Source organism: Amycolatopsis azurea DSM 43854, assembly GCF_001995215.1.
GTDB classification, from domain to species: Bacteria; Actinomycetota; Actinomycetes; order Mycobacteriales; family Pseudonocardiaceae; genus Amycolatopsis; species Amycolatopsis azurea.
Genome location: NZ_MUXN01000007.1, coordinates 57,672 through 173,014 on the forward strand (window position 1 = coordinate 57,672; position 115,343 = coordinate 173,014).

Below are 115,343 nucleotides of genomic sequence, written 5' to 3' on the forward strand. Positions count from 1 at the left end.
CTCGAACAGATCCTCGCGGCCGCCGCCGATGCGGCAGGCACGACGGCGGCCGCGACCCCAGCCCAGCGCGCCGGATGGCTGAACGCGGCGGCGGACGCCCTCGACGCGGCCGCCGACGAGCTGATCGCGCTGGCCAACCAGGAGACGCACCTCCCGATCGCCCCGCGGCTGCAGGGCGAGCTGAAGCGCACGACGTTCCAGCTGCGTCTCTTCGGCGAAGTGCTGGCCGACGGCTCGTTCCTCGGCGCCACCGTCGACCACGCGGACGCCGCGTGGCCGATGGGGCCGCGGCCGGACATCCGCCGGCTGCTCACCCCGATCGGACCGGTGCTGGTGTTCGCCGCCAGCAACTTCCCGTTCGCGTTCAGCGTCGCGGGCGGTGACACCGCGTCGGCGCTGGCGGCCGGCTGTCCGGTCGTGCTCAAGGCGCACTCCGGGCACCCCGAACTGTCCGCCCGCACCGGCGAAATCCTGCGTGAGGCGCTGGTCAAGGCCGGTGCCCCGGAAGGGATCTTCGCGGTCATCTTCGGCCAGCAGAACGGCGTGACCGCGCTGAAGGACCCGCGGATCCAGGCGGCGTCGTTCACCGGCTCGGTGCCGGGCGGGCGCGCGCTGTTCGACATCGCGACCTCGCGGCCGTCGCCGATCCCGTTCTACGGCGAGCTCGGCAGCGTCAACCCCGTCGTCGTCACGCGGTCGGCGATCGACGCGCGCGGCGAGGCGATCGCGAAGGCGTACGCGGGCTCGTTCACCCTCGGTGCCGGGCAGTTCTGCACCAAGCCGGGGCTGCTGTTCCTGCCCGAGGGCCACGGCCTGGAGGACACGCTGCGCGAGGCCGTCGCGGCGATCCCGGCGCAGCCGATGCTGAACGAGCGCATCGCGGCCGGTTTCGCCGACGGACTGGCGAAGCTGAGCGACGTCGAGGGCGTCGAGGTGCTGTCCGCGTCCGGTGGCGCGGAAGGGATCTCGCACGGCGCGACCCTGCTCGCCACCACCGCCAAGGACTTCCTGGCCGACGCCGACACGGTCCGCGAGGAGTGCTTCGGACCGGCGTCGCTGATCGTCACCTACACCGACCAGGCCGAGCTGATCAGCCTGCTCGGTGTGATGGAACCCGGGCTCACCGCCACCATCCAGGGTGAAGAGTCCGATGTGGACTGGATCCGCCCGGTCCTCCCGTCGCTGACCCGCGTCGCCGGCCGTCTGCTGTGGAACGACTGGCCGACCGGCGTCACGGTCACCTGGGCACAGGAACACGGTGGTCCCTACCCGGCGACCACCGCGCCGACCAGCACCTCGGTCGGCACCGCCGCGATCGAGCGGTTCCTGCGTCCGATCGCCTGGCAGGGCTTCCCCGACGCGCTGCTGCCGGAACCGTTGCAGGAGAACAACCCGTGGGACCTGCCCCGCAGGACCGACGGGAAACGCTAGAAGCTCGTGAGTGGTAAGGACGGTTAGAACCGTCCTTACCACTCACGAGCCCCCACACCCGCCGCCGCCCCTATTCGCTGTCTCACGACTCTCTTGGGAGGCTCCGTCATGCCCGGATTCGGTTACGTCGACAGGAGAACGGCTTTGCGGGGAGGCGCGGCGGCGGCCGCTTCGGTGGCGCTCACCACCGCTCTCGCGAACCCCTCGTCAGCCCAGCCCGCATCCTCGGTCCCGGCGGGGATGGCTTCGATCGTCGCCGGCTACCGCGAACTCCAGACCGGGATCGACCGGCCGTCGGCGGAACGCACCGCCGCGCTGGCGAACCTGGACCGGGTGGCGAAGTCGTACCACGACAGCATGACGGTCGGCGGCGGTCCACTGTGGAAGGACCTCCCGCTCGGCCCGGGCAGCGACTTCACGACGTCGATGTACGCCCGGCTCCGCGCGATCACGGTCAACTGGGGCACCCCGGGCGGCGCGCTGGCGGGCGACGCGGGCGTGCTCGGCCGGATCAAGGCGGCGCTGGAACTGTTGTACACCAGCGATCAGTACAGCGAGAAGACCGCCGAGATCGGTAACTGGTACACCTACGAGATCGGCATCCCGCTCTACCTGCTGCACATCCTCGCGACCGTCGCCGACGAGCTGACCCAGGACGAACTCGCCAAGTACCTCAAGCCGGTGCTGAAGTTCTCCGGGAACCCGAACCTCCGCACGAACAACCCGAGCGTCGTCGAGACCGGTGCCAACCGCGCGGACAAGTCGACGATCTCGATCGTCTCCGGCGCGATGCTCGGCGACGCCGAACGGATCAAGCGCGGCGTCGGGGCGTTCACCGACGTCGAAGGCGGGGGAGCGGCGAGTGTCATCGCCAAGCTCCATCGCGCCGCCGGCGACGGCTTCCACACCGACGGCTCCTTCCTCCAGCACGATTCGGTGCCGTATCCCGGGCACTACGGGATCATCCTGCTCACCGCCGTCGCGTCCGCCATCCACGTCACCAAGGGCACGGAGTTCGCACTGCCTGCCGACGTCCGCGACGCGGCGTACGCGCTGGTCTCCGACACGTTCGCGCCCTTCGTGTACGCGGGCGCGCTGATGGAATCGGTCCGCGGCCGGTTCCTTTCCCGGCAAGGGGAATCCGCGCACGACATCGGGCACCAGCTCACCGGCGCCGTCGTGCTGCTGGCGCGGTCGGCGAGCGGGAAACGCAAGGAGGAACTCGGCGGGCTCGCCGCGAAGTGGATCACCGAGGACACTTTCGCGCCGTATCTGAAGATCCCCGACCCCGAGCGGTTCGCGCCGGGCCCCGACCTCGTCGGCGTTCCCGGGATCGAGTTCGCGCAGGAGCTGCTGGCGACCGGGATCCGCCCGGCGCCCACGGTCGCGACGCACCGCGTGTTCGGCCAGCAGGACCGGATGGTGCACATCAGCGAAGGCTGGTCGGCCTCGCTCGGCGTGGCCTCGACGCGGATCTCGCGGTACGAGTCGATCAACTCGATGAACCTGCACGGCTGGCACGTCGGCGACGGTGCGCTGTATCTGTTCCTGCCCAAGGCCAAGGGGCACTTCACCGACGCCTACTGGCCGACGGTCGATCCGCAACTGCTGCCGGGCACGACCACCAAGGGCGGGCCGCTCCCCAAACTCGACTCGGTGCCGCTGACCAGCAAGGACCACTGCGGCGGTGTCCGCTGGGACGCGCGGCACGGCGCGCATGCTCTCGACTTCGTCTCGCAGGACGGCACGCTGACCGCGAAGAAATCCTGGTTCTTCACGCCGTCCGGTGTGGTGTGCCTCGGCGCCGGGATCACCGACTCCTCCGGCGAGCGGATCCGGACCACGATCGAGAACCGCAACCTCGGCGAGAACGGCTCGGGCGCGCTGCTCGCTGACGGTCACCTCGTCGGCGGCTCGGAATCGTTGCGGCGCAAGCGATGGCTGCATCTGGAGCGGGTCGGCGGGTACGTTCTGCTCGACGACGCGGAGGTGGCCGCGCTGCGCGAGGACCGGACGGGGACCTGGCGCGACGTCGACAAAGGCGCCAACACCAAGGGCACCACGGTGCCCTACACCCGGCGCTACCAGAAGCTGGTGATCGAGCACGGGGCCGGACCTTCGGGCGCGAGCTACGCCTACGCCGTCCTGCCCGCCGCGTCGGTGCTGGAGACGATCGCCTCGGCCTGGGCGTGGCGCGTGCGGTCCAACACCGCGACCGTGCAGGCGGTCCGGCTGTGGAACGCGACGCTGCTGGCGAACTTCTTCGCCGCCGGCTCGGTCGACGAGGTGTCGGTGTCCGGACCGGCGTCGGTGGCGTTGGGGCGGACCGGGAACGGCTGGCAGCTGGCCGTTTCGGATCCGACGCAGCGGCAGGACGTCCTGCGGGTGACCGTACGGCGGAAGACCGTCGAGGTGCCGGTGAAGGACACCTTCGGCGCGACTCAGGTGGTCCGCATTTAGAGGACTGAATGCATGGCCGGTAGCGGGCCATTTAGGTCAGTTTCTGGCCTGAATGGCCCCTACGGTCTTCTTCATGACCGACATCGAGCAGTTCCGCATCGACATCCCGCAGTCCGATCTGGACGACCTGACCGACCGGCTGGCCCGCACCCGCTGGCCGTCGGCGCTGCCCGGTGCCGAGTGGAGCCGGGGCGTCCCGGTCGCCTACCTCAAGGACCTCGCCGAGTACTGGCGAGACGGTTACGACTGGCGCGCGTGGGAGAAGCAGCTCAACGAGTTCCCGCAGTACCTCACGGAGATCGACGGCCAGCGCGTGCACTTCCTGCACGTCCGGTCGCCGGAACCGGACGCGATCCCGCTGATCGTGACGCACAGCTGGCCGAACTCGATCGCCGAGTTCCTGAACGTCCTCGGACCGCTCACCGACCCGCGAGCCCACGGCCTCGACCCTTCGCGTGCTTTCCACGTCGTCGCGCCGTCCTTGCCGGGCTTCGGTTTCTCGTCGTTCCCCGAACCGGCCGACGAGCGGCCGTGGGACATCGCGAGGGTGGCGCGGACCTGGGCCGAGCTGATGAGCCGCCTCGGCTACGAACGCTATGGCGCGCACGGGAACGACGCCGGCGCGCTGGTGACGCCGCAGCTGGCGGTCCACGCGCCGGAGCACGTCATCGGCTCGCACATCACGTCCGGGCTCGGTGTCCCGATGGGAGATCCGGCCGACTTCGAGGGGCTCACCGAACAAGACCAGGCCGACCTGGCGGGGCTGATGGAACGCTTCGCGGGCGGCAGCGGCTACGCGCCCTACCTGACGAACAGGCCGCAGACGCTGAGTTTCGGCTTCCTCGATTCGCCGGTCGCGCAGCTGGCCTACCTGGTCGAACGGTTCAAGGAGTTCGACGGCTGGCCCGAAGGCGCGGCGCCCGCCGAGCCGATCGACCGCGACCTGCTGCTCACCAACGCGACGCTGTACTGGCTGACCGGGACCGGCGCCACTTCGCTGTGGCCGTACTACGAGGGCGCGGCGGCGATGCCGATCGACCAGACGGTGGTGCCGACCGGGGTCTCGCACGGCGGACCGTCCGTCCTGCGCCGGATCGCCTCGCGCAAGAACGACATCGTGCGCTGGGCCGCGCACGAGAGCCCCAGCCACATGGTCGCGATGGCCGTGCCGGACGACGTGGTGACCGAGCTCCGGGAATTCTTCGGAGATCTCCGGAAGTGATGTCGAGCGGTGGTCGTCGGCTCCGACCCAGGGACGAAGCTAGAGTCGAAGTAACCCTGTGGAGGACCTGATGACCACCTCGTTCGAGACCGTGACCTCGGCCGACGGCACCCCGCTCGCGTTCGACCGGACCGGGGAGGGCGCGCCGGTGATCCTGGTCGGCGGCGCGTTCAACGACCGGACGACCGTCGCCGGTCTCGCCGCGACGCTGGCCCCGGGCTTCACCGCGTTCGCCTACGACCGGCGCGGGCGGGGCGACAGTGGCGCGGGCGCGGTCTATTCGGTGGAACGCGAGGTCGAGGACCTCGCCGCGCTGATCGACCACGTGGGCGGTTCGGCGGCGGTCTTCGGACACTCGTCGGGTGCCGTGCTGGCGCTGGAGGCGGCCGCGCGAGGCGTCGCCATGACCAGCCTCGCCGTGTACGAGCCGCCGTACGTCGTGGACGACAGCCGTCCCAGGCCCGGCACCGACCTCTTCGACCGGGTCCGGGCACTGATCGCCGACGGCGACCGCGACGGCGCGGCGGAACTCTTCCTGGTCGAGGGGACGAACACTCCGGCCGAGGTCGTCAAGGGGATGCGGGAGGACGCGTTCTGGGCCTGGTTCGCCGGGCTCGCCCACACGCTGCCGTACGACCTCGCCCTGTGCGGTCCCGGCAACGTGCTTCCCGCCGAGAGGCTGGCCAAGATCTCCGTGCCCACGCTGGTGCTGGACGGCGGGGAGAGCGACGCCTGGCTGCGGGCCGGCGCCCGCGCGGTCGCCGGCACGATCCCCGGCGCCCGGTACGTCACCGTCGAGGGGCAGGACCACGGCGTCCTTCACCAGCCGGACACCCTGCGCGGTCCGCTCACCGAGTTCCTCAGGTGACGACCCCCAGCGGTTCGGCGGGCAGGCCCATCGCGGCGTAGAGGTCTCGCGCCGCGCGAGTCTGGCCGATTCCGGCCAGTGCGCGGGCCTCTTGCAGCCGGTAACCGATCCGCCTCGCCGTTTCGAGCGCGAGGCGATGCTGCCGGAGCCCCGCCGCCGTCTCGCCGAGCGCGAGGCAGGCGGTGCCCAGGCTGTTGGCCGCCATGGCCAGCAGCAGCGGATGGTTGAGCCGGGTGAGGATCTCGCACGCGCGTCCGGCCTGCTCCCGTGCCTCGCGGGGCCGGTGGGCGAGCAGCAGGGCGTCGGCGTGGTCGATCCGGCTCCACGCCTCACCGAACAGGTAGCCGAGCTCCTGGGAAGACGTGGTCGAACGTTCGATGGCCTCGAACGCTTCCTCGAACCGGCCGAGCCGCGCGAGCACGAGGCCGAGTTGGGCCGAACTCAGGATCCTGCCGCGGGGAACCGTGCGCAGTTCCACCGATCGCCGGGCGGCGGCCAGCGCGTCGTCCAGCTTGCCGAGGACCTCCTGCGCGTTGCTGAGGTTGGTCCACAGCGTGGCGGTGACCTCGGGGGCGGCCGTCTCGCCCGCGACGGCGAGGCCGTCCCGATAGAACCGGATCGCCTCGGGATAGCGGCCGAGCATGCCGTGCAGCGCACCCGCCCTGGACTGGGCGATCGCCTCGGCCGCGCGGTCGCCGGAGGCGCGGACGACGGCCAAGCGCTCCAGGGCGCAGTCCATTCCCTCGGTGAGCCTCCCGTTTTCCCAGAACGCGAGGGTGAGGCTCGCCAGGCTCAGCTGGATCGCGTGCGAATCGCCGATCCGGCGGGCGGCGGCGATACCGGTGCCCGCCACGGCGAGCAGTTCGTCGAGATGCCCGCTCTCCCGCAGGTGGTCCGCGGTGTCCGCGGCGATCCGCCAGGCGTGGTCGTCGTGACCGGTGTCGAGGGCGTGCCGGGTGACCGCGACCAGGTTGGCCCGTTCCGTTTCGTACCAGCCGGAGTCGCCTCCGTCGCGATAATGATCGAGCAGCCTGCCCACGGCAGGGGCCGCTTCCTCGTCGTGCGCGGCGTTGCGGGCGTGCTCGGCGATCAGGTCGTGGAACGAGTACCGGCCCAGCGCGGGCTGCCTGAGCAGATGGGCGTCGAGCAGGTCCTCCAGCAGGCGTTCGGCCTCGCGCTCACCGATACCGGCCAGCGCGGCCGCCGCGGGCACACCGATGTCGGCACCGGGATTCCGCCCCAGCAAACGGAACATGCGCTGCTGGGCGGCGTCGAGCTCCCGATAGGACAGGGCGAACGCCGCGGCGACGTCGCGCCCGGCGACCTTCAGCTCGGCCAGTCTGTCCTGTTCGGACCCCAGTCGTTCGGCGAGTGTCTCCACTGTCCACTGTGGACGATTCTGCAACCGGGCGGCGGCGATCCGGATCGCCAGCGGGAGATTCCCGCACAACGCGGCCACTCCCGAGTCCGGCCGTCCCGACGCCGCCGCGAACAGGGCGCCCGCCTGTTCGTCCGGCAGGACTTCGAGACTGATCGACGCGGCACCGTCGACGGCGGCCAGCCGTCGCCTGCTCGTGACGACGAGGGCGACCGTGTCCGAACCGGGCAGGAGCGGTCGCAGCTGTTCGGCGCTCGCGGCGTTGTCGAGCACCACGAGCAGGGACCGGCCCGCCGTTCTGGTCCGCCACAGTCCGGCCCGCCGGTCGACGCCGCCGGGGAGCCTGCTCGCCGGGATGTCGAGTTGCCCGAGCAGGGCTTCGAGCGCGTACTCCGGTGGAAGCGGTTCACGGGCCGGGGAATGGCCGTGCAAGTCCACGAACAGTTGCCCGTCGGGGAAGTCGGCGGCGAGCCGGTGTGCGGCGTGGACGGCGAGCGAGGTCTTGCCGACACCGGCCATTCCGTCGAGAGCCACCGGTCTGCCGAGCCGGACGGCGTCGAGGAGGCGGCGGATCTCCTCCTCCCGGCCGGTGAAATCCGGTACGTCGTAAGGAAGGAAGCAGCGGACCTTGCCGTGTTCCGTTTCGTCGCGAAGGATTCGTTCGTAGAGTTCGCGCAGCTTCGGGCCGGGATCGATCCCGAGTTCGTCCACCAGCCTGGTCTGCGCCTGCCGGTAGACGTTCAGCGCGTCGGCCTGCCTGCCCTGCTGGTGCAGTGCGCGCATGAGCAGTCCCGTGAACGGTTCGCGGAACGGGTGCTCGGCGACCAGTGCCGTCAGCTCCGCGACGGAATCCTCTCCGGCGGCGATCTCGTCGTCGAGACAGCGTTCCATAATGGACAGACGGCGCTCGTCGAGTTTGTCCGCCTCGCCGCGTAAGGCCGTACTGTCCACACCGGACAGTGCTGGTCCGTTCCAGCACCCGAGCGCCTCGCGGAACTCGCCGCGCGAAACGTGCTCCTCGAACGAGTGCAGGTCGAAAGTGTCCGGGCGCAGGACGAAACCGGGACCCTCGGCGGTCAGGACGTCGTCGGCCGCCCCCTCGGCGACGAGGGCGCGTTTCAAAGCGGTGGTGAGGTTGCGGATCTGGCGGATGGCCGTGGCGGGCGGATCCTCGTCCCAGACGACGTCCACCAGCCGTGACACCGAGACGACGCGACCGGCGCCGAGCAGCAGCGCGGCCAGGATGCGCTCCTGCCGCGAGCCGGCCAGCTTCAACGGCCGCGCGCCACTCCGGCACTGCACCGGCCCCAGTATCCGGAACTCCATCGCACCCCCTCCCGCGAGGTTAACCGGCCCGGCGCCCGCGCCGATGCGGAAGTGATGCAGCTGTGATGCGCCGTCCGGCGAACCTGCTGGTGGAAGCAGTACGGGAGAGAACGAGGAGAACCCCATGCGCAAGCGGTACTACGCGGCGTTGGCCGGTCTGGTCGTGGCGGCGGCGGGAATCGGCGTGCCGGCCGCGGCGGCCAGCGACCAGCAGGCCGAGAGCGAACGGCAGGCCTGTCAGCGCGCGTTCGACCGCGCCGTCTGGGAGGACATGGACAGCTACAACAAACGCGACGAGGCCCGCTACCGGGCGATCATCCACCGGAACATGGTGACCGTCGGGCGCAAGGGACAACTGTTCATCGGCTACGAGGCCAACGTGGAGCCCGTGGTCGACGTGCAGTTCAAGCTCCCGTACGAGTGGAGCATGCCTTGGACGGTGACCCACACCGTCGTCGAGGACTGCAAGATGGGCTTCGCGATCCTGGACGCCTACTACAAGGCGCCGTCGCAGAACATCGACCGGCACTACACGATCAGCCTGACGCTGGTGCGCGAGCACGGCAAGTGGCAGGTCATCAAGGACACCGTGACCGACGTGCTGCCGTGAGGGGGGTCGTGAGTGGCGATTCGGGTTCTAAAGAGCGATAGGGCAAAGGTGTCCTGTCGGGTGCCAAGTCCGTGAAGGCCTCCTTGAGGGACCCAGAGTCCCTCAAGGAGGCCTTCACGGACCGGCGTTCGGCGGAGTCTCGGAAACGTTGCGAAAGCCACTTTCGCAACCTTCAACGTTGCGAAAGTGGCTTTCGCAACACCCGAGGTCGGCGTGCGGGCGTGCGGGCGAGCGGCTGAGCACGCCACCTTGCCTTACCTCCCAACAACCCGAATCGCCACTCACGAGGGTTTCCGGCCCACTCCCGCGTACGGCAGCGAGTTGATCTCCGGGTCGTTGGACATGTCGCCCGCCCCCTCGGGATTCCACATCGCGCAGCCGACGACGCCGGGCTCGACGACGTCGAAGCCTTCGAAGAACGAGAGCACCTGGTCGTGGGTCCGGGGGATGGGGTCGTTCTGGGTGCTCTTGTACGCCTCGATGGCTTCGTCGAGGCCGCTCGAGTCCGCGTCGGCCGCGACCTGCGAGATGGCCAGGAAGCTGCCGGGCGCGATGCGTTCCCGGTACCGCGCCAGTATCGCGTGCGGATCCCAGGAGTCCGGCACGAAATGCAGCAGCAGCAACATGAACAGCCCGATCGGCTGGTCGAGGTCCAGCAGTTCCCGGGTTTCCGGCGCGTCGAGGATGTCGTTGGCGTCGCGGAGGTCGGCCTGGATCACCGCGCACCGGTCGTTGCCGCGCAGCAGCAGTCTGGCGTGCGCCACCGCGACCGATTCGCGGTCGACGTAGACCACCCGGCACGTCGGGTCGATCTGCTGGACGATCTCGTGGAGGTTCCCGACGGTCGGGATCCCGGAGCCGATGTCGAGGAACTGCCGTACCCCCGCCTCCACCATGTGCAGCGCGGCACGCCGCAGGAAGGCGCGGTTGAGCCGGGCCGCGTCGCGGATACCCGGCATGATCTTCAGGATCTGTTCGCCGAGGTCACGGTCGGCCTGGAAGTTGTGGTCGCCGTTGAGCCAGTAGTCGTAGACCCGGGCGGGATTCGGCACCGTGGTGTCGACCTCGGGAGGTACCCAGCTCAGGTTCGAAGTCACCGTCGTCGCCGCCGTTCGGTTGGGAATCCGTTGGGGCACAGGAGTCTATCCGGTCTCGGTGAACCGGCTGCCATCGTCCGATCGTGTGGATGTGCGGCGGCGGAACCCCCGTCGGCCGCCCGGCGGTCCTAAGGTTGCCGGGTTCAGCGTCCAGGCACGGGAGACGAGCACGATGGCACCACCTCCGGACATCGCTGTCGCACCGGGCCGCTGGCCGCTGCTCGGGCACACCGTGCCGATGCTCCGCGACCCGCTGAAACTGCTGTCGTCACTGCGATCGCACGGCGACGTCGTCCGCCTCGACTTCGGGCCGATGCCGGTCTATCTCGTCACCACCCCGGAACTGGCCTGGCGGCTGCTCGCCGTCGACGCGGGGAAATTCGACAAGGGCATCGTGTTCGACAAGATGCGGCCGCTGTTCGGCGACGGGCTCGCGACCTCCAACGGCGCCTTCAACCAGCGGCAACGGCGGATGATGCTGCCGGCCTTCCAGCGAAGCCGCCTCGCGCTCTACGCCGAGACGACGATGACGAAGGTCGCGGTCGATCTGGCCGATTCGTGGAAACCCGGCGAAGTGGTCGAATTCGACCGGCGGATGCAGGATCTCGCGCTGACCATCTCCGGGCGCACGCTGTTCTCCACCGAACTCGGCGACGAGGCGCTCGCCGAAATCCAGCGGTCGATCCCGATCATGCTGCGGTACGTCATGGTCCGGGCGTTCTCGCCGAAGTTCGTGGAGCGGCTGCCGATCCCGGCGAACCGTGAGTTCGACGCCGCGGCCGCACGGCTCCGGCGGGTCATCGGCGACGCGGTCCTGAGGGCGCGCGAGAAAGGCGGTGACCAGGGCGATCTGCTGTCGATGTTGTTGCTGGCCAAGGACGACGAGACCGGCGAGAAGATGACCGACCGGCAGGTGGAGGACGAGGTCATCACGATCCTCACCACCGGCGCCGAGACCACCGCCGTCGCGCTGGCCTGGTTCTTCCACGAGATAGGGGCGCGGCCGGACATCGAGCGCAGGTTCCACGCCGAGGTCGACGAGGTCCTCGGCGGCGGGCCCGCCCGGTTCGACCACCTGCCCCGCCTAGTCTACACGCACCGGATCATCAACGAGGTCGTCCGCCGGACGCCGCCGGTGATCCTGATGCGCCGGGCGCGGGAGGACGTCGAACTCGGCGGTGTGCGGATCCCCGCCGGTACCGAGGTCGCGGTCAGCCAGCACACGCTGCACCGCGATCCGCGCTGGTTCCCCGAACCCGAACGGTTCGACCCGGACCGCTGGGAGCCGGAGCGCGCCGCCGAGGTGCCGAAGGGCGCGTTCATCCCGTTCGGCGCCGGCGCCCGCCTGTGCCCGGGGCATCAGTTCGCTCCCACGGAGATCGCCTTGGTCGCCGCGACGATCGGCGCGCGGTGGCGACTGGAACCGCTACCAGGGGTGAAGGTCTTTCCCAAGATCAAAGCGACGATGCAGCCGAACCGGTTGCCGATGACCGTGCTGCCCAGAACGCCGGGCTGACGGTGAGCGTTCGGTTACCGGGTGTAGGGTTCGTGCTCCTTCCGAGCGTTCCGATTCCGGAGAGGGTTCTGTGAGAATGCCGCTCAAACTGGCCACCGCGGTGGCCGCCTGCTGCGCGCTCCTCGGTGGTTTCCTGGTCGCCGCTCCGGCCGCGGCCGTCGAGATCCGGTGTTCCGACGTGGATCTGCCGGTCACCGGTCCGCTCGGCGCGCCGGCGACGGTGCACGGCAGGTTCTGCCTGCCCGACGGCCCGGCACCCGCCGCCGTCCAGCTGCTGGTGCACGGCGGCACCTACAACAGCGCCTACTGGGACCTGCCCTACGACCCGGATCGCTATTCGTACCAGCGCGACATGGCCAAGCACGGCTACGCGACCTTCGCGGCGGATCAGCTCGGCTCGGGCGGGAGCAGTAAACCGCTCAGCCTCCCGCTCCTGCTGCCGGTGCTCGCGCGCTCGATGCACGAGGTGGTCGGCCACCTGCGCGCGGGCCGGGTCGGCGGCACCCCGTTCTCCAAGGTCGTCATCGTCGGGCATTCGGTCGGTTCGGGCATCGTCGCGGCCGAGGCGTCGACGTACCAGGACGTGGACGGCGTGATCCTCAGCGGCATGACGCATCTGCCGTCGGTGCCCGCACTGACCCTCGGCGTGCTTTTCGGTCTTCAGCCCGCGTTCATGGATGACCAGCTCGGTTCGCTCGGCAGTGATCCGCTCTATTTCACGACGAAACCGGGGGCGCGCGCCGGGCTGTTCTACGCGACGGAAAATTCCGACCCGCAGGTCATCGCCGCCGACGAGGCGACCAAGGATCAGGTTTCGGTCCCGGGAATGGGGACCGTCGCCGTGTTCGGGATCGTCCTGCCCGCGACGAAAGCGATCCGGGTACCGGTTTTCCAGGCGGTCGGGGAGAAAGACATCCTGTTCTGCGGTTTGTTCGCGCTCCGGGACTGTTCGAACGGCGGGACGCTGCGTCCGGCGGAAGCGCCGTACTACGCGCCCGAGGCCGAGCTTTCCACGTATGTTCTGCCCGGTGCCGGACATTCGCTGGCGCTGCACCGCAACGCGTCGCTGTACCGGGACGCCACACGCGATTGGCTGAGGGACAAGGTCGGTGTTGCAGTACCGTAGGGTTACCACCCGATTGGGTGACCGGTAAACCGTGAGTGCGGCCAGAGAATCGTGGAGGATGTTTCTCCACCGCGGAATACGAAAACGACCCCAGGACCGGCGGACGTGACTGCCCCACTTCCGGACGGCGATGAGTTCTCCGTATCGCCGGACGCCCCGAAGAGAACTTCATCCTCCGCATCCCCGAAGCGGAAGAACGCCGCACCGACCCGGGCAACGCTCGCACGCAAGTGGGCGTACCTGGTCACCGGTACGGCGTATCTTCCGTACACCCATGCCCAGATCGAGGAGCATTTCTCCGCTCTGCTGGACGAGGTCTTCGCGGCGGTGCTGAGTGACGACGCCGAACCCGCGCAGGCCACCGAGGCCGGCGCGCGGCTCGTCGCGCTCAGGTGCGTCGGGCCGGACAGCCTGCGTCGCACGATGGAGGTACTCGGCAAGGGTCTCTTGCACGAACCGGAGTTGCGGAGCGTGAAGTCGCTCCCCGAACGGGTGTTGCAGGTGCTGGGCGCGCTCGCGTCCGGCTACGGCGAGGCCCTGCGCGAGAGCATCCAGACGCAGCAAGAGGATTTGAGCCGCACGCTGGTCACTCTCGAACGCGAGACGCGGCGCGAGCTGGTGCTCACGCAGGCGCGCTTCGAGCAGCTGTTCACCGGCTCGAAGACCGGGGTGGCCGTCACCAGGGTGGACGGCCGCGTCCAGCGGGTGAACCCGGCGTTCGCCGAGATGCTCAACCGGCCCGTCGCCGACCTGATCGGGCTCAACCTCTACGAGCTGGTCCACTCCGAAGACGCCGATGGCCTGCGCGAGGGCCCCCGGAAGCTGCTCGAAGGCGAGACCCATCGGCTCGAGCTGTCGCGAAGACTCGTCACCGCCGACGACGAGGAGGCGACGTGGGCCGGGTTCACCGGCGCCGTCATCCGCGATCCGGCGGGTGAGGCCCAGCAGCTGATCACGCTCGTCGACGGCGACACCGACGTCTCCCTGCTCCAGCGGCAGCTGAGCCGTCAGGCCCTGCACGATCCGCTGACCGGCCTGCCGAACCGGCAGTTCTTCGGCACTCGCCTGGAGCGGGCGCTGCGGCACGCGGACCCGGCCTTCGGCGTCACGGTCTACCACCTGGACCTCGACGGATTTTCCCTGATCGCGGGCGGTCTCGGGCAGAAACAGAGCGACGCCCTGCTGAAGAACGTCGCCGGGAAGCTGCGGGCCGTCGTGGGCGGCGAGGACGCGCTCGTCGCCAGGATAGGCGGTGACGAGTTCGGCATCCTCATCCAGAACACCGCCGCCAGCCCGGACGTCGCCACCGTCATCGGCATGATCAACCAGGAACTCTCCGAACCGGTCTACCTCGAAGGCGGCAGCGGGGTCGCGGTTTCGGCCTGCGTCGGGGTCGTCCACCGGCCGCCCCGCGACATCGCGCCGAACGAACTGCTGCGCGTCTCCGACATGACGCTGCGCCGGGCGCAGTCCAATGGCTACCGGCAGTGGGCGTTGTCCGATTCCGCCCTCGACACCAGGGAGCGGCACGAGTTCGGCCTGGCCGTCTCGATGGCGGGTGCCTGGGAGACCGGCGAGATCGAGGTCCACTTCCGGCCGCTGACGTGGCTCGAGGACAGCAGGCCCGCGGGCATCGAAGCGCGGCTCGCGTGGAACCACCCGCGCCACGGCCGGATCGGTCACGACACCTGCGTCCGCTTCGCCAACGAAACCGGCCTCATCGTGCCGCTCGGCGAATGGCTCATCCGCACGGCGTGCGAGGAATCGGACGACAGACTCCCGATGGTCGTCGGCCTGACACCGCATCAGGCCGCGGATCCCGATCTCGTCGGGTCGGTGCGCCGCGTGCTCACCGCGACCGGGCTCGGGCCGTCGCGCCTGCGGCTGGGCTTCCCCGCCGGCGCCGTGCTCGCCGAACTCGGGGAGACCGTCGACAACCTGCACCTCCTCGCCGAGATCGGGGTGGACGCCGAACTGCAGGACTTCGGCGTGGCCGGTGACGTCGTCTGCCTCGTGGACGTGCCCGTGCGGACGGTCCGGATCGCGCCCCGGCTCGCGGAGCGGCGGACGGAACCCCTGGCGGCACGCGCGCTGCGGAACCTCATCGAGACCGCGGACGCCGCGGGCGCGACGGTGATCGCGGACGGCATCGATTCGACCGGCGACGCCGGCTGGTGGCGGTCGGCCGGTGCCCACATCGGGGCCGGTCGCTACTTCGGTTAGGCCGTTCGCCGTAGCGAGGCGCGCTAAGTTACCCGAGGGTTGACGTGCGCGGGCGGATTGGGCAACATCCCAGATCCCGTACCGCACCTCGGAGGCATGCACATGCAGGTTGGCCCGAGGCGTGGTGGGCGTTCCACCGCGCCCGTCGTCGTCTTGAGCCTGCTGCTGGTGATCGCGCTCGGTGCCTGGTGGGGTGTCGACTACCTCCGCGCCCGGTTGTCGGGCAACGGTTGTGACGCGCTGACGCCGGTCGAGATCACCGCCGCGCCCGACGTCGCCCCGGTGCTCACCCGGCTCGCGGCGACCGTGCCGCAACAGGAATGCTTCAGTGTCAACGTCACCTCGAGCGAGTCAGCCAGAACCGCCGACCTGCTCGGGACCACCACTTCCGGCGGGCCCGACGTCTGGGTCCCCGAGTCGAGCACGATGTTGTCGCAGGCCAGGGACGCCGGTGCGTGGAACCTGTCGGAATCCGGTCAGTCGGTGGCGAATTCCCCGGTGGTGCTGGGACTTCCCGACGAGACCGCACGACGGTTCGGCTGGCCGGGGGAAAACCCCGGCTGGCAAGCGATCCTCGACGGTGCCCCGGTCGGGATGCCGGACCCGGCGCGCGATCCGCTGGGTGTCTCGACGCTGCTCGGCCTGCGGAAGCTGACCGAGAAGGCGCCCGACCCGGCCGCCGCCTTCACCGCCGTCATGCGGAAGCTGAACCCGGCGCCCGGACAGTTCCCGGCCGCCTTCCCGGCGACCGAACAGTCCGTCCTCGCCCGGAACCTCGTGGCGGCGTACTCGGGTGTCCCGGTCCAGGGGTTCGACTATCCGTACGTCGTGCTGCCCAAGGCTTCGGAGGCGTCGAGGGGCGCGGCGGAACGCTTTCTGCGGCTGCTGCTCGATCCGATGGCCGCCGCGACCTTCGCCGACGCGGGATTCCGTGCGCCGAACGGTCACTTCGCCGTCCCGCGGGCGCGGGACAGCCGGACCGATCCGGCGCCGCATCCCCCGGGGCCCCCGCCCGTGGCGGACCGGTACGCCGCCTTGCAGGCCTGGGCGGGGACGAACCTGAGCGCCCGGGTCCAGGTGCTGCTCGACGTCTCCGGTTCGATGGCCGCCGCCGTGCCGGGCACGGGGAAGAGCCGGATGGAACTCACCCTGCAGGCCGCGACGCAGGGCCTCGGGCTGTTCAAACCCACCACCGAACTGGGCTTGTGGCTGTTCTCGACCAAATTGGACGGTGACAAGGACTACCGGGTCCTGCTGCCGATGAAGACGATCGCCGAACAGGTCGCTTCGGGCGGTGTCGAGCAGCTGCAGGCGGTGCGGCCGAAAGCCGGCGGGGCGACCGGGCTCTACGATTCGATCCTCGCCGCGTACCAGAACGCCAGGCAGAACTGGAAACCCGGCCGGATCAACCTGGTCGTCGTCCTCACCGACGGACGCAACGAGGACGGCGACACGATCGGGCTGCCGAGGCTGCTGCAGGAGCTGGGCGAACTCCAGGATCCGCGGAAACCGTTGCCGGTCATCGGGATAGGCATCGGACCTGACATCGACGCGTCCGAACTCCGGCAGGTTTCCGCCGCCACCGGCGGGGAATCGTTCACCACCCCCGATCCGCGGAAGATCTCGGACGTCTTCTACCAGGCGCTGAGCAAGATCATGTGCCAGCCGCCGACCTGCAAGAATTGAGGCAAGCCGTGGTTGTCCGGGGGAAGAGACCTTCGCCGGTCACGATCGCCGCGATCGTCGCCGGCGTGATCCCGTTCGTCCTGCACACCTGGGCGGCGCTGCGCGGCAGTCTCGCGCAAGACGATTTCGTCATCACCTACCACGCCGCGAAGGCGGGGCCGTTCGACTTCGGCTACTTCTTCCAGGACTACCATGGCCATCTCGCGCCGGGCGGATTCCTGCTCGCCGACCTGCTGACCGCGTGGGCCCCGCTGAACTTCGCCGTACTGATGGCGCCGGTACTGCTGATGCAGGCGGTGTCCTCGATGCTGTTGTGGGCGGTGCTGGTGCGCTGTTTCGGGCGCCGCTGGGGGATTCTCGTCCCGTTCACGATGTTCACGACGTCGACCTTGCTGCTCGTCCCGACGTTGTGGTGGGCGTACGCCCTTCAGCTGGCGCCCGTGCTGCTGGCCGCCACCGCCGCCCTGCACGCGCACGTGCGGTATCTCGCCGACGGCGGACGCTGGGCGATCGCCACCGTGGCCTGGACCGTCTTCGGTTTCGCCTTCTACGAGAAGGCGGTCTTCATTCCGCTGCTGGTCGCCGGGATCACCGTGCTGCTCGGAGTTTCCCTGCGCCGCCACCTCGTGCTCATGGGCGTTCTCCTCGCCGTGCTCGCCGGCTATGCCGCCGTTTTCCTGATCCTGACCACGAGTCAGGTCGGGCAAGGCGGCGGTCCGGTCACGGTCGGCACGGTCGCGGACATGACGGGCCGGATGCTCGGCGACACCTTGGTGCCGGGGCTGGCGGGCGGGCCGTGGTCGGGGCCCGGGCCCGGCGCGACGTTCGCCGCATCCCCTGCCGTGGTAAGGATTCTGCTGCTGCTCGCGGCCGTCGCGGTGCTGATCGCCGGTGTCCGCGTGGGCGGGCTCCGGGCTCGGAAGGCGTGGGTGCTGCTGGCCCTGGTGTTCGCGGCGGACGTCGGGCTCTCGGCGGCCACCCGGCTCACCGAGGTCGGTCCCGAACTGGGCGGCGATCCCCGCTACGTCGCCGATCTGACGCTCGTCGCCGCGCTATGCCTCGCTTTCGCCTTCCTGGAACCCAAGCCGTTCGACCGGCCTTCCGATCCCGTGCCGTCCCCGGCGAAACGCCCGCTCGCCCTGGTGCTGAGCCTTGCCCTGATCGCGAGTTCCGCCGTGGGCTTCTCCCGGCTGGCACCGGGACTGCGGTTCGAGCACTCACGGGATTTCCTCGCCAACGCGCGCGCCTCGATCGAACGGGACCCCGATCTCGTGCTGTACGACACGACGGTGCCGAACGACATCCTGCACGGCTGGTTCGGCGAGAACGCCCGTGTCTCCCGGGTGGTGGGTCTGATCCCGGGCTTCCGCTTCGACCAGCCGACCGGCCGGATGTCCCTTTTGGACGATGCGGGCACCGCGAGGACGATCGCCGGCGTGGAATCGATTTCCCGCGGCGTGCCCGGCCCTGTGGCAGGGTGCGGGTACGCCGTCGGCGAGCAGCTGGTCCGGGTTCCGTTGGACACGCCCGTTCTCGGCAGGCACCTGCTTCGGATCGACTACTTCACCTCGGACGGCGGCGAAGGCGTCGTGGATCGTGACGGGGCGCGGGTGCCGGTGTGGTTCCAGCCCGGACTGCACACGATTTACCTGCCGATCGAGGGCCTGTTCGACAAGATCGGATTCCAGTTGTCCGCCAAGGGCGCTCCCGTCTGCGTCGCGAAGGTCGACATCGGCAGGCCGCTGACTCAGTAAGGGTCGTACGGGCTGTCGTGGCCGAAGATCTTCGCCACGGGCGCCAACCGCAGCCGCAGCAGGATCTTGATCCCGACGTTGCGCAGGAACCACGGCAGCTGAGCGAGCACGCGCAGCCTGTCCCTGGCCGACGGCGAAGTGAGCCGGAACCGGGCCATCGACGTCGCGCGGTCGAGATAGGTGTAGCGCCGTCCGAAAAGGACCTTCGCGATCGTGCCCAGGGTGACACCGATCGAGGAAAAGCAGTCGTGGACCAGGATTTCCTTACCGTCGTCCAGGTTCGTGGACCAGCGCAGGTCGTCGGTGTAGGTCCAGTAGTCGTGTTTGCCGTCGATGTAGAGCAACTGAATCGGGCGATCCCAGCGCGGCCGGAGTTTTGTGCTGTACTCGGCTACGAGTTCCACGACGTCTTCGACGCCCGCCGCCCTCAGGTTCGCCTCGAACCGTTGGCGTGTCGGCGATCCGCCGAACAGTCGTCCGTCGACGAACGGGTCGACCGCGACCACCCGCGCGCCGACCGTGCGGGCGGCACTGGCGAGCACGATCGTCGAACGGCCCTGGTGGCTGCCGATTTCGACGATCAGGTCGCCCTTGTCCAGACGGCACGCCGCGTTCCACAGGGCGAGGCCCTGATCCCGCGTCATCCAGCCCTTGACGGGTTCGGCGAGCGACCACGCTTCTTCGAAACCGTCTGTCATAGGCGCATAGTAGCCACGTTTCCGCCTAGTATCTACCGGATGGTAACCCCCGGCGCCCTCGCGAAGAAGCCGAGCACGTGGATCGTGCTGGCGCTGACGGTGCTGTCCTTTTTGCAGCGTCCCGGCCGGACGACCTTCGACACCAAACTCGACCTCGCCGTGGATCCGCTCGCGTTCCTCGGCAGGGCCCTACACCTGTGGAATCCCCAGGCGACGGCGGGGGAGCTGCAGAACCAGGCGTACGGCTACCTGTTCCCGATGGGGCCGTTCTTCGCGGTGTGCCAGGCGGTCGGGATTCCGGTGTGGATCGCGCAGCGACTGTGGTGCGCGGTCCTGCTCTCGGTCGCGTTCGGCGGCGCACTGCTGGTGGCCCGCGCGCTCGAAATGGGGAACGAACGGACTCGGCTGATCGGAGCAGTGGGTTACGCCCTCGCGCCGAGGATGGTCACCGAAATCGGTTCGCTGTCCTCGGAAATGCTGCCCGCCGTCCTGCTGCCGTGGGTGCTGCTTCCGCTGATCCTCGCCGACCGGATCGGCTCGCCACGTCGTGCCGCCGGGCTGTCCGCGCTGGCCGTGCTGTGCATGGGCGGGATCAACGGCGCGATGGTCGTGATGGCGCTCGTGCTGCCCGGGTTGTGGCTGCTGACCCGGAAATGGCGGAGCACGCACGTCGAACTCGTCATCTGGTGGTTCGTGTTCGTCGCGGGCGTGATGCTGTGGTGGATCCTGCCGCTGGTGCTGCTCGGCCAGTACAGCCTGCCGTTCCTGGACTACATCGAATCCGCGACGAACACCACGGCGCCGATGTCGCTGTTCGAGGTGCTGCGCGGCACGAACCAGTGGGTCGCCTACGTCGTCCAGGGCACGCCGTGGTGGCCGTCGGGCTGGGCGCTGATCGACAATCCCGTGCTGATGGCGGCGACCGGGCTGGTGGCCGCGGTCGGGCTGTTCGGCCTCGCGCGCCGTGGCCTGCCGGAGCGGCGGTTCCTGGTGCTCGGCGTCCTGACCGGGTTGACGCTGCTGACCGTCGGCTATGTCGGGACGCTCGACAGCCCGCTGGCGGAACCCGTGCGGCATCTGCTCGACGGCCCGCTCGCACCGCTGCGGAACGTTCACAAGTTCGAGCCGGTGCTGCGGCTGCCCTTGATGCTCGCGTTCGTGCACGGCATCACGAGCGCCGCGCCCGCGGTCAGAAGGAATCTGCGGCCCGCGCTGGGCGCGCTGCTGGTCGTGGCGATGGCCGCGCCGGTGTGGCTGCTGACGTTGCGGCCGGGGCCGGGCTGGGACGAGGTACCCGGATACTGGTACGACGCGATGGGGTACGTCGCCAAGACCGACGCGACGGCGCGGACGCTGCTGCTGCCCGCGACCGGGTTCGGCGAATACGACTGGGGCCGCACGGTGGACGAACCGGCGCAGGCCATCGCGGACAGTCCGTGGGCCGTGCGTAACCAGGTGCCGTTGGGCTCGGAGGGCAACACCCGCCTGATGGACTCGATCGACGCGGCCCTGGCCGACGGCCGAGGTGATCCCGGGCTCGCCGCCCTTCTCGCGCGCTCGGGCTACCGGTTCCTGGTGCTGCGCGGGGACATCGACCGCGCAAAGGTCGGCGCCCCCGATTTCACGACGGTGCGCGCCGGGCTGGCGGGGTCGCCGGGAATCGAGAAATCGGCCCAGTTCGGGCCTTTGGAGATCTTCGAGGTGAAACGGCCGGTCCCGCTGGTCACCGCGACGTCCGCGAAGGACGTCCCGACGGTGAGTGGCGGCCCGGAGAACCTGCTGCCGCTGATGAATTCCGGGCAGCTCGACCCGGGCACGCCGACGGTGCTGACCGGGGACGGCGGTTCGCCGACCGGGCCGAGGCTGGTCACCGACGGGTTGCGCCGCGCGGAACGCAACGTCGGCGGGGTGCGGGACAACCTGAGCCAGACGCTGACCGCCGGGGAGTCGCCGAGACAGCAGCGAGCCGCGCTGGACGTCCTGCCGTTCCCGGGCGAGCAGCACCAGACCGTGGCCGCGTACCGGGGGATCCGTTCGGTGACCGCGTCGACGGCGGCGTCCTTCGCGGACGCTTTCGGCGGTTCGGATCCGAGTCACCAGCCGTTCGCCGCGCTGGACGGCGATCCGCGCACCGCTTGGCATTCCTCGAGTTTCACCGGTCCGATCGGGGAATGGCTCGAAGTCGAACTGGACACCCCGCGGCTGGTGAACACGGTCGATCTCGCGATGGTCGACGACATCCGCGTCGGCTGGCCGCCGACCCGGATCCGGATCACCACGGACAACGGTTCCGTCGACCACCAGGTCGTCCGCGGCGAAGGGGCGCACACCTACCCGGCACCGGCGGGGGTGACCCGCAAGGTGCGGATCACGTTGCTGTCGCTCGTGGTCGGCAGGCAGGACGGGAACGTCGGCATCTCGGAGCTGAAGATCCCGGGCGCCGAACCGCAGCGTGCTCTCGAAGTCCCCGCCGACCTGTCGGCCGGTGCGGCGCCGGGATTCGCGTTCACGCGGGGCCAGCAGCCGAGGTACGCGTGTGTGCCGGACGCCGGGCACGTCCGGTGCGACGCTTCCGCCGCGCGTGACGGTGAAGAACCGGACGGGATCCGGCGGCTGTTCTCGACGACGTCGCAGAGCGCCTACGAGTTCGGCGGAACGGTCCTGCCCGCCGGAGGCGGCCGCGTCCCGGTGACCCTGCCCGGTGTGCGGGTGTCGGCGACTTCGCAACTGGGCGGGGATCCGGCGGCGAGCGCGTTCTCCGCGGTGGACGGGAATCCCGCGACGGCCTGGCAGCCCGACGTCACCGACCTGCGGCCGACGATGACCCTGGACTGGGAGAAACCGCAGACGATCTCCGGGATCCGCGTCGCCACGGATCCGCGCGCGCCCACGCGGTTGGAACTGACCACACCGACGTCGAACCGCTCCGTCGAACTCGACGCTTCCGGCGCGGCGACGTTCGCGCCTTTGGAGACGACGCAGCTGAAGATCGCGTTCGCCGGCCTCGACGACGACCAGCGGACCCGGAACTCGCTGGGGATCGGGAGCCTGTCCCTGACCGGCGCCGAACTTCCCACTCCCGCCACGGAATTCACGCTGCCCTGCGGATCGGGTCCGAGCGTCCGTCTGGAGGGCCTCGCCTACGACACGTCCGTGCGCGGCACCCTCGCCGATTTCACCGCGCACCGGCCGCTGACGTTGTCCGCGTGCCCCGATTCCCAGGGCGGCGTCGATCTGGCGGCGGGTGGACACGAACTGCGCACCGACCGGTCCGAGTCCTTCGTGGTCCAGGACCTGTGGCTCAAACCCGTCGGGCGTTCCGCTTCGCCTGCCGCGCACCGTGCCGTCACCGTGGACTCCTGGGAGGCGACGTCCCGATCGGTCACCGTCGGGGGTGGGGACGAGGCCATCCTCGCCGTCCCGGAGAACGCCAATGCGGGTTGGACCGCTTCGCTGAACGGGACTCCGCTGGTGAAGACGCGCGTCGACGGCTGGCAGCAGGCGTGGATCCTGCCCGCCGGTTCCGGCGGTGCCGTCCAGCTGGAGTTCACCCCGGACTGGAAGTACCGGTCAGGTCTGCTGATCGGCGCCGTCGCGATCCTGGCGGTGCTGATCGGCGTGCTGTGGCCGGTGCGCCGACGGCGGTTGTCCGTCGAGGCGGGCTCCGGTGCCGTGGTCCCCGTCGTCCTCATCGGACTGCTGGCCGTGCTGGGCGGGATGCTGCCGATCGTGCTGCTGATCGCCGTCCTGCTGGCCCGCCAGTTCAGCGAACGCGCGCCGCGATATCTCGCTTTCGGCGGGATGGTGGTGGGGACGCTCGTCGCGGTGGTGGGGCGGCTGCTGGGGCACGGTCAGGAGTGGGCTTATGGTCCGGTGACGCAGGCTTCGCTGCTGCTGGCCGCCGCTGCGATGGTGGCGATGTGTGTGCCTTGGTTCGCGGGGCGGTCACCTGAGCCGGACGTCGGGCCGAGGACGTAGCCGCGCGCTGTCCAACGCCGCTCGGAGTTCGGCCACGACCTTGCCGGGCTCCGAGCGCAAGCGTGACGGCAGCGTCTGGAGGACGACGATCCCGGCCGCGGCATAGCGCGCGTTGCGGGCGAGTGTGTCGCGAAAGCCGACGTCTCCCGCGTGGTAGCCGAGGGAATCGATTTCCCAGGCGAAGGCGAGTTCGTCGCACCAGCCGTCCGGTTTTGCGATGAAGGTGCCGTTCGCGTCGAAGATCCTGACGTTCCAACGGCACTCGGGAAGATCGGACCGTTGCCACAGGTTCCAGGCGTCGGCTTCGGCGACCGAACGGGCGCCACCCAGGATCGGGAGGAGCGCGTCTCGCAAGCTGCTTCCCCGGCGAGCCTCGTCGAGTTCGTCGGCGAGTGCCTGCGGTAGGCAGAAACCTCGTTGGACTGCCTCGGCCATCATCGCCGTGACCATGTCCAAGTCCGGTGTTCTCCGGCATGCGTCGATTACCGCACGGGGGACCGGAGCGGTCGGGACACCGACCCTCTCCCGGGGTTTCGGCAGGCGGCGTGACCGTTCGATGTGGACGAAGGCGCAGTCGGCCACCGAGCGTTCCGCGGGGACCAGAACGTGGACTTCCTCTGTGCCAGGAAGGTTGCGCAGCCCGTATCGCGCCAAGGCTCGCACGCCGGTCAGGATCGAGCCTTCACCGGCATGCAGGAGTCCCGCTTCGATTTTGTGTTCGTCGGTCGGTTCACCGTTCTCGAGCAGCACGACGCCGGGCAGCAGTATCCGCCACGTCCCGCCGGGTCCGCAGCGTCGCGAGATCGTGCTGCGTGCCATGCCGAGGGTTTCGAGTTGCTTCGCCGAGATCACCGGCGAACCGGTGGTGATCAGTGGGTGGCGCGCCCAGTCTCCTCTACGCACCGGAACAGCATGGAGCCGATCACCGACAGAACGCGACGGTCCGGCTTCGTGACCGGACCTTTCGTGGAGGACCGTGTGGATTTTGGAGCGTTGGACGCAACAAAATCCACACGGTCACCGGCGCGACCGAAGCTCCAGCAAAGCGCCGGAGAGGGCGAGAGCACCGGCACAGCAAGCGGCCACGGTCACCACCTGGACGGCCGAAGAGTGCAGCCAAGTGGTCACCAGCACCGTTTCGACGACGACGGTCGCCCACATCAGCACGGTCACTCGCCGGTCGCCCGCGGCGAGGCGCGAGAACAGCAGGATCTGCACCAGCGCGAGCATCGAGCCGGCGAGCGCGAACGGCCAGACGGGCATGGTGCTGGCGGCATAGCCGGGGCCGCCGATGAAGGAGAGCAGCCGTGGCCCGAAGACGAGAGAGACGAGGAGGACGAGGGCGTCCAGGGTGGCGCAGAAGGCGAGGGCGGCGGGCAGGATCCGGCGCCGGTCGTCGCCGTTCGCGAAGCGGGGGAGCACCAGGACACCGACGGCTTGGGGGAGCCAGTAGGCGATTTTCGTGACGATCGCGCCGAGCGCGTATTCGCCCGCCTCGTTCGCGGGGAGGGTGTGGCGGGCCAGGACCAGGTCGAGGTTCACCAGCAGGACGAGCGCCAGCATCGCCTGTGCCGCGTGCAGGACCTCGCCCGCGTGCCGGCCCGCTTTCCGCGGCCGCGGCCGTCCACAGAGGAGCCAGCCGCAGAAGATCACCAGGTACGAGCCGATCGCGGTCCCGGCCAGCGCGCCGGTGGCGTCGCCGCCGATCAGGAGCCCGATCAGCGATCCGCCGACCTTGCCCACGCCTTCGAGCGACATGAGCCCGGCGAGCAGCGCGAAACGGCCGCCGCCTTGCAGCAGGCCGTGGAAGAGGCCGAGCAGGGTCAACGGGCCGAGCGTGACGGCGAGCAGCAGCGCGGGGACCACGGAGCCGAGATGCAGCACGAAGACCAGCACCGGCGCCAGGATCAGGCCGATGGTCGCGACGATGGCGCTCGTCGTGAGCCCGAGCGCGAAGAGCGTCCCGTCGTCCCGCGACTCTTTTGCTGAACGCAGCCGTGCCACCCGCAGCGCGACCACGGTCTGCAGGCCCATCGCGGGCACGACACCGATCACCAGCACCGCCAGCAGCGAACTCAGTTCACCGAACGCGCCCGGCGCGAGCAGCCGGGCGGCGACGATGCTCAGCGCGTAGGCGCCGGCGTTGTTGGCCGCCAGCGCGAGCGAAACGAGGATCGCCGCGACACGCTTGTCGGTCCTGGTCTGCTCGACCTCGACGTCTACGCTCAACGGTGCTCCCATTACCGGCGGGTAATCTCCGCGACCATAACCGCGATCGAGGCGGAAAGGGAAGGGCACTTGGACGCACGGCGTGAACGTCTCGTCCTGGCCGCGGTGTCGGCGGGACTGGCGTTGCTGGTGTTCGTCCCGGTGCTCGGACGTGGTTTCGTCCTGAGCTACGACATGGTGTTCGCCCAGCGTCAGTCCCTTGTCCCGGACGCGCTCGGCCTCGGTTCCGCGCTGCCGCGTTCGGTTCCCGCCGATGCCGTGATCGCGCTCGCGACCGCGGTGGTCCCCGGCGACATCGTCCAGAAAATCGTCTTGTTCGTCTCGCTGTTCGCGGCGGCGTACGGCGCAGCGCGGCTGGTTCCGACGGAGCAACTCGGCACGCGGATCGTCGCCGCCACCGGGTACGCGTGGACGGCCTATTTCGCGGAACGGTTGTTCATCGGGCATTGGCCGCTCTTGCTCACCTACGCCTGCCTGCCGTGGATCGTGCGCGCCGCGCTTTCCCTGCGCGAGAGCGAACCCAGGGCGCTCGCGCGGCTGGTGCTCGCCTGCGCTCCGGCGGTGCTCACCCCGCCCGGCGGCGTCCTGGCCGCGCTCACCGCGATCGTCCTGGCCGGACCCCGGAAACTCGGCCATACCGTCGGTATCGCCGTCGTGCTGAACCTCCCGTGGCTCGTGCCGACACTCCTGCACGACGGCGGCACGCTGTCCGATCCCGCCGGAGTGGCCGCGTTCAGCGCCCGCGCGGAAAGCTGGGGCCCGGCGATCCTGAGCGTGCTCGGACTCGGGGGCATCTGGAACGGTGACGTCGTCCCCGGCAGCCGGGGCGCGCCGATGGCGCCGGTGCTGATCCTCGTCACGATCGCCGTGGCACTGGCCGGACTCCGCTCCCTCGCGAGAAGGTGGGGCGCGCCGCCGGCGAGAGCGTTGCTGGTGCTGGGAGTTCTCGGCGTCGTGCTCGCCGCACTGGCGACGTTGCCGTTCGGGGAGCCCGCGCTGTCCTGGGCGATGGGACACGTTCCCGGCGCGGGGTTGCTGCGGGACGCGCAGAAATGGGTGGCCTGGTGGGCACTTCCCGTCGCGCTCGGGTTCGCGCTCGCGGTCGAGGCGGCCGTCGCGCGGCTGCGGGCCGGGGCCGCGCGCGGGGCGCTCGTCGTGGCCGCCGCGCTCTTTCCCTTGCTCACCATGCCCGACCTCGCCTGGGGCGGCTGGGGAAAGCTCGAAGCGGTGCGCTACCCGGACGACTGGAACGCCGTCCACCGGGTGCTCGCGGAGGACGACCGGCCCGGCGACGTCGTCGCGCTGCCGCTGTCCACGTTCCGCAGATTCGCCTGGAACGACCACCGCACCCAGCTCGACCCGGCACCGAGGGCGTTGCCCGCGACCGTCCTCGTCGACGACACGTTGCGGGTCGGCGGCGAGGTGATCGCCGGTGAGGATTCCAGAATGGACCGTGTCCGCGCCGCGAAGTCGCCCGAAGACCTTTCGGCGGCGGGAATCGGCTGGATCCTGGTCGAACACGGGACGCCGGGCCGGGTCGACCCGCGGTTGCTGACCGGCGCGGTACCGGTGTGGTCCGGTGACTGGCTCACCCTTTACCGCACTCCCGGTGCACCCGTCATGAGCGGAACGCGATCACCGATCCCCGTGCTGCTGGCAAACGGAGTAGCGCTGGTGTCGATCGCCGCCGCACTGTTGTGCCTTAAGTTACCGGTGCGTACATTGAGCCGACGCAGGAATTCCCTGTCGCGGAAGGAGTAGGTCTTGGGCACCCTCATCGGCGCGGCCGCCGCCGTCATCATCGGGCTCGCAACGGCCGCAGGGGGGAGTTACGCGCTGACGAACTCCGCCGATCCGGACGCCGCGCCCCAGGTGCAGGCGAAGATCAAGGAGCAGTTCAACCCGAACTCTGGCCCCGACGACGTCATTTACGGCAACCGCTGAGCCGGTGTCCCAGCTCGCTTCCGACCACGCGAGCCGGGTCGTCGGGCTCTACGGCGACCCCACCGTTTCCTGGAGCATCCTCCTGGAGGCGAGGCTTTCTTCGGTCCTGACACCGGAAAAGGCGCGGATGCGGCTGGCGGTCGCGGTCGAGGAACGGCCGTGGCTCGGGGCCGCTCCCGACGTCGAAGCCGTTCCCGGGAAAGAACTGGCGGCGACCCGCGATCGTTTCGCCGAGGCGGCGTACGAACGCGGCGCGCCGCTGCTCCGGGTCGCCGTCGGCACCGGCGAACCCGTCGTGCTGATCGCCGCGCACCACGGCGCGCTCGACGGTCTCGGCCTGCTCGCCGTCCTGGGACTCGCCCTCGACATCCCGATTTCGTCCGCCGCCAAAGGAATCGGCGCGCGTACGGCGGATCGGTCCTTTCTCGTCTCGGCATTCCACAGGCTCGCTGAAGCGCTTTTCGCGCCACCGGCGAGGATCACCCCGGAACGGGCCGAAACTGGCTCAGGGGACGTGTTCAGCGCCAGGATCCTCCCTCGTTCACGGCTCGGGTCGTCGGCTTTCGCGGCGGCGGCCGCCCGGCTGACCGAGACATGGAATGCCCGGCGCGGCAAGAAAACCGCCCGGGTCGTCGCCGCGGTGGGTGCTTCCTGGCGAGGCGGCGCGGCTCCGGAACCCGAGCACGACAGCGCGTTCTTCCGCCTGCGGCTCGGCCGGAATCCCGCCGTCGCCGAAGTCGGCGCGCTGCTGGCCACGCGGCCGCCGGAACCCGATTTCCCCGCTCGCAGCAGCAGGATCGCCCGGCTGGGTACGCGGCTGCTGGCGGGCAGGCTCGGTTCGACCTACCTGGTTTCCAATCTCGGCGTCGTTTCGGCGGCGGACGCGGTCACCTCGATCGCGTTCTATCCCGCCGCCAGCGGCCGCTCAGGCGTGGCGTTCGGCGCGGCGACCGTCGGGGAGACGAGCACCATCACCGTGCGCGCACGCCGCAAGGACTTCGACGCCACCGCGGCGGCCGGGCTGGCCGACGGGCTCGTCGAAGCCCTCAGGCGTCAGTGTTTGTAGGTGAACCCGCGTCCGCGATCGACGTCGGCAGGGCGCGAGCTGGTCTCTCAGGTCGCGCATGTGGTGAAGGCGCCCTGCCACCGCGATAGCGGGGCCTTCGGCCGGGCGGGTTCACGCGTACGGTCACCTTGCCGGACAAACCTCAGCTTCGCCAACAGGCGTCAGCACCCTGGGATGGGGGATGGCCACCCCGGCCACGTCGCGCACGAGTGATTCGAAGCGGTTCACGCTGTGCTCCCAGTCGAACAGGCCAGCCCAGGTGACGCCGGCGCGGCCCATCTCGCTCCGGCGCGTCCGGTCGGCGAGCAGACCGTCCACCTGCGCGGTGAAATCGGCGAAGTCGTCGGCGAGCAGCCCGGTCTTGCCCTCCACAATGGATTCCGCCACGCCGCCCGCCGCCCGGTAGGCCACCGACGGCACACCGTGCGCGGCGGCTTCCATGATGACGATTCCCCAGCCCTCTTTGACCGACGGGCACAGGTGCAGCCAGGACCGTTCCAGGATCTCGTGTTTCCCGGCCTCGTCGACCCAGCCGTGCAGCCGCACCCGGTCCTCGACGCCGCGGGCGCGGGCGTGTTCGCGCAGGACCTCCTCCCACGGGCCCTGACCGACGATTTCCAGCCGCAGCGTCGGCCAGCGCCGCGTCAGTTCCGCGACGACGTCGATCGCGTGCTCGATCCGCTTGTGCGGCACCAGCCTGCTGACCGCGACCAGCGTCGGCTCGGTCTCGCGGACGGCCTTTCCGCGCGGGGGAGTGTCCAAACCGTTCGGTACCACGGTGATCCGTGATCCTTCGATGCCGAGCCCGGCGAGTTCGCCCTTGGTGATCTCGGAAACCGTGACGTAGCGGCAGTGCCGGAACAGCCACGGCGCCAGCCGGGACTCGATCCACCAGCCGATCCGGCCCAGTGTCTCGCCGAGCGCGCTGATCCACTGTTCCTTGTGGACGTGGTGCACCAGCACGAGGACCGGGCAGCCCGCCACCAGCCTGGCGAAGAACGGCATCCCGTTCTGCACGTCGACCACGAGGTCGGCGTGTGCCTTGCGGATCGCCCGGAGCGCGTGGAGGTAGACGCCGAACTTGTTGCCGCGGCGGCGATAGCGGACGCCGTCGCGCCATTCCCCGGCGTTCGCGCCCGGATAGGCCGCGCACTGGATCTCGACCCGGTAACCGGCCTTGGCGAGTCCTTCGGCCATCCGCTCGACGTACCGCTCGGAGCCGCCGCCCTCCGGATGCCCGGTGTCGCGCCAGTTGACGAGCAGCACACGTGGCCGTTCCATCGTGGTTCTCCCAACCTGTTAGCGACAATGCTAGGTTACCGGTGCGTACACGGTAGAGGAATCATTCCCGGAAAGCGATGGTTCGATGGTCGGTAATCGGTCGGTGGCCCCTGAAACGATCCCTCATCGCGCAGGCTTGCGCCGATCGGTGACGTTGTTCAAGGCTTTTCTCACCGAGCAGACGGATCCTGACGGTTTCTATTCGGTGCTCGCCGAGGACTCGGTCCGGCAGTTGGCGCAGCACACTCCGTTGAACGGCCGAACCATCGTCGACGTCGGCGGCGGGCCCGGCTATTTCTCCGACGCCTTCCGTGCCGCGGGTGCCGCCTACCTGGGCATAGACCCCGACGTCGGGGAATTGACGGCGCGTGGCGAGGCGGGGGAGAACATGGTTCGCGGCAGTGGCACGAAACTGCCGGTGCGCACCGGATCGGTGGACGTCTGCTATTCGTCGAACGTCCTCGAACACGTTTCCGAACCCGAGGTCATGCTGGCCGAGATGTGCCGGGTGACCAAACCCGGCGGTACGATTTTCGCCTCGTTCACCCCGTGGTATTCACCGTGGGGTGGTCACGAGACGGCGCCGTGGCATTTCCTCGGTGGTTCCTACGCCCGGCGGCGTTATCTCGAAAAGAACGGAAAAGAGCCGAAGAACAAATTCGGCGAGAGCCTTTTCGCCTTTTCGGCGGGCGCGGCCATCCGGTGGGGGAAGGCCACGCCGCTCGCCGATCTCCGGGACGTCTACCCGCGCTACCACCCTTCCTGGGCCCAGTGGATCGTGCGTGTCCCCGGCGTCCGGGAAGTGGCGTCGTGGAACCTGGTGATGGTGCTGCGCAAGCGCTGATGTCAGTGCTAGTGCCGGGAGGGGGCGGTGCGGCGCTTCACCAGCAGGAAGACGCCGAGCGCGAGGAAGACCGCGCCGCCGATCCCGAGCACGATCGGCCCGGTGCGGCCGATGAAGTCGAGCTTGCCCTTGTTCTCGTCGACCTGTTTGACCATCGCGTCGACGGTCGCGTCGGTGAACGCCAGCTTGCCGTCGAAGACCACCGTGGGCGTGGGGTTCGCGGCCGACCGGAGTTCCTGGTGCGACTGCTGTTCCTGCTTGACCTGGATCCCGGTCACCGGCTCGATCCAGCTGGTGATGGTGCCCTCGTAGAACTGGCCCGCCTCGACCGAGTCCCCGGTGGCGCCGATGAGCGAACCGGGCACCTTCTTCATCGCGATCTTCGTGGCGGGGATCTCCTGGACGAACTTGTAGACCTCGACGCCCTTGATCTCCTCGACACCCTTGAACCGGGCCTGGACCGCGCGACCGGTGTTGTCGTCGTAGACCTGGTAGTCCTTCTGCTCGGTGTCGAAGGGGAACTTGAAGTTCAAGCCGGGCTGCGGCTTGTACTCCTGGACCTCGTCGGGTTTCTCGTTCTCCTTCTCGGCCTTCTCTTCGAGCTTGGTGACGAAGCTGCTCTTGTCCGAGCACTTCGACTCCTGGTCGCCGCCCGGCGGCACGTAGCCCTCCGCGGTGCGGCGGTCGAAGCAGACCTGGCGCTTGCTCGCGCTGACCACGAGGTCGTCCTTGGTGTCGACGACCGACACGGCCATCAGCCAGACGGCGACGTCCGTGCCCTCCTGCATCTCCGGCGGCGCGAAGTTCGCCACCACGTGGGCGGTCGCCTTCAGCTTGGCGTTGTCACGGATCTCGGTGACGGTCTTGTCGCCGTCCTTCTTCACCGCGAGCACCTTGGCCGCGGTGCCTTCGAGAACCGAGGTCGATTCCTGGTTCAGTGGCACTTTGGCGAGTTCCGGCTTCACGTAGGTCGGCAGCAACACCGCGCCGGCGATGGCGAACACCCCTAGGGCCAAGAAGATCAGGCTCAACGCTCGTCGCAACGGTCCTCCTGGTGAAACCACGGAAACAGCCTCATTACCCATCGGTAATCAGTCGCTGGATACTGGCCCGCGGGCCGGTCAGCGTCAAAGGTGTGACCGACGGTCACAGGCAGGCCGTGCCACCGGAAGGCCGTACCGGAGCCGCCATTCGGCGCAGGCCGCCAAACATGTTTGTTCCCGGGAACAACGTGAGCGGGCCCACTATCGGACGACTTCCGGTGCGTGGAAAGGAACTCTGTGCCGCAGGATGCGAACGATCCCCGCGCGCTCGACATCGGCGCCTACTCGGACTCCATCACCGACGTCGAACTCCGGGACGCGGTCGCGGACGTCGCCGCGTTGCTTTCGTTGCACGGCAACGTGATTCGCGACCTCGACGCCAGGAGATCACGGTGGCGGCCCGGACGGCGGTCGCCGCATCCCGACATCGTCCTGTCCGCGGCCGGACGCCGTCCACAGTGGACGAGGTCCGCGAATCCCGAGGTGACCCTGCCGGTCGCCACGACCGCGCGCGGCCGCACGCTCGCGGTGCGGCTCACCGCGCGGCCCGGTCTCGGGCACACGCTGCTGGACCTCGCGAGGATCATCGACGCCGACATGGCGCCGGATCGGCGGTATTAAGCCCGGTCGTCCGCCAGGCGGACCGCTTCCAGTGCGACGTAGAGTTCCCCGACGTCGACCGGGTCGGACAGGTCGCGCCGGGTCAGTTCCTGTACGCGGCGCAGCCGGTACCGGACCGTGTTCGGGTGCACGATCAGCCGGTCCGCGGCCTCCTTCGCCGAGCCATGCCCGGCGAACCACGCGATCAGCGTGTCGAGCAGGACCTGCCGTTCGGCCTTGGGCAGCACCAGGAGCCCGGTGAGCACCGAGCGCATGACGTCTCGCGACATCTCCGGCGCGCTGGCGACCAGCGTGGTGACCGGTGAGTCGCCGAAGACGGCGACCCCGGCGGCGCCCGTGGCCAGCGAACGGCGGGCGATCCGGGCCCGGTGGACCGCGTCCGATACCTCGAGGAACCCGTTGAACGGCCTGCTCATCCCCACCGCCAGCGGCAGGGTGCCCAGCACGTCGCGCAGCCGCCGGACGTCCTCGACCCGGTCGATCACGACCAGGCCGACCTCGGCGCCCGGCCGCCAGACCGACTTCCAGCGTCGCGCCCGCAGCAGTGCCTCGACACCGGGGAGTTCGTCCGGCTCGACGGCTTCGGTCACGACGGCGACGAACGTGCCCGCCGCCGGGAGGCCGAGTTCCTTCGCGGCGTTCTCGAGCTCCGCCTGGGTGGCGAACCGGCCCTGCAACAGGCCGTCCAGCAGGGCGAGCTTCTCTTGGGAGAGTTCGGCGGCGACCTCGCTGTACGCCGTGGTCAGCGCGTCCGAGTAGAGGTCGATGGTCTTCCATACGTTGGAGTTGATCTCGACCGTGCGCGCCGGGTTGATGAACCCGGGGCCCGCCAGTTCCAGCAGGCGTTCGTAGACGAAGATCCCGCCGATCCGGAACGCGCGGAGCACGGACGGCAGCGGGATGCCCTGTCGGGCCTGCGCCAGCCCGGTCTTGCGGGCCGCGTCGAGCGGGAGCCCGCGCCCTTCGACGAGCGCGGTCAGCGCCCGTTCGAGATTCGCCCGGCAGACCTTGCGCAACTCGTCCGGCGCGGTGCTGTCCACCTGGTGATAGAACTCGTCCTCGTCGCTGAGCAGCCGGGCGAGGCGGTCGCTGAACTCGGGCAGCCGGGTGAGCATCGCCTGCATGAGCACACGCTGCTCCCGGGGTGCGGGAGTAGCGAGAGCGTCGGTGCCCATCCGTCAACTCTAACCCGACGGACCGGCCGCTTTTTATCACGATGCGACGAAAGGGCGCTTTCGGGTGCTGAGCGTGGTTGACAAACGGGAGGGGCGCTGCCGGACGAGGACCCCTTTCGTCCGGCAGCGCCCTGGGTGGCCCGAGATCAGTGGTTGATCTTGAACCAGGGCTGCGACCAGCCGAGATAGGTGTAGTTCCAGGCGCTCTTGATCTCCGAGATCGTGGTCTCGGTGAAGCTGCCCTTGCCGTGGATGTCGTTCGACAGGAACTTGCCGCCGCCGATCGAGATCATCGTGTGCCCGGTCCCGCCGTTGCTGAAGAAGGCGAGCCCGCCCTCGGGGACCTGGGTGTCACCGGGGTGCTTGTACGAAGCGGGGATCTGGGTCCAGTGGACGTACGCCGTCTCCGAGCCGCTCGCGGTCCAGCCGTAGGCCCACGAGTTGATCCGGTCGCACCAGCGGTAGTAGTCGGGGTCGTTGTTGGTGTGCACGTGTGCCTTGGCCCATGCGACCGCTTGAGCGCAGGTCCTCGGGTTGCCGGTGCCGGCGGTGGAGCAGGAGAGGGTGCTGCCGGCGCAGTCCGGGGCGACCCGGCCGTCCGAGCCGGTGTAGACGTAGGCGTCGCTGATGTAGCCGCCCTTCGACGGCACGTAGTCCCAGATGTCGGTGGTGCCGTACTTCCCGGTCACCGTCGAGCCGTTCGTCTGGCAGTCGATCGTGACGGCGGTGCCGCTCGCGACCGTGCCGACCGAGCTCGCGCCGGTGCTCGGGCTCGACCGTACGGTCACCGCCACCCCGGAGTCGGTGTTCACCGTGCCCGACGCCGCCAGTGCCTCGCCCGCGCCGCCGAGCATGATCGCCCCGGCCAGCGCGATCGTGCCCACGGCGCCTCTGGCGATCCTGGATCGGATCTTCATTGCTGTCCTCCAGTGGTTTCCCCAAGTAGGGGGACAGCATGAAGGACTCTCGTACAAGCGCCGTACAAGAAATCGATCGTCCGAAGTGGACGGTTCTATACCGGGACGAGCTCCGGTTCGGCGGTATGTCCGATGATCTGGACATCGTTCGCGTAACGGGCGTTCCGCTCGGTGAGCAGGACCCGCAGCCGCGCCAGCGCCCGGAACTGGGTCGAGCGGACCGCCGCGACGCTCGACAGGCCGAGCCGTTCGGCCGTCTCCTCGGCCGTGAGGCCGAACACGTACCGGAGGGCGAGCACCTGCCGGTGTGGCATCGGCAACCGGGCCAGCAGGACCCCGGCCTGCATCCGGTGCTCCAGCCGTTCGAGCTCGTCCGGATCGCGGCGGGCCCAAGGCGACAGGCCGTCGCCCACCTCGGGGACCGAGGCGACCGGTTCGCGGGCACGGCGCCGGTGGAGGTCGGCCACCTTCTGGCCCGCGATCCCGAGGACGAACGCGAGGAACCGGTCCGGGCGGTACCGGTAGCGCGGCAAGGCGATCAAGACCGCTTGCAGCACTTCCTGTGCGCAGTCCTGGGCGTCGCAAGCGCCCGTTCCGGCACTCCCGAGCCGGACGGCGCAGTAACGGAATACATGCGGTGAAAGAAAACCGGCAAGGGTCCGGATCGCGTTCGGATCACCCGCGACGGCCGCCCGGACGAGTCTGCTGTCCGGGTTGGGCAGGTGTCTCGCCGTGGCGTCGGCACGGGAGTCAGCGGGTACCGTCGAAGGCGCTACCTCGTCCAAGTCTGCGCTCCTGGGTCGGGGGAACTGGCCGCCAAGGTGCGCCCGTCATCGGGGGCTCGGACTTCGTGCGCGGTATTCCACCTTGCCCCGCCGGTCAAGGGATGTCCACACGTACGGCGGGAAGTCATCCGAACCGCGCAATGTCTACTGTGGACGATGGGGCAGCGAGCCCTTGAGGCAGGACAGCACCGGGGGATAGGCGGTGGTGTCGGTGCTGAGCAAATCCGACGTCCAGACGAGGCAGTGTGCCAGAACCCGGATCCGCTGGTCCAGATCGGCGTTCTCGCAGGCCTCGCCGATCTGGTCGTCGCAGGTGTCCCGGTCGTCGCGGACACTGGCGGCGATGGCGCGGACGATCGCGGCCACCCCCGGATCGAGCTTGTCGGGACGGACCGTCAGGCCCGCGGGGTCCCGCAGGCGCAGCGTGAACGGTTCACGGATCCGCAGTGAACGACGGCGATCCTTGGCAGCCAAGGAGAAGGTGTCGACCAGGCGGCCGACGACGTCGCCGAGCGCCGGTCCCTGCCGTCGGGACGACGCGATGGACACCAGCGCGGTGGCGAGCCGGTCGGCTTCGCCCGCTCTGGTGAGTGAAAGGAGATCGCGGGCGATGGTGTGCGCGCGTCTGGCGGTGGTTTGCATTTCTGGCCCCTCGTTTGTCGTGCGGAGAACCGATACCCCGCAGGACACGGGCTAAACATGAACGCTTGTCGGATTGCGCCGTTCGGCTCAGTTCTTAGGGAGGCTGAAGGGGACTTTCCCCTCATACGACGCTACGAAGGGCCCTTTCGCCGCGTCACATGAGGCGAAGGGCCCCTTCAGCCCCTAGTGCGTCAGCAGGTCCCGCAGGGCCTTCACCACCTCCGCCGGCGATTCCTCGGCCATGAAGTGGCCCGACGTGACGGTCCGGTGGTCCAGATCCGTCGCCCACGCCCGCCAGAGCGCGTCGGCGTCGTAGCCGAGCGCGGCGCCCCAGTCCTGCTGGAGCACGGTGAGCGGCATGGCGAGCCGGTTGCCCGCTTCACGGTCCGCCTTGTCGTGCTCGACGTCGATGCCGGCCGACGCGCGGTAGTCGGCGACGATCGAGGTCACCGCGTTCCGCGAGGCCTCCAGGTATGCGGCCCGGACGTCGGCGGGGATCGCGTCGCCGCGCTGGGTCCACGCGTCGAGGAAGTGCCCGAAGAACGCGTCGGGCGCTCCGGCGATCAGTTGCTCGGGCAGTCCGGGCGGCTGCGCCATCAGGTAGAGGTGGAAGCCGACCGCGGCGCTGGTGCCGTGCATGACCTCCCACATGTCCAGCGTCGGCAGCACGTCGAGGATCGCGAGGTGGCTCACCTTGTCCGCGTGGTCGAGCCCGGCCCGCAGCGCCACCAGCGCGCCCCGGTCGTGCCCGGCGAGGGCGAACCGGTCGTGGCCGAAGGCCTTCGCGACGGCGACGACGTCGGCCGCCATCGAGCGCTTCGAGTAGGTCTCGCCGGTGTCGGCCGGCTTGTCGCTCTCGCCGTACCCCCGCAGGTCAGGGCAGAGAACGGTGTGGTCCGCCGCCAGATCCGCCGCGACGTGCCGCCACATGAGATGGGTCTCGGGGAAGCCGTGCAGCAGCACGATCGGGCTGCCTGTCCCGGCGACGGCGACGTTGAGTGCCACGCCGTCGGCCACGGGCACGCGCTGGTAGTCGAATCCGGTGATACGCATGAGTACCTTTCCTGGTCGTTCCTGGTGATCGCCAGCGTCCCCGGCGCGAATCAGCACCCGGTCAGCGACGAACGAGCGGCCGGGGCACGATGATCACCGTCGGTGAAGGAGGTGGCGATGCGGTTCGGGGTGCTCGGCCCGCTCGTGGCCGAGGACAAGCGGGGCGACGTCGGGCTCAAGGGCCCGCGGCACCGGGCGGTGCTGGCCAGGCTGCTGATCGCCCGCGGCCGGGTCGTCCCGGTGGAACGCCTGGTCGACGACCTGTGGGAGCGGCCGCCCGAGGGTGCTGTCGGCGCCGTCCAGACGTTCGTCGGGGCCCTGCGCCGCGCGCTGGAGCCGGACCGCGCGCCCCGCGAGCCCGCGCGGTTGCTCGTCACGGTCGCCCGGGGTTACGCCCTGCGCGCGGACTCCGTCGACGCCTGGGACCTCGAGGCCGCCGTCGCCGCGGCTCGCGAATTGCTCGACACCCGCCGGGCGGACGCCGCACTGTCGCAAGTGGACACCGCGCTCGCGCTGTGGCGCGGTCCCGCGTACGCCGAGTTCGCCGAGGAGGGCTGGGCGCGCGGCGAGGTCTCCCGCTTGACCGAACTCCGGCTGCTGGCCGGGGAACTCCGCGCCGAAGCCCTCCTCTCGCTCGGGCGGGCCGCCGAGGTGATCCCCGAGCTGGAGCCTCGGGTGCGCGAATTCCCGTTGCGGGAAAACGGTTCCCGGCTGCTGGCGCTCGCGCTCTACCGATCGGGGCGGCAAGGTGACGCGCTCACGGTCCTGCGCGCCGCGCGCGAACGGCTCGCCGACGAACTCGGCCTCGACCCCGGCGCCGGTCTCCGCGATCTCGAAGCCGACATCCTGGCGCAAGCGCCCCGGTTGAAGCCGTCCGCGCCGAAGATCGTCGAGCGGCCGCTGGTCGGGCGCGACGTGGAGCTGGCGAGGCTCGAAGAAGCCGCGACCGGGTCACGGCTCGTGCTCGTCTCCGGTGACGCCGGGGTGGGGAAAACCGCGCTCGCCGAGGCGTTCTCCGCCCGCCTCGCGGCCCGAGGGTGGACCACGGCCTGGGGAAGCAATCCCGACGACGAGGGCGCGCCGCCCGCCCACGCGTGGAACCGGATCCTGGCCACGCTCGCCGACGCCGGGTACGGCGCCGCACCGACGGCGGACCAGGGCACCGAAGATCCCGTGTCCGCGCGCTGGCGATGGCATCGGGCGGTCGCGTCCTATCTGGCGGGCGCCGCGCCGATGCTGCTCGTCCTCGACGATCTGCACTGGGCGGGCGAGGAGACGCTGGCGTTGCTGACCGCAGTGCTGGCCGAGCCGGTGCTGATCGTCGCGACCTATCGAGGCACCGATCCGCCCGGCCGCTTGACGGACTTCCTCGGCCGGGCCGCGCGAGCCGAGCCGGCGCGGCTCTATCTCGGCGGCTTGCCGGAGACCGAGGTCGCCGGCCTGGTCCGGGTCACGACCGGGGCGGAGATCGGTCCGGAGACCGCCGCGGTGATCCATCGGCGCAGTGGCGGGAACGCCTTCTTCGTCCGCGAACTCGCCCGCCTGCTGGCCGCTGAGGGCCCGGGCGCGCTGGACGCCGTCCCGCCGGGAGTCCGCGACGTCGTCCGGCACCGGGTGGAGGCGCTACCGGACGAGGCTCGCGGTGTGGTGCGGCGGGCCTCGGTGCTCGGGACGGACGTCGACCTGGACATCCTTGAAGCCTTGGCGGGTGAAACCGCGCTTGACGCGATGGAAATCGTTGTCCGGCAAGGATTCTTGATCGAAAGGGCGCCGCATCGATTCCGGTTCGCCCATGCCCTCGTGCGAGACACGCTCTACCACGACCTCTCCCGTTCGCGGCGTGCCCGCGAACACGGCAAGATCGCCGAAGCGCTGGAAGATCTTCGCCCGGACGACGTCGATGCCTTGGCGCACCATTTCCTCCTGTCCGAAGGGCACTTCGAGCGCGCGGCGCGGTACGCCCAGGCGGCCGCGGAACGGGCGGAAAGCCGTTTCGCCCAGACGGAGGCGGCGAGACTCTGGGCCGCCGCGCTCACCGCGTACGACCGGTCCGGCGCCTCCGACCCGGAGAAGCGGCTGGAACTGATCATGGGCAAGGCCCGTGCGTCGGCCGTGGCCGGCGGTCTCGGCCGGTCCCGGCGGCATCGGGCCGAAGCGCTGGAACTGGCGGAAAAGCTCGACGATCCGCTGCTGACCGCGCGCGTGATCGGCGCCTTCGACGTCCCCGCCGTCTGGACACAGAGCGACGACACGGAACTGGCCTCGCGCATCGCGGACGCCGTCGAGCGGACCCTCACCGCGTTGCCCGCCGAACGGGAGACCGAGCGGTGCCGTCTGCTGGCCACCCTCGCCGTCGAACTGCGGAACGCGGGCGGGCGACGGGCTCGCGAGGCGGCAAGGGAAGCGGAGGAACTCGCCCGGCGGCTCGACGATCCGGCGTTGCTGGCGTTCGCGCTCAACGCGCGGTTCTTGCAGTCCTTCGACCGGGCGGGGCTCGCGCCCCGGCGGGCCGCGATCGGCGCGGAACTGGTCGATCTCGCCGCGCGGCACCGGCTGGTGACCTTCGAGGTGCTCGGGCACCTCGTGCTCGTGCAGGCGAAGAGCGCGCTCGCGGATTTCGAGGCCGCGGACCGGCACGCCGCAGCCGCGGACGAAATCGCGGAGAAGTACGGCCTCCCGCTCGTCGGCGTGTTCACCCGGTGGTATCGCGCGATGCGGGCCGCGATGACCGGCGACGGCGGGGAAGCAGCCTATCGCGCCGCGGCGGCGGGACTCGCCGGAACGGCCATGTCCGGAGTGGACGACGGGATCCTCGCGCTCGCCCTGTTCTGTGACCGGCTCCAGCGAGGCTTGCCGCCCGAAGCGTGCGAAAGCAGTTACGGCGCTTACGAAAGCTGGTGCCGCCCGGTCCTCCCGATCCCGGACTCGCCCCGGGACCTGCTGTACGAAGCCCGCACCTGCCTGCACGCCGTCGTCGCGATCGAACTCGGAGACCGCGCGACCATGGAACGCCTGTACGCCGACCTTCTTCCCGCCGCCGACGAGATCGCCGGTGCCGGGAGCGGGATGCTGACTCTCAGGCCGGTCGCGTACTACCTCGGTGAGCTGGCCACCGCCCTCGACCTGCGGGAAGCGGCCGCCGAACACCACCGGACGGCGCGAGCCATCGCGGTGAAGGCCGGATCACCGCATTGGGGTTAGCTCACTGCTCCCGCATCGCGCGGCGGATCTCGGCCAGCTTGTCCTTGGCGGCCTTGTCGCGGTCGGCGATCTTCTTGTCGAGCGAGGCCACGTCCTCCTTGCCGCCGAGACCCGCGAGCTCGGTCGAGCCGATCGACGTCGTGTACCGCTGCTCGATCCGGTCCCGCACGTGATCGAACGACGGCACGCCGGACTCGCTGTAATCCGGCTCCGGGACCTCGACCGGTGGGGTGGGGGTGTCCTCGACGATCTCGGCGTCGAGGATCTCCGGCTTCTTGTCCGGGCTGTTGTCGGTCATCGTCCACTCCGTCCTGCGTGCCACGGCACGGCTTCGGTCATCAACCCGAGCATGCCCGAAACCAGCCGCATCTGGTCGACCGTGCGGATGTCGGCCTCGACCAGCCGGGGCGAACAGACCACGATCGCGAGCGCCTGCGCCCGCGAAAGCGCCACGTTCAGCCGGTTGCGGGAAAGCAGGAAGTCCAGGCCGCGCGGCAGATCGACCGCCGACGACGAGGTCATGGTGGTGATCACCACCGGCGCCTCCTGCCCCTGGAACCGGTCCACGGTGCCCACTCGCACGCCGGGATACCCGGCCTGGTCGAGGGCCCGCGCCACGACCCGGGCCTGCAAGTTGTACGGCGCCACGACCAGGATGTCCTCGTCGCCGAGCGGCCGGGGATCGCCGTGATCGGTCCAGGCCCGCCCGTGGAGATCGGCCACCAGGGCCGTGACCGCCTCGGCCTCCTCGACCGACCGTGTCGTGTTGCCGTGGTGGTCGACCTCGGCGAGGTACAGGCCGGCCTCGACACCGCCGATCGACCGCTCGGCCGCCGAGGGATGCGAGTGCAGACGGCCCGCGTAGGACAGCCGCGAGACCGGTGCGCAGACGGCCGGGTGCATCCTGCGGGTCTCGTCGAGGAAGTAGCCGAGTTCCGCCGGGATGATGTCGGCCTCGCCGATCAGGTGCCCGAGCGCGGAGGCCTCGGCACCCGCCGGATGCGTGCCCTGCACGACCTGCGGCAACTGCTGCGGATCACCCAGCAGCAGGAGGTTCTTGGCGCACGTCGACACCGCGAGCGCGTCGGCGAGGGCGAACTGGCCCGCCTCGTCGATGATCAGCAGGTCGAACGGCTCTTCGCGGATCGCGGCGTTCGCGAACGTCCACGCGGTCCCGCCGACCAGATGGCCGGTGTCGTGCTCCTCGCGCCATTTCACCAGCGCGGGATTGGTCTTCGGCTGCTCCCAGGGCGCGGCCGGATCCGGGGTCCGCTTGGCGCGTTTGGCGCACGGCAGATCCGGCGCGTTCTTCAGCGCGGCGGACAGCACGTTCTCCACGGCCTTGTGGCTGGTCGAGGTGACGGCGATCGTCTTGCCCGCGCGCACGAGCTTCGCGATCAACCTGCCCGCCAGGTAGGTCTTGCCCGCGCCCGGCGGGCCCTGGACGGCGAGCGCGGAACCGTCGAGCGCCTCGACGGCCTCGATCACCGTGCTCACCAGATCCGTCCCGGGTGCGGGCAGCGTCCGGTCGTCGCGCAGCCGGGGCGTCGTGCGTCGGAGCAGGTCGACGCCGGGATGGGCGGGCAGCACCGGTAGCGCGTCGACGACGAGCCGGGCGAGATCCGCGACCGCGTCGTCCTTGGGGGAGGGCCGGACCGGGCTGCCGGGCAGCACCGCGACCGGCCGGTCGGCGGTGGTCTCGTCGGGCGGGCAGCTCTCTTCGAGGGTCAGTTCGACGGCGGTGGCCGAGACGACCTTGGCGTCCCGCGCGGCCGCCCCGTACCGGAGCCGGACGTCGTCGCCGGGGGCGAAGGGATGCGGGCGGTCCGGATCGCAGCGGAGGCTCAGCGTGCGCTTCGCCTTGCGGACCCGGCCCGACGGCGGCACCCACTCCCCGGCCTCCATGGTCACCGGGACGGTGCAGGCGTTGTCGGTCTCCAGGTCGCCGAGCGGGGCGGCGAGCTGGCGGAAGTACTCCCACCAGGCCGGATTCGTCTCGCGGCGGTGGTAGCCGACGGACGCGGCCAGCAGCGCGCGGGCGCGGTCCTCGCCGGTGAACTCGGCCGGATCGTCGGGCAGCCCGTCCAGCAGCGGATCGACCAGCGCGGCCAGCTGCGCCGCGCGTTCGGCGCGTTTCTGGGCGGCGACGTCCTCTTCGGTCTGGCGGAGCAGAGCGTCCACATCGGACTCTTCGGGCGGCTCGGCGAGCGCGATCCCCTCCTTCACACGGATCTTGTGGAGGAATTCGAACAGCCGCAGCGTGGAGACGCAGTCGTACTCGTTGTAGTCGCTGATCCCGCGCAGCACCTCGGCCGCGTGCTCGGTCTCGCCGGAGGCGGTGAGCGTCAGGTACTCCTCGTAGGCCTCGATGCTCGAAACCGCCGTCTTGACGTCGCCGTCGCGGGCTTCGGGCATGTAGAGCGGTTCGAGGTACTTGATGGAGTACGACCGCTGCGAGACCCGGAGTGCCTTGCGCACCACCGAATACAGGTCCACCAGGCCGCCGCTGCGCAGCAGGTGGTCGACGGCGTCTTCGCGGGTCCCGTGCACGGCGGCGAGCCGCTTGATCGCGGTGACCTCGTACGGGGCGTAGTGATAGACGTGCGAGCCGGGATGTTCGGTGAGCCTCGCGGTGGCGAAGTCGACGAACTCCTCGAAGGCACGCTTCTCCTGAGACCGGTTGTGAGCCCAGAACGGCGTGAACTTCGTGCTGCCTTCGTCCGTCACCGCGCCGAAGAGGTATTCGAGCCCTTCGCCCGCCAGCGCGTACGGGTCGCCTTCCATGTCGAAGAAGACGTCGCCGGGCGCGGGCGGCGGCAGTTCGGCCAGCGCGTCCGGATCGATGATCTCGTAGGCGATCTGCCCGGTGTCGTCCTGCCGGACCTGGATCGCGGCCTGGGCGCGCAGCGTGGTGAACGACGTCGTCGAGATGTCGCGCGGCCGGTCTTCCGGCGCGGCGGCCGCGAGCGCGTCGATGGTGCCGAGGCCCGCAGCGACGAGCTTGCGCCGCTGGTCACCGCGCATGCCCGCGACCAGCGAAAGATCGCGGTCGGCTTCGCGGGCGCTCGCGCAGTGCGAGGAGAAGGAGCAGCCGCCACAGGCGGGGCGCTCGTCGGCCCAGATCGGGACCGGCAGGGTCGGCGGCCGATGCCGGAGCCGGGCGCGGAGCCGGTCCACCAGCGGGAGGAAGTCGTCGACGCGGAACGAGCGAGTGCTGTGATCACCCAGTAGCAGATGCATCTGCGGACCGGCGGGCCAGCCCGCCCGGCGCAGGGCGTCGGCGTACGCGGTCAGCTGGACCACGGCGGCGGGCTTCGCGTGCCTGGCCAGCTTCGTGTCGTAGACCTCGTAGCGGCCTTCGTCGTCCCGCATCAGGAAGTCCGCGCGGCCGGAGAACTCGCCGTCGTGGAAGACCGCCTGGTAGATCACCGGGGCCCCGGCGCGCAGTGCCTCTTCGGTGGCTTTCGCGGCGACGACCGGATCGCGTTCGTCGATCTCGACGACGGCGCTCCGCTCGCCGCGCAGCTTGTCCAGTGTCGCGGCCTCGTGCGCTCGCCCGTACGTGACCGCCAGCTGATCCGGCCCGGAGCCCGGCCGCGGCGCTCCCGGGAGGTCGGCGGCCAGCGCCTGGTTCAGGAGGCTGCGGTGCTCGCATTCGAGCAGGTCGGCGAGATCGGACGGGGTGTACATCGCCCGGCAGTCTTACATGGACGCTCCGGCGGGCGGCCCCGGCACGCCGGAGTCAGCCGGAGGTGTGGTCGAACTTGAGGTGCGAGGTGATCCGGTAGCGGTCGCCCCGGTAGATCGAGCGGGTGTACTCGATCACGCGGCCCTCCGCGTCGCGGGTGGTGCGCTCGAACAGCAGCGCGGGGGAGTGCAGCGGGACACCGAGCAGGCCGGATTCGTCGGTGCCGGTCACGGTCGGTTCGATGACCTGCACGGCCGTCGCGGGAACGACCTCGTACCGGGTGCGGAGCAGCTCGTAGAACGACCCGGACTCGAAGCCCGCGGCCGTGATGTCCGGTACGAGATCCCGGGGGACCAGGATCCGCTCGATCGCCATCGGCGCCTCCTCGACGACGCGGACACGCGTGACGGCGACCAGTTGGTGACCGGGGGAGACTTCGAGCCGCTTGCCGAGCCGGGCGCCCGCCGGTGTGGTGGCGAAGTCGATCACCCGGCTGGTCCAGTGGCCCTCGGCGGGCGGGGCGTACTGCTCGCCGCCGGTGGCGGGCACGAGGTCCTGGGAGATCTTGCGCGGCGCGGTGAACGTGCCCCGGCCGTGCTCGCGGACCACGAGACCGTCTCGCTCCAGCTCGTCGATCGCGGCCCGCAAGGTGGGGCGCGAGACGCCGATTTCGGTGCTCAGCGCGCGTTCCGAAGGCAAGACCTCGCCCGGCAGCCGCCGCTCGATGAGCTGGCGCAGCCGTTCCTTGACCTCTGTTCGCCGCATGGCCGCAGCCTACCCAGTGGTCGTCGGGAATTGGCTGGTGGACAAGTTGTCTAGACCTATTGACTTTACCAGTTCGGGAGGAGACCTTGGTGGAAACTGACCAGTGGTAAAGGAGACAGCGATGTCCGCACCGGGGAAGTTTCGCTTCGTAGCCGTCGCCGCCTTGTCGGTGGTCGCACTCGGGATGGCGCCGGGAACCGCGACCGGGGCGGGCGCCTGCGGGGCGTTGTTCGACGATTTCCACTACACCTCGCACGCCGACGGTCTCCTTGCCCAGCACGGCTGGCAGGTGCGCTCCGGGGCAGGCGGTCCCGGCGTCGGCGGCGCGCGATGGGCTCCGGAAGGCATCACGTTCCCGACGTCCGACGGGGACAAGGTGCTGCAACTCGCCTCCACCACCGACGGCACGCCCGCGGGCACGACGCAGACCGAGATCATGCAGCCCGACCGGCGGTTCTTCGAAGGGACCTACGCGGCGCGGATCCGCTTCTCCGACGCGCCGGCGTCCGGCCCGGACGGCGACAGGATCAACCAGACGTTCTTCACCATCAGTCCGCTCCGCTACGACAACGACCCGATCTACAGCGAGCTGGACTTCTCCGAGTACCTGCCCAACGGCGGCTGGGGCGAGACAGGGCCGGTCAACTTCCAGACCAGCTGGCACACCTACACGCCGGACCCGTGGTACGCCGAAAACAAGAGCGACAGCCAGCGTCGCAGTATCGACGGCTGGCACTCCGTCGCCGCGACCGTGTCCGACGGCCACGTCCGGTACTACATCGACGGCGCGCTGGTGGCAGACCACGACCGAGGCGGGCCGTTCGACGTGTACCCGCGGCAGGACATGTCCCTGAACGTGAACCAGTGGTTCATCGACCTCACCCAGCACTCCGGCGGCACGAGCACCTACCTCGAACAGGTGGACTGGGTCTACTACGCGAAGAACGAGGTCCTCACGCCGCAGGCGGCGGCCGACCGGGCCGCCGCTTACCGCTCGTCGGGCGTGCGGTTCACCGACGATCTGGGTGGCTGTTAAATGTGAGCGGGGTTCTGCGGGAGCGAGGAGTGCGGTGGATCGGCTGACGGAACGGTTCGAGGAGCATCGGACCAGGCTGCGGGCGGTGGCGTACCGGATGCTGGGCTCCGCCAGCGAGGCCGAGGACGCCGTCCAGGACACGTGGCTGAGGCTCAACCGGACCGATGCTTCGGAGATCGAGAATCTCGGCGGCTGGCTCACGACGGTGGTGGCGCGAGTGTGTCTCAACGTGCTGCGCTCGCGTGACCACCGGCAGGAGGAACCGCTCGACGCCGCGTTCTCCGAGCCCGCCGACTCCTCGGCCGATCCCGCCGCCGACGCGGTGCTCGCCGACTCGGTCGGGCTCGCGATGCTGGTGGTCCTGGAGACACTGGCCCCCGCCGAGCGGCTCGCGTTCGTCCTGCACGACATGTTCGCCGTGCCGTTCGACGAGATCGCCCCGCTGATCGACCGCACCCCGGCGGCCGCGCGGCAACTCGCGAGCCGTGCCCGGCGCCGCGTCCAAGGCCGATCCGCCGCCGCGGAACCGGATCTCGCGCGACGGCGCCAAGTCGTCGACGCCTACCTGGCCGCGGCCCGCACCGGGGACTTCGAAGCGCTCCTGGAACTTCTGCACCCCGACGTCGTCCTCCGCGCCGACAAGGCGGCGGGCCCCTCGCACGCGCCGGTCTTCCTGCGGGGCGCCAGCATGGTGGCGCGCGGTGCGGCGGCAGCTTCGGTGCGGGCGGCCGTCACGCAGCTCGCGCTCGTGAACGGCGGCGTCGGCCTCGTGATGGCCGACGAAGGCCGGCCTTCGGTGGTGCTCGCGTTCACGCTCGAGGACGGGCGGATCACCGAGATCGACGTCATCGCGGACCAGGACCGGTTGCGGGGTCTGGACCTGGTGATTTTGGACTGACCCCGGGTTGCGGTTCGGTCGCGAACCAGTACCGATGACACGGCCCCTCCGATATGGACGTTAACGGTTTCCGGCCGTTCTCCGCCTCCTTTTCAAGGCTCTTGGAGCTACGACGAGGAGGCGACCATGTCGGAGGGGACGTTCGGAGAGGAACGGCGCCACGAAGTTCCGGAAGAGAAGACTTATCGGGACGCGTATCAGCGCGACCGCGACCGAGTGCTCTATTCATCTGCCTTTCGGAGGCTGGCAGGGGTGGCGCAGGTCGCCGCGGTCAATGAGCAGTTGGTGCTGCACAACCGGCTCACGCACAGCCTGAAAGTCGCGCAGATGGGCCGAAGACTCGTGCAACATCTGCGCAGTCAAGGTGGTGATGCGGGCTTTCCCGATGGATCGGATCTGAACGAGGACGTCGTCGAGACGGCGGGACTCGTGCACGACATCGGGCATCCGCCGTTCGGTCACATCGCCGAAGAGGTCCTTGACCAGCGTTTGGTCCAGATCGACGGTTTGGAAGGCTTCGAGGGAAACGCGCAGTCCTTTCGGGTGGTGACGAAACTCGCCCGGCGCAAGATGGAGCACGCGGGTCTCAACCTCACCCAGGCGACACTGAACGCGATCCTCAAGTATCCGCGCCTCAAGCCGCGTGATTCGGCCAAGTCCATCGCGCTGTGGACAGATCGTGGCTATGGCGACAAGTGGGGTGCCTATCAGACGGAACGGAAGGACTTCGAGTGGGCAAGAAGGTCCAGTCAAGGCGAACGGAGATCCGCGAACGCGGTCTTGATGGATTGGGCCGATGACATCAGCTACGCGACGCATGACCTCGAGGACTACTTCCGGGCAGGTTTGATCCCGCTGCACCACTTGAAGGTCGACAAGGAGCGAATATTCGAGCACGGTGTTCGCCGCCTGAAGAAGCTCAAAGGATTCAACGAGTATCTCTTCCAAGAGCAGATCGACGTCATCGTCAAGGAGTTCGGCAGGAGCCTTGAGTCGCAGTTCTGGGAGACACGCGGGAACCGGGTCCGGATGAACAAGATCACCAGCAGTCATCTCACAAGACTTGTGGACGCGGTCCGGCTTCTCGATGAACCTCCCTACGTGGAGGTCGACCAGGACGCCCAGTACCGGGTCGCCGCGCTGAAGGAACTTACGTGGTTCTACGTGATCGACAGACCGCCGCTGGCCATCCAGCAGGAAGGACAGAAGCGGATCATCGGTTCGTTGTTCGACAGGTTGCTCCTGTGCATGGAGAAGGCGCCAAACAGTCCGAAGATCCCCATCCAACTCCGCGCGATCTACCAAGGCACCAAGCGCGACGACGAGGCTAAGGGAACCTTCGAGAAGAACAAGGAGGCGCGGTGCGCTCGGGCTGTCACCGACTACATCTGCCTGCTCACCGAGGCGCAGGCCGTCGATCTCGGCAAGCGGCTGGAGGGGCGGTCGGAGAGTTCGATGTTCGGGACCTGGTTCAACTGAACGTGGGCATGCCGAGAGGCCCGTCGCCGGTGGTGGTGGCGGGCTTCTCGGGTTCAGCGGTGGTTGCGGCGGGGGTGTTGTAGCGGGTCCAGGTACTGCGGCGGGACGAACTCAGGTCTGCCATCGGCGGCCATGCGGACTTTCCAGCCGGATTGTCCGTGGATGACCATGTGGTGGTAGCGGCAGAGCAGGCACAGGTTGGTGAGGTCGGTGTCGCCGAGTTCGCCCCACGGAAGTATGTGGTGGGCTTCGCAGTGTTTGGGTTTCCGGTGGCAGCCGGGGAAAGCGCAGCCGTGGTCGCGGAGGTTCAGGGCGCGTCGTTGTGCGGGGGTGACTGTGCGGGCGCCGCGGCCGATGTCGAGGGGTTCGCTGTCGGAGCCGAGGACGGCGGGGATGATTTTGGCGTCGCAGGCGAGCATGCGGGCGTGGCGTGCGGTGATCTGGGTGACTTCATCGACGCAGGCGGACCCGAGTCCCGTGGTGAGGGTGGTCAGCGGGATGGTGACGACGATGGTGGTGCGGTCTCCGGAGAGGGTCGGTGCTTTGTCGTTGGTCATGGCGTAGTGGATCGCGTCGAACAACGCGTCACCGTGGCGTTCGCCGGGGGTGCGGGGGTCGCGGTTGCCGTCCTCGTCGATGGGTCTTCGTTGTCCCCAGGTTTCGAACAGGGCGTTCGCGCGGGCGCCGAATTCGGGGTCGAGGAGGCCGTTGAGTCGCCACCAGCCGTCGTCGCGTTTGCGGAGGTGGACCTCGCGTGAGGGTGGTGGGAGGTCGTCGTCTTGGGGTTCGTTGCCGTCGGGGTCGAGGTGGGCCAGCAGTTCCGCGCCGATCTTGCCGATCTGGTGTGGGCCGGCGTTGCGGGCGAGGGTGACCAGGATCTGTTCCGCCCCGGACCGGTCCTCGGCGGTCGCCTCGTCCGGGATCTTCTTCAGGACCGCCAGGATCGGATCCAGCTGTTGGTGGCCGAGGTCGCCCTCGGCCGCGGCGGCCCCCGCGATGGGGGCGAAGGCGGGTGCGGGGGTGCCGTCCAGGTTCCGGCCCTCGTTCAACGCGTTCGCCCGAGCCACGGTGGCACTGGCTTCTTTGGGGCTGATCCGGGCGGTTTCGGCGAACCAGCCCGCGGTCGATCCGTGCCCGAACAGCTCCATCGGGCCCCGGGACTCGATCTCGACCAGGAACTGCCCGACCTCGGCCAACGCCTGCCGTGCCAACGACATTCGCTCGACCACGCCGTGCGCGAGCTCGCGCGCACCGGCACGCCACAGCTCGCGCGGCGGTTCGAGGATTCGTTGACTGGACACGACTCAAGAATACCAACAATCGAACAAACGTGCGAATATGAAAAGTATTCTGGGCGGGTTCAAGTGGTCAGTGCGCCACCTGGGTCTAGCAAAACTTGTTGAAGACTTCGGCGGGTTTGAGCCAACCGAGAGTTTCGCGTGGGCGGTCGTTTAGCTCGTCGGCGATGGCGTCGAGTTCTGCTTGGCTGTGACTGGAGAGGTCGGTGCCTTTGGGGAGGTATTGCCGAAGCAGGCCGTTGGTGTTCCCGTTGCTGTCACGTTGCCATGGCGCGTGTGGGTCGCAGAAGTAGGCTGGCATGTTCGTGGCGATCGTGAACTCGGCGTGTCGGTCCATTTCGCCACCTTGGTCCCAGGTTATGCTGTTCTTGAACAAGTCGGGAAGAGTGTTCATTTTCCTGGCCAAGAGGCGTGCCACGCGTTCAGCGGTGCGATCATAGGGAATTCGCACCAATATGACGTAGTGGGTTTGTCGTTCTACCAGTGTCGCGATCTGCGAAGCGCCATCTTTGCCGATGATGAGGCCGCCTTCCCGGAAGCCTGGCACCGATCGGTCGTCAGCCTCGGCGGGCGTTCGCTGATCAGCACCATGTCCTTGATCTTGCCCCGGATCACCGATGCCCGGGATCGGGGACGCCGCGCGATTTGCCGCGGCGACCATCTCTTTGCAAGCCCCCGTGCAACTTCGGCCCCCAGACGAGGATCAATCAAGAATCGACGTGGTTCGGACGTTCCCTCTGCTGGACCGCACGCCGCTCGGCCTTCAGTGGCCAATACTGGTGGCGCCCTGACCGTTTGACTCCAAGCTTGGGCGGGTTCAGGGCAGTTCGCCACCTGAGTCTGGCGGGAGTTTGTTGAAGACTTCGGCAGGTTTGAGTCAGCCCGAGGTCCCATGTGGACGGTCGACGAGTGTTCTTTCTTGACCGGCAGGCGGGTTTCAGCTTTCGGGTGCGGGATAGTCGGTTTCGGGATTCAGTGAGGCGACGGGCCGGCCGCTTTCGACTGGGGTGTAGGCGATGCCGTCAGGAGCGCTGCTCGCCGCGGCCGAGTGACCACTCGGCCAGCCGGTCTCCAACTTGGCTACTCCGGCCAGTGACAGGACGGCGCCGACCACCGCCGCGACAAGCACGCCTGCTGAGGTGATCCGACGAACCATGGACATCTCACTCTCCTTGAATTTCGTGGTGATCCGGCCGTGTCCTGTACCCAGACATCTGTCAGATACGAACCCTGGATACGGAAACCACACTGCCCGAGCCCACTGCATCGCCGCCATGAGTCTGCCCTTAAAGACAGCGGGAACTGTCCAAAGATGATCTTCGGCCGAGAGGAACTAGCCGAGACGCAGGACGGTTTCCTCGATCTCGGCATCCCGCGCCAACGCGTAGCCGGTATCGGTCCCGATGACCGTGAAGCCCGCTTTCTCCAGGACCCGAAGCGATCCGAGGTTGTCGCTGGCAGCGCGGGCATACAAGGGCCGGACCTCGATGATGTCGAGCAACAGCGCGAGTGCCTGGCTGGCGATTCCTTGCCCCCAGGCCGAACGGTCGATCCAGTAGGCTGTTTCAGCGTCGCCCTCAACGACGAAACTGCCCACGGTGCCAAGAAAACGCCCGTCGCCGGTCACCGCGCGCAGGATGATGTCCGGCGAAGACCTCAACTTCGCCACATGTGCGTCGAACGCTTCACGATCGTTGGGATCCCTGGCGATGAACGCGGCCATCCGGACCGACTCGGGGTCACGCATCTGTTCGAACAGGGCGTCGAGATCGGAGTCCTCGACCAATCGCAGCGCCACCTCTGCCACCGATGTTCTCCTCTCTTCAGCTGAGTCGCGGCGCAACATATCAGCGACATCCGACAATTCCGCCACCCCCGTGAACAGGCCTAAGGTGGCCGAGACGCCAGTCACACCCGGGAGGCACGCATGTCGTTGTTGGCCCAGCTGAACACCGCGCTCACCACCGGCGCGATCGAGGTCGTCGACCTCACCGCCCCGTTGAGCGAGAGCACGCCGATCCTCCAGTTGCCGGAGCCGTTCGCGAACACGATCCCGTTCGGCCTGGAGGAGATCAGCCGGTACGACGAACGCGGGCCGCGCTGGTACTGGAACAACATCCACACCGGCGAGCACACCGGGACCCATCTCGACGTCCCCGTGCACTGGGTGTCGGGCAAGGACGGCCACGACGTCTCCGAGGTGCCGTTGCGCACGCTGGTCGCCCCGGCCGTGGTGCTCGACGCGTCTGCCCGCGCCGCCGAGGACCCGGACTTCCTGCTGTCCGTGGAAGACATCCGCGACTGGGAGCGTGAGAACGGCTCGCTGCCCGACGGTGGTTGGCTGCTTTACCGCACGGGCTGGGACGCCCGGTCGCACGACCAGGAGGCCTTCCTCAACAACGACGAGAACGGTCCGCATACGCCGGGTGTCTCGGCGGAGTGCGCTCGCTGGCTCGCGGAGGAGGCACCGATCACCGGGTTCGGGGTGGAGACCGTGGGCACCGACGCGGGACAGGCCCTGGCCCTCGAACCGGCCTTCCCGTGCCACGAACTCCTTCTGGGCGCCGGAAAACACGGACTGACCCAGCTGCGGAACCTCGCGAGCCTGCCGCCCACCGGGGCCTTGCTGGTCGTCAGCCCGCTGCCGATCGTCGGCGGTTCCGGCAGCCCTGCCCGGGTCTACGCGCTGGTCGAGCGGGCATGAACGTCGCTGAGCTGGCCGGCCGCACGCTGGCGGAACTCGGCGTGGGCGCCGCGTTCGGGGTGGTGGGCAGCGGCAACTTCGAGGCCACCAACGGATTGCGCGCGGGCGGGGTGCGGTTCGTCGCCGCGCGGCACGAGGGCGGCGCGGCGAGCATGGCCGACGCGTACGCGCGGATGAGCGGCCGCGTCTCGGTGCTGAGCGTCCACCAAGGCTGCGGGCTGACCAACGCGCTCACCGGTATCACCGAGGCGGCCAAGAGTCGGACCCCGATGATCGTCCTGACCGGGGACACCGCGGCGTCGTCGGTGCTGTCGAACTTCCGGATCGGGCAGGACGCGCTCGCGACCGCCGTCGGCGCCGTGCCGGAGCGCGTCCACGGCGCGCCCATCGCGGTCGCCGACACCGTCCGCGCGTACCGGACGGCCGTGCAGCAACGCCGGACCGTCTTCCTCAACCTCCCGCTCGACGTCCAAGCGCAGGAAGCGCCCGAAGCGGTCCTGGTGCCGGAGATCCCCGGTCCGGCGCCGATCAGGCCGGACGTCGAGGCGGTCGCGAAACTGGCCGACCTCCTCGCCGAGGCGCGGCGGCCGGTGTTCATCGCCGGCCGCGGCGCGCGGGGGAGCGCCGCACCTCTCAAGGAACTCGCGGAGGTCTCCGGCGCGCTGCTGGCGACCTCGGCGGTGGCACACGGACTCTTCCACGACGACCCCTTCTCACTCGGGATCTCGGGCGGCTTTTCGTCACCACGAGCCGCGGACCTCATCGAGAACGCCGACCTCGTGATCGGCTGGGGCTGCGCGCTGAACATGTGGACCACCCGGCACGGCAAGCTCCTCGGCCCGGACGCCCGGCTGGTCCAGGTCGACGTCGACCAGGCCGCGCTCGGCGCGCACCGGCCGATCGCCCTCGGTGTTGTCGGCGACGTCACCAGCACCGCGAGAGACGTCCACGCAGAACTCGGCAGGCGCGGCCACCACGCGAGCCGCGAAGCCGTCACGAGCACACGGTGGAACGACGTCCCGTATAACGATCTATCCGGCGGCGGAAGGATCGATCCGCGCACGCTCAGCCGACGTCTCGACGAGATCCTGCCCGCCGAACGCGTGCTCTCGATCGACTCCGGCAACTTCATGGGCTACCCGAGCGCGTATCTGTCCGTCCCGGACGAGAACGGTTTCTGCTTCACGCAGGCGTTCCAGAGCATCGGCCTCGGTCTCGGGACGGCGATCGGCGCGGCGCTGGCGCGGCCGGAGCGGCTGCCGGTGCTCGGCGTCGGTGACGGCGGTTTCCACATGGCGGTTTCCGAGCTGGAAACCGCCGTAAGACTGCGGATCCCGCTAGTCGTCATCGTCTACAACGACGCCGCGTACGGCGCCGAGATCCACCACTTCGGTGACGCCGACATGACGACCGTCCGGTTCCCCGACACCGACGTCGCCGCGATCGGCCGCGGGTTCGGCTGCGATGGCGTCACCGTGCGGTCGGTCGAGGATCTGGCCGCCGTCACGGAATGGCTCGGCGGGCCACGGGACGCGCCGCTCGTCGTCGACGCCAAGATCGCCGACGACGGCGGCTCGTGGTGGCTCGCCGAAGCCTTTCGCCACTAAACCTAAACGCCCCAGTCCGGCCGTAGCGGCATGCCCGCGTCACCGTCCGGGCCGACCTTCACCCCGAGCACCTGGTGCAGTTCGATCTCCCGCCGTTCGAAGGCCAGACGGCACGCGGCCATGTACAGCGCCCAGACCCGGCTCCGCCCGGCGCCCGCTTCGGCGACGGCCTCGTCCCAGTTCGCGTCGAGGTTGGCGCACCACGCGCCGAGGGTGGTGGCGTAGTGCTCGCGGAGGTTCTCCGAGTGCCGCACTTCCAGGCCGCTGTCGTGCATCGCGGTGGCGATCTCGCCGACGGATTCCAGTTCGCCGTCGGGGAAGACGTACCGGTCGATGAACCCGCGCGAACGGTGCGCCACCGAGGTGTCCGGGTTGGTGATGCAGTGGTTCAGCAAGCGCCCGTACGGCTTCAGTTTCCCGGCGAGGAAACGGAAGTACGACGGCAGGTTCCGCGCGCCGATGTGCTCGGTGAGTCCGATCGACGACACCGCGTCGAAGTCCGTTTCGGTGACGTCGCGGTAGTCGAGGTGCCGCACTTCGGCGCGGTCCGCGAGACCCTTGGTCACGATGTCCTTCTGTGCCCACTGGGCCTGCTCGCGCGAAAGGGTGACACCCAGCGCTTCGACGCCGTAGTGCGAGACGGCGTGCTTCACCATCCCACCCCAGCCGCAGCCGACGTCCAGCAACCGCATCCCGGGCCGCAGGCCGAGCTTCCGGCACACCAGGTCGAATTTGTGCGCCTGTGCCTCCTCCAACGAGGACTCGGCGGACGGGTACGCGGCACAGGTGTAGGCCATCGACGGGCCGAGCACCAGTTCGTAGAACCGGTTCGAGACGTCGTAATGGTTCGAGATCGCGTTGCTGTCCCGCGCTTTCGAATGCCGCAAACCGTCGACGGTGCGCTTGAGCCTGTTCGGCAGTTCCTCGGCGGGCGGGGCGACCCGGCGCAGGTGCGTGGGGCCGAGTTTGCGCAGCAGCCACACCCGGTCCGCGGCGCTGAGCTGATCGACCTGGGCCACGAGGGCGCGCAACGCCGAGTAGAGATCACCGTCCACGTCCAGCGCGCCCGCGACGTAAGCGCGGGCGAGTCCCAGGTCGCCCGGGGATGACATCAGGTAAGTCAGCGCCAGCGGTGACCGCACCTGGATCGACACCGGCGCGTCCGCCGGGCCGCTCGTGCTGCCGTCGTAGGCGGTGATGGACACTTCGGCACTCGGGCCGAGCAACCGCTCGAAGATCTTCCCGACGGTCGTCGTCTCAGCCATGTTCGTCTCTCTTCCCCGCCCGGGTCACCGCCGCCGCACGCATTTCGCGTACAGGTCGAGGAGTCGGCCGTCCGGGTCGTAGGCCGTCTTCAGTTTCCGGTAGGCGTCGCCGTTGTACAGCCGCCAGAACTCTTCTTCCGTATAGAAACTGTCGGAGTACAGCGACTTCCGCCCGCCGAGTCGCGTCACTTCGGCCTCGATCAGCCGATTGTGCGTATCCGGGGCCTCGCCCGGGTCCAGCGGGACCGCGGACCAGAAGCCGAAGTTGACGTACAGCGTTTCGGGGTCCATTTCGTACAGCGGCGAGTTCACCCCGCCCGGCCGCTGCATCAACGGACAGATCCACACCGGGCTGATCGGGATCTCCCGGCGGAAGAAGTCCAGGAACTCCGCGGCCCGCGACAGCGGCACCTCGATGTCCTGCACGACGGTCTCTTCGGGAGGGAGCCCGCGCAGCTTGAGGAGCTTCGCGGCGATCCCGAACCGGCGGTCCAGCGCCACCAGCTTCCAGTAGACCGACGACCGCAGCAGTTTCCTGCCCAGCAGGAGCCGGGGGAGCCTGCTCTGGACGCCGAACGCGCGTGAACACCAGAACCAGTCCGTGTCCCAGCGCCATAGGTAGTCCCGGACGCCGAGATGGTCGGTCTCGCGTTCGCGGATCGACTTGTAGTAGATGTCGAGCCAGGTGTAGTCGCTGGTCGAGGGCGCCGACGAGGTGAACGTGCCCAGCGTCAGGTACTGCTCGCCCGGCCCGAAGACCGTTCCGTCCACGAAATCGGCCGACCCGTTCCGGCAGGCCTCGCCGAGTGCCGCGAAGTACTCCGCGGTGTCGTCGTACCTGACGTGGTCGAGCCGCACGTACGGTTTGACCGGCTCCAGCTCGATCTTCAGCCGCAGCGCGTAGCCGAGCGTCCCGTACGAGTTCGGGAAGCCGTGGAACAGGTCGCTGTGTTCGTTGTCCGGCCGCGCGACGACGATCCGGCCGTCGCCGGTGAGCAATTCCATCTCCAGCACCGACTCGTGCACGAGGCCGTTGCGGAAGGACGACGACTCGATGCCGAGGCCGGTGACCGCGCCGCCGAGCGTGATCGTCTTGAGCTGCGGCACGACCATCGGCATCAACCCGTGGGGCAGGGTCGCGTCCACCAGTCGCTCGTAGGTGACCATGCCCTCGACGTCGGCCGTGCGCGCCAAGGGATCGACGTCGAGCACGTGTGTGAATCCCGAGACGTCCAGACCAGGTGTGCTGGTCGCCGTCCGGGCCCGGAACAGGTTCGACGTCCGCTTCGCGAGCCGGATCGTCCCGTGGAGATCCGCGAGCTGAGCCCTGAGTGTCTCCGCGCGCGATTCGTGTTCGGCGAACCGGACCAGCCGCGCCGTCTCCCGGATCCCGCTGTCGCCGCTAGCCATTCCTGATCGCCATCAGCTCATCGTGCCCCACGGAACCGCCTGGCGCAGCCCTTGATTTTTCTACCTGAGACGCTGCAGCGGGACGGCGTTCGCCATGACGGTGAAACCCTTGTCGCCCGGGTGGAGGTGATCGCCGGAGTCGTACTCCGGTTTCATCCGCTGCGGGTCGGCGGGATCGCGGATCACCGCGTCGAAGTCGATGTAGCCGTCGAAAAGCCTGCTGGTGCGGATGAACCGGTTGACCGCCTGCCGGGTCTCTTCGAGCTGGGGCGTGTACGAACCCCAGCCCTTCCACGGGGTGATCGTCGCGCCGAGCACCCGCAGACCGCGATCGTGCGCCCGTCCGGCGATCTGCTTCAGCGCCGAGATGATCTTGTTCGGATCGGCCTGGTGCGGCGTCTGCTGGATGTCGTTGATGCCCTCGAACACGATCGCCGTCCGCGCGCCGGACTGGCTCAGCACGTCCCGGTCGAGCCGGGCCAGCGCGTTGACCCCGTAGTTGCCGCCGTCGAGCAGCAGCCGGTTCCCGCTGATCCCGGCGTTCAGCACGCCCATGCGCGCGCTGATCTTGTCGGCGAGCTGATCGGGCCAGCGCAGGTTCGCGCCCCAGGTCGAGTTCGCGCCGTCGGTGATCGAGTCGCCGATCGCCACGACACTGCCCTGCAGGCCCGCGCCGCGGACGTCCACTCCGGACACGTAGTGCCAGACCGCGGTCTTCTCCGGGAACGCCGCCGCGGATTCGTCGGCCGCCTTGTCGCCGTTCCGGGTGAAGTACGAGTTCTGCATGGCCAGCGGGTGGTAGGTGACGGGACCGGACGGTGTCGGCGTGTACGTGGTCACCAGGAGGTCGCCGTCCCTCGGCACGCTCAGTGCCGTGCCGTCGCTGAGGATGTCGGCGCCCGGCGGCACGGTGACCTCACGGTCGCCGCCGAAGGTCAGCGTGCGCATCGTGCCGGGGACCGCCTGCGGCGTGTCCGGGCCGGCGGCGACCGCGACGGTCACCTTGCCGAACAGGACCGGCGTCCGGCCGAAGGCGTTCGACAGTCGCACGCGCACCTCGTACCCGCCGGCGCTGGTGTGCACGATGTTGCGGATCGAGAAGTTCGGATAACCGTTCTCGGTCCCGGCCACCCCGGCCGCGGGCGCCGCCGACCAGGTTCCCACCCAGCCGTTCGCGGCCGTGCTCTCCACTTGAGCCTGGTGCGCCGGGGCCGCCGCGGCGACTCCGGGGACGACGCCCAGCAGCAGGATCCCCGCCACCGCGAGTTGCTTCACGCGCATGTGTTCCGCCTCCACCCAGTCGGCTCCACTCATCGTCAGTGAATCACCGACAGATGGTCAATGCGCACGACAGGACAGGTTTCTGTCGGTGGGGGCGCTTAGGCTGAATGCCATGAAGAGCGCGTCTCGGTTCCTCGGGATTTCCGCTGCCGGTATCGGGCGGGCCTCCTACCGTGGGCGGAGACGGGTGCCGTCCGCCGCACGATGACGCGCCTCCCGGCAGTTCCTAGTCTTAAGGCGTGCTGAAGAGCTTGCGGGACCGGTTCCGGGCACGGGTACAGGTCAGCCTCACCCGGGCCGGACTGAGCCTGCCCTGGTGGGGAGCGTTGTGCGCCAGCGCGGTGAGCTTCATGTTCACCGCGGTGGCGCTGGTGCAGCGCGACGCCCTGCTGCCGCCCGAGCCGATCGCGCTCGCCGGGCTGATCGTGATCGCGCCGTCGGTGATCTGGGTGGCCACCGACTGGATCATGCCGTGGGTGCGGATGACGGCGCTGATCACCGCCACGTCGGTCCTGCTCATCGAGCCGGTCCTCCCGGACTTCGCGCCGTTGCTGCTCCTGGTCGCGGCCACCGAAGCGGGCAGTGTCCTGCGGACGACGTGGGGGATCGCGATCGTCACCGTCGCGGGTGAACTGGTCCTGGTCGTGGCGGGGATCTGGGGTGGGCTGATCGGCGGGCCCGTGTACATGGTCGCGATCCTGCTCGGCCTCAGCGGCGGGCTCATGGTCCGCTGGTACACCAGGGTGCTGGACGCCGAACGCGACAACCGTGACGCCTCCCGCGACAAGGCCCTGCTCGCCGAACGTCAGCGGATCGCGCGTGAGGTGCACGACGTCGTCGGTCATTCGCTCAGCATCACTTTGCTGCACCTGACCGGCGCGCGGCGCGCGCTGCAGCAGGACCGCGACGTCGACGAGGCGATCGAAGCGCTCACCGAGGCCGAGCAGGTGGGACGCGCCGCGATGGCCGACATCCGCCGCACGGTCGGCCTGCTCGCCGACACCCCGTCGGGCAGCGCGCCGCTACCGGGGGTCGAGGACATCGAGACGCTGGTGGAACGCACGCGGGTCGCCGGACTGGCGGTGCGCTATACACAGGAAGGCGACCTCGGCCGGGTAGGCGCCTCGGAAGGATTGGGTCTCTACCGGATCGTGCAGGAATCACTGGTCAACGTCGTCAAACACGCCCCCGGCGCGAACGCGGAGGTCCGGCTGAACGCCGGCCGGTCGGACGTGAAGCTCATCGTCAGCAACACCCTCGCCGGCACCGCCCGGGGCACGGCCGAGGACGGCTCGGGACTGGCCGGGATGGCCGTCCGTGCGGCGCAGCTCGGTGCCGATCTCAGCGCCGGGCCCCAAGGAAGGCAGTGGATCGTGCAGGTCACCGTGCCGGGGGCCAAGTCATGACCGCCACCGAGATCCAGGTGCTGCTGGTCGACGATCAGGAGCTGGTCCGCTCCGGGCTGCGGCGCATCCTGCGGCGCCGCGACGGATTCGTCATCGCGGGGGAATGCGGCGACGGGTCGGAAGTGCCCGCCGCGCTGGCCGCGCACGAGGTCGACGTCATCGTGATGGACCTGCGGATGAAGAACGTCGGCGGGGTCGAGGCGACCAGGCGGCTGCGGCGGTCGTCCGGCCATCCGCCGGTGCTCGCGCTGACCACTTTCGACGACGACAACCTGCTGGCCGACGCGTTGCGGGCGGGTGCGGCGGGCTACGTCCTCAAGGATTCCCCCGCCGAAGACCTGATCCGCGCCGTGCGGGCGGTCGCCGGGGGCGACGCCTGGCTCGACCCGGGGGTCACCGGCCGGGTGCTCGCCGCCTACCGGCAGGCCGCCGGGAATGGCAGCGGCGGACGTTCACCCGAACTGCTGACACCCAGGGAACAGGACGTGCTCCGCGCGATCGGCCGCGGACTGACCAACGCCGAGATCGCCGCGGCACTCGTCATCTCGGAGGTGACCGTGAAAAGCCATATCGGCCGGATCTTCACCAAACTCCAGCTGCGGGACAGGGCGGCGGCGATCGTCTACGCGTTCGACAACGGGATCGTGGTGCCGGGCTGATGATCGACGATGGGGGGATCGTGTCCGAGGCGCGCCTTCGGTTCGAGGTGCTCGGCCCGTTGCGGGCCTGGCACGGGGAGAAACGGCTGGACCTCGGTCCGGTCCGGCAGCAGGCCGTGCTGGCCGCGCTGCTGCTGCGCCCGGACGTGACCGTCAGCCATTACGAACTCACCGACGGGCTTTGGGAGAAGCCGCCGGAGTCGAATGTGCTGCCGGTGTACGTCCGGCGGCTTCGGCAATGCCTGGACACCTCCGGGGAGAAGCCCCGTGACTCGGTGATCGTGTCCGACCGCGGTGGCTACCGGTTCGCCAGCGGCGGGGTGCGGCTGGACGTGGCGAGGCTGGAAGAGGTCGCGGACGTCGCGTCGGCCGCCGAGGACGCGGGAGATCTCGTCGCCGCGGTGAACACCTTCGCCGACGCGCTCCGGCTGTTCCACGGCGAGCCGCTGACAGGCCTGCCCGGCGCGTTCGTCCAGGGCGAGCGGCGACGGCTGGAGGAGCGCAGGCTGCTGTTGCTGAGCCGAAAACTGCGGGCCCAGCTGAAACTCGGCCGGTTCGACGAGGTGATCGGCGAGCTTTCGGCGCTGGTGGCGGCCGATCCGCCGAGCGAGCCGCTGGCGGCGTTGCTGATGCGCGCGCTCTACGGCGGCGGGCGCCAGGCGGAGGCGCTGGAGGTGTTCACCGAGGTTCGCGAGCGGCTGATCGACCAACTCGGCGTCGAGCCGGGCGAGGAACTGCGGCAGGTACAGGAAGCGGTGCTGCGCGGGGACGACGCGCAGCTCGGCGTCACGCAGCGCCGGGAGACACCGCGCCGGATCCGGAACGAGCTGCCCGCCACCAGTGGTGAGCTCGTCGGCCGGGACCGGGAACTCGCGGTGCTCGTCGAGGAAGGCGATCCGGAGGCGGTCTCGGTCGACGCCGTCGACGGCGTTCCCGGTGCCGGGAAGACCACGCTCGCGGTGCGTGCGGCGCATCGGCTCCGTGAGTCCTATCCGGACGGTGCGTTGTTCGTGGATCTGCACGGCTACACCGAAGGCCGTGAGCCGGTGACACCGGAGCGCGCGTTGCGGCGGTTGCTGCGCGCGGTCGGGGTGGAAGACGGTGTGATGCCGGACGATCTCGACGAACTGGCCGCGTCGTGGCGGGCGGCGACCGCGAACCTGCGGTTGCTGCTGGTGCTGGACAACGCCGAGTCCGCCGGGCAGGTGCGGCCGCTGCTGCCGTCCGGGCCGGGCAGCCGCGTGCTGGTGACCAGCCGCCGTCGTCTGTCCGGTTTGGACGCCGACCGTCGCGTTTCCCTTGGCGCGCTGGGCCTCGAAGAGGCGGAACGCCTGCTCGGCCGGATCGTGGGCGCGCCGAGGGCCGAGGGTGAACGGTTCGCCGTCCGCGCGCTCGCCGGGCTGTGCGGGCGGCTGCCGCTCGCGCTGCGGATCGCGGGCGCCCGGTTGCAGAACCGTCCGATGTGGACGTTTAAGGATCTGGTGGACCGGATGTCGGACGACGAGCGGCGGCTCGGCGAACTGACCGCCGAGGATCGCAGTGTCGAGGTGGCGCTGCGCCTTTCGTACGAGCAGCTGCGGCCCGCCGAGCAGGACGCATTCAGCGTGCTTGGCCTGTCGCCGACGCCCGAATTCGACAACCTCTCGGTCGCCGCCCTGCTGGCCTGTTCGCCCGCCGAAGCCGAGCGACGGCTGGAAAGTCTCGTCGACGCGAGCCTCGTCCAGGAACCGGCGAGCGGCCGCTACCGGCTGCACGATCTGGTGGCGGTCTACGCCAGACGGCTCGCCGGGGACATGCCCGAGGACGTCGTCGAGGCGGCGCGGGAACGGGTGTACGGGCTGTACGTCAGTGCCGCCCGTCAGGCGAGCGAATGGGGCGTCGCGCGGTTCCCGGTCGAGACCGGGCGAGGGCTGTTCACCGGGCAACGTGATGCTTCCGCCTGGCTGGACGCCGCCGGTGACCTGCCCGACGTGGTCACCCAGGCGGCCGAAGCCGGGCTGGACGATCTCGCGTGCTCGATCGCCGAGGGGCTGGTCGACTATCTCGCACGTCAGCAGCGGTACCACGAATGCCGGACGGCTCTCCAGGTCGCGCTGCCGCTGGCCGAACGGGCCGAGGACGAACGCCTGATCTCGTCGCTGCGGTTCTGCCTCGGCTACGCCTACGCCATGCAAGGGCAGCTGGACCGGGCGAGAGGTTGGTTCGACGACGCGCTCCGGGCGGGCCAGGCCTCCGGCGACCGCGGGGTGGAGGCGCGGGCGCTGGGCGGGCTCACCATGGCGGACCTGATCGAAGGGCATCACGAACGCGCGATCCCCGGCATGGAGCGGGTGATAGCCATGGCGGAGGAGGTCGGGGACAGGTGGATCGCCGAACGGGCGATGTCCGCGCTCGGCTATCTCGCCTACCTGCGGGGCGAACACGAGGACGCGCTCGCCCACCTCGGCCGCGCCCGCGAGCTGAGCGAGGAGATCGGCAGTCCCGGGATGCTGGCGAGGGTGCTGTGCCACAGCGGCACCGTCCGGCTCGAGATCGGCAGGTTCGCCGAGGCCGCGCTGGACCTCCGGCGGTCCGTCGAGCTCGCGGAGGAGACCACGGACGGTCTGCTGATCGCGACCGGCCTGGCCAGGCTCGGCGCCGCGGAACTGGAACTCGGCAATCTCGGCGCGGCGTTCGAACTCCAGCGGCGGGCGCTCACGGCGGTCACCGAGGAGACCATCGTCGGGATGGAGTCCGAGATCCGCAACCGGCTCGGCCGCACCCATCTCGCCGCGGGCGAACCGATGGCCGCGCGGGAGCATTTCGAATGGGTGCTCACCACCCTCGGACCCGACGGTGATCCCCTGCAGCGCACCCTCGCCCTGGAAGGCCTGGACCTCACCAGACAGTCGGCACGCCGGCGTTGATGATCGTGAAGCGGTGTCCCGTCATATCCCGGCGCCAGCGCGCGAAGTAGGCGTCGGCGGCGTCGGCGAGGTGCGTCCCGGTGCGGACTTCGTGGACGACGTACGCCCACTCCGCGGCGTCGCAGAGCACCAGCTCCCTGGGCGCGCCGCGCTTGCGGAGCACGGACGAGCAGAGGGCACCGCGCCTGCCGACACTGCCGTCGTCAAGGCAGCGACGGAGGTCTTCGACGGCGTGGGCGGCCGTGTCGAACAGCGTCCACCGGTACTTGGGCGCCGGGCGGCCGTCCTCCCACGGGGTGAAGAACGCGGCCCAGCTCCACCCCGGTCCGACCGCCCCGTCCCGTTCCCCGGGACTCGGCGCGTCGTCCCTGGGCGTCACCATGTTGTACGGGGTCCGGCCGGCCGGGCTCATGCACGTCTCCTCGGGGATTTCCGGTCCGCCGGTGCGGATCCGTGCCGGGAACCGTAGGTCGGAGCCATGAAATCCCGATGAAACGGACCCGGCGGTGCCGGAACGCGCTGGGTCGGGCGGATCGTGAGTGGCGATTCGGGTTCTAACCCGAATCGCCACTCACGACCAACTCGCCCCACCGCTCGTCGCCGCCTGGCCTGCCTACATGCGGTAAATGAAGGCCTCCTTCACTGCGTTTAGCGCAAGGATGGGGGCCTTCATGTAGTCGGCAGGGGGTGAAGGCCTCCTTCGCTACCTTCAGGGTAGGGAAGGAGGCCTTCACGGACCGGACCTGTCAACAACAGCAGCCAGAGGCCAGTAGGTACTTAGACACCCTTGCCTCTAATCCAAACGCCACTCACAAGACCTAAAACGAGGCCTCACTGCGGCGTGATGTGTTGGACGGCACGGGTGATCCGATGGACGACACACGTGACTGGATGGACGACACGCTCGTGGCCGGGCTCCAGACGCGAGTCGTCCGTCTGGACACACGTGTCGTCCATCCAGTCACGCGTGTCGTCCCTCCAAGCACACGAAACCGCCCGACCGTAAGTATCTAGGACCCGGTTAGCCCTAACTCGAATCGCCACTCACGATCCACGCGTCCACTGGACCCTCTGCGGGGTCCGGGAAACGTCGGCGTTGTGAAAGCCACTTTCGCAACGTTGAAGGTTGCGAAAGTGGCTTTCGCAACCTGAGCTGGGTTGGTCTTGATCAACGGCGTCGAGGTGGTCGTGAGCGGGAAGTGTCGTTAGAACGCGACTTACCCCTCACGAGGCTCGCGACGCCTCAGCTTCGCGCGGGGACAATGAGGGAGGCCATCACCTTCGGGATCAGCTCGCTGACGAACCGGCCGTCGGCGGGCAGCTCGCTGCCGTCGAGCAGGTAGTTCTGCAATCCCTGCTCGTACAGGGCGATCAGCACGAGTACCGCGTCGTCCGCCGAGATCGTCAGTTCCCGGCCCATCCGGTCGAGCGCGCCGACGAGGACCTTGCCGAGTTCGGCGTGGAAGTACCGGAACGCGGCGGCGATCCGGTCGCGGATCTCCGGTTGCCGCAGGCCCTGGGTGCGGAATTCCGCGCACAGCAGGTACCAGTCCTTGTCCGCGCTGAGCGCGACCATGAACAGGTCGGCGATCCGCCCGAGGGTGGGGGAGAGGTCTTCGTCCGCGCCGACGACCACCTCGCCGAGCACGCTCTCCGTGGCGTCGTGGAAGCGCCGGAGCCGGACCTCGGTCTCCTCCTGGAACAGGGCGAGGAAGAGGTCTTCCTTCGAGCTGAAGTTCGAGTAGAAGGCACCGCGGGTGAAACCGGCGCGTTCGCAGATCAGCTCGACCGGGGTGTCCCGGATGCCGTGTTCGGAGAAGGCCTCGTACGCCGCGTCGATCAGCCGTCGGCGGGTGTCCGCCCGGCGCCTGGTCATGGTGGCGCCCCGCTCCTCGGTCATCTCACCATTCTTTCGTATGCGCCCGGTTCACCCGGCTGTGGGACAGGATACATCGTGAATCGGATACAGAGTGCATTACGATACGCCATGTATCCAACGAGTGCCGGGAGCCGATCGTGTCGTCATTCCTCTACCGCCTCGGCAGGCTGGCCGCCCGCGGACGCGTCCTCGTCACCGCGTTGTGGCTGGTCGTGCTGTGCGTCGCAGGCGGGGCGGCGCTGCTGTTCGGCCAGGGCACCGACGACACGTTCGCGATCCCCGGTTCGGAGTCCCAGGAGGCGCTCGACCATCTCGGCCGGGTCTTCCCGCAGGTGAGCGGCACTTCGGCGCAGCTGGTCGTGCTCGTCCCTGAAGGCCAGCGGGCCGATTCCGCCGCCGTGCGCGACGCCGTCACCGCGGTGGTGCCGGAGCTGACCGGGGCGCCGCAGGTCTCGACGGTGGTGAACCCCTTCGACGCGGCCGTGCACGACGCCGTGTCCAAGGACGGCCGCGCCGCGCTGGTCACCGTGCAGCTCGACGTCGGGCTGGCCGACATCCAGCCGTCGACCCGGACCGCGCTCGCCGGGATCGCGCAGGACATGGAGAACCGGATCGGCCACGGCACCGAGGTGCTCACCGGTGGCGACGCGTTCTCGGACAAGGTGCCCAAGCTCAGCCCCACCGAGGGCATCGGGCTCGTCATCGCGCTCGTGGTGCTGCTGATGGTGTTCGGTTCGTTCATCGCGGCGGGAATGCCGTTGCTGACGGCGATCCTCGGCGTCGGTGTCTCGGTGGCGCTGGTCTACGCGGCGACCTCGGTGGCGACCGTGTCCTCCACCGCGCCGATGCTCGCGGTGATGCTCGGGCTCGCCGTCGGCATCGACTACGCGCTCTTCCTGCTTTCCCGGCATCGCGACCAACTCGCCGAAGGACTCGAAGTCGAAGAGTCCATCGCCAGGGCGACCGCGACCGCGGGCTCCGCCGTGATCTTCGCCGGGCTCACCGTGGTGATCGCCCTGCTGGGCCTGTTCGTCGCCGGGATCCCGTTCCTGACCGTGATGGGTGTCGCGGCGGCCGGCGGGGTCGCCGTCGCGGTGATCGTGGCCATCACCCTCATTCCCGCGCTGCTGGGCTTCGCCGGTGAGCGGCTGCGGCCCAAGAAACCGCGAAAGACCAAGCGCGAGAAGAAGGTCCGGTTCAGCCTGCGCTGGGTCCGGCTCGCCACCAAGTCGCCGTGGGTGACGATCGCGCTGATCGTCGGCGTGCTCGCGGTGGCGTCGGCGCCCGCGCTGGATCTCCGGCTCGCCTTGCCGGACAACGGAACCGACGAGGACGGCACTCCCGCGCGCGTCGCCTACGACGTCGTCGCCGAACATTTCGGACCCGGTTTCAACGGCCCGCTGGTCGTCACCGCGGACATCCTGTCGACCACCGACCCGGTCGGGATCACCAACGGCATCGCCGAAGACATCCGCAAGGTCCCCGGCGTCGCCGTCGTCCCGCTCGCCACGCCGAACCCCAAGGGCGACACCGCGATCATCCAGGTCGTACCCACGACCGGCGCCTACGACGAGGCGACAGACGAACTCGTCGAACGGCTGCGGTCGATGGAAGGGCAGTTCAAGGACCGGTACGGCGTGCAGACCGCGGTCACCGGGTTCACCGCCGTCGGCATCGACGTGTCCGCGCAGCTCGGGGACGCGCTGCTGCCGTTCGGCATCCTGGTCGTCGGGCTTTCCCTGGTGCTGCTGGCGATGGTGTTCCGCTCGATACTCGTCCCGCTCAAGGCCACCTTCGGGTATCTGCTCTCGATCGGCGCCGCGTTCGGGGCGACGTCGTTCGTGTTCGGGCAGGGACATCTGGCCGACGCGCTGGGCGTGACCCGCACCGGCAGCGTGATCAGCTTCCTGCCGATCATCCTGATGGGTGTCCTTTTCGGACTCGCGATGGACTATGAAGTCTTTCTCGTGTCCCGGATCCGGGAGGACTACGTCCACCACGGAGACGCGCACAAGGCGATCGAGACCGGTTTCGTGTCCGCGTCGAGAGTCGTGACCGCGGCGGCGGTGATCATGCTGGGCGTGTTCGCCGCGTTCGTCCCCGACGGCAGCGCGACGATCAAACCGATCGCGTTCAGCCTCGCCGTCGGCGTGTTCGTGGACGCCTTCCTGGTGCGGATGACCCTCGTCCCGGCGATCCTCGCGCTGCTGGGCCCGCGCGCCTGGGGCCTGCCGCCGTGGCTGGACCGCAAACTCCCGGTGTTCGACGCCGAGGGCGACGGTCTCGTCCACGAACTCCGGCTCGCCGACTGGCCCGCGCCCGGCTCGGCCGAAGTGATCAGCGCCGCCGGTCTCCGCGTCGACGACGACCGGGGCCGCACCGTGTTCCGCGACGTCGAACTGCACCTCGGCCCGGGGGAGATCCTCGCCGTGCACGGTTCCGGACCGGCAGGCAAGAGCGCCCTGCTGTACGCGCTCGCCGGTCGCGTCCCGCACGTCCGCGGCGATCTGAAGGTCCTCGGCCGGGTGCTGCCGCAGCACGCGCACGCGGTCCGCCGGAACGCCGCCTTCGTCGCCTGCAAGGAAACCGACGATCCCGCCGGCGAGGTCCGCCGCGCGCTCGAGGACGGCGTCGAGCTCGTCTTCCTCGACGACCTGGACACCGTAGTCGCCACAGCGCAGCGAGCCGGGTTGAGAGCGGCGTTCGCGAGCCGGGCCGCGACGTTCGCCGTGTCCTGCCAGAGCCTCGCCATCGTGCGGGATCTGCTGCCCACCACCGCCGTCGCGGGCCTCGCCATGGCGCCCGCTCCCGTCCCCGCCGAGGTCCGCTGATGTCCCGCTTCTTCACCGGCTCCGCCCGTGCGACCGCCTTCGGCCCGCTGACCTGGAAGACCTGGCTCGGGATCGTGCTCGTCCCGGTGATCGTCGCGCTCGGGCTGGCGTGGGCGTTCTTCTCGCCCGACGACAACCACGGCGCGGCCAAGGCCGCCGTCGTCAACACCGACGAGCCGGTCACGGTGAACGGCCAGCTGATCCCGCTCGGCCGTGAACTGGCCGGAAACCTCGTGCACGGCGAGGATTCCGCGTACACGTGGGTGCTCACCGACGCCGACGACGCCAAGGAAGGCATCTCGGACGGGACGTATTCGGCGGTCGTGACCATCCCGCCGAACTTCTCCGCGCAGGCCACGTCGACGACGGGAAAGCCGCTCGACGCGAAGCAGGCGATCATGCGCGTCGAGACGTCGCAGCGCACCGGTCTCGTCGACCCGGTGGCGAGCCGGGAGGTCGCGAACGCGACGCTCACCGCGCTCAACCGGCAGATCGTCGAGACCTATGTGGACAATCTGTACCTCGGGTTCTCCTCGATCCACCAGCAGCTCGTCACCGCGGCCGACGGCGGCGACCAGCTCGTCGTCGGGCTGCGGGGGCTGTCCGACGGGACCGGGAAACTGGCTTCCGGCGCCGGGGAACTCGCCGGTGGGGCGGGAGAACTCAGCGGCGCTGCCGGTCAGCTGGCGGACGGGGCTCGGCGGCTGGCGAGCGGGACCGGGCAGCTCGCGACCGGGTCCGGCCAGTTGTCGTCGGGGCTGACCCAGGCCGAGAAGGACACCGCGCAGCTGCCCCGGCTGACCCGGGAACTGGCCGACGGGGCACAGCAGGTCGCGAACGGCAACAAGCAGCTCGCCGACAAGATCTCGCCGTTGGCGGACAAGGTCGTCCGGATCATCGACGCGCTGCCCACGGCGGGCGACTCGGCGCGCAAGTTCGCCGAACTCGCGCAGAAATGCACTGGCGACACCAAGTTCTGTGCCGATCTGAAAGCCGCTTCCGAAAAGCTCACGGCCGACGCCGCGGTCCTCGACGGCAAACGCGCCGAAATCCGCGACGCCGTCGTGCAGACGAAGAAGGCGGTGCAAGACCTTTCGGCCGGCTCGCAGAAGGTCGCCGACGGGAACAAGCAACTCGCGGACAAGTCGAAGGAACTGGCGGGCGGTATCGGCTCGGCGGCCGACGGCGCGCGGAAACTCGATGCCGGTGTCAAGGCGGCGGATTCCGGTGCGCGTCAGCTCGCCGATGGCTCCGGCCGGCTCGCAGGCGGCGCGACCACCCTGTCCACTGGCGCGGGCGAGCTCGCCACCGGCGCCCGCGCCGCGGCCGACGGCAGCCGGCGCGCCGAATCGGGCGCCTCGGAGCTGGCCAAGGGCTTGAACGAAGGCCGGGGCAAGGTCCCCGACTACACGCAGGCCGAACGCGAGCACCTCAAGCAGGTCGCCGCCACCCCCGCGATCGCCGACACGGCGGGCTCGGGCACGTTCGGCGAAGGCGCGGTGGCGCTGATCCTCGTGCTGGCACTGTGGGGGTGCGCGCTGGCGACGTACCAGGTGATCCAGGCGGTGCCGCCGAGCGTGCTCACCACCCGCGACCCGAGCTGGCGGATCATCCTCGCCGCGGCCGTCCCAGGCGCGACGCTGGCGGTGCTGACCGCGCTGATCCTGACCGGGGTGTTCTGGGCGTTCCTCGGACTGAGCTTCGGCAAGGCGGTGACCTTGCTGGTGGTGCTCGTCCTCGCGGCCGGGACGTTCACCGTGGTCAACCAAGCGCTGGTAGCGATCTTCAAACGCCCCGGCCGCTTCGCCGCCCTCGCGATCCTCGTCCTCACCGTCGGCGCATCACTGGTATCGACCGTGCCCGGGTTCTTCGGGACCGTGCTCGGGATCCTGCCGACGAACGGCGCGCTGGTCGCATTGCGGTCGTTGCTGACGGGGACCGACGGGTTGACGCCGGGGATCGTGCAACTGGTGGTGTGGCTGGGAATCGGGACACTGGCGATGATCCTGGTTACCGATCGGCGGCGGTCCCTGCCGGGACGGGAACTGCGGCTGGCTTGACCGGCGTCGGCGATGTCCCCGGTTCGCTGCCGACTCGTGTCGATCCGCTGTTCAAGCGAGACACGGCTCGGCCCGTACTCGGCTCTGAACCGCGCTCCGACCGGTTGGCCGGTTGCGGTCACTCGCCGGCCGCTCCAAACACACCAGTCGCAACCCGCTTGCCCCAGGCGTCACTCAAATGCGGCTTCATTCTCGTCGCCATCACTCTTCAGTGTTGTCGACGTGAATACATTGTTGCTTAAAATTACGAACACGTGTTCGATTTGTTCGGGTATTCTGGAGAGGTGTCCGAGACCTATCTCCCTGAACTCCCGCAGGAGTTGTGGCGTGCTGGCAAGCTGGAGCTTGCGCATGGTGTGCAGCAGTTCTTGCAGGTGATGCGGGTCGCGTCCGCCGGGCTGGGGCGATACCTGGCGGAGATCGAGTCCCGGGGCGCGAAGGACTTGTTCGGGTATGGCAGCACGATCACGTGGTTTGCCGATGTGGCGGGGCTTTCTCGCGGCGAGGCCCGGCCGGTGGTGAATCAGGCGATCGCATTGAATCCGACCCGCGCTCTCGATGGGAGTGGGGTTCCGGCTGTCGCACCCACCACCGCGGCTGCGGCCGCCGAGGGGCTGGTTGGGGCTGAGCGGGTCCAGCAGGTCTTGGAGATTCTCGCGAGGATTCCTGCTGACGCGTCGGTTGGGGATCGGGAGAGTGCGGAGAAGATTCTCGGCAACCTGGCTCGGGATGCGGGTCCCCGGCAGTTGGCGGATGCGGAGGCGAACATTCTCGCTTGGCTCGACCCGGACGGGAACGAACCGAAGGATCCTGAGCCGAAGGAGCCGCGTCGCGAGGTCACTCTGGAGCGTCGTCGGGACGGGTTCTGGAAGCTGACCGGCCTCCTCGACGACGAGCTCGGTGCCCGGACCGCCGCCGCGCTGGAGGCGTACGCGAAACCCCGGCCGGTGGACGAGTTCGGCCAGGCTGATCTGCGGATGAAATGCGAACGCCAGGGCGACGCGTGGGCTGAGCTTCTCGATCTGGCGATCGCCTGCCCGGACCAACCCGGCACCAGCGGCTACCGAACCCTCGTGCACGTCACCATCGGTCTCGAAGAGTTGAAGACCGGGATCGGGAAGGCCTGCCTAGATTTTGTCGGCACGATGACCGCTCGCGAAGCGCGGATGGCTGCGTGCGACTGCCTGATGCTCCCGGTCGTGATGAACGCCGCCGGGGAACCTCTCGACGTGGGGCGGCTACGGCGGTTCGTCACCCCAGGCCAGCGACGGGCGCTCAACATCCGAGACCGGGGCTGCGCCTTCCCGGGCTGTCATCGACGACCCAAGAATTGTCACGCCCACCACATTCATCACTGGGCAGACGGCGGACCTACCGATCTCCGGAACCTGGTGCTGCTGTGCGGTTTCCATCACCGCCTGATCCACCACGGCGACTGGCAAGTCCTCATGGCGGCCGACGGGTTACCGGAGTTCATCCCGCCCCAGTACCTGGACCCGCTACGCAGATCCCGGCGCAACACCCACGCATGACCCCCGAGGAGCCCGCCGCCCACACCGGCGACGGGCCCCTCGGCATGCCTGCGGACAGCAGTGGGTCGTGAGTGGAAAGTGTCGTTAGAACGACCCAAAACACTCACGACCACCTGTACTCAAGACAGTCCGGCACGCTCCAGCTCAGTCGGCCGTGAGACCGGCGGTGACGGGAACCCGGCCAGAACGCCGGGCCGGGACCCAGGCCGCCAGCGGAGCCGCGACCAGAGCAGCCGTCACCAGGACCCCCAGCCGCCCCCAAGGCGGCGCGAACACGATCGCCTCGCCGCCGCCCGACGCCACTTCCGTGATCAGCCACGCGGACGCGATTCCCACGAACAGTCCGCAAGCGGCGCCGAGAACCGCGACGAACACCGATTCCGTGGTCAGCGCGGCACCGAGCCCGCCACGCGTGAGACCGAGCGCCCGCAGCAGCGCCGATTCCCGCGTCCGCTCCAGGACCGACAGCGAAAGCGTGTTCGCGATCCCGGCGAAAGCGATCAGCACCGCCAGCGCGGTCAGCGCCCACATGAGGTTCAGCGTTTCCCGCAGCGGCGCGGCCGCCTCTTCCTTGAGTTCGTCGAGGCCGCTCAGTTTCGCGATCGGTGTGCCGGACAACGCCTGCTCCAGCGCGGGCCTGGCCCGATCGGGGTCGGCGACCTTGACGAGCACGCTCCCGTCGTGGCTTTCCCCGTTCATGGCGAGCTTCCCCTGCTCGGCGAGATCGACCAGCGCGAATCCCAGATCGACGCCCGGCGCGTCCACGCCGTCGTAGACCGCCACCACGCGCAGGGAGCGCACGGTGTCGCCGACGGCGAGCCCGGTCTGCTCGGCGAGGTCCTTGCTGATGGCGATCTGGCCGGGGCCGAGCCGGTCGAGACGGCCGGAGAGCACGGTCGGGCGCAGGAGGTCGCCGCTGACGGCGGTCAGCTGGTAAGTGCCGTATTCGCCGAGGTCGCCGCTGAAAGAGTGGCGGGTCGCGGTGGCGGTCACGCCGGGCACCGCGGCGAGGGTGTCCGCGAGTGTGGCCGGCAGTGGCCTGCTCGACACGGTAGAGGTGACGGTGAAGTCGGCGGCGAGCAGTTCGTCCAGCCCCCGGCTCCGTCCCGCTTCGACGCCCGCCGCCACGGTGGTCGCGAGCGTGACGACGGCGAGGCCGATGGTGAGCGCGGCGGCGCTGGCGGCGGTGCGTTTGGGGTTGCGGTCGGCGTTGAGCGCGGCCAGATCGGCGGGCTGCCCCGGCACGAGCGAGCCGAGCGCGCGGACGACCGGGCCAGCGATCAGCGGTCCGGCGGCCAGCGTCGCGCCGAGGAGCGCGACCATCGCCACCATGGCGAGAGCGGCACCGTCGTCCACTGTGGACTGGAGTGCCAGTACGCCGGAACCGACACCCGCGGCGAGCAGAATCGACGCGACGACGGTGCGGAGCCGTCCGGCGCGCTTGGCCTCGGTGGGCGTCCGGAGTGCTTCGATCGGCGCGACCCTGGTCGCGTACCACGCCGGGATCGACGCCGCGAGCGCGGTCACCAGGATCCCGATCGCGAGGGCGGCGAGCACGGTGCGTGTCGTCAACGGGAGGTACACGGTCTCCTGACCCGCGACGGCTTGCAGCGCGGCGGCGACGCCCAGCCCGCCGAACAGCCCGGCCACGGACGCGACCGCGCCCACCACCGCCGCCTCGGCGAGCACACTGCCGAAGATCTGTCGTTTCCCGGCGCCGACGCAGCGCAGCAACGCGAGTTCGCGCGACCGCTGCGCCACGAGGATGGTGAAGGAGTTGGTGATCACCATCGCGGCCACCACCATGGCGAGGACGGCGAACGCGGTGAAGAACTTCGCCAGTCCGGCCGTGTTCGGCGCGGTCTCCCGCAGCAGCCGGGCGGCGGCCTCCTTCCCCGTCACGACCGAGACACCCGGGGTCTTCTTCAGATCCGCGACGAGCTGTACCTTCCCGACGCCGGGTGAGGCCCGCACGACGATCTCGCCGAACGTCGCCTTCGGGCTCAGTCGCCGCAACGTTTCCTGAGTGACCGCCAGCGTCGACCCGCCCAAGCCCGCGTCGGCCGGACGGCTGAACGTGCCGACCAGCTTCAGCGGGTGAGGGACACCGGTTTCGTCCAGCACGGTCACGGGCGAGCCCAGCGCGAAGCCCTCGGCACTGTTCCGCTCCATGGCGATTTCCCCTGCGGCAGTGGGGAAACGTCCGTCCGCGAGATCGTACGGGCGCAGTTTCTCGTCGGTGCTCAACGCGGACGCGGCGGCGTCTCGCGGCCGTCCGTCGGGCCCGAGCACCGGCGCGCTGACGGTGGCCCGGCCCTCCGCCGCGGCGACACCCGGTACCTGCCGGATCTTCTCCAGCGTCGTGTCGTCGAGGTCGGTGCCCCGCTTGGCTTCGATCGACGCGTCCACGCCGCGCGTCTGGTAGGCGACCGCTTCCCGCAGTCCCGCGCCGACGGCGTCCGTGAGCACGAAGGAACCGGCCACGAAGGCCACGCCCAGGGTGACGGCGACGGCCGACAGCAGCAGCCGCGACGGCCTGGCCTTCAGCCCGGCGAGCACGGTTCGCAGCATCACGCCCCCAGCCCGGACAACTCGGCGATCCGACCGTCGGCCAGTACCACCCGGCGGTCGGTGTACGAGGCCGCGACCGGGTCGTGGGTCACCATCACCACCGTCTGGCCGAGTTCCCGGACCGACGTGCGCAGGAAGTCGAGCACCTCGGCGCCGGAGCGCGAATCGAGGCTGCCGGTGGGCTCGTCGGCGAACACGACGTCCGGCCTGCCGACGAGTGCGCGGGCACACGCCACCCGCTGCTGCTGCCCGCCGGAGAGCTCACCCGGTTTGTGCTTCAGCCGCTGCCGAAGTCCCAGGGTGCCGACGACGGTGTCGAACCACGCCGGATCCGGGCGGCGGCCCGCGAGCCGGAGCCCGAGCAGGATGTTCTCCTCGGCGTTCATGGTGGGCAGGAGGTTGAACGCCTGGAAGACGAAGCCGACGCGGTCGCGGCGGATCCTGGTCAGTTCGGCGTCGGACAGGCCGGTGAGCTCCGTTCGTCCGATGTGGACTCGTCCACTGTCGACGGTGTCGAGCCCGGCGAGGCAGTGCATCAGGGTCGACTTCCCCGAACCCGACGGACCCATGATCGCGGTGAACCGGCCGCGCGGGAATTCGAGCGACACGTTGTCCAGCGCCCGGACCGCCGTGTCGCCCCGGCCGTAGACCTTCGAGACCTCGATCGCGCCCGCGGCGGGACCGTCCATTGTGTTCATGCCACGAGCATGGCGGGAAGCACCTGAACGGTTCCTGAAACAACCTGAAGAACGCTTCAGGAAGACTCGCGGCGATCTGCGAAGATCAGGGTATGCGCGTGCTCGTGGTGGAAGACGAAATGCGGTTGGCCGAGACCCTCCAATGGGGACTCGAGGCCGACGGTTACGCGGTCGACCTCGCCCACGACGGCCTCGAAGGGCTCGAACTCGCGCAGCTGTACCCGTATCAGGTGATCGTGCTGGACATCATGCTCCCGAAGCTCAACGGCTACCGCGTCTGCGCGGCACTGCGGGAACGCGGGGTGACCACGCCGATCCTCATGCTGACGGCGAAGAACGGCGAGTACGACGAAGCCGAGGCACTCGACACGGGTGCCGACGACTACCTGAGCAAGCCGTTCTCGTACGTCGTGCTCACCGCCCGGCTGCGCGCACTCACCCGCCGCGGCGCCGCGGGCTCGGCGGGCGTGCTGGAGTTCGGCGACCTCGTGCTCGACCCGGCGAAGCGGACGTGCCGTCGCGCCGGGACGCCGGTGTCGTTGACCACCAAGGAATTCGCGGTCCTCGAATGCCTGCTGAGGCACGGGGGTCAACTGGTGACGAAACGGGACATCCTCGACCAGGTCTGGGATCTGGCCTACCGGGGCGACCCGAACATCGTCGAGGTCTACGTGAGCGCGCTGCGCCGCAAACTGGACGCGCCGTTCGGGCGGCACACCATCGCGACCGTGCGCGGCGCCGGCTACCGGCTGGTGACCGAATGAGCGGCTGGTGGCCCTCGTCGGTGCGGCGGAGCACCGCGCTTTCGGCGGCGCTGCTCTGCGCGGTCGTGTTCACCCTCGGCTGGCTCGGCACCCGCGAACTGCTGAGCTCGCGGCTGTCGAGCAGTGCCGTGAGCGCGACGCGTGCCGAGCTGGCCCGGCTGGCCGACTCCTACCGGATCGGGCAGCCGGTGCCGCCCGCCGGCGACGCCCTGTTCGAGGTGGTCGACGAAGCCGGGCGGCCGGTGGCGAGCAGCGAGAACCTCCGTCGCTGGGATCCCGCGTGGACGCCGTTGCCGCCCGCGCCCGCCGGGGCACCCGCGAACTGGGAGGTCACCACCAAGGCCACGCTGAAGCCCGGCGACCATCCACAGTGGCGCGAATATCGCGAATACACCGTGGTGGGCAAGGTGATCGACAGCGGCGAGCGGCAGCTCACGGTCTACCTGTTCGTGCTGCCGTGGGACACGCTCCAGACGCTGGGCACTTTCGACGACACCCTGGTCTTCTTCGTCCCGTTCGCGGTGCTGATCACCGCGCTGGCCGCGTGGCTCGCCGCCGGACGGGCGCTGCGGCCGGTGGAGGCGATCCGCCGTGAACTGGCCGAAGTGAGCGGGACCAGGCTCGACCGACGGGTGCCGGTGCCCCCGTCCCGTGACGAGGTCGCCCGGCTGGCCACCACCACGAACGCGACCCTCGACAGGCTTCAGCAGGCCTACGACCAGCAAGAACGGTTCGTCGCCGACGCCAGCCACGAACTGCGCAGCCCGCTCGCGAACCTCCGGACCGGGCTGGAGGTCGCGCTCACCCACGCCGATCGCGCGGATTGGCCCGCCGTCGCCCGGCAGTCATTGCTCGATGTCCAACGGCTGCAACGCATCACGGCGGATCTCCTGCAGCTGGCCGTCGACCCGGCCGAAATCCCGGCGCCGGAAGGTGTCGTCGACCTCGCCGACGTGGTGGGGGAGCAGGTCGCCGAACGCGCACTCGAACCCGGGCCCGCCGTCGTGTCCGATGTAGACGGTCCGATGCCGGTGTCCGGCGAACCCGTCCAGCTGGAGCGCCTGCTGCGGAACCTGCTGGACAACGCGGTGCGGCACGCATGCTCGACCGTCACCGTGCGGCTCAGCCGTGAGGCGGGGGAAGCGGTCCTCGAAGTGATCGACGACGGCCCCGGCATCCCCGCTGCCGACCGTGAGCGCGTCTTCGACCGTTTCGCCCGGCTCGACGACGCCCGCGCGCGGGACGCGGGAGGTACCGGACTCGGTCTCACGCTCGCGCGGGACATCGCGGTCCGGCATGGCGGATCGCTGCGGGCGGCGGACGGCGACCCGGGTGCGCGGCTGATCGCGCGGCTACCCCTCAGGGGTATGTGACGCACGATACCCAGCTGGGGTATCTCCAGGGCGTTGCGGTACCCCCCTGGGGTATGTACGTTGGGTCCATGAGCGAAACGACTTACACCGTCACCGGGATGACCTGCGGCCACTGCGCGACCTCGGTCACCGAAGAGGTCTCCAAGATCGACGGCGTCACCGACGTCCGGGTCGATCTGCCCACCGGCGCGGTGACCGTCACCGGTTCCCGTGAACCCGCGGCCGCGGACATCCGCGCCGCCGTCGAAGAAGCCGGATACCGGCTGACCGCCTGAGCGGCTCCACGATCGCGGGTGGCACCCGCACTAAGGACTTGCACGATGAACACAGCAGCGAAGCTCTCCGCCTACGGTGTGGTTCTCGCCCTGGTCGCCGGTGGCGGCTGGGCGGCCGGCACCGCTGTCGGTCCGTTTGCCGGCGCAGCCGGCGTGCCCGGTGGTGAGGACACCGGACACTCGGACACCCACGGCGGCACCGTCGCGGAAGCAGCGCACGGCAAGCAGGACCACGAACCCGCCGGGCTCGCGTCGACCAGGGGTGGCTACACCCTCACGCCCACCGGCACGACGCTCACTCCCGGCACGACGGCCCCGTTCACCTTCCGGATCCTCGGCGCCGACGGCGCGCCGGTGACCGCCTACGACGTCGAACACGAAAAGCGGATGCACCTCATCGTCGTCCGCCGCGACACCGCGGGCTTCCAGCACATCCACCCCGAACTCGGCGCGGACGGCACCTGGTCCGTTCCGCTGACCGTCGGCGACGCGGGTGTCTACCGCGTCTTCGCCGACTTCAAGCCCAGCGGCGGCGAGGCGACGACCCTGGGGGCCGACCTCTTCGCCGGTGGCGACTTCCGGCCCGTCGGCTACCAGCTCTCGCACGTCGCGGAGGTCGACGGCTACCAGGTCCACCTCGACGGCGAACTCGCGCCGGGCACGTCGTCGAAGGTGACGCTCACCGTCACCAAGGACGGTCGCGAGGTCACCGACCTCCAGCCGTATCTGGGGGCCTACGGACACCTGGTCGCACTGCGCGGCGGCGACCTCGCCTACCTGCACGTCCACCCGGACGGCGAACCCGGTGACGGCCGGACCGCGGCCGGTCCCGAGATCACGTTCTTCGCCGAGGTCCCGACGGCGGGCACCTACCGGCTGTTCTTGGACTTCCAGCACGAAGGCAAGGTCCGCACCGCCGAATTCACCGTCGCGACAGGGGAAGGGAGCCACCGATGAGCACGGAAACCGCGCGGGTGGCCGACGCCGAAGTCGAACTCGCGATCACCGGGATGACCTGCGCCTCGTGCGCCATGCGCATCGAGCGGAAGCTGAACAAGCTCGACGGTGTCACCGCGACGGTCAACTACGCCACGGAGAAGGCGAAGGTCAGCTACCCGTCCGACATCGAGCCGGGGCTGCTGATCGAACAGGTCGAGGCCGCCGGGTACGCCGCCGCTTTGCCTGCGGCGGAAAAGGAAGAAGCCGTCGCGGACGAGACCGACCCCACCGCACCGTTGCGGCAACGGCTGATCGGTTCCGCCGTGCTGTCGGTGCCGGTGATCCTGCTCGCGATGGTGCCCGCGCTCCAGTTCACCTACTGGCAGTGGATCTCGCTGACGCTGGCCGCGCCGGTGCTGGTGTGGGCGGCGTGGCCGTTCCACAAGGCGGCGTGGGCGAATCTGCGGCACGGCGCGGCCACAATGGACACTTTGATCTCGATGGGGACGCTCGCCGCGTTCCTGTGGTCGTTGTACGCCTTGCTGTTCGGCACCGCCGGAACGCCGGGGATGACGCACCCCTTCGAGCTCACCGTGCAGCGGATGGCGGGCGACGGCAACATCTATCTCGAAGTCGCCGCCGGGGTCACGACGTTCATCCTCGCCGGGCGCTACTTCGAGGCGCGGTCCAAGCGGCGGGCGGGAGCGGCGCTGCGAGCCCTGCTCGAACTCGGCGCGAAGGACGTCGCGGTTCTTCGTGACGGCAAGGAAATCCGCGTCCCGATCGGCGAACTCGCGGTGGGCGAGGAATTCGTGGTGCGGCCGGGGGAGAAGATCGCGACCGACGGCGTGATCACCGAAGGCGCTTCGGCGGTCGACGCGAGCATGCTCACCGGTGAGAGCGTGCCGGTGGAGGTCGTTCCCGGCGACACGGTGGCGGGCGCGACGGTCAACGCGGGCGGCAGGCTCGTCGTCCGCGCGACCCGGGTCGGCGCCGACACGCAGCTGGCGCAGATGGCGAAGCTCGTCGAGGCGGCCCAGACCGGAAAGGCCCAGGTACAACGACTTGCCGACCGGGTGTCGGCGGTCTTCGTGCCGATCGTGATCGCGCTCGCCGTCGGCACGCTGATGTTCTGGCTCGGTACCGGTGGTTCGGTCGCGGCCGCGTTCACCGCGGCGGTCGCCGTGCTGATCATCGCCTGCCCGTGCGCACTGGGGCTGGCCACGCCGACCGCGCTGCTCGTGGGCACCGGCCGGGGCGCGCAGCTCGGGATCCTGATCAAGGGCCCGGAGGTGCTGGAATCGACCCGCGCCGTCGACACGGTGGTCCTCGACAAGACCGGAACCGTGACCACGGGGCAGATGTCGCTGGTGGCGGTCCACGTCGCCGACGGCGTCGACGAGGAGACGACGTTGCGGCTGGCGGGCGCGCTGGAGAACGCGTCGGAGCACCCGATCGCGCAGGCCATCGCCCGCGCGGCCCGGGAGCGCACCGGCGAACTCCCGGCGGTCGAGGAGTTCGCCAGCCTCGAAGGCCTTGGCGTGCAAGGGATCGTCGACGGCTCGGCGGTGCTGGTCGGCCGGAACGCCTTGCTGGAGCAGTGGAGTCACCACCTGACGCCCGAGCTGGCGAAAGCCAAGGCCGCCGAGGAGCAACTCGGCCGTACGGCGGTCGTCGTCGGCTGGGACGGCGAGGCGAGGGCGGTCCTGGTCGTCGCCGACACCGTGAAACCGTCGTCCGCGGAGGCGATCTCGCGGTTGCGCGAGCTGGGGCTGACCCCGGTGCTGCTCACCGGCGACAACGAGGCCGTCGCCCGCGCGGTGGCCGCCGAGGTCGGGATCGGCACCGTGATCGCCGAGGTGCTGCCGAAGGACAAGGTCGACGTCGTCAAGCGGCTCCAGGGCGAGGGCAAGGTCGTCGCGATGGTCGGGGACGGCGTCAACGACGCGGCCGCGCTGGCCCAGGCCGACCTCGGCCTGGCGATGGGCACCGGCACCGACGTCGCCATCGAGGCCGGGGACCTGACCCTGGTCCGCGGCGACCTACGGGCGGCGGTGGACGCGATCCGGCTTTCCCGGCGGACGCTGCGCACCATCAAGGGCAATCTGTTCTGGGCCTTCGCCTACAACGTGGGCGCGCTGCCGCTGGCGGCGGCGGGTCTGCTCAACCCGATGATCGCCGGTGCCGCGATGGCCTTCAGCTCGGTCTTCGTGGTGTTCAACAGCCTGCGTCTGCGCGGGTTCCGGGGCATCACCGCCTGAGGCGGGAACGCCCGCCGGTCGTCGTGTCGGATTCGACACGGGTTGACCGGCGGGCGTTCTGGGTAACCCGATTGTGCGACTTCAGCAAAGAGGTCGCGAGACGGGGAAGGGTGGCTCCATGATCAGTATCGCGGAGCATCCGGTGCCGGGAACCTGGGTGCTTGACCTGCGAGCCACGACGCCACGGGCGTTGCCGGACATGCGCGCCTGGGTGGTCAGATGCCTGCCGGATCTCGGCGAAGGCCATCGTGACGACGTCCTGCTGGCGGCGACGGAACTCGTCGCCAACGCCTACGTGCACGGCGGTGGCGCACGGCACATCCAGCTGTGGCGCGGCGTCACGCCCTGTGCCGTCCGCATCGAGGTCGCGGACGTCAGCATCGAGCAACCCCGGGCGCGCTGTTCGCAGATCGAGGACCCGCGCGGACGCGGGTTGCTCGTCGTCGACGGGGTCGCGGTGCAGTGGGGTGTCCGGCGTGAACGCCGCCGCGGCGGGAAGATCGTCTGGGCGCACATCCGCTGCGACGGCCATTGCCCTGTCGCAGCGCGCGCCCCGAATGACCGACGGCGGAACTGAACCGGGTCGGATGACGACTGTGTCAGATGACGCAGACGGCCCTCGCCTCGTGCTGCCAAAGTGGTCCCGGCCAAGCTTGTCAAGCGAACGGGAAGGGACCCGAAATGTGGGGGAACAAGAGCGCGATGGTGATGGCGGTGGCGGCGCTGGGGATGGCCGTCGCGCCGGCGGCGGCTTCGGCGGAGACCGAACCGTCGCTACGTGTCTATCCGACCGAGGTGCGGCCCAACGAGATCTTCGGTACGGGTATCGGCGGAGGCTGTGACAGCTACTCCGCGGTGACCTCGCCCGGGTTCGCCGGACCCGTCGAGCTGGTCGCGGTCGGCGGCGACCGGGAAAACCTGTGGGGCAACGGACCTGCCTCCGGAGTACCGGGCACCTACACCGCGACGGCCACGTGTGACGGCAAGACCTTGACCACGCAGTTCACCGTTCTCGACTACGCGCCGCCGTCCTGGGGGCTCGGCCCCCGTGAAGTGGCGCCCGGCGGGGAGATCTCCGGCGGTTCGGACACCATCTATGGCTGCCCGGGCGGTCCTGAGGGAGCGGCGACCTCGCCGGGGTTCGCCGAGCCCCTGCAGTGGACCCGGGGCGGCAACTTCGGCCGGTTCAGCGGTACGACCACCGTCGTCACCACGCCGGGAACCTATACGGCCACCCTGAAGTGCAAGGGCACGCCGATCCCCGGCGAGATCGAGTTCACCGTCGTCGCGCCGTGAGGACACGCTACGTTTTCGTGCGGCCCTCGATGGCCGCGCGGGCGGCCTCGACCGACTTCCGGACGACCACCTCGGTGGAATAGCCCTGCTTCGTGAAAACGCCGTCGAGGTAGAACGTGCCGTAGCCGTGCGCCTGCGTGAACAACTGCTCCATCAGTTCGAGCCCGTCCTGCGGCCGGTCGGCGACGGTGAGGCAGAGCATGACGAACTGGTCGGTCAGGCGGCGGGTCTGCTCGTGCAGCGCGGCGTGCTCGGGACCCTGTATGCCATCCGAGTAGATGATGTTCATCCCCGCCCGGCGTTCGATCAGGTACTCCGTGTACGCGCCGGCGGCGGCCGCCAGCGCCGCGACCGGGTCGCTCTCGGCCTCGATCGCGTCCTGCACCTTGTCGGCGAGCTGGCAGGCGACGGTCGCCGCGATCGCCGCCAGCAGGCTCTCCTTGTCCGGGAAGTGCCGGTACGGCGCGCCGGGGCTGACCTTCGCGCGCCTGGCGACCTCGGCGACGGAGAACGCGCCCAATCCCTGCTCGGCGATCAGGTCGAGCGAGACCCGCACGAGTTCGGCGCGGAGGTCGCCGTGGTGGTACTTGCCGCCCATGTCGTGGATCACACCGTCCCGGTCGCGGAATATGTAAGAGCCCTCTTACGCTAGGTGTAAGTGACCTCTTACATGGTCTCACTGTTTTCACGGAGGGTTTCATGACGACGACCACGCACGCCATCGCCGCGCCGTCCCCGGGCGCCGCTCTGTCGCCGACGACCATCGAGCGTCGCGACCTGCGTCCGGACGACGTGCTGATCGACATCGCGTACGCGGGGATCTGCCACAGCGACATCCACCAGGTGAAGGAGGACTGGGGCAGCGCGATCTTCCCGATGGTGCCCGGCCACGAGATCGCCGGCGTCGTCGCCGCTGTCGGCTCCGACGTGACGAAGTACCAGGTCGGGGACCGTGTCGGGGTCGGCTGCATGGTCGACTCCTGTGGCGAGTGCGAGTACTGCCTCGCGGGCACCGAGCAGTTCTGCGTGAAGGGCAACATCCAGACGTACAACGGCGTCGGCTTCGACGGCGAGAACACCTACGGCGGCTACAGCCGTCAGATCGTCGTGAAGGATGGTTTCGTCTGCCGGATCCCGGAGGGGATCGGCCTCGACATCGCCGCGCCGCTGCTGTGCGCGGGCATCACCACCTACTCCCCGCTGAACCGCTGGGGCGCCGGGCCGGGCAAGAAGGTCGCCGTCGTCGGCCTCGGCGGGCTCGGCCACATGGCCGTCAAGATCGCGGTCGCCATGGGCGCCGAGGTCACCGTGCTCAGCCAGAGCCTGAAGAAGCAGGAAGACGGCCTGAAGCTGGGCGCGAAGGACTACTTCGCGACCGGTGACGCGTCGACGTTCCAGACGCTGCGCGGCCGCTTCGACCTGATCCTCAACACCGTTTCGGCGACGCTGCCGATCGACTCCTACCTCGGCATGCTGCGCGTCGGCGGCGCGATGGTGAACGTCGGCGCGCCCGGCGAACCGCTGTCCTACAACGCCTTCTCGCTGCTCGGCGGGAACAAGGTGCTCGCCGGTTCGATGATCGGCGGGATCGCCGAAACCCAGGAGATGCTCGACTTCTGCGCCGAGCACGGGATCGGCGCGGAGATCGAGACGATCTCGGCCGACCAGGTGAACGTGGCCTACGACCGGGTCGAGAACAGCGACGTCCGCTACCGGTTCGTCATCGACGCGGCGACCATCGGCGCGTAGTCCGGTCGCCCGTGTACCGAACGCGATGTCGCGAAAGCCACTTTCGGGACATCAGACGTCTCGAAAGTGGCTTTCGCGACATCCCGGGCCCGCGCTTCGCGGCACCTTGCCCTATCAGCGAGGTCCGGTGGGGAGCGGCGTTGCGAAAGCCACTTTCGCCACGTTGAAGGTTGCGAAAGTGGCTTTCACAACGCGTTCCCGCGGAAGTCCGCGCCGCCAGGCCACCCGCAGCGTCACATCAGCAGCAGGGGCAGGGTGTTCATCGCGGTGTGCGCGGCGATCGGCGCCCACAGGTTGCGGTAGCGCGACCACAGGTAGCCGGTGAACAGTCCGAAGAACCCTTGGAAGGCCACGATCGCGCCCAGGGTGAGCGGAAGCGTGCCTTGGCCGTGCGTCGGCAGGTGCAGCCACGCGAACAGCGCGGCCGCCAGCAGGATTCCGGGCCAGCGCCCGAAAAGCGCCTCCAGCCGGGTTTGCAGCATGCCGCGGAAGAAGACCTCTTCGAGGACGTTCGCGGTGAAGAACGTCAGGGTCGCGCCCACCGCGAGGACCACGGGATCGGGGTAGTCCTCCGCGCTGGGCAGCGGTGGTGCGAGCGGTCCCAGGACGTACAGCCAGCCGAACACGAGCACCGCCGGGATCGGCGCGAGCCACTGCCAGGTCTGCCGGGGCCGCCACGTGATCCGGAACGGGTCCGGTTCCCCTTGCGGCCGCAGGAATCGCAGAAGAACCCAGGGCAGTGCCAGGAACACGAGGGGTTTCGCGAGCGCCCAGACGTCGCGGACCAGAGCGTGCTGTCCCGCCTGGGACACCAGGAACAACGCCAGTGGCCACAGGAAGGCGATCAGCGCCAGGGCGATCGCCTGCTTGCTCAGCGCGCGCCGGTCGGCGACCGGTGGGAGCAGTCTCGGCGCGTGGAGCGGGATCCCGTGGATCAGCAGGATCCCGGCCAGCGCCGGAATCAGCGCGCCCGCCAGGGAAAGCTCCTTGGCCGAATCCGCGGACGGCTTGATCGTGTCGTGCCCGGTCGCCAGCAGCACCGCGGGAGCGGCCACGAAGACCGCGAGCCCGCCGAAGAGGATTCCCCAGGCGGCACCCGTGCGGGTGCCGGTTTTTTCCATCACCGGGAAAGGATCATCGAAGCGACGCGAGTCCGCGTCATCACTTCGGAGGACTTATTGAGGGGTAGGGCGAAGGCGTCGTGTCAGGGACATGGACGGGTGCTTGGCGACGATGAGAGCCTCTGAGGTGTGTCGCGAAAGCCACTTTCGGGACATCAGAGGTCGCGAAAGTGGCTTTCGCGACACGCGCTCTGCCCCGCCGCGCTGTGAAGGGCCCCTTCGCTGCTTTCAAGGTAGGCAAGGAGGCCTTCACGGACATCGCAGCCGGATGAGCGCACGCCAAAACTCAGCTGCACGCCATCTTTGCCCTGCCCCTCGATAGGCCTTCCCTTTCGTACGGCCCTTCCGGCTCTTGCCCTGGTTTCCCGCTCTGTACCGCCGCGGATCGAGGGGGAGAACGCTCAGGCCGAGACGGAGCGGGGCATCTCGCGGTTGACCTCGTCGAGCCGGGTGGCGACGGTCCGGCAGGGCTCGCAGCCCGCGAGATGCTCGGCGATCAGGTCCGCCCGGCGGCCCGGCACCCCGCCGCGGAGCCACGCGCCCATCCGGCGCCGCGCTTCCTGGCAGCACGGCGTTCCCGTTTCGGGGACCTGCGCCTGCAGGAACGCCTGACGCAGTCCTTCGCGGGCGCGCAGGGCGAGGACGGAGGCGCCGTTCGGGGACACGCCCAGCAGCGGTGCCACCACCTTCGGCGAGTCGCCCTCGGCTTCGGTCCGCCACAGCACGGTCCGCCAGCGGCCGGGGAGCGCGCAGTAGGCGGTCCACGCCAGCCGGGAGTTCGCGCGAAGGATGAGGAGGTCCTCCGCGCCGACGGTCCCGGTGGCCTCTTCGGTCGCCGGGGTCGTGCCGTACAGCTCGACCCGTTTGTTGTGGTGGCTCCATTTCACCACCAGGTTCCGCATGGTGACCGCGAGATAGGCCCGGAGGTTCTCCCGGGGGCCGCCGCCCTCGCGGATGACGCCCAGGACGCGCACGAAGGCCTCCGCCACGAGGTCGTCCCGTTCGGCGGGTTCGGCGACCCAGCTCGCCGCGATCCGGCGGAGCGGTTCGGCGTGCCGCCGGAAGAGCGCTTCGCCGGCGGCGATGTCACCGGTCCGGAAGGCGTCGAGCAGCGTGGCGTCCGCTGTGTCCTGCTCGGCGTCGTCCCACATCAAGCGTCACGGTAATACGGACGGTGCCGGATCGCGATGACCACGGTGTCATCGGCGTGCAGGACGATTTCCAGCATCTCGGTGGCCAGCACGTCCGGGATCTGGCCGGTGGGCCGTCCGGCGTGGCGCCGCGCGGCCGCGAGCAGTCGCTCTTCTCCTTCCTGGAAGTCTTTGCGGCTCTCGACGAGACCGTCGGTGTAGATGACGACCAGGTCGCCGTCGGCGAGGGTACGGCGGACGAGGCTTTTGCTGCCGGGGTCGGGGAAACCGATGCCCCGGCCCGAGGTCGCGGCGGCGAGCAGTTCGGTGTCACCGGCGGCGGTGACCAGGACCGGACGGGGATGGCTGCCGTTGGCGAACAGGACTTCGCCGGTCGCCGGGTCCAGCCGGGCCAGCAGCACGGTCGCCATCAGCTCGGGTTCGATCGTCGCCAGTGTGTGGGCGGTCCGGCCGATCAGATCGCGGAACGGATGGCCTTCGAGCGCCAGGGTGCGGATCGCGTGGGTGACGGTCAGCGCGTGCCGGGTCGAGGTGACGCCGTGCCCGACCGCGTCGACGAGGGTGATGTGGACACAGCCGTCCGGCAGCACGAACCAGTCGTAGAGATCCCCGCCGGTCGGGGAATCCTGCTGGCTCGGCGCGTAGTGCACGGCCAGTTCGAAGGGCCCGGCGGGCGGTGGCGGCGGGCGCAGCGCGTCCTCCAGTTCGCGGAAGATCACCGCGTGCGCCTTCCGGAGCTGCTCGTCCCGTTCCTCCAGTTCGACGTACATCGCGAGCACGCCGCTGTTCGTCTCGGCCAGTTCGTGTTTGAGCTCGCGCTGCTCCTTGGCGACCGCGTCGGCGCGGGCGACCAGTGCCAGCATCTCGTCCCTGGTGGCCACCTCGTCGTCGGCCGCGACCGGGACCGGTCCGGCGCCCGCGTCGAGATGCCAGGTCAGGCTCTCGCCGTCACCGGCGGCGGGAAGCAGGGGGAGGGTGTTCCGCCTGCCTTGCCCGACGGGCAGGGACGACTTCAGTGTGACGGACAGCTTGCCGTCGGCCGTGACGGTCGAAAGTTCCGGTGCCGGGCCGCTTTCGGCGAGCAGCGTCACCGCGAGCACCAGCCGCGCGCGTTGGTCGGCCGGGACCCCGGCGGCCGCGCATGCCTCGCGCACGCGACGCCGCAACCGGACGGCGTCTGTCACGAAAGTCCCTTTCCCGGCCCGAAGGCGAGCAACGCGGCGTCGTCGCGAAGGTCGCGGTGGCGGTGGGCGAGATCCGCCGCGAACAGCGCCGTCGCCGGAAGCGGCCCGAGCGCGGCCTGACCACGCCAGGCGGTGTCGATCCCGTCGGTGTGGATCACGAGAAGTTCTTGCCCGGTCAAGGGAAGTGTCCGTACCCGCACGGGCGGCAGGGTGAGGCCGACGACGCCGGGAACGCTCAGCAACGGCCGCGTGTGACCCGGCGTCAGCACGAGTCCGCTGATGTTGCCGACACCGCAGAACTCGAGCCCGCCTTCGGAAAGCCGGACGAGCGCCACCGCCGCGCCGCGGGTCTGCCGCAGGGCCCGGTGCATGGCGTTCAAATGCTCGGGCAGCGCGCGGTCCGGGTCGCGGCGGAACACGGCGATCGCGGCCTCCGCGGCGTCGCTCGCTTCGGGGCCGTGGCCGAGCCCGTCGACGAGGACGGCGGTGCGGACGCCGGGCATCGCCGAGACGGCCAGCGCGTCGCCGCACCGCTCTTCGCCTTCGCGGGGGAGCCGGACGTGCGCGAGATCGACGGCTCGATGCCCGGGAGCGAGGACCCTGGCTGCCGCGACGGTGCCTATGCCCTTCGCGGACCGGATGCGGAACTCGGTCGCGAGCCTGCCGACGGCGCCGAGGCCGGTGCCGAGCGTTTCGGTGGTCGTGTTGCCGTCGACCCGCCAGTGGGCCAGATCGTCCATTCCCGGGCCGGTGTCCACGGCGTGGACCTCCACCCCCGGTCCGGCCAGCGAGCGCTGGACGAAGACGGCGCCGTCGCCGGCGTGCTTGTCGAGATTGGTCGCCAGTTCCGACGCGATGACGGCGGTGCGTTCGGCGAGGACTTCGGGCAGGCCCGCTTCGGCCGCGACCTCGCGCGCGGCCCGTGTCGCGGCGTAGACCGCGCTGATGTGGTCGATGTGGATCAGCCGGGTGAGGGCGGCGTCGGCGACGGTCATGGCTTCCAGCGCACGACGGTGACCGTGGTGCCCTCGCCGGGCGTGGTGTCGATGGTGAACTCGTCGACCAGCCGCCGGGTGCCGCCGAGGCCGTGCCCGAGCCCGGCACCGGTGCTGAACCCGTCGGTCATGGCCAGTTCGACGTCCTCGATGCCGGGGCCTTCGTCGCGGACGGACAGGGCGATCCCGACCCGTCCCCGTCGATCCCGCACCGCGGCGATGGTCATCGTGCCGCCACCGCCGTGGATGTAGGCGTTGCGCACGAGCTCGCTGGCGGCGGTCACGATCTTCGTCTGGTCGACGATCGAGAAACCGGCCGCGACCGCGTCGGCCCGGACCGCGTGCCGGGCGGTGAGCAGATCCTCTTCGGCGCGCACGGCGTGTTCGCGCGCTTCGGGGGCGGTGAGCTCGTCAGGAAGCACGAGGCGCCTCTTCGGCGGCCTCGGCGGGACGTCTCCATCCCAGGAGCTCCATGGCCTGTTCCGCGTTGAGCGCGGTCTGGACGCCGGTGAGCCGCAGCCCCAGTTCGGACAGCGTGATCGCGACGGCCGGGCGCATCCCGGCGACGATCATCCGGGCACCGAGAAGACGTCCGGTGGCGGCGAGTTCCATCAGCACCCGCGCGACGAACGAGTCGATGATCTCCAGCCGGGAGATGTCGAGGATGACCCCGCGGATCCCCTCGTCGGAGATCCGGGCGGTGAGCTCGCCGGTGAACTGGAGCGCGGTGGTGTCGTCGAGATCGCTGAGCAGCCCGCTGATCAGGATGTCCCCGAGCCGCAGGATCGGCAGACCCGCGCGCGGGTTCACCCGGTCACCACGCCGGGCCGGGTGTGGTCGTCGATCAGCCGCATCGCCGTGGCCAGCGCGTCGGCGAGCGAACCGCGGGTTTCGATGTGCGACAGGTCGATGCCGAGCTGGGTGACGGTCTGCGCGATCGACGGCCGGACACCGCTGATGAGGCATTCCGCGCCCATGAGCCGGACCGCGCTGACCGTCTGCAGGAGATGCTGCGCCACCGCGGTGTCCACCGTGGACACACCGGTGATGTCGATGATCGCCACCCTGGCCTCGTGGGTCTGGATCGCCTCCAGGAGGGTGTTCATCACCACCTGCGTACGGCTGCTGTCGAGGGTGCCGATCAGGGGAACGGCCAGCACCTGGCGCCACAGCCGCACCACCGGCGTGGACAGTTCCAGCATCTGCCGGTGCTGCCGCCGGATGATCTCTTCCCGGCCTTCGACGTACACCGAGAACGTCAGCAGGCTCGCGGCGTCGAGGAACCTGTTGACCTGCAAGGAAGCCTGGTAGCGGACCTCGGGGTCTTCGGTGTGGCCTTCGAGGGCGGCGAGGGTGGTGCGCTTGAGGCCGAGGATCGCCATGGCGGTGGAGGTCGGCGCGGCACCGGCGCGGGCCCGTCGCTCGGACAGGCCCCGCAACGCGGCGCGGACGGCCTCGTCGCGGTCGACGATCCGTTCCAGGCGCAGCTCGGTGTCGAGGGCACCGCGGAGCGCGCCGAGCAGTTCCTTGGCCTCGCGGCGCAGTTCCTGCTCACCGGTCCAAGCGGGCGAGTCGGTCAGCTGCCAGCGGACCCAGTCGTCGACCAGGTCGTCCTGACCGGCGTCGAAGATCCGCGACAGCAGGGCCCGGACGGCGGAGTCGTCGGTCGCCTGCACTCACACCTCCAGGGGCTCACTGTTGTCATATGACAACAGTGAGCCTACTCCAGTGGCGACGAGGACACCGTCCAGGCGTCAGAAGTCCACCGCGGCCTCGCGGAACTCGCGGAGTCCGGCCACGAGCGCGGCCTTGGCCTCCGGGGTGAGTTTCCCGAGTACCGATTCCAGGCTTTCGCGGCGGCGTGCCCGCAGGTCACGCAGGTAGGCGCGGCCCCGGTCGCTGAGCCGCAAGGTGAGTTCGCGGCGGCTGTGCGTACTGGGCAGCCGGTCGACGAAACCGACCGCTTCCAGCCGGTCGCACAGGCGGCTCACCAGCGGCGGGGTCGAACCGAGCAGTTCGGCGAGCGCGCGCAGGTTCAGGCCGTCGTGGTGGTCGAGCGCCACGACGGCACGGACTTGGGACGTCGACAGCGGACGCGGTGACGCCTCGCGAGCGCGTTCGAACACGATCTCGAGCAACTCGGCCGTCTCGGCCACCGCCGCCGCCACCGTTTCGGTGCCGGGCGGCTCGGAGGACCGATTCACGACACCCACTCTCGCATCCTTATGCTGAACTGTCAGCTCAGCTGGTCGCGGTACGCCCATCGGCCGGCCCGCCGGCACGGTGCGGGAGGCGATGAGGTGGACAGATCCCTGGCTGTCGAGCGGGTCCTGAGAGGCGTCCAGCCGCATCAGCTGCTCGACGGATTGCGCTCGGCGTTGCGGGAGCACTTCGACGCGGTGGCCGTCGACCTGCTGATGGCCGACTACAGCCTGGCCGAACTGCGGCGGGTGACCGTGCTGCCGTACACCACCGATCCGGTGCCGGTGGCGGACACGATAGCGGGCGAGGCCTTCACCGCGCAGTGCGCGACGTTCGAGACCGTCGAGGAAGGCGTCCGCGCCCACCTTCCGGTCTCCGTGCGCGGAGACAGGCTCGGCATCCTCGTCATCACGCTGCCCGAGGACCAGGAGCCGCCCGTGTGGGCGGAACTCGGCCGGTTCGCCGAGGCGCTCGCGCACGAGGTCTTCGTCGCCGATCGCGACACCGACCTCTACGTGCAGGCGCGCCGGTCGTCCCGGCTCACCCTCGCGGCCGAGATGCAGTGGCAGTTGCTCCCCGGCCGCGCGTGCGCCCGCCCCGAATTCGCCCTCGGCGGGCAGCTCGAACCCGCGTACGCCATCTACGGCGACTGCTTCGACTGGTCGGCCTCGGCGCGCAAACTGTCGGTCACGCTGGTCAACGGCATGGGAGACGGGGCGAGCGCGGCGCTGCTGACCAACCTCGCCGTCAACGCGCTCCGCAACGCCCGGCGGGCCGGGATCCCGCTCGACGCCCAGGCCGAACTCGCCGACCAGGCCCTGTACGCCCAGTACCGGGGGCAGGAGCACGTCGCGGCCCTGCTGCTGGAGTTCGACCTCGCGACCGGCGCGATCGACGCCGTCGACGCGGGATCGCCCCGTCTGTGGCGGTTCCGCGACGGCAAGACCGAACGGGTCGCCTTCGACGAGCAGCTGCCGCTCGGCACCTTCGAGGACACCTCGTACACCGTCGAGCGCCTGCGAGCGGAGCCCGGCGACCGCTACGTGTTCGTGAGCGACGGCGTCTACGACGTGGCGGGCCCGCACGGCGAGCTCTACGGCGACCGTGAACTCGCCGAGGCCGTCGTCGCGACCGCGGACCTGCCGGCGGCCCACGTGCCGAGGGCGGTTCTCTCCGAACTGGGCGAGCATCGCGGCGGCGGGCCCGCCGCCGACGACGCCATGGTCGTCTGCCTCGACTGGTTCGGGCCGAACCCCGGCGCGGACATCGCGGTGACCGCCACGTCCTGACCGGCCGCGTTCAGCATGTGGGAGCGGGAATGAAAGCCCGCCCGCCGATGTCGCTGCCGTCATGGTCACCTCTTTCGACGATCCGGTCTGGGCATCGCTGACCGGGCTGCACGCCCCTTTCGCCGAAGGCCTCGGTCAGGTCCTGCGGTACCAGGTCGACGTCGCTCCTTTCTTCGCCCTGTCACCCGAATCGGACGACGGCGTCTGGGCCGACGTGGCCGCGCTGGCCGGTCCGGGTGCGACGGTCACCGTCCACACCTCGCTGCCCGCCCCGCCGGAGTGGGAAGTCGTCGGCAGGATCGCCGGGGTCCGGCTGGTCGACGTCGCGCTCGAAGCCGCCGAAGATCCCGAGGCCGTCCTCCTGGGGCCGGACGACGTCCCGGAGATGCTGGACCTCGTCGAGCGGACCAAACCCGGGCCGTTCCGGAAACGGACCGTCGAATTGGGGACATATCTGGGAATCCGGCGCGACGGAGCGCTGATCGCGATGGCGGGGGAGCGGTTGCACCCACCCGGCTGGACCGAGATCAGCGCCGTCTGCACCGATCCGGCCCATCGCGGTCAGGGCCTGGCGACCCGGCTCATCCGCGCGGTGGCCGCGGGCATCCGGGCCCGGGGCGAGACACCGATGATGCACGCTGCGGCGACGAACACCTCGGCCATCCGCCTTTACCAGTCGATCGGATTCGAACTGGTGCCCCGGCCGGACTTCGTGTCGGTCCGCGTCCCCGAAACTTCCGCCGTCACCGGCCCAGCGCGCGATACCGGTTCGCTGCCAGCGGGAGGAAGAGTGCGGTGAGCACGGCGGGCCAGAGCAGGGCGAGCGCGACTGAATGCGCGCTCGCCCAGTCGGTCGCGCCCCAGGTGGGGTTGCCGAACAGGTCCCGGATCGCGGTCGCGGTGGCGGACAAGGGATTCCAGGAGCCGATCGCGCCGAGCCAGCCCGGCATGGTCGACGGTGAAACGAACGCGCTCGAAAGGAACCCGACCGGCCAGACCAGGATCTGCACGGCGACGGCCGATTCCGGCGTCTTGAGCAGCAGGCCGAGGTAGATGCCCACCCAGGTGAAGGCGAACCGCAGCCACAGCAGCAAGCCGAACGCGGCCAGCGACGGCAGGAGACCGCGTTCCGGCGTCCAGCCCACCAGCAGCCCGGTCACCACCATGACCGCGAGACCGACGACGGCGTTGAGCAGATCGGCCACACCGCGCCCGGCGAGGATCGCCGTCGCGGAGACCGGCATCGCGCGGATCCGCTCGGTGACGCCCTTCGCGGTGTCCGTGGTGACGGCCACGACCATCGCCTCCAGGCCGAAAAGCATCGTCATCGCGAGCATGCCGGGGATCAGGAAGTCCAGGTAGTCCCCGTCGGGAACGGCCATCGCGCCGCCGAAGAGGTAGCCGAACATCAGCACCATCAGGACGGGGAAGAGGAAGCCGACCAGGATCGAGCCGGGCCGTTGCCGCCAGTGCAGCAGGATGCGGCCGGCGAGGGCGGTGGTGTCCGTGATCGCGGTCATACGGGCTCTCCTGTGGTCGCGGTGTGTCCGGTGAGGTGCAGGAACACCTCGTCGAGAGTGGGTTTGCGGGTGACGGTCTCGACGCGGTCCGGCCCGACCTTCGCCTTGAGCTCGTCCGGGGTGCCCGCCGCGACGACGCGGCCCGCGTCGATGACGGCGATCCGATCGGCCAGCTGGTCCGCCTCCTCCAGGTACTGCGTGGTCAGCAGCACCGTGGTGCCCGAGCCGACCAGGTCCCTGATCGACGACCAGACCTCGATGCGGGCCCGGGGGTCGAGGCCGGTGGTCGGTTCGTCGAGGAACAGCACGGGTGGCGAGAGGATCAGGCTGGTCGCGAGGTCCAGCCGTCGTCGCATCCCGCCGGAGTACGCGGCGACGGGTTTCCCGGCCGCCTCGGTGAGATCGAACCGTTCGAGGAGTTCGTCCGCCCGGCGTTTCGCCGCCGCGCTCTTCAGGCGGTAGAGCCTGGCGAACAGCACGAGGTTCTGGCGGCCGGTGAGGATCTCGTCCACCGACGCGTTCTGCCCGACCAGGCCGATCCGGTAGCGCACCGACCGGGGGTCGGCGACCACGTCGTGCCCCGCGACGCGGGCCGTTCCGCTGTCCGGACGCAGCAGGGTGCTCAGGATCCGTACCGCCGTGGTCTTCCCCGCGCCGTTCGGGCCGAGCAGGCCGCAGACCGTGCCCGCCGGGACGGTGAGCCCGAACCCGTCCAACGCCACCTTGTCCCGGTACCGCTTGCGCAGGTCGACGGCTTCCAGCGCCGCTTCTTCGTATGGCATACGAAGTAAGATAGCACGAACTTCGTACGGGTTACGGAGTAACCTGCCTATGATGGCGCCATGACGCGGACGGAGAGCAACGGCGGCGGCGGCGATCCCGCGCGGACGATCGCCACCCTGTGGGGTACCCGGCAGTTGCCGCGCCGCGGGCCGAAACACACGCTGACCAGCGAACAGGTGATCGCCGCCGCCGTCGAACTCGCCGACGGCGACCAAGACCTCGCCACCCTGTCCATGCGCCGGGTCGCCGAGTCGCTGGGTGTCGGCACGATGTCGCTGTACACCTACGTCGCGTCCCGCGAGGAGCTCCTCGAAGCGATGCTCGACCGGGTCTACGGCGAGGCGGTCCGGGAACTGGGCGAGCCCGGCGATCGCGACTGGGTGGAGGGGCTGCGCGAGGTCGCGCGGGTGAACTGGGACCTCTGCCTGCGGCATCCGTGGGTGCTGCAGGTGTTCACCGGCCGTCCGCCGCTGGGGCCCCGGTCGATCGCGAAGTACGAACGCGAACTCGCCGTCGTCGAGGGCCTCGGCCTCACCGACGTCGAGATGGATTCGGTGATCACGCTGGTGCACGACCACGTCCAGGGGACCGCGCGCCGCCGGATCGAGGCCGACCGCGCGGTCCGCCGCACCGGGATGGACGACGCGCAGTGGTGGGCGAAGGCCGGTCCGGCGCTCGCGGAGGTCTTCGAGCCCGAACGTTTCCCGCTCGCCGCGCGCGTCGGACAGTCGGCCGGTGAGGCGCACAACGGCGCTCACGATCCCGAGCACGCTTATGCTTTCGGGCTCGCCCGGCTGCTCGACGGCGTGATCACTCTTGTGAAGACACGCTAACGAGGGATTTCAGAAACTCGCGATGGACTGAACAGCGCGGGCGGGCCAGACTTCGCGCCATGAAGGCATTGGTCAAAGCCGACCGAGCACCCGGGCTGGAACTCACCGACGTTCCGGACCCCGCGGTCGGCCCCGGCGACGTCGCCGTCCGCGTGCTGCGCGCCGGGATCTGCGGCACGGATCTGCACATCGACTCCTGGGACGACTGGGCGGCGCGCACCATCACCGCGCCGCTGGTCGTCGGGCACGAGTTCGTCGGCGAGGTGGTCGAGATCGGCCGGTCGGTGACGACGGTCAAGGTGGGCGACCTGGTCAGCGGCGAGGGCCATCTGGTCTGCGGGAGCTGCCGCAACTGCAAGGCCGGGCGGCGTCATCTGTGCGCCCGGACCAAGGGCCTGGGCGTGCACACCGACGGCGCGTTCGCGCAGTACGCCGTCCTGCCCGAGCAGAACGCCTGGGTGCACCGCACCAAGGTCGACCTCGACATCGCCGCGATCTTCGACCCGCTCGGCAACGCCGTGCACACCGCGCTGTCCTTCCCCGTCATCGGGGAGGACGTGCTGGTCACCGGCGCCGGCCCGATCGGGATCATGGCCGCCGCGATCGCCCGCCACGCCGGCGCGCGCAACGTCGTCGTCACCGACGTCAGCGAGCACCGCCTGGAACTGGCCCGCAAGGTCGGCGTCGACCTCGCGCTGGACGTCTCTTCGGCGACCATCGCCGAAGCGCAGGAACGGCTCGGCATGGCCGAGGGCTTCGACGTCGGCATGGAGATGAGCGGGCGGCCCGAGGCGCTGCGCGACATGATCTCGAACATGTCCCACGGTGGCCGGATCGCGCTGCTCGGCCTGCCCGCTTCCGACGTGTCGGTCGACATCGCGGCCGTGGTGCTGAAGATGATCCAGCTCAAGGGGATCTACGGGCGTGAGATGTTCGAGACGTGGTACTCGATGTCCGTGCTGCTGCAAGCCGGGCTCGACATCTCGCCGGTGATCACCCACCGGTTCGGCTACACCGAGTACGAGAAGGCGTTCGCGACGGCGCGGGAAGGCCGTTGCGGCAAGGTCATCCTGGATTGGACGGAGAACTGATGTACGGCGCGATGCGCGACGACCTCAAGGCCGGGCTCGCCGAGATCCGGGAAGCCGGGCTGTACAAGGGCGAGCGGGTGATCCAGGGGCCGCAAAAGGCTTCGGTCAGTGTCGCGGGCGGAGACGTCCTCAACTTCTGCGCCAACAACTACCTCGGCCTCGCCGACCACCCCGAGCTGATCAAGGCCGCCCAGGAGGCGCTGGACCGCTGGGGCTTCGGCATGGCGTCGGTGCGGTTCATCTGCGGGACCCAGCAGCCGCACAAGGAACTCGAGGCGAAGCTCTCGGAGTTCCTCGGCACCGAGGACACGATCCTCTACAGCTCCTGCTTCGACGCCAATGCCGGGCTCTTCGAGACGCTGCTGACCGACCAGGACGTCATCATCTCCGACGAGCTCAACCACGCGTCGATCATCGACGGCGTCCGGCTGTGCAAGGCGAAGCGGATGCGCTACCGCAACCGCGACGTCGCGGACCTGGAGGCCCGGCTCAAGGAGGCATCCGGCGCGCGGTACCGGATGATCGCCACCGACGGCGTGTTCTCGATGGACGGCTACCTCGCGCCGCTCGACGAGATCTGCGAGCTGGCCGAGCGCTACGACGCGCTGGTGATGGTGGACGACTCGCACGCCGTCGGCTTCACCGGCCCGACCGGGCGCGGCACGCCCGAGCTGTTCGGCGTCCAGGACAAGGTCGACGTCCTCACCGGCACCCTCGGCAAGGCCCTCGGCGGGGCGAGCGGCGGCTACACCTCGGGCCGCGCGGAGATCGTCGAGATGCTGCGGCAGCGTTCGCGGCCGTACCTGTTCTCGAACTCGCTGGCGCCGTCGATCACCGCGGCCGCGATCGCCACGCTGGACCTGCTGGGCTCCTCGGGTGAGCTGCTGACCAAGCTGCGGGCGAACACCGAGCTGTTCCGCCGCCGGATGACCGAAGCGGGCTTCGACCTGCTCCCGGGCGAGCACCCGATCATCCCGGTGATGATCGGTGACGCCGCCAAGGCGGGCAGGATGGCGGATCTGCTGCTCGACCAGGGCATCTACGTGGTCGGGTTCTCGTATCCGGTGGTGCCGCACGGCAAGGCGCGGATCCGGACCCAGATGTCGGCGGCGCATTCCACCGACGATGTGAACCGGGCCGTCGACGCGTTCGTGACGGCTAGGTCCATGATGGACTGATGATCGATCCGCGACGGCTGCGCGTGCTGCGCGCCCTCGCCGACCACGGCACCGTGACGGCGGCGGGGCAGGCGCTGCACCTGACGCCGTCCGCGGTCTCCCAGCAGCTGGCCGCGCTCGAAGCCGAGTGCGGCCAGCAGCTGTTGAGACGGCGGGGCAGGCGGGTTTCGCTGACCCCCGCCGGCGAGCTGATGGTGGTGCACGCCAACGCCGTCGCCGCGGAACTCGAACGGGCACACGCCACCCTGGCCGCGCTCGATTCGGGGGTGCGGGGAATGGTGCGGCTGGCGAGTTTCGCCTCCGCGATCACCCTGGTCGTCGCGCCGGCGATCGCCGCGCTGCGTTCCGGGTCGCCCGGGGTGTCCATGCAGGTGCAGGACGTCGAGGGGCACGCGAGCATCCCGCTGCTGCTCGACGGCGAGGTCGATCTGGCGATCACCGAGGAGTACCGGCTCTCGCCACGGACGGATGAAAGCAGGCTCACCCGGTTCCCGTTGTACGTGGAGCCGTTCGACGTCGTGCTGCCCACCGCGCACCGGCTCGCGGAAGCGTCCGAAGTGGACATCGACGAACTCGCCGACGACGACTGGATCGCGCCGAAACCCGGGAATCCCTGCCGTGACGTGCTGATGATCGTCTGCGCCAATCCCGGGATCCGGCACGTCTCCGACGACTTCCACGCGATCACCACCCTGGTCGCCGCGGGCGAGGGCGTGGCCTTGGTGCCGCGCAATGCTTTCACCGCCGTCCCCGGTTCGGTCGCCGTCCCCTTGCGAGGTGAGCCGCCGCTGCGCCGCGTGTTCGCCGCCGTCCGGCGGGGGAGCGCGGATCATCCGCTGCTCAAGACCGTGCTCGCCGCGCTGCTGGACGCGGCGCCGGGTCATGCGAATGCGGACCGGGGGAGTCCCACTTAGGATCTGGGCACCTGCCGCCTAACGAAAGACAGGGTCCGGATGCTCCAGATCGACGGCCTCACCTGGACCCTGACGATCGGGCTGGTGCTCGGGCTGCTGGCCCTCGACCTCATCCTCGCGGCCGTGCGGCCGCACAAGGTCGGTTTCGGCGAGGCGGTGGCCTGGTCGATCGGCTACATCCTGGTCGCGGTGGCGTTCGGCGTCTGGCTGACGCTGGCGCACGGCGGAGACTTCGGACAGCAGTACTTCGCGGGTTACATCGTGGAGAAGAGCCTGTCGGTCGACAACCTCTTCGTCTTCGTGATCATCATGAGCACCTTCGCGGTACCCGAGGAACATCAGCACAAGGTGCTCACGTTCGGCATCGTCGTCGCGCTCATCATGCGCGCGATCTTCATCGCGCTCGGTGCCACGCTGCTTTCGTTGTTCTCCTTCATGTTCCTGTTGTTCGGGTTGCTGCTGATCTACACCGGGATCCAGCTGTTCCGGCATCGCGACGAGGATCCGGACGTCGAGAACAACGTGGTGGTGCGGACCGCGCGCCGCCTGCTGCCGCTGTCGCAGGATTACGACGGCGGGAAGCTGTTCACCCGCGTGGGGGGAAAGCGGGTGGGCACGCCGCTGGTGGTGGTGCTGCTCGCGATCGGCGGGATCGACCTGCTGTTCGCGCTGGACTCGATCCCCGCCGTCTTCGGTGTCACCGACGAGCCGTACATCGTCTTCGCCGCCAACGCCTTCGCCCTGTTGGGCCTGCGGGCGCTGTACTTCCTCGTGAAGGGCCTGCTCGACCGGCTGGTGTACCTGTCGGCCGGGCTCGCGGTGATCCTCGGGTTCATCGGGATCAAGCTGATCCTGCACTGGGCCCACGTGGACATCGACGAGAACGTTCCGGAGATCTCGACGCCGGTCAGTCTCGCGGTGATCATCGGCATCCTCGTCGTGGTGACGGTGGCGAGCCTGCTCAAGACCCGCGACGACCCGTCCGCCAAGGCGCACCCGGGCTCGCTGCGCGGGTCTCGGCCGTCCGAAGAGGACTAGCGCCAGCCGTGGGCGAGGAGGTCGAAGATCTCCTCGACGGCCTTCTTGGGGTCCTCCCTGCCGCGGGTGAGCGCGGGAATGTCCAGGACGAATCGCGCCAGCGCGCGGGATGCCACGTCGTCAGGGGCCACACCGGCGTCCTCGGCGATGGCGGCGCCGAGGGCCGCGGCGTGCCGGGTCCACATGCGTTCGCCGTACTCCTGGAGCGCGGGCGTGCCGCTCACCAGCGCGGTGAACTCGGGGTACTGGGGATGAGCCGTGAGCGGGAGCCAGGTGGCGAGCACGTACTCGCGTAGCGCCTCGACGACGCTCTGCCCTGCTTCGCGGTCTCGTACGGCGGCGATCAGGTTGGCTTCGCGGTCCTCGGACTCGTCGAAGACCAGCGCTTCCTTGCCGGTGAAGTGCTTGAACAGCGTCGTGGTCGACACGTCGGCGGCCTCGGCGATGTCGCGGATGCTCACCTGGTCGTAGCCCCGCTCCAAGAACAGCTTCAAGGCGGCGTCCGCCAAGGCCTGGCGGGTGGCCGCCTTCTTGCGTTCACGCCGTCCGGGAGTCTCCATGAGCGCACTCTACCTCATGAGTTGTCTCAGTCACTAAGTTGACTCGTTGCACTTTTTAACTCGTTCTGCTTTTCTGGAGGCATGACGATCAGCATCATCGGAGCGGGCCCCGGCGGCCTGACCTGCGCCCGCATCCTGCAGAAGCACGGCATCCCCGTGACGGTCTACGACCGCGACCCCCATCCTCAGGCCCGTAACCAGGGCGGAACCCTCGACCTGCACGCGGACGACGGACAGTTGGCTCTCCGCGAGGCCGGCCTGCTCGACGAGTTCTTCGCCCTCTGCCGCCCGGAAGGGCAGGAGATGCGCAAGCTGGATCCTGCGGGCGGGCTTGTGGAGCACCACGTCCCAGCCGAGGGGGAGCTGTTCAAACCGGAGATCGACCGAGGTCAGCTGCGCGGCCTGCTGCTGGATTCACTCGAACCGGGCACCGTGCGGTGGGGTTCTGCCCTGGAGAGCGTGGAGCTTCCGGGACGCTTGCGGTTCGCCGGCGGGACGACCGTCGACACGGATCTGGTCATCGGCGCCGACGGCGCGTGGTCACGGGTCCGCCCGGCGGTGTCGGCGGCCGTGCCCGGGTATTCGGGGATCACGTTCCTGGAGGCCTGGTTCGACGACGTCGAGAACGCGCATCCCGAACTCGCGGCGCTCGTCGGCCAGGGCAGCGCGATGGCGGCCGACGGCGACCGCTGCCTGTTCGCTCAGCGCAACAGCGGTGACCACATCCGGGTCTACGTGATCCAGCGCTTGCCTGCGGACTGGGTCGGTTCACGTGATACTCCGGAGATCCGCGCTCGGCTGCTCGACGCGTTTTCTTCTTGGTCGCCAACGATGCTGCGGATGATCACCGACAACGACGGGCCCTATGTGGACCGTCCGCTGTACGTCCTGCCCGTTCCGCATGCGTGGGAACGCACGCCGTCGGTGACCCTGCTCGGCGATGCCGCCCACCTGATGCCGCCGCTCGGTGTCGGCGTCAATCTGGCCATGCTCGACGCTTGCGAACTCGCACTCGCGCTGGCCGGTTCGAGTAGTTTTGTTGAGGCTGTTGAGGTTTACGAGAATTCCATGCTTCCGCGGTCGGAGAAAGTCGCTCGGCGGCTGGAAAACGGCGCTGAAGGTCTGCTCGAAGTCGACTGATGCTTCGTCGCCGGAAATCGGCGACGCCGCTCGGTGTCCGGAATTGTCGGTGGGTGGTTGTACCGTTCTTGTCGTGGACACTGACACAGCCTTTTTGGCTTCATGCAAGGAAATCAGCTCCCTGACCTACGTCGAGTGCGTGGCGCTCGCGAAGGCGGCGTCGGCGGATATCGCGCGGTTGGAGGCGGTCCGGTTCCGTGCGATCGCGCGTCGAGTGTGGTGCAGGAGGTGGCGTTCGAGCTGTCTGTTGTGGACGTTCATGCCGCGGCGCTGGTGTCGACGGCGGAGGCGTTGACCACCCGCTTGCCGTGCACGCTGGGGTTGATGGATCGGGGGTTGCTGGGTGGTGCGGGGGCGGCGAAGGTCGCCGCGGCGACCGCGTGGCTGTCCGACGAGGACGCCCGCACCGCCGACGCCTTGCTGGAAGACCGGCTGGAGGGGAGGAACACCGAACAGATTCGAAAAGCGGCGAGTCACGCTGCGTCGACCGTCGATCGAGACGGTGCGAAGCGGCGTACTGAGCACAATCGCGAAGGTCGTCGCCTCCGAGTGCGCCATGGGGAGACCGGGGTCGCGTCGATCGAAGTCGAAGACGGACCGGTGGAGAAGGTGACCGCGGCCTACACGCGGATCGATCGGGAGGCACGGGCGCTGAAGGCCGGTGGCGAGACCCGCACCCTTGACCAATTGCGCGCTGACGTCGCATTGGATTTGTTGCTGGGCGGTCAAGGCGGGGCGAGTGAACGGTCGGAGGTGTTCCTCTATATGGATCTGGCCACCTATCTGGGGTTGAACGAGGATCCGGCGGAGTTGGCCGGGCATGGGCATATCCCGGCGTCGCTCGCGAGGGAGATCGCTTCGGGCCCGGACGCGGTGCTGCGGCGGATCATCACCGATCCCTTGTCCGGTCAAGTGCTGGACCTGGGCCGGGAACGGTATCGGCCCACCGCCGGGTTGGGTGAGTTCGTCCGGGTGCGGGACCGTGAGTGCCGAAGACCCGGCTGCCACCGTGTCGCCCAAGCCTGCGACCTGGACCATTCCGTGCCGTGGCAATTCGGCGGGCACACGAATGTCGATGACCTGATCGCGTTCTGCCGCCGTGACCATCGGCTCAAGGACGAACCGGGCTGGACCTACACCCTGGCTGCTGACGGCACCCTCACCATCACCACCCCGACCGGGCAGCACTACGACAGCACCCCGCCACCCTTGCACGATCCTCGCCCGGCGGTGTCCCCGGACGACGAGCCGCCGCCGTTCTGAGTCGTCGTCGAAAATCGGCCACACTGCCTCACTTCGGCCACACTGCCTCCGCGTAAGCAGCCCTCCACAGGGAGATCCCGCGCCTGGCAACATGGCTTCATCCAGGGATCCCGCCGACGAGCCGCCACTGTTCTAGGGCATTGCCGAAAATCGGCCACGACTTCCTTGTATGAGCAGACTTCTGCGTGATACTGAGGCGACAGCGGCTGGAATCTGGGAGCGCGGACAGGGGTACAGCCGTCGCAAGGGAGGTTTCGTCGTAGTGTGGCGCGCCGACCTCTGACGCCCCACTGGTGACCATGCACGGCAAGGCTGAACATACCTTGGATAACCGGCGAATACGCCGTGTTCCTCGGCTCGGACGCCGGAAAGCGCGAGCATCACGCGGTCGGTCCGGAGCCGGACGGGAAGCAGATGCGTGACGCGCCGTCGCCCTGTACTGAGCCCGCGTTACGGGTGGTCTACCCGTCTCCGTGGCCCGCGTGTTTTGTCTACGAGGTGGCCTACCTGCCGGGGCTGACGATGTGCCGGATCGCAGGCCTCTGCCCAGGCAAAGGAAAGACCGACCTCTACATCATCGCCGATCCGCAAGGCCGGACGCGCAGCCGGCAAGTGCGACGCCGCGCTGATCTGCCTACCCGCCGCCGTGACGTCCAAGACGTATTACCGGGCGCCCACGACAGCAGCGGTGGCATAGCATCGGCAGGTGATCGAGTCCGACCTCGCCCAGTTCGTCGCGGCCGTCCACATCTACGCACCGAAGTGGGAAGCCGCCGCGATCCAATGGCAACTCACTCTCGGCCCTGACCGCGAGAAGAGAACCGCCCGGGTTGTCTGCGAGACCGGCGACATGGTGGGCTCGTTCATCATCTGGACCAGCGGCGAAGCCGAACTCGAGATCGGAAATCTCGACACCGGCGTCGTCGACCACGTTCATCACGACCTCGTCAACCCGGAGGAAGTCACCGCCCGCCTGGACGATCTCACCCACAGGCTGACCGAGCAGACCTGACTACTCTCTTTCCGGTCGGCGACTACCACGTCGCCTTGTGAGGGCCGCAAGTATTCATCGCCGAAAATCGGCCACACTCCACTCCTGGCAGAAACCTCACCCCGCAACAGAATCTCGAGCAGGCAGAGCGGAAACCTCCAAAGAAGAGTCCCGCGAGGGTTCCCGCACCACCCAAGTCGCCACGAAGGTCAGCGCGACGCATCCCGTGACCCACCAGAAGAAGACGCTCTCGTGCCCAGCCTGCTTCAGCGCCAAAGCGATCGGTTCCGAAAGCCCGCCGAAGACAGCGGTCGCCAGTGCGTGCGGCAGTCCGACGCCGAGGGCGCGGACGTTGGTGGGGAACATTTCCGCCTTGATGATCGCCGACAAAGCCGTGTAGCCGCTGAGGAACACCAGCGCCGTGATCATGAGCAGGAAGGCAATCCACGGATTACTCGTCTTGCCCACCAGCGTCATGATCGGCACGGTCAGGAGCATGCCGCCGACGGAGAAGCCGAACATGACCGGGCGGCGGCCGAAGCGGTCGGACAGGGCGCCGGCGACGGGCTGCATGAAAATGAACAGGAACAGGGCGGCGAAACCGATGAGTGAGGCGGTCTGTTTGGGGATTCCCGCCGTGTTCACCATGTACTTCTGGAGGTAGCTGGTGAAGGTGTAGAAAGCCACCGTCCCGCCGATGGCGAGACCGAGGACGGCGAGGACCTGGCGGCGGTGCGAGCGCACCAGGACCCGCAGACCGCCGCGGGGACGGGAACCGGTGGCCGAAGAGCGCTGGAAGTGTTCCGATTCCATCATGCTGCGGCGGAGGTACATGACCACGAGCCCGGCGATCGCGCCGAGTACGAACGGGATCCGCCAGCCCCAGGCGTACATCTGGGCCTCGGTCAGCAGCGCCTGCATCACGATCATCACCAGCAGGGCCGCGAGCTGGCCGACGGTGATCGAGACGTACTGGAAACTCGAGTAGAACCCGCGTCGTCCCGGAGTGGCGATCTCCGAAAGGTACGTCGCGCTCGACCCGAACTCGCCGCCGACCGAGAGGCCTTGCGCGAGCCTGGCGACCACGAGGATCACGGGCGCGAGGATGCCGATCGACGCGTAGCCGGGCGTGATCGCGATGGTCAGCGAACCGAAACTCATCAGCGTCACGGACAGCGTCAGCGCGGCCCGCCGCCCGAACCTGTCCGCGTAGAGGCCGAGGAGCCAGCCGCCGAGCGGGCGCATCAGGAAGCCGACCGCGAACACGACGGCCGTGGACAGCAACTGCGCCGTCTGGTTTCCCTTGGGGAAGAAACTCGCCGCGAAGTAGATGCTGAACGAGGCGTAGACGAACCAGTCGTACCACTCGACCAGGTTGCCGAGGCAGCCTCGGACCACGTTCGCCACGACGCCGGGTTTCTTGTGCGGCAAGGGAAGCTCCTTCGCTCCGGGAATGCCGACCATCATGAGCTGTGATCCCTGCGGTTGAGAAATAGAAATCCGCGATGGACGCATACCCGGTCGGCATGGAGCCGGGGAGCTACCCCAGGAAGTCGCTGACCAGGTCGCTCGCCTCGGGACGGCACTCGTCGAAGTAGGCGTGCCGCGCCCCGGCGAACAGGTGCATGCGCGCGTCGGGGATCCGTTCCGTCAGCAGGGGCGCGTTCGCCGGCGGCGCCAGCAGGTCGTCGTCACCGTGGAGGACCAGGGTGGGCGCGGTGATCTCCGGAAGCACGTCCCAGGCGTCGTGGGTGTTGCTCGCGACGAGATGCCCGCGCACCGCGTGCGGCGGCATGCCGTGTGCGCCCAGCACTCGATACGGCCCTGGATGAGCGGCCCGCCAGCCAGGTGTGTACATCAGGTCCTCCAACGTCTCCCGTGCCTCCACGGAGGACCGCCGGGCCAGCGCCAGCCGCACGTCGTTCGACCGCTCGACACCGTGCGTGCCGCCCGGCGAGGTGCAGCCGAGGACGAGCCGCCGCACCCGGCCGGGATACCGCGCGGCGACCCACTGCGCGACGCGGCCGCCCATCGAGGTGCCGTAGACGTCGGCCTCGGCGACGTCGAGCGCGTCGAGGACCGCGATCACGTCCTCCGCGAAACCTGCTGTGGAGTAAGCGGAATCGGGTGCGTCGCTGGCTCCGGTGCCGCGGTAGTCCATGGTGATCGTGCTCGGGAAGTCCCCGCGCGTACGGTCCCACCAGGTGTGGTCGTTCGCCTGCCCGGCCAGCAGCACGAGCGGCCTGCCCTCGCCCTGGCACTGGTAGGCCAGCCGGGTGCCGTCGGCGGCGACGGCGTGGCCGGTACGGGGGAGCGTGGTCATTCTTCTCCTGTTCGGTCGTCCCAGAGCCGCGCCGAGGGCCATTCGCCCTCGCGCACGGTCCGGTGGATCTGCTGGACCAGCGCCCGCGCGACGGCGTCGACGGCGGGCGTCACCCGTCCGGTCCGGGGCATGCCGAGGACGACGGTGCGCCAGACCTCCGGCTCGCACACCGGAGCCGCGCCCAGCGTGCCGTCGGCGACGTCCGCCGCGATGCCGATGCCGGGCAGGATCGTCCAGCCGTGCCCGCCGAGCACCAGGCGTTTCTGCAACGTCATCGAGTTGGTCTGCACGGTGACCTCCGCCTCGGCACCCGCCTCGCGGGCGGCGCCGTCGATGAGGGTGCGCAGCGCGTGCCCCTCGGACGGCATGACCAGCGGATGCGCCGCCACCTCCGCGAACGGGACGGGCCGCGCGGGTTCCAGCCCGGCCGACGGGGGAGCGACCGCCCACAGCCGTTCGCGGACCAGCGGGCGGACGTTGAGCGACGGCGTGCTGGTCAGGTTGTAGAGCAGGCTCAGGTCGACGTCGCCGTCGTCGATCCACCGCTGAAGATGCCCCGAGTACGCGGTGAGCAGCCGCAGTTCGATCCCCGGATGGTCTCGCAGTACGGCCGTCGTGAGCGGCGCGGCGAGCCGTTCGGCGGCGCTTTCCAGCAGGCCGACCGTGACGATCCCGGTGACCACCCCGGGTTGCGGGGCCAGCTCGGCCCTGGCCCGGTCGAGTTCGGTGAGCGCCCGGCGGGCGCGTTCGACCAGCGTCGTGCCGGCCTCGGTCGGGCGCATCCCGTGCCGGGTCCGCTCGAACAGCGGCACGCCCAGCTCCTGCTCCAGCGTGCGGATCTGCCGGGTGACCGCGGGCTGGACCAGGTGCAGCAGCTCGGCCGCGCGGGTCACGCTGCCCACTTCGGCGACCGTCACCAACGCCTTGAGCTGCTTGAAGTCCACCGTCGTCCCCTGCTCATCGCGGTCCGCTATGCGACTATCACCATTCGGTATTTCACTTACCCAGTCATCATCGCTCATGATAATCGCATGACCGAGGAAGAGACCGCCATCGTCGCGCTCGTGGCCGAATTCGTGGATCGCGAGGTCCGGCCCGCCGCCCAGGAGCTCGACCACACGAACACCTACCCCGAGAAACTCATCGACCAGATGAAGGCGATGGGCGTCTTCGGGCTGGCCGTGCCCGTGCCCTGGGGCGAGACCCAGGTCTCCGCCCAGTGCTACGCGTTGGTGACCGAGGAGCTCGCGCGCGGCTGGATGAGCCTCGCCGGCGCGATGGGCGGTCACACGGTCGTCGCGAAACTCCTTGCCACATATGGCACTCAAGAGCAGAAGGACGCCTACCTGCCGAAGATGGCGACGGGCGAGATCCGCGCGACGATGGCGCTCACCGAACCCGGCGGCGGCTCGGACCTGCAAGCGCTGCGCACCACGGCACGGCGCGAGGGCGACGAGTACGTCGTCAACGGCCGCAAGACGTGGATCACCAACGCGCGCCGGTCCCAGCTGGTCGCGTTGCTGTGCAAGACCGATCCCGCCGCCGAACCCACGCACCAAGGGATCTCCGTCCTGCTGGTGGAGAAAGGGCCCGGGTTCCAGGTCTCCCGGGATCTGCCCAAACTCGGCTACAAGGGCGTCGAGAGCTGTGAGCTGTCCTTCGACGACTACCGCGCCCCGGTCACCGCGCTGCTCGGTGGCGAGGAAGGACGTGGCTTCGCCCAGATGATGCGGGGACTGGAGATCGGCCGGATCCAGGTCGCCTGCCGGGCGCTCGGCGTCGGACGCGCGGCGCTGGAGGATTCCCTGCGGTACGCCCAGGAACGGGAGAGTTTCGGCAAGCCGATCTGGCAGCATCAGTCGATCGGCAACTATCTTGCGGACATGGCGACCAAGCTCGAGGCCGCGCGGCAGCTGGTGCACCACGCGGCGCGCCGGTACGACTCGGGCGAGCGCGCGGACCTGGAGGCGGGGATGGCGAAACTGTTCGCCTCCGAGGCCGCGATGGAGATCGCGCTCGACGCGGTCCGGATCCACGGCGGCTACGGCTACTCGACCGAGTTCGACGTCGAACGCTACTTCCGTGACGCGCCGCTGATGATCGTCGGTGAAGGCACCAACGAGATCCAGCGCGGCGTGATCGCGCGCCAGCTGGTCGAACGGCACCGCATCCCGTCCTGAACAGCGAGGAAGGCAGCATGGGCCACCCACTCGAGGGAATCACCGTCGTCGCGCTGGAACAGGCCGTCGCCGCGCCGTTCGCGTCACGTCAGCTCGCCGACCTCGGCGCGCGGGTCATCAAGATCGAACGCCGTGGCGTCGGCGACTTCGCCCGCGACTACGACCGGACCGTCCACGGGCAGTCGAGCTACTTCGTCTGGCTCAACCGAGGCAAGGAAAGCGTCGAACTCGACATCAAGGATCCGGCCGATCGGGCGCTGCTCGGCGTGATGATCGACCGGGCCGACGTGTTCGTGCAGAACCTCGTACCCGGGGCGGTGGAACGGCTCGGACTCGACGCCGAGACCCTGCGCGCGAAGCGCCCGGAACTGATCCACTGTTCGATCTCGGGCTATGGCCCCGAAGGTCCGTATCGGACGAAGAAGGCCTACGACCTGCTCGTTCAGTGCGAGACCGGGCTTGTGATGTCCACCGGGACCCCGGAAACCCCGGCGAAGGCGGGGATCTCGATCGCCGACATCGCCACCGGGATGTACGCCTACACCGGCATCCTCACCGCGCTGTACGACCGCGAACGCACGGGTGAGGGCGCGAGCCTGCACGTCGCGATGATCGACTCGCTCGGCGAGTGGATGAGCCAGCCCGCCTATTTCTCCCGCTACGGCCAGGAACCGCCGAGGCGCACGGCCGCGGCACATCCGTCGATCTCGCCGTACGGGCCGTACAGCACCGGTGACGACAAGGTCTTCCTGAGTGTCCAAAGTGAACGGGAGTGGATCGTGCTCTGCCGGGACGTGCTGGGGCGCGAAGAACTTGTCGAAGATCCGCGCTTCCGGACCAACGACGACCGCGTCGACAACGACGACGAACTCACCGCGATCCTGGAGGAGACCTTCAACGGCCTGACCGCCGACGAGGTCGGGGACCTGCTTGAGCGCGCCGGGATCGCCAACGCCCGGCTGCGGACGCCCGAGCAGTTCACCCGGCATCCGCAGCTGGCCGCGCGGAACCGGTGGCGCGCGGTGGAAACCCCGGCCGGCGCGCTGGAGGCGCTGTTGCCCCCGGTCGAGGTGGTGGGCAGGGAACCGGTCATGGGGCCGGTCCCCGCGCTGGGGGCGCACAACGAGTCGATCCGGGCCGAGTTCGGTCCCGGCGAGGAGGTCCGGCCGTGAAGGAAGTAGCCGAGGTCTTGCAGCCCGGCCCGGCGGAAGCGCTGAGTTCGCTGCTCGACGTCGAGATGCCGGACGTGGACCGCGACGGCCTGCCCCTGCTGTGGCACTGGTTCTACCTGCTCGACCGGCCCGCGCAGGCCGATCTGGGGCCGGACGGGCATCCGATCCGCGCCACCATCCCCGCGCCTCCGGAACCCGGACGACGTCGCATGTGGGCGGGCGGCCGGGTCCGGACGCTCGCGCCGCTGCGATGCGGCCTGCCCGCCGTCCGGCGCACGGAAGTGCTTTCCGTGCAAGAGAAACAGGGTCGCACGGGACGGCTGACCTTCGTCACCACCGGACACAAGATCATCCAGGACGGCCGGGTCGTGGTCGACGAGGAACAGGACATCGTCTACCGCGACGCCGCTTCGGAGCAAGCCAAGGCGGCCACCGAAGAGCCTGAGGTGCCGGTGGCCGACGGCGAATGGGCGATCGACATCTCGCCGACGCTGCTGTTCCGCTTCTCGGCGCTGACCTACAACGCGCACCGCATCCACTACGACCGCGACTACGCGCGCGACGTCGAGAGCTATCCGGGGCTGCTCACCCACGGCCCGTTGCAGGCGCTCGCGATGGCCGAGGCCGCGAGGCGGCAAGGGATCGGTGGGGAACTCGCCTTCGACTACCGCCTGGTCTCGCCGTTGTTCGACCATCAAGGCCTGATCGTCCGGGCCGAAGCCGGAGCGGACGAGACCGCCACCGCCGTCCGTGATCGCCACGGACGGCGGACGGCGACCGGAACGGTGCGCCGATGAGTGCTCTTCTCGCCTCCGCGAAGACCTTCCTGTTCGTGCCCGGCCACCGGCCGGACCGGTTCGCCAAGGCCGCGGCCAGTGGTGCCGACGTCGTGATCCTCGACCTGGAAGACGCTGTCGCGCCCGAACAGAAGGAGACAGCGCGCGAAAATGTCCGGGCGTGGCTGGCGGAAGGCCACCGGGCGGTCGTCCGCGTCAACGCCGCCGGAACCCCTTGGTACGACGAGGATGTCGCGAGCGTCGGAGACGCGCTCGCGGTGATGGTGCCCAAGGCCGAAGACCGCGCCGAGCTCGACGCCCTCGCCGGACGGCTGCCCGGCGTCCCGCTCCTGCCGCTGGTGGAGACGGCGGCCGGGATCGCGGGCGCGGTGGCCGTCTGCGGAGCGGACGGGGTGGTGCGCCCCGCCTTCGGCAGCGTCGACCTGGCCACCCAGCTCGGCGTCGACCATCGATCGCACGAAGCGTTGCGGTACGCGCGTTCCGCGCTGGTCGTCGCCGCAGCGGCCGCGGGCAGGGCTGCTCCGATCGACGGGGTGACCACGGCGCTCGGCGACGAGGCCGCGCTGAAGGCGGACCTCGCTCACGCGAAGAGCTTGGGGTTCACCGGAAAGCTCTGTGTCCATCCCCGGCAGGTGGCCGTCGCCGCCCGGGAACTGGCGCCGTCGGAAAGCGAAATCGAGTGGGCGAGAGGAGTGGCCGCGCTCGTGGGCGATGGTTCGGTGGCCGTGGCGGACGGACAGATGGTGGACAGGCCGGTCGAACTGCGCGCCAGGGCCATCCTGGACCGTGCGCGTCAGCCATTTCGACCAGCCGGATGAACCCGACTCGACCTGGTGATGCCCGCCGACTGGCAGTACCGTTCCGACGGGCGACTTTTCGTTACGGGTGAACGGAAAGGAGATGTGGTCTCATGCACGAACCCGTGGTGACGGAGTTCTCGACCACCGATCCGGAGCAGGCTCGGGCCCTGATCGCCGAGGCCTACCGCGACAACCGGCTGCGAGTGCGGGGCAGCGTCGAAAACTATCGTTTCGAGCACGACCGCTGCGATCTCGGAGACGTGCATTTCGACTTCCTGCACAACACGCTGACCACGGAGGTCGTCGTCCAGCCGCTGGGCAGGATGGTGCTGCTGCGAGTGCTGGACGGCGTGCTGGAGATCGACGACGGTCTCAGCGACCGCCGGTTCGGGCCCGGCGACGTGTTCGCGGGCCCGCATCCCGGTCACGACTACCGGACCGGCCTGCACCGTGCGCGTCTGCAGGTCACCGGTATCGATCTGGCCCTGTTCACCGGGGTCGACCCGGCGCAGGACGGCGGGGCGATCGAGCGGCTGAGTTATGAGCCGGTGAGCATCGTGAAGGCGCAACGATGGCGCAGGACGGTCGAGTACGTCACCGGTCTGTTCTCCGAGCCGGGGGTGGAGAACGGTCCGCTGGTGCTGGGCGCGGCGGGGCGGCTGATGGCCGCCGTGGCCCTGGACACCTTCATCGCGGGCGAGGGCGAGGAGCGTCCGTGTGACCGCAGGGACGCCGTCCCGGACACCGTGCGCCGCGGGATCGCTTTCCTGGAGGCCAATCCGGATCTCGACCTCGGTGTCGCGGACGTCGCCCGTGCCTGCCGGGTCTCGGTGCGCGCCCTGCAACTGGCGTTCCGGCGGCATCTGGACACCACCCCGATGGCCTACCTGCGCCGGGTCCGGCTGGACCGGGCCCGTGCGGAACTCCGCGACGCCGAACCCGGTGCGGCCGGGACGATCACCCGTGTCGCCGCGAAATGGGGATTCCTGGACGGCAGCCGGTTCAGCGCCCACTATCGCGCCGCTTTCGGTGAGTCGCCCAGTCAGACCCTGCGCAGATCCTGACGTTCGTTTCGCGCCGGTCTCGTTATGCGTTTTCGCCGCTAGACCCGCGCATCTGGAGCCTGTTTCATGGACCTGTCCACCAGCACGGCCCGGACCCCGTCGGCTGGTGCGTCTTACACCGGACCGGCCGGCCGGTCTCTAGCGAGGCGCCGCGATGCCGTCGTACATGACGCGACGGACCGCTCGGCTCATCGCCGCCTGCCGTTCCGGTGACGGATCGCGCAGTTCGGCGAGTATGGACGCGAGGATCATCCCGTTGATCGCGCGCGCGGTGGCGTCCACGTCCAGGTCCTCGTGCAGATACCCGAGGCGGACGCCGTGGTGCAGGTAGCCCGCGGTCAGCTCGGCGGCGGTCTCGTAAAAATCCAGTACCCGTTCCCGCATCTCGGCGTCGATGCCCGCCGCTTCGAGCAGGAGGAACCGGGCCATCCGCGGGTCGCCGCCGAAGATCCGGGCGAGCGCGTCGCCGATCCGGGCGCTCTGCCTGCGGTATTCGGCCAGGCTGTTGACCGCGTCCGGCGCGTTGTCCGCGGCCAGCGCGGCGACCACCTTCTCGACCAGGTCCGTGATCACGTGGTCGACGATGTCCCGCTTGTTCTGGAAGTACCGGTAGAAGGTGCCGTGCCCGATGCCCAGCCGCGCGGCGATGTCGGCGATACCGGTCGTGTGGTAACCGCGTTCGGCGAAGCAGTCGAACGCGGTCTCCACGATCTCGCGCCGTAGTTCCTGCTTCTTCCGTGCGGCCCTGCTGACCGGGGTCTCCGTCGTCATCCCGCCAGCTTATTGCCCAGCGCGTTCAAATGACATACCGTTCCGGAAATGACACGTCATTCCGCGAGGGCGCTGGTGCTCGGCTGCGGCGGGACCCTGGGGTTCGCCTGGACGGCCGCCGTCCTCGACGCGCTGCACACCCGGGCCGGCTGGGACCCACGCGAGGCGGAGGTCCTGGTCGGGACCTCGGCGGGCGCCGAGGCGGTGGCCATGCTCGGGGCGGGCATCCCGGCGACGGCGATCCTCGACGCGGTGGCCGGCGCGCCCGGCGGTGACGCCGTCGTCGCCGCGCACGTCCGCCGGACGCCGGACCGGTTCCCTCCGGTGCCGTCCCCGCGGTGGCCCGCGACCGGGCTGGTCCGGGCCGCGCTCCGCCGCGACGTCGACGCGCTCGCCGGTCTCGCGGGACTTCTGCCCCGGGGCAGGGGAGACGCCGGTTGGCTCCGCGACCTCGGCGACGCGCTGGCGCCCGGCGGCTGGGTCCCGCATCCCGCGACCTGGCTGATGGCGTCGACACCGGCGGGTGAGCGGGTCGCGCTCGGCTCCCCGGACGCGCCACCGGCCCGCCTCGGCGAGGCGATCGCCGCGTCCTGGGCCATCCCGGGCTGGTTCCCACCGTCCGTTGTGGACGGACGCCCGCTGCTCGACGGCGGGACGGTTTCCCCGACCTCGGCCGATCTCCTGCTCACCCGCGACGTCGGCGAGGTCGTGCTGATCGCGCCGATGAGCAGCGAAGGCGGTGCTCCGGCACGCGGCCTGACCCGGCTGGAACGCCTGCTGCGGACGGCGATGACCAGGCGCGTGAACGACGAGGCACGGCGGCTGCGGGCGGCGGGCGTCCGGGTGGTCCGGATCGAACCGGATCCGGCCGACCTCGCCGCCATGGGTGCCAACTTCATGGACGGACGGCGGCGCGAGCACGTGCTCGCCACCGCGTTGAGGACGGCGCCCGGCCTGGTCGCCGACGCCTTCGAACGAGAAGGAGTGCGCGCATGAGCAAGTACCCGGACCTCGACCTCGACGGCGCGCATGTGGCGATCACCGGCGCGGGGCAGGGCATCGGCCGCGCGTCGGCGGAACGCATGGCCGCGCTCGGCGCGCGTGTGTCCATCGGCGATCTCGACCTCGAAGCCGCGAAGCGCACCGCCGCCGACATCGGCGGGACCGCGCACCACCTCGACGTCGCCGACCAGGCTTCGTTCGCCGCTTTCCTCGGCGACGCCGAACAGGCGAACGGACCGCTCGCGGTCCTCGTCAACAACGCCGGGATCATGCCCAACGGCGGTTTCCTCGACCTCTCCGACGCGCTCAACCGGGCGACCATGGAGGTCAACGTCTTCGGCGTCGTTCACGGCATGCGGCTGGCCCTGCCCGGCATGCTGGAACGCGGACGCGGGCACATCGTCAACGTCGCGTCGCTGGCCGGGAAGTTCCCCGTCCCGGGGCTGGCGATCTACAACGCCAGCAAGTTCGCCGTCGTCGGGCTCACCGCGGCGACCAGGCTGGAGTGTGCCCCGCACGGGGTGAGCGTCTCCGCCGTGCTGCCTTCGGCGGTCGACACCGCGCTCGCGTCGGGGCTCGACATGCGGCCGATCCCGAAGGTGAAACCGGGCCGGATCGCCGACGCCGTCGTGGACTCCGTCCGCACCCGCGCCGCGGAGATCGCCGTGCCCGGTTACGTCGGCGCGCTCGCCACCCTCGCGGCCGTGACCCCCGAACCGGCGCTCAACGCCTTCCGGCGGCTGGTGCGGGACGACCGGGCCCTGCGCCCCGATTCGCCCGAGCGGGACGGTTACCGCGCCCGCCTCCACCAGGACACCCAGCGGGAGGAAAACGCATGACCACGCAGTACGACGCCGTCGTCGTCGGGGCCGGTTTCGGCGGGATGGGCGCGGCGATCCAGCTCAACCGGCTCGGCTACGACAACCTGCTCATCCTGGAACGCGAGTCCGATCTCGGCGGCACCTGGCATGTGAACCGCTATCCCGGGCTGGCCGTCGACATCCCGTCGGCCACCTACTCGTATTCGTTCGAGCCGAATCCGCACTGGTCGCGGCTCTTCGCGCCGGGCGCCGAACTCAAGCGGTACGCCGAACACGTCGCCGACAAGTACCGGCTGCGGCGCTACATGCGCTTCGGCTCGGTGGTCACCGGCGCCGTCTGGGACGAGGCGAACGCGCAGTGGACGGTCTCGCTCGCCGAGGGGGAGCCGGTCACCGCGAAGTACCTCCTCACCGCGACCGGATTCCTTTCGCAGCCGAAGAAACCCGACATCGCCGGGATCGGCACCTTCGGCGGCACGGTCATCCACACCACCGCGTGGGACGACGGCTACGACCTCGCGGGCAAGCGTGTGGCGGTGATCGGCACCGGCGCGACCGCAGTCCAGTTGATCCCCGAGATCGCGAAGGTCGCGCGGGACCTCACCGTGTACCAGCGGACCCCGATCTGGGTGAGCCCCAAACTGGACTTCCCGGTTCCCAAGGCGGTCCGGCGCGCGTTCGCCGCGGTGCCGTTCACCCAGCGGGTCGCCCGGCTGACCGGGACCGCGCTGCTGGAGCTGATGATGGTCTCCGGTGTCCTGCACTACAAGCAGCTGCCGGCGGCCAACCGGCTCGGCAAGCTGTGGTGCCAGGCGCATCTGCGCCGCCAGGTGCGGGATCCGGGGCTGCGCGCGGAACTGACGCCGCGCTATTCGTTCGGCTGCAAGCGGCCGACGTTCTCCAACGAATACTACCCGGCCTTCACCAAGGACCACGTGCACCTGGAGACGACTTCGATCGCGAAGATCGACGAGAGCGGGATCGAGACCGCCGACGGACGGCGGCGGGACATCGACGTCCTGGTGCTGGCGACCGGATTCGATCTGTGGGAGGCGAACTTCCCGGCGGTCGAGATCATCGGGCGCGACGGCCGGGATCTCGGGAAGTGGTGGCGGGAGAACCGGTTCCAGGCCTACGAGGGGGTCGCGATCCCGAAGTTCCCCAACTTCATCTCGCTCAACAGCCCGTATTCCTACTCGGGACTGTCCTATTTCACCACCATCGAGACGCAGATGCGCCATATGGACCGGCTTTTCGGCGCGATGCGGCGGCGAGGCGCGACCGAGTTCGAGGTCACGCAGGAGGCCAACGACGCGTTCCTCGACCGGATGACCGAACGCCTCGGCGACTCGATCTTCACCCTCGGGAACTGCGGCCCGGCGAACAGCTACTACTTCAACCCGCACGGGGAGGCGACCCTGCTGCGGCCGTCGTCCACGCTGAACGCGATCAAGGAGGCACAGAGCTTCCCGGTGGAGGACTACACGTTCGCCTAGAGGTGGTCGGCGGCTGGCGCATTTAGAGGACTCACTGCGGCGTGTCGCGAAAGCCACTTTCAGGACGTCTGGTGTCCCGAAAGTGGCTTTCGCGACACTCGATGCCGCCGGGACCGCTGGGTCGGGACCGCGGGGCGGGGAGGTCGTGTTGTGAAAGCCACTCTCGCAACCTTCAACGTTGCGAAAGTGGCTTTCACAACTTGCGCCGGGCTGATCAAGGCCGTGCCGTCCACGTCCAGTGCTAGACGACGTGACGGACCCAGTGGGTAGGCGAATACGAGTCCGCTAGAACCCGAATCGCCACTCACGACCCGCCTACGACGTCACTGCTTGCGGAGCCGGAGGGTGAGGCCCGCGCCCGCGACGGCGAGGAAGACCGCGCCGAGGGCGTATGGCCACCACGGCACGTCAGTGTCGCCCACCGGGGCGGAACCGTAACCACCGGCGGCACCGGTGCGGTCGTAGGTCGAACCGGGCAGCTTGTCGCCGTACCGGCTCTGCAGAGCCTCGCGGTAGGCGGCGAGCGTCATCGTCTCGCCGGTCTTCGCCACCGACGAGCCGTCGAGGACGGTCACGGTGTCCCCGTCGACGGCGTACCAGGCACCGGCCTGCGGCTCGCTCAAGAGGTAGCCCTTGCCGGTCTGCGCCGCGAGGCGCTTTTCGACGTCACCCGAGGCGACGTTGTAGACCGACCAGCCCGAGCCCTCACGCTGCGACCACACCGTCGCCGCGTCGCCGTTGCCCAGGGTGGCGGGAATGGCGACGTAGGCGAGTTCGGCGGGGACGGCCGACGTTCCGGCGATGAAGCCCGCGGTCGGCTGGTAGACCGCGACCGGGGTCCGCGGATCGGCCTTGGCGGT

General features: G+C 69.5%; 96 protein-coding genes and 1 pseudogene (2 of these 97 cut by a window edge). 54 read left to right on the forward strand and 43 right to left on the reverse strand.

Going from position 1 to position 115,343, the window contains the following annotated elements; all coding sequences use genetic code 11:
• The 4 genes from B0293_RS11140 to B0293_RS11155 all read left to right on the forward strand — a co-directional run.
• Nucleotides 1-1,431, forward strand: partial view of an aldehyde dehydrogenase (NADP(+)) gene (locus B0293_RS11140; protein WP_005153541.1) — the 3' portion only. 27 nt of this gene lie to the left of the window's left edge; only the last 1,431 of its 1,458 coding nucleotides appear in the window; its start codon lies beyond the left edge, outside the window; its stop codon occupies nt 1,429-1,431.
• Nucleotides 1,432-1,539: 108 nt separating this feature from the next.
• The gene (locus tag B0293_RS11145) at nt 1,540-3,891 is read left to right on the forward strand and encodes a polysaccharide lyase 8 family protein (protein ID WP_005153542.1); all 2,352 of its coding nucleotides are present in this window, start codon (nt 1,540-1,542) and stop codon (nt 3,889-3,891) included.
• Nucleotides 3,892-3,964: 73 nt separating this feature from the next.
• Nucleotides 3,965-5,113, forward strand: a complete 1,149-nt coding sequence (locus B0293_RS11150) for an epoxide hydrolase family protein (protein WP_005153543.1) — start codon at nt 3,965-3,967, stop codon at nt 5,111-5,113.
• A 70-nt stretch (nt 5,114-5,183) separates the two neighbouring features.
• Complete coding sequence (locus tag B0293_RS11155) at nt 5,184-5,981, forward strand: alpha/beta fold hydrolase (RefSeq protein WP_039916349.1); 798 nt, start codon at nt 5,184-5,186, stop codon at nt 5,979-5,981.
• On the opposite strand, the gene B0293_RS11160 is transcribed toward B0293_RS11155, so the two are convergent.
• Entirely contained in the window at nt 5,974-8,685 is a 2,712-nt protein-coding gene (locus tag B0293_RS11160) for an AfsR/SARP family transcriptional regulator (protein ID WP_005153549.1), read from the reverse strand. The two genes, B0293_RS11155 and B0293_RS11160, sit on opposite strands and share 8 nt — an antisense overlap.
• A 124-nt stretch (nt 8,686-8,809) precedes the next feature.
• Between B0293_RS11160 and B0293_RS11165 the strand changes: the two genes are divergently transcribed.
• Complete coding sequence (locus tag B0293_RS11165) at nt 8,810-9,295, forward strand: hypothetical protein (protein WP_005153552.1); 486 nt, start codon at nt 8,810-8,812, stop codon at nt 9,293-9,295.
• A 281-nt stretch (nt 9,296-9,576) separates the two neighbouring features.
• Here the strand turns inward: B0293_RS11165 and B0293_RS11170 are convergent, their stop codons facing one another.
• Nucleotides 9,577-10,392, reverse strand: a complete 816-nt coding sequence (locus B0293_RS11170) for an SAM-dependent methyltransferase (protein ID WP_005153554.1) — start codon at nt 10,390-10,392, stop codon at nt 9,577-9,579.
• A gap of 172 nt (nt 10,393-10,564) precedes the next feature.
• Between B0293_RS11170 and B0293_RS11175 the strand changes: the two genes are divergently transcribed.
• From B0293_RS11175 to B0293_RS11195, 5 genes are all read left to right on the forward strand, one after another.
• The gene (locus B0293_RS11175) at nt 10,565-11,908 is read left to right on the forward strand and encodes a cytochrome P450 (protein WP_005153559.1); all 1,344 of its coding nucleotides are present in this window, start codon (nt 10,565-10,567) and stop codon (nt 11,906-11,908) included.
• Nucleotides 11,909-11,984: 76 nt separating this feature from the next.
• Nucleotides 11,985-13,034, forward strand: coding sequence for an alpha/beta hydrolase (locus B0293_RS11180; RefSeq protein WP_005153561.1), 1,050 nt, complete (start codon nt 11,985-11,987; stop codon nt 13,032-13,034).
• Nucleotides 13,035-13,139: 105 nt separating this feature from the next.
• A complete protein-coding gene (locus B0293_RS11185; RefSeq protein ID WP_005153564.1) occupies nt 13,140-15,257 on the forward strand; it encodes a putative bifunctional diguanylate cyclase/phosphodiesterase in 2,118 nt (705 codons plus the stop codon).
• A 102-nt stretch (nt 15,258-15,359) separates the two neighbouring features.
• Nucleotides 15,360-16,943 (forward strand): substrate-binding and VWA domain-containing protein, encoded by a 1,584-nt coding sequence (locus B0293_RS11190; RefSeq protein ID WP_005153566.1) that lies wholly within the window; start codon nt 15,360-15,362, stop codon nt 16,941-16,943.
• Between the two features lie 8 nt (nt 16,944-16,951).
• On the forward strand, nt 16,952-18,697 hold the full coding sequence (locus tag B0293_RS11195) for a hypothetical protein (protein WP_005153567.1): 1,746 nt from the start codon (nt 16,952-16,954) through the stop codon (nt 18,695-18,697).
• On the opposite strand, the gene B0293_RS11200 is transcribed toward B0293_RS11195, so the two are convergent.
• Nucleotides 18,691-19,395: a class I SAM-dependent methyltransferase gene (locus B0293_RS11200; RefSeq protein ID WP_005153572.1), complete on the reverse strand. Its 705-nt coding sequence runs from the start codon at nt 19,393-19,395 to the stop codon at nt 18,691-18,693. The genes B0293_RS11195 and B0293_RS11200 overlap by 7 nt on opposite strands.
• Nucleotides 19,396-19,434: 39 nt before the next feature.
• Between B0293_RS11200 and B0293_RS11205 the strand changes: the two genes are divergently transcribed.
• Nucleotides 19,435-23,373: an alpha-(1->3)-arabinofuranosyltransferase gene (locus B0293_RS11205; RefSeq protein WP_005153573.1), complete on the forward strand. Its 3,939-nt coding sequence runs from the start codon at nt 19,435-19,437 to the stop codon at nt 23,371-23,373.
• On the opposite strand, the gene B0293_RS11210 is transcribed toward B0293_RS11205, so the two are convergent.
• Both B0293_RS11210 and B0293_RS11215 read right to left on the reverse strand, forming a co-directional pair.
• Nucleotides 23,341-24,276 carry a hypothetical protein gene (locus B0293_RS11210; RefSeq protein WP_245191878.1) on the reverse strand — a complete coding sequence of 312 codons (936 nt, stop codon included), beginning with the start codon at nt 24,274-24,276 and terminating at the stop codon, nt 23,341-23,343. The two genes, B0293_RS11205 and B0293_RS11210, sit on opposite strands and share 33 nt — an antisense overlap.
• A gap of 114 nt (nt 24,277-24,390) precedes the next feature.
• The gene (locus B0293_RS11215) at nt 24,391-25,602 is read right to left on the reverse strand and encodes a lipopolysaccharide biosynthesis protein (protein WP_005153578.1); all 1,212 of its coding nucleotides are present in this window, start codon (nt 25,600-25,602) and stop codon (nt 24,391-24,393) included.
• A gap of 69 nt (nt 25,603-25,671) precedes the next feature.
• On the opposite strand from B0293_RS11215, the gene B0293_RS11220 reads away from it, so the two are divergent.
• From B0293_RS11220 to B0293_RS11230, 3 genes are read left to right on the forward strand one after another with little or no spacing between them, the layout of a single operon-like run.
• Nucleotides 25,672-27,363 (forward strand): hypothetical protein, encoded by a 1,692-nt coding sequence (locus tag B0293_RS11220; protein ID WP_005153590.1) that lies wholly within the window; start codon nt 25,672-25,674, stop codon nt 27,361-27,363.
• 3 nt (nt 27,364-27,366) lie between these two features.
• Nucleotides 27,367-27,546 carry a hypothetical protein gene (locus B0293_RS11225; protein ID WP_005153593.1) on the forward strand — a complete coding sequence of 60 codons (180 nt, stop codon included), beginning with the start codon at nt 27,367-27,369 and terminating at the stop codon, nt 27,544-27,546.
• A 4-nt stretch (nt 27,547-27,550) separates the two neighbouring features.
• Nucleotides 27,551-28,612: a hypothetical protein gene (locus B0293_RS11230; RefSeq protein ID WP_005153597.1), complete on the forward strand. Its 1,062-nt coding sequence runs from the start codon at nt 27,551-27,553 to the stop codon at nt 28,610-28,612.
• A gap of 123 nt (nt 28,613-28,735) precedes the next feature.
• Here the strand turns inward: B0293_RS11230 and B0293_RS11235 are convergent, their stop codons facing one another.
• Entirely contained in the window at nt 28,736-29,878 is a 1,143-nt protein-coding gene (locus tag B0293_RS11235; RefSeq protein WP_005153599.1) for a glycosyltransferase family 4 protein, read from the reverse strand.
• Nucleotides 29,879-30,041: 163 nt separating this feature from the next.
• On the opposite strand from B0293_RS11235, the gene B0293_RS11240 reads away from it, so the two are divergent.
• Nucleotides 30,042-30,737 (forward strand): class I SAM-dependent methyltransferase, encoded by a 696-nt coding sequence (locus B0293_RS11240; protein WP_005153601.1) that lies wholly within the window; start codon nt 30,042-30,044, stop codon nt 30,735-30,737.
• An 8-nt stretch (nt 30,738-30,745) separates the two neighbouring features.
• Here the strand turns inward: B0293_RS11240 and B0293_RS11245 are convergent, their stop codons facing one another.
• Entirely contained in the window at nt 30,746-31,780 is a 1,035-nt protein-coding gene (locus B0293_RS11245) for a DUF3068 domain-containing protein (RefSeq protein WP_052014340.1), read from the reverse strand.
• Nucleotides 31,781-32,017: 237 nt separating this feature from the next.
• Between B0293_RS11245 and B0293_RS11250 the strand changes: the two genes are divergently transcribed.
• Complete coding sequence (locus B0293_RS11250) at nt 32,018-32,401, forward strand: hypothetical protein (RefSeq protein WP_005153605.1); 384 nt, start codon at nt 32,018-32,020, stop codon at nt 32,399-32,401.
• Here the strand turns inward: B0293_RS11250 and B0293_RS11255 are convergent.
• The 5 genes from B0293_RS11255 to B0293_RS11275 all read right to left on the reverse strand — a co-directional run bounded on the left by B0293_RS11255 (nt 32,398) and on the right by B0293_RS11275 (nt 36,973).
• Nucleotides 32,398-33,576: a PucR family transcriptional regulator gene (locus B0293_RS11255; RefSeq protein ID WP_039916314.1), complete on the reverse strand. Its 1,179-nt coding sequence runs from the start codon at nt 33,574-33,576 to the stop codon at nt 32,398-32,400. The genes B0293_RS11250 and B0293_RS11255 overlap by 4 nt on opposite strands.
• Nucleotides 33,577-33,722: 146 nt before the next feature.
• Complete coding sequence (locus B0293_RS11260) at nt 33,723-34,493, reverse strand: SH3 domain-containing protein (protein ID WP_039916316.1); 771 nt, start codon at nt 34,491-34,493, stop codon at nt 33,723-33,725.
• A 95-nt stretch (nt 34,494-34,588) separates the two neighbouring features.
• Nucleotides 34,589-35,278, reverse strand: a complete 690-nt coding sequence (locus B0293_RS11265) for a sigma-70 family RNA polymerase sigma factor (RefSeq protein WP_005153610.1) — start codon at nt 35,276-35,278, stop codon at nt 34,589-34,591.
• Nucleotides 35,279-35,422: 144 nt separating this feature from the next.
• Complete coding sequence (locus B0293_RS11270; protein ID WP_005153611.1) at nt 35,423-35,920, reverse strand: hypothetical protein; 498 nt, start codon at nt 35,918-35,920, stop codon at nt 35,423-35,425.
• A 183-nt stretch (nt 35,921-36,103) separates the two neighbouring features.
• Entirely contained in the window at nt 36,104-36,973 is an 870-nt protein-coding gene (locus tag B0293_RS11275) for an alpha/beta fold hydrolase (protein WP_005153612.1), read from the reverse strand.
• A gap of 117 nt (nt 36,974-37,090) precedes the next feature.
• On the opposite strand from B0293_RS11275, the gene B0293_RS11280 reads away from it, so the two are divergent.
• The gene (locus B0293_RS11280) at nt 37,091-40,174 is read left to right on the forward strand and encodes a BTAD domain-containing putative transcriptional regulator (protein WP_005153615.1); all 3,084 of its coding nucleotides are present in this window, start codon (nt 37,091-37,093) and stop codon (nt 40,172-40,174) included.
• Between the two features lies 1 nt (nt 40,175).
• Here the strand turns inward: B0293_RS11280 and B0293_RS11285 are convergent, their stop codons facing one another.
• Genes B0293_RS11285 through B0293_RS11295 form a run of 3 tightly spaced genes read right to left on the reverse strand, consistent with a single transcriptional unit; the run spans nt 40,176 to nt 44,627 of the window.
• Nucleotides 40,176-40,472: a hypothetical protein gene (locus B0293_RS11285; protein WP_005153616.1), complete on the reverse strand. Its 297-nt coding sequence runs from the start codon at nt 40,470-40,472 to the stop codon at nt 40,176-40,178.
• Nucleotides 40,469-43,864, reverse strand: a complete 3,396-nt coding sequence (locus B0293_RS11290; protein ID WP_005153627.1) for a TM0106 family RecB-like putative nuclease — start codon at nt 43,862-43,864, stop codon at nt 40,469-40,471. Before B0293_RS11290 ends, B0293_RS11285 begins: the two co-directional genes overlap by 4 nt.
• Nucleotides 43,865-43,916: 52 nt before the next feature.
• Entirely contained in the window at nt 43,917-44,627 is a 711-nt protein-coding gene (locus tag B0293_RS11295; RefSeq protein ID WP_005153629.1) for a GntR family transcriptional regulator, read from the reverse strand.
• A 121-nt stretch (nt 44,628-44,748) separates the two neighbouring features.
• Here B0293_RS11295 and B0293_RS11300 point away from each other — a divergent pair, with 121 nt between their 5' ends.
• The 3 genes from B0293_RS11300 to B0293_RS11310 all read left to right on the forward strand — a co-directional run bounded on the left by B0293_RS11300 (nt 44,749) and on the right by B0293_RS11310 (nt 48,040).
• A complete protein-coding gene (locus B0293_RS11300) occupies nt 44,749-45,663 on the forward strand; it encodes a glycoside hydrolase family 16 protein (RefSeq protein ID WP_005153631.1) in 915 nt (304 codons plus the stop codon).
• Between the two features lie 34 nt (nt 45,664-45,697).
• The gene (locus B0293_RS11305) at nt 45,698-46,561 is read left to right on the forward strand and encodes a sigma-70 family RNA polymerase sigma factor (protein WP_005153632.1); all 864 of its coding nucleotides are present in this window, start codon (nt 45,698-45,700) and stop codon (nt 46,559-46,561) included.
• Nucleotides 46,562-46,687: 126 nt separating this feature from the next.
• Complete coding sequence (locus B0293_RS11310) at nt 46,688-48,040, forward strand: deoxyguanosinetriphosphate triphosphohydrolase family protein (RefSeq protein WP_063936625.1); 1,353 nt, start codon at nt 46,688-46,690, stop codon at nt 48,038-48,040.
• Between the two features lie 53 nt (nt 48,041-48,093).
• Here the strand turns inward: B0293_RS11310 and B0293_RS11315 are convergent, their stop codons facing one another.
• The 4 genes from B0293_RS11315 to B0293_RS11330 all read right to left on the reverse strand — a co-directional run bounded on the left by B0293_RS11315 (nt 48,094) and on the right by B0293_RS11330 (nt 51,145).
• Nucleotides 48,094-49,341, reverse strand: a complete 1,248-nt coding sequence (locus B0293_RS11315; protein ID WP_005153636.1) for an HNH endonuclease signature motif containing protein — start codon at nt 49,339-49,341, stop codon at nt 48,094-48,096.
• 85 nt (nt 49,342-49,426) lie between these two features.
• Nucleotides 49,427-49,999 carry an IS30 family transposase gene (locus B0293_RS11320; RefSeq protein ID WP_407640098.1) on the reverse strand — a complete coding sequence of 191 codons (573 nt, stop codon included), beginning with the start codon at nt 49,997-49,999 and terminating at the stop codon, nt 49,427-49,429.
• Nucleotides 50,000-50,275: 276 nt separating this feature from the next.
• On the reverse strand, nt 50,276-50,500 hold the full coding sequence (locus B0293_RS11325; protein WP_039916319.1) for a hypothetical protein: 225 nt from the start codon (nt 50,498-50,500) through the stop codon (nt 50,276-50,278).
• A gap of 171 nt (nt 50,501-50,671) precedes the next feature.
• Nucleotides 50,672-51,145 carry a GNAT family N-acetyltransferase gene (locus tag B0293_RS11330; protein ID WP_005153642.1) on the reverse strand — a complete coding sequence of 158 codons (474 nt, stop codon included), beginning with the start codon at nt 51,143-51,145 and terminating at the stop codon, nt 50,672-50,674.
• A gap of 120 nt (nt 51,146-51,265) precedes the next feature.
• Here B0293_RS11330 and B0293_RS11335 point away from each other — a divergent pair, with 120 nt between their 5' ends.
• Nucleotides 51,266-52,042 (forward strand): cyclase family protein, encoded by a 777-nt coding sequence (locus tag B0293_RS11335; RefSeq protein ID WP_005153644.1) that lies wholly within the window; start codon nt 51,266-51,268, stop codon nt 52,040-52,042.
• A complete protein-coding gene (locus B0293_RS11340) occupies nt 52,039-53,649 on the forward strand; it encodes a thiamine pyrophosphate-binding protein (RefSeq protein WP_005153646.1) in 1,611 nt (536 codons plus the stop codon). The genes B0293_RS11335 and B0293_RS11340 overlap by 4 nt, the downstream gene beginning before the upstream one ends.
• A gap of 2 nt (nt 53,650-53,651) precedes the next feature.
• On the opposite strand, the gene B0293_RS11345 is transcribed toward B0293_RS11340, so the two are convergent.
• The 3 genes from B0293_RS11345 to B0293_RS11355 are packed head-to-tail and all read right to left on the reverse strand — an operon-like array spanning nt 53,652 to nt 57,605.
• Entirely contained in the window at nt 53,652-54,914 is a 1,263-nt protein-coding gene (locus B0293_RS11345; protein WP_005153647.1) for a class I SAM-dependent methyltransferase, read from the reverse strand.
• A gap of 24 nt (nt 54,915-54,938) precedes the next feature.
• On the reverse strand, nt 54,939-56,324 hold the full coding sequence (locus tag B0293_RS11350) for an FAD-binding oxidoreductase (RefSeq protein ID WP_005153649.1): 1,386 nt from the start codon (nt 56,322-56,324) through the stop codon (nt 54,939-54,941).
• 60 nt (nt 56,325-56,384) lie between these two features.
• Nucleotides 56,385-57,605 (reverse strand): SGNH/GDSL hydrolase family protein, encoded by a 1,221-nt coding sequence (locus B0293_RS11355; protein ID WP_039916354.1) that lies wholly within the window; start codon nt 57,603-57,605, stop codon nt 56,385-56,387.
• Nucleotides 57,606-57,844: 239 nt separating this feature from the next.
• Between B0293_RS11355 and B0293_RS11360 the strand changes: the two genes are divergently transcribed.
• The 3 genes from B0293_RS11360 to B0293_RS11370 are packed head-to-tail and all read left to right on the forward strand — an operon-like array spanning nt 57,845 to nt 62,576.
• Complete coding sequence (locus B0293_RS11360; protein ID WP_005153654.1) at nt 57,845-59,011, forward strand: sensor histidine kinase; 1,167 nt, start codon at nt 57,845-57,847, stop codon at nt 59,009-59,011.
• Entirely contained in the window at nt 59,008-59,670 is a 663-nt protein-coding gene (locus B0293_RS11365; protein WP_039916322.1) for a response regulator transcription factor, read from the forward strand. The genes B0293_RS11360 and B0293_RS11365 overlap by 4 nt, the downstream gene beginning before the upstream one ends.
• Nucleotides 59,670-62,576: an AfsR/SARP family transcriptional regulator gene (locus tag B0293_RS11370; protein ID WP_005153659.1), complete on the forward strand. Its 2,907-nt coding sequence runs from the start codon at nt 59,670-59,672 to the stop codon at nt 62,574-62,576. Before B0293_RS11365 ends, B0293_RS11370 begins: the two co-directional genes overlap by 1 nt.
• Here B0293_RS11370 and B0293_RS11375 read toward each other — a convergent pair.
• The gene (locus tag B0293_RS11375; protein ID WP_005153665.1) at nt 62,548-62,988 is read right to left on the reverse strand and encodes a hypothetical protein; all 441 of its coding nucleotides are present in this window, start codon (nt 62,986-62,988) and stop codon (nt 62,548-62,550) included. The two genes, B0293_RS11370 and B0293_RS11375, sit on opposite strands and share 29 nt — an antisense overlap.
• 831 nt (nt 62,989-63,819) lie before the next feature.
• Nucleotides 63,820-64,476, reverse strand: a complete 657-nt coding sequence (locus tag B0293_RS11380) for a TetR/AcrR family transcriptional regulator (RefSeq protein ID WP_005153667.1) — start codon at nt 64,474-64,476, stop codon at nt 63,820-63,822.
• Nucleotides 64,477-64,592: 116 nt separating this feature from the next.
• On the opposite strand from B0293_RS11380, the gene B0293_RS11385 reads away from it, so the two are divergent.
• From B0293_RS11385 to B0293_RS11395, 3 genes are all read left to right on the forward strand, one after another.
• Nucleotides 64,593-67,286 carry an MMPL family transporter gene (locus tag B0293_RS11385; protein WP_005153669.1) on the forward strand — a complete coding sequence of 898 codons (2,694 nt, stop codon included), beginning with the start codon at nt 64,593-64,595 and terminating at the stop codon, nt 67,284-67,286.
• Nucleotides 67,286-69,346, forward strand: coding sequence for a YhgE/Pip domain-containing protein (locus B0293_RS11390; protein WP_005153670.1), 2,061 nt, complete (start codon nt 67,286-67,288; stop codon nt 69,344-69,346). Before B0293_RS11385 ends, B0293_RS11390 begins: the two co-directional genes overlap by 1 nt.
• 284 nt (nt 69,347-69,630) lie before the next feature.
• Complete coding sequence (locus B0293_RS11395) at nt 69,631-70,878, forward strand: HNH endonuclease signature motif containing protein (protein ID WP_039916356.1); 1,248 nt, start codon at nt 69,631-69,633, stop codon at nt 70,876-70,878.
• Between the two features lie 144 nt (nt 70,879-71,022).
• Here the strand turns inward: B0293_RS11395 and B0293_RS11400 are convergent, their stop codons facing one another.
• Both B0293_RS11400 and B0293_RS11405 read right to left on the reverse strand, forming a co-directional pair.
• Nucleotides 71,023-73,449 (reverse strand): ABC transporter permease, encoded by a 2,427-nt coding sequence (locus B0293_RS11400; RefSeq protein ID WP_005153673.1) that lies wholly within the window; start codon nt 73,447-73,449, stop codon nt 71,023-71,025.
• On the reverse strand, nt 73,449-74,138 hold the full coding sequence (locus tag B0293_RS11405) for an ABC transporter ATP-binding protein (protein ID WP_005153676.1): 690 nt from the start codon (nt 74,136-74,138) through the stop codon (nt 73,449-73,451). The genes B0293_RS11400 and B0293_RS11405 overlap by 1 nt, the downstream gene beginning before the upstream one ends.
• Nucleotides 74,139-74,239: 101 nt before the next feature.
• On the opposite strand from B0293_RS11405, the gene B0293_RS11410 reads away from it, so the two are divergent.
• The 7 genes from B0293_RS11410 to B0293_RS11440 all read left to right on the forward strand — a co-directional run bounded on the left by B0293_RS11410 (nt 74,240) and on the right by B0293_RS11440 (nt 81,055).
• The gene (locus B0293_RS11410) at nt 74,240-74,911 is read left to right on the forward strand and encodes a response regulator transcription factor (RefSeq protein ID WP_039916328.1); all 672 of its coding nucleotides are present in this window, start codon (nt 74,240-74,242) and stop codon (nt 74,909-74,911) included.
• A complete protein-coding gene (locus B0293_RS11415; protein ID WP_005153681.1) occupies nt 74,908-76,284 on the forward strand; it encodes an ATP-binding protein in 1,377 nt (458 codons plus the stop codon). Before B0293_RS11410 ends, B0293_RS11415 begins: the two co-directional genes overlap by 4 nt.
• Nucleotides 76,285-76,352: 68 nt before the next feature.
• A complete protein-coding gene (locus B0293_RS11420) occupies nt 76,353-76,559 on the forward strand; it encodes a heavy-metal-associated domain-containing protein (RefSeq protein ID WP_005153683.1) in 207 nt (68 codons plus the stop codon).
• 45 nt (nt 76,560-76,604) lie between these two features.
• Nucleotides 76,605-77,516 (forward strand): hypothetical protein, encoded by a 912-nt coding sequence (locus tag B0293_RS11425; RefSeq protein WP_039916330.1) that lies wholly within the window; start codon nt 76,605-76,607, stop codon nt 77,514-77,516.
• Nucleotides 77,513-79,759 carry a heavy metal translocating P-type ATPase gene (locus B0293_RS11430; protein ID WP_005153688.1) on the forward strand — a complete coding sequence of 749 codons (2,247 nt, stop codon included), beginning with the start codon at nt 77,513-77,515 and terminating at the stop codon, nt 79,757-79,759. Before B0293_RS11425 ends, B0293_RS11430 begins: the two co-directional genes overlap by 4 nt.
• 118 nt (nt 79,760-79,877) lie before the next feature.
• The gene (locus B0293_RS11435) at nt 79,878-80,336 is read left to right on the forward strand and encodes an ATP-binding protein (RefSeq protein WP_005153692.1); all 459 of its coding nucleotides are present in this window, start codon (nt 79,878-79,880) and stop codon (nt 80,334-80,336) included.
• A 104-nt stretch (nt 80,337-80,440) separates the two neighbouring features.
• Complete coding sequence (locus B0293_RS11440) at nt 80,441-81,055, forward strand: hypothetical protein (RefSeq protein ID WP_005153694.1); 615 nt, start codon at nt 80,441-80,443, stop codon at nt 81,053-81,055.
• Nucleotides 81,056-81,062: 7 nt separating this feature from the next.
• Here the strand turns inward: B0293_RS11440 and B0293_RS11445 are convergent, their stop codons facing one another.
• Nucleotides 81,063-81,665 carry a TetR/AcrR family transcriptional regulator gene (locus tag B0293_RS11445; protein ID WP_005153695.1) on the reverse strand — a complete coding sequence of 201 codons (603 nt, stop codon included), beginning with the start codon at nt 81,663-81,665 and terminating at the stop codon, nt 81,063-81,065.
• Nucleotides 81,666-81,754: 89 nt separating this feature from the next.
• Here B0293_RS11445 and B0293_RS11450 point away from each other — a divergent pair, with 89 nt between their 5' ends.
• Nucleotides 81,755-82,804, forward strand: coding sequence for an NAD(P)-dependent alcohol dehydrogenase (locus tag B0293_RS11450; protein WP_005153697.1), 1,050 nt, complete (start codon nt 81,755-81,757; stop codon nt 82,802-82,804).
• A gap of 233 nt (nt 82,805-83,037) precedes the next feature.
• On the opposite strand, the gene B0293_RS11455 is transcribed toward B0293_RS11450, so the two are convergent.
• The 8 genes from B0293_RS11455 to B0293_RS11490 all read right to left on the reverse strand — a co-directional run bounded on the left by B0293_RS11455 (nt 83,038) and on the right by B0293_RS11490 (nt 89,468).
• Complete coding sequence (locus B0293_RS11455) at nt 83,038-83,925, reverse strand: CPBP family intramembrane glutamic endopeptidase (RefSeq protein WP_245191882.1); 888 nt, start codon at nt 83,923-83,925, stop codon at nt 83,038-83,040.
• Between the two features lie 401 nt (nt 83,926-84,326).
• Nucleotides 84,327-85,076, reverse strand: coding sequence for a sigma-70 family RNA polymerase sigma factor (locus B0293_RS11460; protein ID WP_005153701.1), 750 nt, complete (start codon nt 85,074-85,076; stop codon nt 84,327-84,329).
• A complete protein-coding gene (locus tag B0293_RS11465) occupies nt 85,076-86,260 on the reverse strand; it encodes a PP2C family protein-serine/threonine phosphatase (RefSeq protein ID WP_005153703.1) in 1,185 nt (394 codons plus the stop codon). The genes B0293_RS11460 and B0293_RS11465 overlap by 1 nt, the downstream gene beginning before the upstream one ends.
• A complete protein-coding gene (locus B0293_RS11470; RefSeq protein ID WP_005153708.1) occupies nt 86,257-87,255 on the reverse strand; it encodes an ATP-binding protein in 999 nt (332 codons plus the stop codon). Before B0293_RS11470 ends, B0293_RS11465 begins: the two co-directional genes overlap by 4 nt.
• Nucleotides 87,252-87,677 (reverse strand): ATP-binding protein, encoded by a 426-nt coding sequence (locus B0293_RS11475; RefSeq protein ID WP_005153710.1) that lies wholly within the window; start codon nt 87,675-87,677, stop codon nt 87,252-87,254. Before B0293_RS11475 ends, B0293_RS11470 begins: the two co-directional genes overlap by 4 nt.
• Nucleotides 87,667-88,065: an STAS domain-containing protein gene (locus tag B0293_RS11480; RefSeq protein ID WP_005153712.1), complete on the reverse strand. Its 399-nt coding sequence runs from the start codon at nt 88,063-88,065 to the stop codon at nt 87,667-87,669. The genes B0293_RS11475 and B0293_RS11480 overlap by 11 nt, the downstream gene beginning before the upstream one ends.
• Nucleotides 88,062-88,931, reverse strand: coding sequence for an STAS domain-containing protein (locus tag B0293_RS11485; RefSeq protein WP_005153714.1), 870 nt, complete (start codon nt 88,929-88,931; stop codon nt 88,062-88,064). The genes B0293_RS11480 and B0293_RS11485 overlap by 4 nt, the downstream gene beginning before the upstream one ends.
• Before the next feature lie 78 nt (nt 88,932-89,009).
• Nucleotides 89,010-89,468: a MarR family winged helix-turn-helix transcriptional regulator gene (locus B0293_RS11490; RefSeq protein WP_005153715.1), complete on the reverse strand. Its 459-nt coding sequence runs from the start codon at nt 89,466-89,468 to the stop codon at nt 89,010-89,012.
• An 87-nt stretch (nt 89,469-89,555) separates the two neighbouring features.
• Here B0293_RS11490 and B0293_RS11495 point away from each other — a divergent pair, with 87 nt between their 5' ends.
• Together B0293_RS11495 and B0293_RS11500 are read left to right on the forward strand one after the other, a co-directional pair.
• On the forward strand, nt 89,556-90,746 hold the full coding sequence (locus tag B0293_RS11495) for a PP2C family protein-serine/threonine phosphatase (RefSeq protein WP_005153716.1): 1,191 nt from the start codon (nt 89,556-89,558) through the stop codon (nt 90,744-90,746).
• Between the two features lie 61 nt (nt 90,747-90,807).
• Nucleotides 90,808-91,545, forward strand: a complete 738-nt coding sequence (locus B0293_RS11500) for a GNAT family N-acetyltransferase (protein ID WP_052014341.1) — start codon at nt 90,808-90,810, stop codon at nt 91,543-91,545.
• On the opposite strand, the gene B0293_RS11505 is transcribed toward B0293_RS11500, so the two are convergent.
• Both B0293_RS11505 and B0293_RS11510 read right to left on the reverse strand, forming a co-directional pair.
• Nucleotides 91,490-92,266 (reverse strand): ABC transporter permease, encoded by a 777-nt coding sequence (locus B0293_RS11505; RefSeq protein WP_005153717.1) that lies wholly within the window; start codon nt 92,264-92,266, stop codon nt 91,490-91,492. The genes B0293_RS11500 and B0293_RS11505 overlap by 56 nt on opposite strands.
• Entirely contained in the window at nt 92,263-93,048 is a 786-nt protein-coding gene (locus tag B0293_RS11510; RefSeq protein ID WP_005153718.1) for a daunorubicin resistance protein DrrA family ABC transporter ATP-binding protein, read from the reverse strand. Before B0293_RS11510 ends, B0293_RS11505 begins: the two co-directional genes overlap by 4 nt.
• A gap of 60 nt (nt 93,049-93,108) precedes the next feature.
• On the opposite strand from B0293_RS11510, the gene B0293_RS11515 reads away from it, so the two are divergent.
• From B0293_RS11515 to B0293_RS11535, 5 genes are read left to right on the forward strand one after another with little or no spacing between them, the layout of a single operon-like run.
• The gene (locus tag B0293_RS11515; protein WP_005153719.1) at nt 93,109-93,882 is read left to right on the forward strand and encodes a TetR/AcrR family transcriptional regulator; all 774 of its coding nucleotides are present in this window, start codon (nt 93,109-93,111) and stop codon (nt 93,880-93,882) included.
• Nucleotides 93,883-93,941: 59 nt separating this feature from the next.
• On the forward strand, nt 93,942-94,973 hold the full coding sequence (gene tdh / locus B0293_RS11520; protein ID WP_039916335.1) for an L-threonine 3-dehydrogenase: 1,032 nt from the start codon (nt 93,942-93,944) through the stop codon (nt 94,971-94,973).
• Entirely contained in the window at nt 94,973-96,151 is a 1,179-nt protein-coding gene (locus B0293_RS11525) for a glycine C-acetyltransferase (protein ID WP_005153723.1), read from the forward strand. Before tdh ends, B0293_RS11525 begins: the two co-directional genes overlap by 1 nt.
• Nucleotides 96,151-97,065, forward strand: coding sequence for a LysR family transcriptional regulator (locus B0293_RS11530; RefSeq protein WP_005153725.1), 915 nt, complete (start codon nt 96,151-96,153; stop codon nt 97,063-97,065). The genes B0293_RS11525 and B0293_RS11530 overlap by 1 nt, the downstream gene beginning before the upstream one ends.
• A 39-nt stretch (nt 97,066-97,104) precedes the next feature.
• Nucleotides 97,105-98,103 (forward strand): TerC/Alx family metal homeostasis membrane protein, encoded by a 999-nt coding sequence (locus tag B0293_RS11535; protein ID WP_005153729.1) that lies wholly within the window; start codon nt 97,105-97,107, stop codon nt 98,101-98,103.
• Here the strand turns inward: B0293_RS11535 and B0293_RS11540 are convergent.
• Complete coding sequence (locus tag B0293_RS11540) at nt 98,100-98,663, reverse strand: TetR/AcrR family transcriptional regulator (protein ID WP_005153732.1); 564 nt, start codon at nt 98,661-98,663, stop codon at nt 98,100-98,102. The genes B0293_RS11535 and B0293_RS11540 overlap by 4 nt on opposite strands.
• Nucleotides 98,664-98,744: 81 nt before the next feature.
• On the opposite strand from B0293_RS11540, the gene B0293_RS11545 reads away from it, so the two are divergent.
• From B0293_RS11545 to B0293_RS11555, 3 genes and pseudogenes are all read left to right on the forward strand, one after another.
• Complete coding sequence (locus tag B0293_RS11545; RefSeq protein ID WP_005153734.1) at nt 98,745-99,803, forward strand: FAD-dependent oxidoreductase; 1,059 nt, start codon at nt 98,745-98,747, stop codon at nt 99,801-99,803.
• A gap of 73 nt (nt 99,804-99,876) precedes the next feature.
• A pseudogene (locus tag B0293_RS11550) lies at nt 99,877-101,066 on the forward strand (DUF222 domain-containing protein).
• 706 nt (nt 101,067-101,772) lie between these two features.
• A complete protein-coding gene (locus B0293_RS11555) occupies nt 101,773-102,078 on the forward strand; it encodes a hypothetical protein (RefSeq protein ID WP_005168513.1) in 306 nt (101 codons plus the stop codon).
• Nucleotides 102,079-102,174: 96 nt separating this feature from the next.
• Here B0293_RS11555 and B0293_RS11560 read toward each other — a convergent pair whose 3' ends face one another.
• The 3 genes from B0293_RS11560 to B0293_RS11570 all read right to left on the reverse strand — a co-directional run bounded on the left by B0293_RS11560 (nt 102,175) and on the right by B0293_RS11570 (nt 105,324).
• Nucleotides 102,175-103,524 (reverse strand): MFS transporter, encoded by a 1,350-nt coding sequence (locus B0293_RS11560; protein ID WP_005168512.1) that lies wholly within the window; start codon nt 103,522-103,524, stop codon nt 102,175-102,177.
• A gap of 73 nt (nt 103,525-103,597) precedes the next feature.
• Complete coding sequence (locus B0293_RS11565) at nt 103,598-104,380, reverse strand: alpha/beta fold hydrolase (RefSeq protein ID WP_005168511.1); 783 nt, start codon at nt 104,378-104,380, stop codon at nt 103,598-103,600.
• Nucleotides 104,377-105,324, reverse strand: a complete 948-nt coding sequence (locus B0293_RS11570; protein ID WP_005168510.1) for a LysR family transcriptional regulator — start codon at nt 105,322-105,324, stop codon at nt 104,377-104,379. The genes B0293_RS11565 and B0293_RS11570 overlap by 4 nt, the downstream gene beginning before the upstream one ends.
• A gap of 87 nt (nt 105,325-105,411) precedes the next feature.
• On the opposite strand from B0293_RS11570, the gene B0293_RS11575 reads away from it, so the two are divergent.
• The 5 genes from B0293_RS11575 (at nt 105,412) to B0293_RS11595 (ending at nt 110,393) form a co-directional block, all read left to right on the forward strand.
• Nucleotides 105,412-106,560, forward strand: coding sequence for an acyl-CoA dehydrogenase family protein (locus B0293_RS11575; RefSeq protein ID WP_005168509.1), 1,149 nt, complete (start codon nt 105,412-105,414; stop codon nt 106,558-106,560).
• 17 nt (nt 106,561-106,577) lie between these two features.
• Nucleotides 106,578-107,732 carry a CaiB/BaiF CoA transferase family protein gene (locus B0293_RS11580; RefSeq protein WP_005168508.1) on the forward strand — a complete coding sequence of 385 codons (1,155 nt, stop codon included), beginning with the start codon at nt 106,578-106,580 and terminating at the stop codon, nt 107,730-107,732.
• Entirely contained in the window at nt 107,729-108,529 is an 801-nt protein-coding gene (locus B0293_RS11585) for an FAS1-like dehydratase domain-containing protein (RefSeq protein WP_005168507.1), read from the forward strand. Before B0293_RS11580 ends, B0293_RS11585 begins: the two co-directional genes overlap by 4 nt.
• Nucleotides 108,526-109,347, forward strand: coding sequence for an HpcH/HpaI aldolase/citrate lyase family protein (locus B0293_RS11590; RefSeq protein WP_005168506.1), 822 nt, complete (start codon nt 108,526-108,528; stop codon nt 109,345-109,347). Before B0293_RS11585 ends, B0293_RS11590 begins: the two co-directional genes overlap by 4 nt.
• Before the next feature lie 92 nt (nt 109,348-109,439).
• The gene (locus B0293_RS11595) at nt 109,440-110,393 is read left to right on the forward strand and encodes a helix-turn-helix transcriptional regulator (RefSeq protein WP_005168505.1); all 954 of its coding nucleotides are present in this window, start codon (nt 109,440-109,442) and stop codon (nt 110,391-110,393) included.
• Between the two features lie 138 nt (nt 110,394-110,531).
• On the opposite strand, the gene B0293_RS11600 is transcribed toward B0293_RS11595, so the two are convergent.
• On the reverse strand, nt 110,532-111,164 hold the full coding sequence (locus B0293_RS11600) for a TetR/AcrR family transcriptional regulator (RefSeq protein ID WP_005168504.1): 633 nt from the start codon (nt 111,162-111,164) through the stop codon (nt 110,532-110,534).
• Nucleotides 111,165-111,212: 48 nt separating this feature from the next.
• Between B0293_RS11600 and B0293_RS11605 the strand changes: the two genes are divergently transcribed.
• The 3 genes from B0293_RS11605 to B0293_RS11615 are packed head-to-tail and all read left to right on the forward strand — an operon-like array spanning nt 111,213 to nt 114,483.
• Nucleotides 111,213-112,160 carry a patatin-like phospholipase family protein gene (locus tag B0293_RS11605; protein ID WP_245820076.1) on the forward strand — a complete coding sequence of 316 codons (948 nt, stop codon included), beginning with the start codon at nt 111,213-111,215 and terminating at the stop codon, nt 112,158-112,160.
• A complete protein-coding gene (locus B0293_RS11610) occupies nt 112,157-113,005 on the forward strand; it encodes an SDR family oxidoreductase (RefSeq protein WP_005168502.1) in 849 nt (282 codons plus the stop codon). The genes B0293_RS11605 and B0293_RS11610 overlap by 4 nt, the downstream gene beginning before the upstream one ends.
• Nucleotides 113,002-114,483, forward strand: a complete 1,482-nt coding sequence (locus B0293_RS11615; RefSeq protein ID WP_005168500.1) for a flavin-containing monooxygenase — start codon at nt 113,002-113,004, stop codon at nt 114,481-114,483. The genes B0293_RS11610 and B0293_RS11615 overlap by 4 nt, the downstream gene beginning before the upstream one ends.
• A 323-nt stretch (nt 114,484-114,806) precedes the next feature.
• On the opposite strand, the gene B0293_RS11620 is transcribed toward B0293_RS11615, so the two are convergent.
• A protein-coding gene (locus B0293_RS11620; RefSeq protein ID WP_005167801.1) for a hypothetical protein crosses the window boundary here: on the reverse strand, nt 114,807-115,343 show its 3' portion. It continues 216 nt past the right edge of the window; 537 of the gene's 753 nt are visible here — the last part of the coding sequence; its start codon lies off the right edge, out of view — the gene reads right to left on this strand; its stop codon occupies nt 114,807-114,809.

Coding starts and splice junctions, on each gene's coding strand:
- B0293_RS11145 (WP_005153542.1), top strand. CDS start 1,540: ATGCCCGGATTCGGTTACGTCGACAGGAGAACGGCTTTGCGGGGAGGC.
- B0293_RS11150 (WP_005153543.1), top strand. CDS start 3,965: ATGACCGACATCGAGCAGTTCCGCATCGACATCCCGCAGTCCGATCTG.
- B0293_RS11155 (WP_039916349.1), top strand. CDS start 5,184: ATGACCACCTCGTTCGAGACCGTGACCTCGGCCGACGGCACCCCGCTC.
- B0293_RS11160 (WP_005153549.1), bottom strand. CDS start 8,685: ATGGAGTTCCGGATACTGGGGCCGGTGCAGTGCCGGAGTGGCGCGCGG.
- B0293_RS11165 (WP_005153552.1), top strand. CDS start 8,810: ATGCGCAAGCGGTACTACGCGGCGTTGGCCGGTCTGGTCGTGGCGGCG.
- B0293_RS11175 (WP_005153559.1), top strand. CDS start 10,565: ATGGCACCACCTCCGGACATCGCTGTCGCACCGGGCCGCTGGCCGCTG.
- B0293_RS11180 (WP_005153561.1), top strand. CDS start 11,985: ATGCCGCTCAAACTGGCCACCGCGGTGGCCGCCTGCTGCGCGCTCCTC.
- B0293_RS11190 (WP_005153566.1), top strand. CDS start 15,360: ATGCAGGTTGGCCCGAGGCGTGGTGGGCGTTCCACCGCGCCCGTCGTC.
- B0293_RS11200 (WP_005153572.1), bottom strand. CDS start 19,395: ATGACAGACGGTTTCGAAGAAGCGTGGTCGCTCGCCGAACCCGTCAAG.
- B0293_RS11205 (WP_005153573.1), top strand. CDS start 19,435: ATGGTAACCCCCGGCGCCCTCGCGAAGAAGCCGAGCACGTGGATCGTG.
- B0293_RS11255 (WP_039916314.1), bottom strand. CDS start 33,576: ATGGGCACCGACGCTCTCGCTACTCCCGCACCCCGGGAGCAGCGTGTG.
- B0293_RS11260 (WP_039916316.1), bottom strand. CDS start 34,493: ATGAAGATCCGATCCAGGATCGCCAGAGGCGCCGTGGGCACGATCGCG.
- B0293_RS11270 (WP_005153611.1), bottom strand. CDS start 35,920: ATGCAAACCACCGCCAGACGCGCGCACACCATCGCCCGCGATCTCCTT.
- B0293_RS11275 (WP_005153612.1), bottom strand. CDS start 36,973: ATGCGTATCACCGGATTCGACTACCAGCGCGTGCCCGTGGCCGACGGC.
- B0293_RS11280 (WP_005153615.1), top strand. CDS start 37,091: ATGCGGTTCGGGGTGCTCGGCCCGCTCGTGGCCGAGGACAAGCGGGGC.
- B0293_RS11285 (WP_005153616.1), bottom strand. CDS start 40,472: ATGACCGACAACAGCCCGGACAAGAAGCCGGAGATCCTCGACGCCGAG.
- B0293_RS11290 (WP_005153627.1), bottom strand. CDS start 43,864: ATGTACACCCCGTCCGATCTCGCCGACCTGCTCGAATGCGAGCACCGC.
- B0293_RS11295 (WP_005153629.1), bottom strand. CDS start 44,627: ATGCGGCGAACAGAGGTCAAGGAACGGCTGCGCCAGCTCATCGAGCGG.
- B0293_RS11300 (WP_005153631.1), top strand. CDS start 44,749: ATGTCCGCACCGGGGAAGTTTCGCTTCGTAGCCGTCGCCGCCTTGTCG.
- B0293_RS11310 (WP_063936625.1), top strand. CDS start 46,688: ATGTCGGAGGGGACGTTCGGAGAGGAACGGCGCCACGAAGTTCCGGAA.
- B0293_RS11320 (WP_407640098.1), bottom strand. CDS start 49,999: ATGGTCGCCGCGGCAAATCGCGCGGCGTCCCCGATCCCGGGCATCGGT.
- B0293_RS11325 (WP_039916319.1), bottom strand. CDS start 50,500: ATGTCCATGGTTCGTCGGATCACCTCAGCAGGCGTGCTTGTCGCGGCG.
- B0293_RS11335 (WP_005153644.1), top strand. CDS start 51,266: ATGTCGTTGTTGGCCCAGCTGAACACCGCGCTCACCACCGGCGCGATC.
- B0293_RS11340 (WP_005153646.1), top strand. CDS start 52,039: ATGAACGTCGCTGAGCTGGCCGGCCGCACGCTGGCGGAACTCGGCGTG.
- B0293_RS11345 (WP_005153647.1), bottom strand. CDS start 54,914: ATGGCTGAGACGACGACCGTCGGGAAGATCTTCGAGCGGTTGCTCGGC.
- B0293_RS11350 (WP_005153649.1), bottom strand. CDS start 56,324: ATGGCTAGCGGCGACAGCGGGATCCGGGAGACGGCGCGGCTGGTCCGG.
- B0293_RS11355 (WP_039916354.1), bottom strand. CDS start 57,605: ATGCGCGTGAAGCAACTCGCGGTGGCGGGGATCCTGCTGCTGGGCGTC.
- B0293_RS11365 (WP_039916322.1), top strand. CDS start 59,008: ATGACCGCCACCGAGATCCAGGTGCTGCTGGTCGACGATCAGGAGCTG.
- B0293_RS11370 (WP_005153659.1), top strand. CDS start 59,670: ATGATCGACGATGGGGGGATCGTGTCCGAGGCGCGCCTTCGGTTCGAG.
- B0293_RS11375 (WP_005153665.1), bottom strand. CDS start 62,988: ATGAGCCCGGCCGGCCGGACCCCGTACAACATGGTGACGCCCAGGGAC.
- B0293_RS11380 (WP_005153667.1), bottom strand. CDS start 64,476: ATGACCGAGGAGCGGGGCGCCACCATGACCAGGCGCCGGGCGGACACC.
- B0293_RS11390 (WP_005153670.1), top strand. CDS start 67,286: ATGTCCCGCTTCTTCACCGGCTCCGCCCGTGCGACCGCCTTCGGCCCG.
- B0293_RS11400 (WP_005153673.1), bottom strand. CDS start 73,449: ATGCTGCGAACCGTGCTCGCCGGGCTGAAGGCCAGGCCGTCGCGGCTG.
- B0293_RS11405 (WP_005153676.1), bottom strand. CDS start 74,138: ATGGACGGTCCCGCCGCGGGCGCGATCGAGGTCTCGAAGGTCTACGGC.
- B0293_RS11410 (WP_039916328.1), top strand. CDS start 74,240: ATGCGCGTGCTCGTGGTGGAAGACGAAATGCGGTTGGCCGAGACCCTC.
- B0293_RS11415 (WP_005153681.1), top strand. CDS start 74,908: ATGAGCGGCTGGTGGCCCTCGTCGGTGCGGCGGAGCACCGCGCTTTCG.
- B0293_RS11420 (WP_005153683.1), top strand. CDS start 76,353: ATGAGCGAAACGACTTACACCGTCACCGGGATGACCTGCGGCCACTGC.
- B0293_RS11425 (WP_039916330.1), top strand. CDS start 76,605: ATGAACACAGCAGCGAAGCTCTCCGCCTACGGTGTGGTTCTCGCCCTG.
- B0293_RS11430 (WP_005153688.1), top strand. CDS start 77,513: ATGAGCACGGAAACCGCGCGGGTGGCCGACGCCGAAGTCGAACTCGCG.
- B0293_RS11435 (WP_005153692.1), top strand. CDS start 79,878: ATGATCAGTATCGCGGAGCATCCGGTGCCGGGAACCTGGGTGCTTGAC.
- B0293_RS11440 (WP_005153694.1), top strand. CDS start 80,441: ATGTGGGGGAACAAGAGCGCGATGGTGATGGCGGTGGCGGCGCTGGGG.
- B0293_RS11450 (WP_005153697.1), top strand. CDS start 81,755: ATGACGACGACCACGCACGCCATCGCCGCGCCGTCCCCGGGCGCCGCT.
- B0293_RS11455 (WP_245191882.1), bottom strand. CDS start 83,925: ATGGAAAAAACCGGCACCCGCACGGGTGCCGCCTGGGGAATCCTCTTC.
- B0293_RS11460 (WP_005153701.1), bottom strand. CDS start 85,076: ATGTGGGACGACGCCGAGCAGGACACAGCGGACGCCACGCTGCTCGAC.
- B0293_RS11470 (WP_005153708.1), bottom strand. CDS start 87,255: ATGACCGTCGCCGACGCCGCCCTCACCCGGCTGATCCACATCGACCAC.
- B0293_RS11500 (WP_052014341.1), top strand. CDS start 90,808: ATGGTCACCTCTTTCGACGATCCGGTCTGGGCATCGCTGACCGGGCTG.
- B0293_RS11505 (WP_005153717.1), bottom strand. CDS start 92,266: ATGACCGCGATCACGGACACCACCGCCCTCGCCGGCCGCATCCTGCTG.
- B0293_RS11510 (WP_005153718.1), bottom strand. CDS start 93,048: ATGCCATACGAAGAAGCGGCGCTGGAAGCCGTCGACCTGCGCAAGCGG.
- B0293_RS11515 (WP_005153719.1), top strand. CDS start 93,109: ATGACGCGGACGGAGAGCAACGGCGGCGGCGGCGATCCCGCGCGGACG.
- tdh (WP_039916335.1), top strand. CDS start 93,942: ATGAAGGCATTGGTCAAAGCCGACCGAGCACCCGGGCTGGAACTCACC.
- B0293_RS11525 (WP_005153723.1), top strand. CDS start 94,973: ATGTACGGCGCGATGCGCGACGACCTCAAGGCCGGGCTCGCCGAGATC.
- B0293_RS11530 (WP_005153725.1), top strand. CDS start 96,151: ATGATCGATCCGCGACGGCTGCGCGTGCTGCGCGCCCTCGCCGACCAC.
- B0293_RS11535 (WP_005153729.1), top strand. CDS start 97,105: ATGCTCCAGATCGACGGCCTCACCTGGACCCTGACGATCGGGCTGGTG.
- B0293_RS11540 (WP_005153732.1), bottom strand. CDS start 98,663: ATGGAGACTCCCGGACGGCGTGAACGCAAGAAGGCGGCCACCCGCCAG.
- B0293_RS11545 (WP_005153734.1), top strand. CDS start 98,745: ATGACGATCAGCATCATCGGAGCGGGCCCCGGCGGCCTGACCTGCGCC.
- B0293_RS11560 (WP_005168512.1), bottom strand. CDS start 103,524: ATGATGGTCGGCATTCCCGGAGCGAAGGAGCTTCCCTTGCCGCACAAG.
- B0293_RS11565 (WP_005168511.1), bottom strand. CDS start 104,380: ATGACCACGCTCCCCCGTACCGGCCACGCCGTCGCCGCCGACGGCACC.
- B0293_RS11575 (WP_005168509.1), top strand. CDS start 105,412: ATGACCGAGGAAGAGACCGCCATCGTCGCGCTCGTGGCCGAATTCGTG.
- B0293_RS11580 (WP_005168508.1), top strand. CDS start 106,578: ATGGGCCACCCACTCGAGGGAATCACCGTCGTCGCGCTGGAACAGGCC.
- B0293_RS11590 (WP_005168506.1), top strand. CDS start 108,526: ATGAGTGCTCTTCTCGCCTCCGCGAAGACCTTCCTGTTCGTGCCCGGC.
- B0293_RS11595 (WP_005168505.1), top strand. CDS start 109,440: ATGCACGAACCCGTGGTGACGGAGTTCTCGACCACCGATCCGGAGCAG.
- B0293_RS11600 (WP_005168504.1), bottom strand. CDS start 111,164: ATGACGACGGAGACCCCGGTCAGCAGGGCCGCACGGAAGAAGCAGGAA.
- B0293_RS11605 (WP_245820076.1), top strand. CDS start 111,213: ATGACACGTCATTCCGCGAGGGCGCTGGTGCTCGGCTGCGGCGGGACC.
- B0293_RS11610 (WP_005168502.1), top strand. CDS start 112,157: ATGAGCAAGTACCCGGACCTCGACCTCGACGGCGCGCATGTGGCGATC.
- B0293_RS11615 (WP_005168500.1), top strand. CDS start 113,002: ATGACCACGCAGTACGACGCCGTCGTCGTCGGGGCCGGTTTCGGCGGG.